Origin of the sequence: Cryobacterium sp. N22, from assembly GCF_002929555.1 — a bacterium.
Lineage (GTDB): Bacteria > Actinomycetota > Actinomycetes > Actinomycetales > Microbacteriaceae > Cryobacterium.
Genome location: NZ_PJJP01000028.1, coordinates 1 through 110,307 on the forward strand (window position 1 = coordinate 1; position 110,307 = coordinate 110,307).

At 67.2% G+C, this 110,307-nt stretch carries 105 protein-coding genes and 1 tRNA gene; 64 read left to right on the plus strand and 42 right to left on the minus strand.

What is annotated here, in order from left to right; genetic code table 11:
* Positions 1-2,028: TPM domain-containing protein (locus CXY76_RS05070; protein ID WP_158253840.1), on the minus strand; the 2,028-nt coding region annotated here is incomplete at its 3' end.
* 157 nt (positions 2,029-2,185) lie between these two features.
* Here CXY76_RS05070 and CXY76_RS05075 point away from each other — a divergent pair.
* Entirely contained in the window at positions 2,186-2,989 is an 804-nt protein-coding gene (locus CXY76_RS05075; RefSeq protein ID WP_233199583.1) for a gamma-glutamyl-gamma-aminobutyrate hydrolase family protein, read from the plus strand.
* A gap of 52 nt (positions 2,990-3,041) precedes the next feature.
* Here the strand turns inward: CXY76_RS05075 and CXY76_RS05080 are convergent, their stop codons facing one another.
* On the minus strand, positions 3,042-3,575 hold the full coding sequence (locus CXY76_RS05080) for a TetR/AcrR family transcriptional regulator (protein ID WP_146073369.1): 534 nt from the start codon (positions 3,573-3,575) through the stop codon (positions 3,042-3,044).
* A gap of 105 nt (positions 3,576-3,680) precedes the next feature.
* Between CXY76_RS05080 and CXY76_RS05085 the strand changes: the two genes are divergently transcribed.
* Positions 3,681-5,225 carry an MFS transporter gene (locus CXY76_RS05085; RefSeq protein WP_104163165.1) on the plus strand — a complete coding sequence of 515 codons (1,545 nt, stop codon included), beginning with the start codon at positions 3,681-3,683 and terminating at the stop codon, positions 5,223-5,225.
* A gap of 243 nt (positions 5,226-5,468) precedes the next feature.
* Positions 5,469-5,936: a hypothetical protein gene (locus tag CXY76_RS05090; protein ID WP_146073370.1), complete on the plus strand. Its 468-nt coding sequence runs from the start codon at positions 5,469-5,471 to the stop codon at positions 5,934-5,936.
* Here the strand turns inward: CXY76_RS05090 and CXY76_RS05095 are convergent.
* Together CXY76_RS05095 and CXY76_RS05100 are read right to left on the minus strand one after the other, a co-directional pair.
* The gene (locus CXY76_RS05095; protein ID WP_104163167.1) at positions 5,933-8,215 is read right to left on the minus strand and encodes a cation-translocating P-type ATPase; all 2,283 of its coding nucleotides are present in this window, start codon (positions 8,213-8,215) and stop codon (positions 5,933-5,935) included. The two genes, CXY76_RS05090 and CXY76_RS05095, sit on opposite strands and share 4 nt — an antisense overlap.
* Positions 8,212-8,463 (minus strand): heavy-metal-associated domain-containing protein, encoded by a 252-nt coding sequence (locus CXY76_RS05100; protein WP_104163168.1) that lies wholly within the window; start codon positions 8,461-8,463, stop codon positions 8,212-8,214. Before CXY76_RS05100 ends, CXY76_RS05095 begins: the two co-directional genes overlap by 4 nt.
* A gap of 121 nt (positions 8,464-8,584) precedes the next feature.
* Between CXY76_RS05100 and CXY76_RS05105 the strand changes: the two genes are divergently transcribed.
* Together CXY76_RS05105 and CXY76_RS05110 are read left to right on the plus strand one after the other, a co-directional pair.
* Positions 8,585-8,920 (plus strand): metal-sensitive transcriptional regulator, encoded by a 336-nt coding sequence (locus CXY76_RS05105; RefSeq protein WP_104163169.1) that lies wholly within the window; start codon positions 8,585-8,587, stop codon positions 8,918-8,920.
* Positions 8,921-8,980: 60 nt separating this feature from the next.
* On the plus strand, positions 8,981-10,165 hold the full coding sequence (locus CXY76_RS05110; protein ID WP_233199584.1) for a low temperature requirement protein A: 1,185 nt from the start codon (positions 8,981-8,983) through the stop codon (positions 10,163-10,165).
* On the opposite strand, the gene CXY76_RS05115 is transcribed toward CXY76_RS05110, so the two are convergent.
* Positions 10,144-10,731, minus strand: a complete 588-nt coding sequence (locus tag CXY76_RS05115) for a hypothetical protein (RefSeq protein WP_104163171.1) — start codon at positions 10,729-10,731, stop codon at positions 10,144-10,146. The genes CXY76_RS05110 and CXY76_RS05115 overlap by 22 nt on opposite strands.
* 84 nt (positions 10,732-10,815) lie before the next feature.
* On the opposite strand from CXY76_RS05115, the gene CXY76_RS05120 reads away from it, so the two are divergent.
* From CXY76_RS05120 to CXY76_RS05130, 3 genes are all read left to right on the plus strand, one after another.
* Positions 10,816-11,802 carry a DMT family transporter gene (locus CXY76_RS05120; RefSeq protein ID WP_233199585.1) on the plus strand — a complete coding sequence of 329 codons (987 nt, stop codon included), beginning with the start codon at positions 10,816-10,818 and terminating at the stop codon, positions 11,800-11,802.
* A gap of 10 nt (positions 11,803-11,812) precedes the next feature.
* Positions 11,813-12,598, plus strand: a complete 786-nt coding sequence (locus CXY76_RS05125; RefSeq protein WP_146073371.1) for a hypothetical protein — start codon at positions 11,813-11,815, stop codon at positions 12,596-12,598.
* A 93-nt stretch (positions 12,599-12,691) separates the two neighbouring features.
* Complete coding sequence (locus CXY76_RS05130; protein ID WP_104163174.1) at positions 12,692-13,120, plus strand: hypothetical protein; 429 nt, start codon at positions 12,692-12,694, stop codon at positions 13,118-13,120.
* Between the two features lie 39 nt (positions 13,121-13,159).
* Here CXY76_RS05130 and CXY76_RS05135 read toward each other — a convergent pair whose 3' ends face one another.
* Positions 13,160-14,779: an ABC-F family ATP-binding cassette domain-containing protein gene (locus CXY76_RS05135; protein WP_104163175.1), complete on the minus strand. Its 1,620-nt coding sequence runs from the start codon at positions 14,777-14,779 to the stop codon at positions 13,160-13,162.
* Positions 14,780-14,972: 193 nt separating this feature from the next.
* Between CXY76_RS05135 and CXY76_RS05140 the strand changes: the two genes are divergently transcribed.
* Entirely contained in the window at positions 14,973-16,970 is a 1,998-nt protein-coding gene (locus CXY76_RS05140) for an AarF/ABC1/UbiB kinase family protein (RefSeq protein ID WP_104163176.1), read from the plus strand.
* Between the two features lie 7 nt (positions 16,971-16,977).
* Here the strand turns inward: CXY76_RS05140 and CXY76_RS05145 are convergent, their stop codons facing one another.
* The gene (locus tag CXY76_RS05145) at positions 16,978-17,526 is read right to left on the minus strand and encodes a CGNR zinc finger domain-containing protein (protein ID WP_104163177.1); all 549 of its coding nucleotides are present in this window, start codon (positions 17,524-17,526) and stop codon (positions 16,978-16,980) included.
* Between the two features lie 81 nt (positions 17,527-17,607).
* Between CXY76_RS05145 and CXY76_RS05150 the strand changes: the two genes are divergently transcribed.
* On the plus strand, positions 17,608-18,564 hold the full coding sequence (locus tag CXY76_RS05150; protein ID WP_104163178.1) for a DMT family transporter: 957 nt from the start codon (positions 17,608-17,610) through the stop codon (positions 18,562-18,564).
* Here the strand turns inward: CXY76_RS05150 and CXY76_RS05155 are convergent.
* The gene (locus tag CXY76_RS05155) at positions 18,561-20,030 is read right to left on the minus strand and encodes an MFS transporter (protein ID WP_233199586.1); all 1,470 of its coding nucleotides are present in this window, start codon (positions 20,028-20,030) and stop codon (positions 18,561-18,563) included. The two genes, CXY76_RS05150 and CXY76_RS05155, sit on opposite strands and share 4 nt — an antisense overlap.
* Positions 20,031-20,161: 131 nt before the next feature.
* On the opposite strand from CXY76_RS05155, the gene CXY76_RS05160 reads away from it, so the two are divergent.
* Positions 20,162-20,875: a TetR/AcrR family transcriptional regulator gene (locus tag CXY76_RS05160; RefSeq protein WP_233199587.1), complete on the plus strand. Its 714-nt coding sequence runs from the start codon at positions 20,162-20,164 to the stop codon at positions 20,873-20,875.
* Between the two features lie 35 nt (positions 20,876-20,910).
* On the plus strand, positions 20,911-21,096 hold the full coding sequence (locus CXY76_RS05165; protein WP_104163181.1) for a DUF1508 domain-containing protein: 186 nt from the start codon (positions 20,911-20,913) through the stop codon (positions 21,094-21,096).
* Between the two features lie 5 nt (positions 21,097-21,101).
* Here the strand turns inward: CXY76_RS05165 and CXY76_RS05170 are convergent, their stop codons facing one another.
* Positions 21,102-21,986, minus strand: coding sequence for a neutral zinc metallopeptidase (locus tag CXY76_RS05170; RefSeq protein ID WP_104163182.1), 885 nt, complete (start codon positions 21,984-21,986; stop codon positions 21,102-21,104).
* 56 nt (positions 21,987-22,042) lie between these two features.
* Between CXY76_RS05170 and CXY76_RS05175 the strand changes: the two genes are divergently transcribed.
* From CXY76_RS05175 to CXY76_RS05200, 7 genes are all read left to right on the plus strand, one after another.
* Positions 22,043-22,702 carry a hypothetical protein gene (locus CXY76_RS05175; protein ID WP_146073373.1) on the plus strand — a complete coding sequence of 220 codons (660 nt, stop codon included), beginning with the start codon at positions 22,043-22,045 and terminating at the stop codon, positions 22,700-22,702.
* 27 nt (positions 22,703-22,729) lie between these two features.
* On the plus strand, positions 22,730-23,395 hold the full coding sequence (locus tag CXY76_RS05180; RefSeq protein ID WP_104163184.1) for a hypothetical protein: 666 nt from the start codon (positions 22,730-22,732) through the stop codon (positions 23,393-23,395).
* 40 nt (positions 23,396-23,435) lie between these two features.
* A complete protein-coding gene (locus CXY76_RS05185) occupies positions 23,436-24,125 on the plus strand; it encodes a formylglycine-generating enzyme family protein (RefSeq protein ID WP_104163185.1) in 690 nt (229 codons plus the stop codon).
* Positions 24,125-24,295 (plus strand): hypothetical protein, encoded by a 171-nt coding sequence (locus CXY76_RS19360; protein ID WP_158253841.1) that lies wholly within the window; start codon positions 24,125-24,127, stop codon positions 24,293-24,295. Before CXY76_RS05185 ends, CXY76_RS19360 begins: the two co-directional genes overlap by 1 nt.
* Positions 24,292-25,032: a phosphotransferase gene (locus CXY76_RS05190; RefSeq protein WP_104163186.1), complete on the plus strand. Its 741-nt coding sequence runs from the start codon at positions 24,292-24,294 to the stop codon at positions 25,030-25,032. Before CXY76_RS19360 ends, CXY76_RS05190 begins: the two co-directional genes overlap by 4 nt.
* A gap of 74 nt (positions 25,033-25,106) precedes the next feature.
* Positions 25,107-25,310, plus strand: coding sequence for a hypothetical protein (locus CXY76_RS05195; protein WP_104163187.1), 204 nt, complete (start codon positions 25,107-25,109; stop codon positions 25,308-25,310).
* A gap of 107 nt (positions 25,311-25,417) precedes the next feature.
* A complete protein-coding gene (locus CXY76_RS05200) occupies positions 25,418-25,816 on the plus strand; it encodes a cupin domain-containing protein (protein WP_104163188.1) in 399 nt (132 codons plus the stop codon).
* A 22-nt stretch (positions 25,817-25,838) separates the two neighbouring features.
* Here CXY76_RS05200 and trxA read toward each other — a convergent pair whose 3' ends face one another.
* The 12 genes from trxA to CXY76_RS05260 all read right to left on the minus strand — a co-directional run bounded on the left by trxA (position 25,839) and on the right by CXY76_RS05260 (position 39,658).
* Positions 25,839-26,225 carry a thioredoxin gene (trxA, locus tag CXY76_RS05205; RefSeq protein WP_104163189.1) on the minus strand — a complete coding sequence of 129 codons (387 nt, stop codon included), beginning with the start codon at positions 26,223-26,225 and terminating at the stop codon, positions 25,839-25,841.
* A gap of 161 nt (positions 26,226-26,386) precedes the next feature.
* Positions 26,387-28,435 carry a glucose PTS transporter subunit IIA gene (locus CXY76_RS05210; protein WP_104163190.1) on the minus strand — a complete coding sequence of 683 codons (2,049 nt, stop codon included), beginning with the start codon at positions 28,433-28,435 and terminating at the stop codon, positions 26,387-26,389.
* A gap of 209 nt (positions 28,436-28,644) precedes the next feature.
* Positions 28,645-29,673, minus strand: a complete 1,029-nt coding sequence (locus CXY76_RS05215; RefSeq protein WP_104163191.1) for an NYN domain-containing protein — start codon at positions 29,671-29,673, stop codon at positions 28,645-28,647.
* A gap of 101 nt (positions 29,674-29,774) precedes the next feature.
* The gene (locus CXY76_RS05220) at positions 29,775-30,389 is read right to left on the minus strand and encodes a CueP family metal-binding protein (protein ID WP_146073374.1); all 615 of its coding nucleotides are present in this window, start codon (positions 30,387-30,389) and stop codon (positions 29,775-29,777) included.
* Positions 30,390-30,452: 63 nt separating this feature from the next.
* Positions 30,453-31,430 (minus strand): diacylglycerol kinase family protein, encoded by a 978-nt coding sequence (locus CXY76_RS05225; protein WP_104163193.1) that lies wholly within the window; start codon positions 31,428-31,430, stop codon positions 30,453-30,455.
* Positions 31,427-31,987: a phosphatase PAP2 family protein gene (locus CXY76_RS05230; protein ID WP_104163194.1), complete on the minus strand. Its 561-nt coding sequence runs from the start codon at positions 31,985-31,987 to the stop codon at positions 31,427-31,429. Before CXY76_RS05230 ends, CXY76_RS05225 begins: the two co-directional genes overlap by 4 nt.
* Positions 31,987-32,625 carry a dihydrofolate reductase family protein gene (locus CXY76_RS05235; RefSeq protein ID WP_104163195.1) on the minus strand — a complete coding sequence of 213 codons (639 nt, stop codon included), beginning with the start codon at positions 32,623-32,625 and terminating at the stop codon, positions 31,987-31,989. Before CXY76_RS05235 ends, CXY76_RS05230 begins: the two co-directional genes overlap by 1 nt.
* A 58-nt stretch (positions 32,626-32,683) precedes the next feature.
* Positions 32,684-33,340, minus strand: coding sequence for a YigZ family protein (locus CXY76_RS05240; protein WP_104163196.1), 657 nt, complete (start codon positions 33,338-33,340; stop codon positions 32,684-32,686).
* 23 nt (positions 33,341-33,363) lie between these two features.
* Positions 33,364-34,077: a GAF and ANTAR domain-containing protein gene (locus tag CXY76_RS05245; protein ID WP_104163197.1), complete on the minus strand. Its 714-nt coding sequence runs from the start codon at positions 34,075-34,077 to the stop codon at positions 33,364-33,366.
* Positions 34,070-34,774 (minus strand): GAF and ANTAR domain-containing protein, encoded by a 705-nt coding sequence (locus CXY76_RS05250; protein ID WP_158253842.1) that lies wholly within the window; start codon positions 34,772-34,774, stop codon positions 34,070-34,072. The genes CXY76_RS05245 and CXY76_RS05250 overlap by 8 nt, the downstream gene beginning before the upstream one ends.
* 85 nt (positions 34,775-34,859) lie before the next feature.
* Positions 34,860-38,558: a GH32 C-terminal domain-containing protein gene (locus tag CXY76_RS05255; RefSeq protein ID WP_104163199.1), complete on the minus strand. Its 3,699-nt coding sequence runs from the start codon at positions 38,556-38,558 to the stop codon at positions 34,860-34,862.
* Positions 38,559-38,659: 101 nt separating this feature from the next.
* Positions 38,660-39,658, minus strand: a complete 999-nt coding sequence (locus tag CXY76_RS05260) for a LacI family DNA-binding transcriptional regulator (RefSeq protein ID WP_104163200.1) — start codon at positions 39,656-39,658, stop codon at positions 38,660-38,662.
* Between the two features lie 195 nt (positions 39,659-39,853).
* Here CXY76_RS05260 and CXY76_RS05265 point away from each other — a divergent pair, with 195 nt between their 5' ends.
* The 5 genes from CXY76_RS05265 (at position 39,854) to pgi (ending at position 45,039) form a co-directional block, all read left to right on the plus strand.
* Positions 39,854-40,966, plus strand: a complete 1,113-nt coding sequence (locus tag CXY76_RS05265; RefSeq protein WP_199190201.1) for a substrate-binding domain-containing protein — start codon at positions 39,854-39,856, stop codon at positions 40,964-40,966.
* A 101-nt stretch (positions 40,967-41,067) separates the two neighbouring features.
* The gene (locus tag CXY76_RS05270) at positions 41,068-42,114 is read left to right on the plus strand and encodes an ABC transporter permease (protein WP_104163202.1); all 1,047 of its coding nucleotides are present in this window, start codon (positions 41,068-41,070) and stop codon (positions 42,112-42,114) included.
* A complete protein-coding gene (locus CXY76_RS05275; RefSeq protein ID WP_104163203.1) occupies positions 42,111-42,911 on the plus strand; it encodes an ATP-binding cassette domain-containing protein in 801 nt (266 codons plus the stop codon). Before CXY76_RS05270 ends, CXY76_RS05275 begins: the two co-directional genes overlap by 4 nt.
* The gene (locus tag CXY76_RS05280) at positions 42,908-43,201 is read left to right on the plus strand and encodes a putative quinol monooxygenase (RefSeq protein ID WP_104163204.1); all 294 of its coding nucleotides are present in this window, start codon (positions 42,908-42,910) and stop codon (positions 43,199-43,201) included. The genes CXY76_RS05275 and CXY76_RS05280 overlap by 4 nt, the downstream gene beginning before the upstream one ends.
* Positions 43,202-43,311: 110 nt before the next feature.
* Positions 43,312-45,039: a glucose-6-phosphate isomerase gene (gene pgi / locus CXY76_RS05285; RefSeq protein WP_104163205.1), complete on the plus strand. Its 1,728-nt coding sequence runs from the start codon at positions 43,312-43,314 to the stop codon at positions 45,037-45,039.
* A 23-nt stretch (positions 45,040-45,062) separates the two neighbouring features.
* On the opposite strand, the gene CXY76_RS05290 is transcribed toward pgi, so the two are convergent.
* Both CXY76_RS05290 and CXY76_RS05295 read right to left on the minus strand, forming a co-directional pair.
* Positions 45,063-46,469: a protein kinase gene (locus tag CXY76_RS05290; protein WP_104163206.1), complete on the minus strand. Its 1,407-nt coding sequence runs from the start codon at positions 46,467-46,469 to the stop codon at positions 45,063-45,065.
* Between the two features lie 104 nt (positions 46,470-46,573).
* Positions 46,574-49,972, minus strand: a complete 3,399-nt coding sequence (locus CXY76_RS05295; RefSeq protein ID WP_104163207.1) for a BTAD domain-containing putative transcriptional regulator — start codon at positions 49,970-49,972, stop codon at positions 46,574-46,576.
* Positions 49,973-50,124: 152 nt separating this feature from the next.
* Here CXY76_RS05295 and CXY76_RS05300 point away from each other — a divergent pair, with 152 nt between their 5' ends.
* Together CXY76_RS05300 and CXY76_RS05305 are read left to right on the plus strand one after the other, a co-directional pair.
* Complete coding sequence (locus CXY76_RS05300) at positions 50,125-50,850, plus strand: hypothetical protein (protein WP_233199588.1); 726 nt, start codon at positions 50,125-50,127, stop codon at positions 50,848-50,850.
* Positions 50,851-50,883: 33 nt separating this feature from the next.
* Complete coding sequence (locus CXY76_RS05305) at positions 50,884-51,957, plus strand: DNA polymerase IV (RefSeq protein WP_104163208.1); 1,074 nt, start codon at positions 50,884-50,886, stop codon at positions 51,955-51,957.
* Positions 51,958-51,980: 23 nt separating this feature from the next.
* Here the strand turns inward: CXY76_RS05305 and CXY76_RS05310 are convergent, their stop codons facing one another.
* Positions 51,981-52,385, minus strand: coding sequence for a VOC family protein (locus CXY76_RS05310; protein WP_104163209.1), 405 nt, complete (start codon positions 52,383-52,385; stop codon positions 51,981-51,983).
* A 467-nt stretch (positions 52,386-52,852) separates the two neighbouring features.
* Positions 52,853-53,566 (minus strand): SDR family oxidoreductase, encoded by a 714-nt coding sequence (locus tag CXY76_RS05315; protein ID WP_104163259.1) that lies wholly within the window; start codon positions 53,564-53,566, stop codon positions 52,853-52,855.
* A gap of 90 nt (positions 53,567-53,656) precedes the next feature.
* Between CXY76_RS05315 and CXY76_RS05320 the strand changes: the two genes are divergently transcribed.
* Positions 53,657-54,100 carry a MerR family transcriptional regulator gene (locus CXY76_RS05320; RefSeq protein WP_104163210.1) on the plus strand — a complete coding sequence of 148 codons (444 nt, stop codon included), beginning with the start codon at positions 53,657-53,659 and terminating at the stop codon, positions 54,098-54,100.
* A 138-nt stretch (positions 54,101-54,238) separates the two neighbouring features.
* Here CXY76_RS05320 and CXY76_RS05325 read toward each other — a convergent pair whose 3' ends face one another.
* Positions 54,239-54,973 (minus strand): hypothetical protein, encoded by a 735-nt coding sequence (locus CXY76_RS05325; protein WP_104163211.1) that lies wholly within the window; start codon positions 54,971-54,973, stop codon positions 54,239-54,241.
* 372 nt (positions 54,974-55,345) lie between these two features.
* Here CXY76_RS05325 and CXY76_RS05330 point away from each other — a divergent pair, with 372 nt between their 5' ends.
* Complete coding sequence (locus tag CXY76_RS05330) at positions 55,346-56,068, plus strand: hypothetical protein (protein ID WP_104163212.1); 723 nt, start codon at positions 55,346-55,348, stop codon at positions 56,066-56,068.
* Between the two features lie 1,396 nt (positions 56,069-57,464).
* Positions 57,465-57,656, plus strand: coding sequence for a hypothetical protein (locus CXY76_RS05340; protein WP_233199589.1), 192 nt, complete (start codon positions 57,465-57,467; stop codon positions 57,654-57,656).
* A gap of 193 nt (positions 57,657-57,849) precedes the next feature.
* Here the strand turns inward: CXY76_RS05340 and CXY76_RS05345 are convergent, their stop codons facing one another.
* Together CXY76_RS05345 and CXY76_RS05350 are read right to left on the minus strand one after the other, a co-directional pair.
* Positions 57,850-58,347 (minus strand): hypothetical protein, encoded by a 498-nt coding sequence (locus CXY76_RS05345; protein ID WP_104163215.1) that lies wholly within the window; start codon positions 58,345-58,347, stop codon positions 57,850-57,852.
* Positions 58,348-58,478: 131 nt separating this feature from the next.
* Complete coding sequence (locus CXY76_RS05350; protein ID WP_104163216.1) at positions 58,479-58,931, minus strand: hypothetical protein; 453 nt, start codon at positions 58,929-58,931, stop codon at positions 58,479-58,481.
* A gap of 365 nt (positions 58,932-59,296) precedes the next feature.
* Between CXY76_RS05350 and CXY76_RS05355 the strand changes: the two genes are divergently transcribed.
* The 3 genes from CXY76_RS05355 to CXY76_RS05365 all read left to right on the plus strand — a co-directional run bounded on the left by CXY76_RS05355 (position 59,297) and on the right by CXY76_RS05365 (position 61,686).
* Positions 59,297-59,689 carry a hypothetical protein gene (locus tag CXY76_RS05355; RefSeq protein ID WP_104163217.1) on the plus strand — a complete coding sequence of 131 codons (393 nt, stop codon included), beginning with the start codon at positions 59,297-59,299 and terminating at the stop codon, positions 59,687-59,689.
* A 326-nt stretch (positions 59,690-60,015) separates the two neighbouring features.
* Positions 60,016-60,627: a hypothetical protein gene (locus CXY76_RS05360; protein WP_104163218.1), complete on the plus strand. Its 612-nt coding sequence runs from the start codon at positions 60,016-60,018 to the stop codon at positions 60,625-60,627.
* Between the two features lie 429 nt (positions 60,628-61,056).
* On the plus strand, positions 61,057-61,686 hold the full coding sequence (locus tag CXY76_RS05365) for a recombinase family protein (protein WP_104163219.1): 630 nt from the start codon (positions 61,057-61,059) through the stop codon (positions 61,684-61,686).
* A gap of 230 nt (positions 61,687-61,916) precedes the next feature.
* Here CXY76_RS05365 and CXY76_RS05370 read toward each other — a convergent pair whose 3' ends face one another.
* From CXY76_RS05370 to CXY76_RS05385, 4 genes are all read right to left on the minus strand, one after another.
* Entirely contained in the window at positions 61,917-63,284 is a 1,368-nt protein-coding gene (locus tag CXY76_RS05370) for an NAD(P)-binding protein (RefSeq protein WP_104163220.1), read from the minus strand.
* A 205-nt stretch (positions 63,285-63,489) separates the two neighbouring features.
* Positions 63,490-63,561 (minus strand) — tRNA-Arg (locus CXY76_RS05375).
* A 76-nt stretch (positions 63,562-63,637) separates the two neighbouring features.
* Positions 63,638-65,134: an HNH endonuclease signature motif containing protein gene (locus CXY76_RS05380; protein ID WP_104163221.1), complete on the minus strand. Its 1,497-nt coding sequence runs from the start codon at positions 65,132-65,134 to the stop codon at positions 63,638-63,640.
* Between the two features lie 107 nt (positions 65,135-65,241).
* The gene (locus CXY76_RS05385; protein WP_104163222.1) at positions 65,242-65,883 is read right to left on the minus strand and encodes an iron ABC transporter ATP-binding protein; all 642 of its coding nucleotides are present in this window, start codon (positions 65,881-65,883) and stop codon (positions 65,242-65,244) included.
* 43 nt (positions 65,884-65,926) lie between these two features.
* Here CXY76_RS05385 and argS point away from each other — a divergent pair, with 43 nt between their 5' ends.
* From argS to CXY76_RS05430, 9 genes are all read left to right on the plus strand, one after another.
* Positions 65,927-67,603, plus strand: a complete 1,677-nt coding sequence (gene argS / locus CXY76_RS05390; protein ID WP_104163260.1) for an arginine--tRNA ligase — start codon at positions 65,927-65,929, stop codon at positions 67,601-67,603.
* Between the two features lie 15 nt (positions 67,604-67,618).
* Positions 67,619-68,413 carry an LmeA family phospholipid-binding protein gene (locus CXY76_RS05395; RefSeq protein WP_104163223.1) on the plus strand — a complete coding sequence of 265 codons (795 nt, stop codon included), beginning with the start codon at positions 67,619-67,621 and terminating at the stop codon, positions 68,411-68,413.
* 145 nt (positions 68,414-68,558) lie between these two features.
* Positions 68,559-70,025: a diaminopimelate decarboxylase gene (gene lysA, locus CXY76_RS05400; protein WP_104163224.1), complete on the plus strand. Its 1,467-nt coding sequence runs from the start codon at positions 68,559-68,561 to the stop codon at positions 70,023-70,025.
* Positions 70,022-71,359: a homoserine dehydrogenase gene (locus tag CXY76_RS05405; RefSeq protein WP_104163225.1), complete on the plus strand. Its 1,338-nt coding sequence runs from the start codon at positions 70,022-70,024 to the stop codon at positions 71,357-71,359. The genes lysA and CXY76_RS05405 overlap by 4 nt, the downstream gene beginning before the upstream one ends.
* Positions 71,359-72,480 (plus strand): threonine synthase, encoded by a 1,122-nt coding sequence (gene thrC / locus CXY76_RS05410; protein WP_104163226.1) that lies wholly within the window; start codon positions 71,359-71,361, stop codon positions 72,478-72,480. The genes CXY76_RS05405 and thrC overlap by 1 nt, the downstream gene beginning before the upstream one ends.
* Entirely contained in the window at positions 72,477-73,430 is a 954-nt protein-coding gene (thrB, locus tag CXY76_RS05415; RefSeq protein WP_104163227.1) for a homoserine kinase, read from the plus strand. The genes thrC and thrB overlap by 4 nt, the downstream gene beginning before the upstream one ends.
* Positions 73,431-73,738: 308 nt before the next feature.
* Positions 73,739-76,435 carry a transcription termination factor Rho gene (gene rho / locus CXY76_RS05420; protein WP_104163228.1) on the plus strand — a complete coding sequence of 899 codons (2,697 nt, stop codon included), beginning with the start codon at positions 73,739-73,741 and terminating at the stop codon, positions 76,433-76,435.
* On the plus strand, positions 76,435-77,514 hold the full coding sequence (gene prfA, locus CXY76_RS05425) for a peptide chain release factor 1 (RefSeq protein ID WP_104163229.1): 1,080 nt from the start codon (positions 76,435-76,437) through the stop codon (positions 77,512-77,514). Before rho ends, prfA begins: the two co-directional genes overlap by 1 nt.
* Before the next feature lie 866 nt (positions 77,515-78,380).
* A complete protein-coding gene (locus CXY76_RS05430; RefSeq protein ID WP_104163230.1) occupies positions 78,381-78,863 on the plus strand; it encodes a GNAT family N-acetyltransferase in 483 nt (160 codons plus the stop codon).
* A 283-nt stretch (positions 78,864-79,146) separates the two neighbouring features.
* On the opposite strand, the gene CXY76_RS05435 is transcribed toward CXY76_RS05430, so the two are convergent.
* The 3 genes from CXY76_RS05435 to cysK all read right to left on the minus strand — a co-directional run bounded on the left by CXY76_RS05435 (position 79,147) and on the right by cysK (position 81,846).
* Positions 79,147-80,160 (minus strand): isopenicillin N synthase family oxygenase, encoded by a 1,014-nt coding sequence (locus CXY76_RS05435; protein ID WP_104163231.1) that lies wholly within the window; start codon positions 80,158-80,160, stop codon positions 79,147-79,149.
* 127 nt (positions 80,161-80,287) lie between these two features.
* Positions 80,288-80,866, minus strand: a complete 579-nt coding sequence (gene epsC, locus CXY76_RS05440; RefSeq protein WP_104163232.1) for a serine O-acetyltransferase EpsC — start codon at positions 80,864-80,866, stop codon at positions 80,288-80,290.
* A gap of 41 nt (positions 80,867-80,907) precedes the next feature.
* Entirely contained in the window at positions 80,908-81,846 is a 939-nt protein-coding gene (cysK, locus tag CXY76_RS05445) for a cysteine synthase A (RefSeq protein WP_104163233.1), read from the minus strand.
* A 217-nt stretch (positions 81,847-82,063) separates the two neighbouring features.
* Between cysK and prmC the strand changes: the two genes are divergently transcribed.
* The 15 genes from prmC (at position 82,064) to CXY76_RS05520 (ending at position 94,799) form a co-directional block, all read left to right on the plus strand.
* Entirely contained in the window at positions 82,064-82,906 is an 843-nt protein-coding gene (prmC, locus tag CXY76_RS05450; RefSeq protein WP_104163234.1) for a peptide chain release factor N(5)-glutamine methyltransferase, read from the plus strand.
* A complete protein-coding gene (locus CXY76_RS05455) occupies positions 82,903-83,394 on the plus strand; it encodes an N-acetyltransferase (RefSeq protein WP_158253843.1) in 492 nt (163 codons plus the stop codon). The genes prmC and CXY76_RS05455 overlap by 4 nt, the downstream gene beginning before the upstream one ends.
* A 112-nt stretch (positions 83,395-83,506) precedes the next feature.
* Positions 83,507-84,205, plus strand: coding sequence for an L-threonylcarbamoyladenylate synthase (locus CXY76_RS05460; RefSeq protein ID WP_104163235.1), 699 nt, complete (start codon positions 83,507-83,509; stop codon positions 84,203-84,205).
* Positions 84,205-85,431: an MraY family glycosyltransferase gene (locus CXY76_RS05465; RefSeq protein ID WP_104163236.1), complete on the plus strand. Its 1,227-nt coding sequence runs from the start codon at positions 84,205-84,207 to the stop codon at positions 85,429-85,431. The genes CXY76_RS05460 and CXY76_RS05465 overlap by 1 nt, the downstream gene beginning before the upstream one ends.
* Positions 85,428-85,919, plus strand: a complete 492-nt coding sequence (locus CXY76_RS05470; RefSeq protein WP_104163237.1) for a hypothetical protein — start codon at positions 85,428-85,430, stop codon at positions 85,917-85,919. Before CXY76_RS05465 ends, CXY76_RS05470 begins: the two co-directional genes overlap by 4 nt.
* Before the next feature lie 177 nt (positions 85,920-86,096).
* Positions 86,097-86,879, plus strand: coding sequence for a F0F1 ATP synthase subunit A (atpB, locus tag CXY76_RS05475; protein WP_104163262.1), 783 nt, complete (start codon positions 86,097-86,099; stop codon positions 86,877-86,879).
* A 57-nt stretch (positions 86,880-86,936) separates the two neighbouring features.
* Entirely contained in the window at positions 86,937-87,167 is a 231-nt protein-coding gene (atpE, locus tag CXY76_RS05480; protein WP_088455448.1) for an ATP synthase F0 subunit C, read from the plus strand.
* 11 nt (positions 87,168-87,178) lie between these two features.
* Positions 87,179-87,736 carry a F0F1 ATP synthase subunit B gene (locus CXY76_RS05485; protein ID WP_104163238.1) on the plus strand — a complete coding sequence of 186 codons (558 nt, stop codon included), beginning with the start codon at positions 87,179-87,181 and terminating at the stop codon, positions 87,734-87,736.
* A gap of 5 nt (positions 87,737-87,741) precedes the next feature.
* A complete protein-coding gene (locus CXY76_RS05490; RefSeq protein ID WP_104163239.1) occupies positions 87,742-88,539 on the plus strand; it encodes a F0F1 ATP synthase subunit delta in 798 nt (265 codons plus the stop codon).
* A gap of 87 nt (positions 88,540-88,626) precedes the next feature.
* A complete protein-coding gene (gene atpA, locus CXY76_RS05495; RefSeq protein ID WP_104163263.1) occupies positions 88,627-90,264 on the plus strand; it encodes a F0F1 ATP synthase subunit alpha in 1,638 nt (545 codons plus the stop codon).
* Positions 90,265-90,352: 88 nt separating this feature from the next.
* Entirely contained in the window at positions 90,353-91,252 is a 900-nt protein-coding gene (locus tag CXY76_RS05500; RefSeq protein WP_104163240.1) for a F0F1 ATP synthase subunit gamma, read from the plus strand.
* Between the two features lie 18 nt (positions 91,253-91,270).
* Positions 91,271-92,734, plus strand: a complete 1,464-nt coding sequence (atpD, locus tag CXY76_RS05505; protein ID WP_104163241.1) for a F0F1 ATP synthase subunit beta — start codon at positions 91,271-91,273, stop codon at positions 92,732-92,734.
* A gap of 2 nt (positions 92,735-92,736) precedes the next feature.
* Positions 92,737-93,003, plus strand: coding sequence for a F0F1 ATP synthase subunit epsilon (locus CXY76_RS05510; RefSeq protein WP_103431195.1), 267 nt, complete (start codon positions 92,737-92,739; stop codon positions 93,001-93,003).
* Positions 93,004-93,026: 23 nt separating this feature from the next.
* Positions 93,027-93,797: a YaaA family protein gene (locus tag CXY76_RS05515; protein WP_104163242.1), complete on the plus strand. Its 771-nt coding sequence runs from the start codon at positions 93,027-93,029 to the stop codon at positions 93,795-93,797.
* Positions 93,798-93,806: 9 nt separating this feature from the next.
* Positions 93,807-94,799 (plus strand): malate dehydrogenase, encoded by a 993-nt coding sequence (locus CXY76_RS05520; RefSeq protein WP_104163243.1) that lies wholly within the window; start codon positions 93,807-93,809, stop codon positions 94,797-94,799.
* Positions 94,800-94,807: 8 nt separating this feature from the next.
* On the opposite strand, the gene CXY76_RS05525 is transcribed toward CXY76_RS05520, so the two are convergent.
* Together CXY76_RS05525 and CXY76_RS05530 are read right to left on the minus strand one after the other, a co-directional pair.
* A complete protein-coding gene (locus CXY76_RS05525) occupies positions 94,808-95,407 on the minus strand; it encodes a DNA-3-methyladenine glycosylase I (protein WP_104163244.1) in 600 nt (199 codons plus the stop codon).
* Positions 95,404-95,913 carry a methylated-DNA--[protein]-cysteine S-methyltransferase gene (locus CXY76_RS05530; protein WP_104163245.1) on the minus strand — a complete coding sequence of 170 codons (510 nt, stop codon included), beginning with the start codon at positions 95,911-95,913 and terminating at the stop codon, positions 95,404-95,406. Before CXY76_RS05530 ends, CXY76_RS05525 begins: the two co-directional genes overlap by 4 nt.
* A gap of 132 nt (positions 95,914-96,045) precedes the next feature.
* On the opposite strand from CXY76_RS05530, the gene CXY76_RS05535 reads away from it, so the two are divergent.
* The 3 genes from CXY76_RS05535 to CXY76_RS05545 are packed head-to-tail and all read left to right on the plus strand — an operon-like array spanning position 96,046 to position 100,708.
* A complete protein-coding gene (locus CXY76_RS05535; protein ID WP_104163246.1) occupies positions 96,046-97,008 on the plus strand; it encodes an aldo/keto reductase in 963 nt (320 codons plus the stop codon).
* On the plus strand, positions 97,008-98,741 hold the full coding sequence (locus tag CXY76_RS05540) for an ABC transporter ATP-binding protein (RefSeq protein WP_104163247.1): 1,734 nt from the start codon (positions 97,008-97,010) through the stop codon (positions 98,739-98,741). Before CXY76_RS05535 ends, CXY76_RS05540 begins: the two co-directional genes overlap by 1 nt.
* Positions 98,738-100,708, plus strand: a complete 1,971-nt coding sequence (locus tag CXY76_RS05545; protein ID WP_104163248.1) for an ABC transporter ATP-binding protein — start codon at positions 98,738-98,740, stop codon at positions 100,706-100,708. Before CXY76_RS05540 ends, CXY76_RS05545 begins: the two co-directional genes overlap by 4 nt.
* An 82-nt stretch (positions 100,709-100,790) precedes the next feature.
* On the opposite strand, the gene CXY76_RS05550 is transcribed toward CXY76_RS05545, so the two are convergent.
* Entirely contained in the window at positions 100,791-101,435 is a 645-nt protein-coding gene (locus CXY76_RS05550; protein ID WP_104163249.1) for an acetate uptake transporter family protein, read from the minus strand.
* A 133-nt stretch (positions 101,436-101,568) separates the two neighbouring features.
* Between CXY76_RS05550 and CXY76_RS05555 the strand changes: the two genes are divergently transcribed.
* Positions 101,569-102,798: a DUF4192 family protein gene (locus tag CXY76_RS05555; RefSeq protein ID WP_104163250.1), complete on the plus strand. Its 1,230-nt coding sequence runs from the start codon at positions 101,569-101,571 to the stop codon at positions 102,796-102,798.
* Between the two features lie 6 nt (positions 102,799-102,804).
* Here the strand turns inward: CXY76_RS05555 and CXY76_RS05560 are convergent, their stop codons facing one another.
* From CXY76_RS05560 to CXY76_RS05575, 4 genes are read right to left on the minus strand one after another with little or no spacing between them, the layout of a single operon-like run.
* Positions 102,805-103,221, minus strand: coding sequence for a VOC family protein (locus tag CXY76_RS05560; protein WP_104163251.1), 417 nt, complete (start codon positions 103,219-103,221; stop codon positions 102,805-102,807).
* Between the two features lie 9 nt (positions 103,222-103,230).
* Positions 103,231-103,689, minus strand: coding sequence for a helix-turn-helix transcriptional regulator (locus tag CXY76_RS05565; protein WP_104163252.1), 459 nt, complete (start codon positions 103,687-103,689; stop codon positions 103,231-103,233).
* 32 nt (positions 103,690-103,721) lie between these two features.
* Complete coding sequence (locus tag CXY76_RS05570; RefSeq protein ID WP_104163253.1) at positions 103,722-105,155, minus strand: aspartate aminotransferase family protein; 1,434 nt, start codon at positions 105,153-105,155, stop codon at positions 103,722-103,724.
* A 5-nt stretch (positions 105,156-105,160) separates the two neighbouring features.
* The gene (locus CXY76_RS05575) at positions 105,161-105,643 is read right to left on the minus strand and encodes an Lrp/AsnC family transcriptional regulator (protein ID WP_088455464.1); all 483 of its coding nucleotides are present in this window, start codon (positions 105,641-105,643) and stop codon (positions 105,161-105,163) included.
* 94 nt (positions 105,644-105,737) lie between these two features.
* Here CXY76_RS05575 and CXY76_RS05580 point away from each other — a divergent pair, with 94 nt between their 5' ends.
* From CXY76_RS05580 to CXY76_RS05595, 4 genes are all read left to right on the plus strand, one after another.
* Positions 105,738-107,165 (plus strand): gamma-aminobutyraldehyde dehydrogenase, encoded by a 1,428-nt coding sequence (locus CXY76_RS05580; RefSeq protein ID WP_104163254.1) that lies wholly within the window; start codon positions 105,738-105,740, stop codon positions 107,163-107,165.
* A 48-nt stretch (positions 107,166-107,213) separates the two neighbouring features.
* Complete coding sequence (locus tag CXY76_RS05585) at positions 107,214-108,266, plus strand: FHA domain-containing protein (protein WP_104163255.1); 1,053 nt, start codon at positions 107,214-107,216, stop codon at positions 108,264-108,266.
* Positions 108,267-108,314: 48 nt separating this feature from the next.
* Positions 108,315-109,145, plus strand: coding sequence for a PP2C family serine/threonine-protein phosphatase (locus CXY76_RS05590; protein WP_104163256.1), 831 nt, complete (start codon positions 108,315-108,317; stop codon positions 109,143-109,145).
* Between the two features lie 135 nt (positions 109,146-109,280).
* Positions 109,281-110,307: serine/threonine-protein kinase (locus CXY76_RS05595; RefSeq protein WP_104163264.1), on the plus strand; the 1,027-nt coding region annotated here is incomplete at its 3' end.

Sequence of the window (110,307 nt, forward strand, 5' to 3'; positions counted from 1 at the left end):
CATCCCGCCGAAGCCCCCGCCACCGCCACCGAACCCGCCGCCGCCGCCGAGGATCTGGCCGATCAGGATGCCGCCGAGCACGGCACCCATCGACCCGTTGCTGCCGCCGCGCCGGCTGGCCCCGCCGCCGCCGAAGAAGTCGCCGAAGTCGTCGTCGTTGTTCGAGAAACTGTCCACGTCGCGCCGGGCCATGGCCGTCGCCTCCGCGGCCAGCGAGCCGGCCCGCTGGGACACGGCCAGTGCGGCGGCCGGGTCGCTGGCCACCAGGGAGTCGGCCTGCGCGGTCAACCGGCCGGCCTCGGCCAGCCGGGTGCGCGCCTCGGCGCCGACGGCACCGCGCCGGGCGGTGATGAAGTCCTCCGCCGCCGACACCTGGCTGCGCGCGGACTGCAGGCTCTGGGCCAGCGCCGCCTGCAGACGCTGCGCCTGCAGCTGGGCGTTCCGCACGCCCTGCAGCGCGGCATCCATGGCGGAATTCGTGGCCTCGAGGGTGTTCAGCAGTTCGATCGGGTTGATCGGCGGCGCGGCCAGGCCGGCGCGCACCTCGGCCAGGGTCTGCTCGGTTCGGGCGATCACCCCGGGCACCGCGGCCGACGCGTCACCCGCCGCGGGCAGCGCGCGGGCGGTGACCAGGTCGGTGTCGAGGTCGGCGAGCACCGCCGGGATGCCGGACTCCGCCTGCTGGAGGTCGGCGGCCAGCCTGTCGACGGCGTCGACCAGCAGTTTCGCCTGGTCGATGGCCTCCTCCGCAGCGCGGATGTCCACGGCCGCGGCGCTCGGTTCGCCGGCGGCGAGCCGGGTGCGGGCTTCGGCCAGCGCGTTGGCGGCGAAGGTGAGCCGTTCGGCGGCCTGCTCGGGGTTGTCGGCGACGGTGTCGATCGCCGCGGGGGCGTACCGGGTGGCGAGTTCGGCGACCCGGGCCTCGGCCTGGTCGAGTCGGGCGTCGATGGCCGCCAGCTCGGTGTCGAGTTCCGCCGCGGCGGCCGGGGCGTTGGCCTCCAGCTGGCGCAACTCATCGAACGCGGCGGCCTGCTCGTCGAGGGCACGGTTGGCCTCGGCGCACAGGTCGATGATCTGGCGGTACCAGGCCCGCACCTGCTCCTCGGTGTCGGGTTCGGCGTCGTCGAGGCGCTGTTGCAGGGTGAACGCCTGGCTGAGCTTGCCGGCCGCGCCGCTCACGGCGGCCTGGAAGGGTTCGGCGGCGGCAGCGCCGTACGAGGCGAGGGCGAAGCCCACCTCCTGGCCGCTGGTCTTGATGGCGTCATCTGTCTCGATCAGCGCGCTTGATGCCTCCCGTTTCAGCTCGACCGTCGGCACCTCGGTAGCGGGCGTCCCCTGGCCGGTGACCGGCGCCGTGCCCCGCCGCCGCAGCACCACGATCACGATCGCGACGATGCCGCCGACCACGGCGAGCACCAGCAGCACGGCGATCCAGAGCGGAAAGCCGCCACCGGAGCCGCCGGAGCCCGGGTTGGCCTCACCGGGCGTGATGACGGGGGCTGTGAGTGGCTCGCCGGCCGCGCTCTGCTCCATGGCCGTGGCCCCGTTGATGGCGGCGCCGGCCCAATCGTTCTCCCGCAACGACGGTTCGATGGCGGTGTTCTGCACCTCGGCGAGCTGGGCCTCGTCGAGCACGAAGTCGGTGGCGACCGACAACTGATACTGCCGGTCATCCGTGGCCACGGCCAGCAGCACGTCGTTGTTGCCCAACCCGTTCGCCACCGCGGTCTGGTCGGCCCAGGTCGACGTGTCGTCGACCCCGTCGAAGCTCGACACGTAGGCCACGTACACGTCGATCTGGGTGCCGGCGAAGAGCTCGTCGAGGGCAGCGACCACCTCGGGCTCCCGGTCGCCGAGCGCGCCGACAGTGTCGACGATGTGGCTCTCCTCGAACGTCACCGGATCATCCGCCCGGGCGGGCGACGGCGCGCCCAGCCCCGCCCCGAGCACGGCGATAACGGCCGCGAGCAACACACCCGCGCCCATCCGGGTCAGAACCGGTCGTCTGCGCGTGCGGCTGGGCTGCATGGGTGAACTCCCTCGGATGCGGTGACGTGTCGAGCATAGAACCCCCCGGCTCTGTTGCGCCCTGTTACCGCGAGCCGGATGCCGATGGTGCGGCTCGGGCACACTGGAACCCGCACCATCCGCACCCCACCACCCGATCCCGTCACGGAGGCGAGTCATGACCACCACACAGCTCGCCACCATGACCGCCCTGCCGCTGCCCGCGCCGTCGCTGCCCGTGCGGCCGACCCTCGCGGTCATCGAGGTCACCCGCAGCCGGCCCGATCGCCCGGACTACCACGCCAAGGTGCAGACCCTCAACGCCACCGTCGTCGACGCCGGAACCGACGGCGGCTGGACCGTCGTGCGCCTGGCCGCCGCCGACCTCGACGCCGCCGCGCTGCTCGACCTCACCGACTCGGCCGACGCCGTCGTGATCGTCGGCGGCGAAGACATCGACCCGCGCTTCTACGGCGCGCAGGCCGGTTACGTGGGCGAGACGCCGCACTTCGTCGACGCTGACGAGGGCCAGATCGCGCTCGTGCAGCGCGCCGCCGACCGGGGAACCCCGGTGCTCGGCATCTGCCGCGGACTGCAGATCATCAACGTCGCGCTCGGTGGCGACCTCGTGCAGCACATCGATGACGGCATCCACCGCAACATCGGCGTCCCCATCGACGAGATCCTCTCCACCCACGGTGTTGTGCTCCGCTCCACCAGCACCCTCGCCGCGGCCCTGGGCGACACCCGCATCTCGGTGCAGAGCGCCCACCACCAGAGCGTCGGCCGGCTCGGCGCGGGCCTCACGCCCGTGGCCACCGCCCCCGACGGCCTGGTCGAGGCCGTCGAGCACCGCTCCCTCCCGATCACCGGTGTGCAGTGGCACCCGGAGGCCCCGGATGCGCCCGCCGACCAGCTGCCCCTGCTCCTGGCCTCGCTCTACCGGGCGGTCGCCACCGCCGAGGTCGCCCAGGCGGCCTAACCCCCTTTCGCGAGCTGTGACTTAAGCCCCGAAAAACTCGAGTTCGTGGTGCTTAGCTCACGGTTCGCGGAGTGAGGCGGGCCAGGAACGCGGGGATGTCCAGCTCGTGTTCGAAGGGTTCGCCGATCGTCGTGGCGTCGTAGTACAGCCCGTCGGCCAGGAGCATCGTGGCCCGGGCGAGGTCGGGGTCGCGCAGATCGTCGTTGAGGATGCCGAAGTAGCGCCGGCGCATGTCCACGATCACGGCATGGGCGCGCGGGTTGCGGCGGGCCAGCGACCCGCCGGCCAGGGTCGCCCGGTCCAGCGGGCTGTTGACGTACTCCGCCATCGCCACGTAGTACGCGGCGGCGCCGGTCGGGGCGGCGCGCATCCGCTCGTACTCGGAGTCGGCCAGCGTTTCGAGCCGGTCGATGAGCGCCGTCTCCAGGCCGTCCCGCGAGCCGAAGTGGTAGAGCAGCCCGCCCTTGGTGACACCGGCCGCGCGGGCGACGGCGTCCAGCGACGCGCCGGAACCGCTGGTGTCGATGAGCAGTTCCTGGAACGCGGTGAGGATGCTCTCGCGGGCGCTGTCGCGGTGTTGGGCCATGACCGCCACTTTACTGTACTTGGTGGTATAGTCTAAATCTGCTGTACCCAATGGTGCAGTAAAACTCGCCGTTCTCCGGAACCCCGATTCTTCAGCCAGGTAGACATGAGCACCACAGACGACATCCGCACCCCTGACCTCTCCGCAGCCGTACCGCGCGCCGGCCGCCGCGAATGGGCGGGCCTGGTGCTGCTGATGCTGCCCGTGCTGTTGATCTCGGTGGACAACACCGTGCTCAGCTTCGCCCTGCCGGCGATCAGCCTCGACCTGCGCCCGAGCAGCACAACGCTGCTCTGGATCGTCGACATCTACCCCCTGGTGCTCGCCGGGCTGCTCGTGGCCATGGGCACCCTCGGCGACAGGGTCGGCCGTCGCAAGCTCCTGCTGATCGGCGCCACCGGCTTCGGCCTGGTCTCGGTCCTGGCCGCGTTCGCGCCCACCGCCGAGCTGCTCATCGCGGCCCGTGCGGTGATGGGCTTCTTCGGCGCCATGATCATGCCCTCTACGCTGTCGCTGCTGCGCAGCCTGTTCCTGGATGCCCGTCAGCGCACCCTGGCCATCGCGGTATGGGCCGGCGCCTTCGCGGCCGGCTCCAGCCTCGGCCCCATCGTCGGCGGTGTCGTGCTCCAGCACTTCCACTGGGGCGCGGTGTTCCTCATCGCGGTGCCGTTCCTGCTACCCCTCGTCGCCCTTGCCGGGGTGCTCATCCCCGAGTCGAAGGACCCGGCACCGCTCCGCATCGACGGGATCAGCGTGGCCCTGTCGCTGCTCACTCTCGCCCCGCTGGTCTTCGCGATCAAGACCCTCACCCACGACGGTGTCGGCGTGCTCGGTGTCGGCGCGCTGCTGCTGGGCCTGGTCGCCGGGGCGCTGTTCCTGCGCCGCCAGCTGCGGATCGACAACCCGCTGCTCGACCTCACCCTGTTCCAGCACGCCCCGTTCGCCGGGTCGGTGCTGGCCAACTTCCTCGCCGTGTTCAGCCTGGTCGGCTTCCTGTTCTTCGTGTCGCAGCACCTGCAGCTCGTGCTCGGCCTCGACCCGCTCGCCGCCGGACTGCTGCTGTTGCCCGGGGCCGTGCTGTCGGTCGTGGCCGGCCTGGCCTCGGCCTACGTGGTGCGGCGGGTGCCGCCGCGCGTGGTGATCGTGGGCGGCATCCTGCTCTCCGCGGTGGGCTTCGGCCTGATCGTGCTGCTGCGGGAGAACCTCACCGCCGGTGTCGTCGTCCTGGCCTTCGGCATCCTCTCGGTGGGCGTCGGCGCCGCGGAGACGATCTCCAATGACACCATCCTCAGCTCGGTGCCGCCGGACAAGGCCGGTGCTGCGGCGGGGGTCTCCGAGACCGCCTACGAACTCGGTGCCGTGCTCGGCACGGCCGTGCTCGGCGCGATCCTCGCGGCGTCCTACCGGGCCAGCGTGGTGCTGCCCGACGGCCTCGGCCGCGGCGCGGCCGCCCAGGCCGGCGAGACCCTCGGTGGTGCGCTCGGCGTGGCCGGCGAGTTGCCCGCCGTGGACGCTCACGCGCTCACCGAATCGGCCAAGGCCGCGTTCGACAGCGGGGTGGGTGTCACCTCGATCATCGCCGTGGTGCTGATGCTGGTCGCTGCGGTGGTGGTGCAGCTGACCATGCGCACCCGCCGGCCCCGCGGCTAGGGCTGCCGCGGGCGACGAGGTGTGACCCGCGAGTGGACAGTTGCGGCCCGTGAGACGACCTAATGTGGGCCCCAACTGACCGCTCGCCATGTCCCAATTCGGCGAACGGGCAGAAGGGGCCCGTTCGGGGCAAATTGGTGGGCCGCAAGTGTCCTCTCGGCCGGGGGAGTGAGCGCGCACCCTCCCACGTGCGCCGCGCACCGACCCCTCGCGCTCAACAGGCCGCCGGGTGATACTCGGGGCATGACGGCAACCGGCACCCACCGCATCCAGGCACCCACTCGAAACCCACCCCTCACCCGCTCCGGATCAGAGAGAACCTTGATCGCGCTCGAAGCCGTCACCGGCGCGACCGCGCTGGCCGGCGGGGCGCTGCTGATGCTGGCCCCTGACGGTTCGCTCCTGATGGCCGATTCCGCGGTCCTCGACGGCACCGCGTTCGAGAACTGGCTGCTGCCCGGCGCCGCCCTGGCGCTGTTCGTTGGGCTCGGTTTCGCGGTCACCGCCGTCTGGCAGTGGCGCCGCGGCCCCTACGCCCGCCTTCTCTCGCTGGCCGCCGGCGTGGGCCTGGTGCTCTTCGAGATCGTGCAGTTCTCGCTGATCGGCTTCCACCCTCTGCAGCTCGTGTTCGGCATCGTCGGTCTGGTCACGGCCGTGCTGGCCTGGCGGCTGCCGGCCGCCCGGCACGGCACGGCCGGCGGAGCGCGCTAGCTCGACGCACGGAACCCGCGCAGGCGCAGGCTGTTGGTGACCACGAACACCGACGACAAGGCCATCGCCGCGCCCGCGATCAGCGGGTTGAGCAGGCCGAGCGCGGCAAGCGGGATCGCGGCCACGTTGTAGGCGAACGCCCAGAACAGGTTGGCCTTGATGGTGCCCAGGGTGCGCCGGGATAGCCGGATGGCGTCGACCACGGCGAGCAGATCGGCCCGCACGAGGGTGATGTCGCTGGCCTCGATGGCCACATCGGTGCCGGTGCCCATCGCGATGCCGAGGTCGGCGGCGGCCAGGGCCGCGGCGTCGTTGACCCCGTCACCCACCATCGCCACGACGTGGCCGGCGGCCTGCAGCGCGCGCACCCGCTCCACCTTCTCCGCCGGCAGCACTCCCGCGAAGACCTCGCTGATTCCCACCTGGTCGGCCACGGAGCGCGCCACGGTGGGGTTGTCACCGGTGAGCAGCACCGGCCTGAGGCCGAGGGTCACCAGCTGCGCGATGGCCGCGGCGCTGGAGGGCTTGACCTCGTCGGCGACGGCGAGGATGCCCCGGGCCGCGCCGTCCCAGGCCACCGCCACGGCCGTCTGGCCGGCGCCCTCGACGGCGTCGAGCACGGCAGACAGGTCGTTCGGCAGGTCGATCCGCCACTCGTCGGCGAGCCAGCGCGGCCGCCCCACGAGCACCAGGTGCCCGTCGACGACGGCCTGCACACCGAAGCCCTGCGCCGAGGCGAAGTCGGTGGCCGCCGGCAGTACACCGGCCCTGGCGGCCGCTCCGGTCACAATGGCAGCGCCGATCGGATGCTCGGAGCCGGCCTCGGCAGCGCCCGCGAACCGCAACAGCTCGGTCTCTGCGCCAGCCACACCATCGACAGTCTCCTCATTGGCTGAGACGCCGGCGTCGGCGGCAACCGCCGCCGCGACGTGCACGCCGAGCAGCGCCATCCGCCCGGTCGTGACGGTGCCGGTCTTGTCGAGCACGATGGTGTCCACCTGGCGGGTGGACTCCAGGATCTGCGGTCCGCGGATGAGGATGCCCAACTGGGCGCCGCGCCCGGTGCCCACCAGCAACGCCGTGGGGGTGGCCAGGCCCAACGCGCACGGGCAGGCGATGATCAGGGTGGCCACGGCGGCCGTGAAGGCCTGCTCGGCGCTGGCGCCGAGCGCCAGCCAGGTGACCAGGGTACCCAGGGCGATGACGAAGACGATGGGCACGAAAACGGCGGAGACCCTGTCGGCCAGCCGCTGCACCGGCGCCTTGCCGGTCTGGGCCTGCTCCACCAGGCGGCCGATGCGGGCCAGTTCGGTGTCGGCGCCCACCCGGGTGGCGCGCACGGTGAGGCGGCCGCCGGCGTTGACGGTGGCGCCCACCACGGTGTCGCCCTGGCCCACCTCCACCGGCACGGTCTCGCCGGTGAGCAGGCTGGTGTCGATGGCCGAGGCGCCATCGACGACGACCCCGTCGGTGGCGACCTTCTCGCCCGGGCGCACCACAAAAACGTCACCGACGACGAGCTCGTTGATTGGGATGCGCTGTTCCAGCGTCCCGCGGAGCACCGCGACATCCTTGGCGCCCAGGTTCACCAACGCCGTCAGTGCAGCGCCGGAGCGGGTCTTGGCGCGGGCCTCGACGTAGCGCCCGGTGAGGATGAACACCGTCACGGCGGAGGCGACCTCGAGATAGATCTCACCGGACCCGGCCGCCGTCATGCTCAGGTCCATCTGCATGGTCATGCCGGCCGTTCCGGCATCACCGAGGAAGAGGGCATAGAGCGACCAACCGAACGCGGCGAGTACGCCGACGCTGATCAGGGTGTCCATGCTGGCGGCGCCATGCCGGGCGTTCACCGCCGCGGCGCGGTGGAACGGCCAGGCGCCCCAGACGGCCACCGGCGCGGCGAGGGTGAGCGCGAGCCATTGCCAGTTGGTGAACTGCAGGGCCGGCACCATCGAGAGCAGGGTCACCGGGATCGCCAGGATCGTCGAGACCAGCAGGCGCTGGCGGAGGGCCAGGGTGTCGGCATCCAGGTCGGCCGGTTCGGCGGCCGTGGCGGCGGCGGGCGGTGCGGGCAGCCGCGCCGTGTAGCCGGTGGCCACGATCGTGGCGATGGCGTCGTCGATGCTGGTGCCCTCCGGCAGGCGCACGGTGGCCTTGTCGGTGGCGTAGTTCACGGTGGCTTCCACGCCGGGCAGCCGGTTGAGCTTCTTCTCGATGCGGGCGGCGCAGGACGCGCAGGTCATGCCGCCGACCACGAGGTCGACGGGCTCGCTCATGCTGCTGAGCCCTGGGCGCCGGCACCCTGCAATTCGTAGCCGGCTTCGTCGATGGCGGCACGGATCTCCGAATGAGCGGGTGCGGCGGCGCTCGTGACGTGTACCGTGCTGGCGGCGCCGACGACGAGGTCCACGGTCACCGCGCTGACCCCCGGCACCAGGGACACCTCTTCGATGACGCTGGCGACGCAGTGGCCGCAGGTCATGCCGGTGACGAGGAAGTCGGTGACGGATTCAGTCTGAGCCATGATGTGAGCCTTCTCCTGCGATACGGATGTTGCGATGCGGGGATACCCCCTCCGGGTACTCTAGCGCATGATTGTGATACCGTGAGGGGGTATAGGGTCAGCCGACAGCCAGGAGCGCACCATGACGACCGCAGACCACACCGCAGACACGACCGCAGACCACACCCACGACGGCCCGCACGGCTACATCTCGAACAAGGACGACTACCTCAAGCGCCTGCGCCGCATCGAGGGCCAGGCCCGCGGCCTGCAGGGCATGGTCACCGACGACAAGTACTGCATCGACATCCTCACCCAGGTCTCGGCCATGACCAGCGCACTGCAGTCGGTGGCCCTGGGCCTGCTCAACGACCACCTCAGCCACTGCGTCGTCGACGCCGTCGCCGTCGGCGGCGACGAGGCCCAGGCCAAGCTCAAGGAAGCCGGCGACGCCATCGCCCGACTGGTGCGTTCCTAGCCGAACTGTCCCTAGGCTGTCCGCATGACGGATGCGGGCGACTTCAGACTCCACAGGCGCATGAGCGCCCGCGACACCGGTGAGGCGCACCGGGTGGCCAGCCCGCTCGAACTGCTCTTCGACCTCACCTTCGTGGTGGCGGTGGCCCAGCTGGTCGTGCAGTTGGCGCACGGCATCGAGGGCGGCCATGGCTTCGAGGAGGTCGGCCCGTTCCTGATGGTGTTCTTCGCCATCTGGTGGGCCTGGATGAACTTCACCTGGTTCGCGTCGGCCTACGACACCGACGATGTGCCCTACCGGCTGCTCACCATGCTGCAGATGGGCGGGGTGCTCGTGCTCGCCGCGGGAGTGCCGGCAGCGTTCGCCGAGCAGGATTTTCGGGCGATCACGCTGGGCTACCTCATCATGCGCATCGGCCTGGTGGCGCAATGGCTGCGAGCCGGCTTCGAGCATCCGGAGGGCCGAGTGACGGCCTGGCGGTACGCGGTGGGGGTGAGCCTCGTGCAGCTGGGCTGGCTGGTCAGGCTGGCCCTGCCGGAGGAGGTCGGCGTGCTCTCGTTCGTCGTGCTCGTGGCCCTCGACCTGTCCGTGCCGTTCTGGGCGGAACGCTCGGGCAAGACCTTCTGGCACCCGCACCACATTGCCGAACGGTACGGCCTGTTCGTCATCATCGTGCTCGGCGAGAGCGTGCTGGCGGCCACCTTCGGTGTGCAGGAGGCACTGAGCGAGGGCGGCGTGAGCGGCGACCTGGTGCTCGTGTCGGCCGCGGCGCTGGTGACCCTGTTCGCGATCTGGTGGCTGTACTTCCTCGAGCCGGCGGGGGAGGGGCTCTCCGTCAAACGCAGCCGCTCCTTCCTGTGGGGGTACGGCCACTACGGCGTCTTCGCCGCGCTGGCCGCGCTCGGTGCCGGACTCGAGGTGGCGGTGGCCGAGGCCGGTCATCACCTGGAGGTGTCGTCGGTGGCGCTGGGCTATGCGGTGGCCCTGCCGGTGAGCATCTTCCTTGTGCTGCTCTGGGCCGTGCACGCGGTTCTGGTGTCCAGGTCGCAGATCCGGCCCGTGGTGATCCTGCCGGCGGCGGCTCTGGTGCTGCTGGTGCCGCTCGTCGCCGGGGCCACGGGGGTCACCGTGGTGGTGGTGCTGGTCGCCACCGTCTGCGTGCTCGTCGTGGCCATCACCCTGGCCGATCAGGCGCGTCGGTCCAGGTCGGCCGTCGAGGCCGGTCAGCCCTTCGGCACCCAGTAGCCCACCGCGCCCAGCAGCCGGGTCTCCCGGTCGGCGTCTTCGGGCACGGTCACCGCGGGCGGGAACACTCCCATCGCTCGGAATCCGTCGATCTGTGGGCCGATGATCTCCTCCAGGCTCTGCACCAACGGGGCCGGCAACGTGTAGTCCCAGCCGAGGTGGCGGGCGATGGACCAGGCCTGGAATGCCCGGTAGATGCTGATGTGCTCCAGGTACTCACGGATCGGAAAGTCGCCGTAGCTCAGGTGCACGACCTTCTCCGGGTTCAGGTCCTCCTGCACGGCGGCGGTGGCCACGTCGTTGAGCCGGTCGTAGGCCACGACAGGGTCGTCGCCGAGCAGGTCGCCGTCGTAGGTGCCGCCGGCGTCCTCGATGGTGCGGCCCAGCAGCACGTCGGGCACCCAGGCCTCATCGCGGGCGTGCGCGGCCAGAACGTCGCGTACGGTGGGGTTGGGCGTCACCGTCCAGTCGGTCGGGGCGGGGAGGTCCAGCTGGTCGGGGGTGATCCGGTCGATGACGGAGCGCAACGCGGCATCCGCCTGGAGGAAGAGCTCTTTCTGCTTCATGCCGGAACGCTAACACCTGCCGGCGACGCCGAAGCAGACCCGCCCGAATTGTCGACGGCGGCCGCGCTGAAATAAGGTCTGGATGTGCCCGTGTCCTTTATGCCCACCGAAGTCACCGATGCGATGGTGTCGTTTCTCGACCCGGTCGCCCGCAAGAACCTCGGCATTGCCGTCGCGCTCGCAGGCACGGTCTTCCTGGCCCTCGGCGCGCAGCTGCAGCATCGAGGCGTGGGCAAGACCTCCCTGTTGCGCCCCGGCGACCAGCAGAAGATGAGTATCGGCCAGCTGCTGGCCCTGCTGCGACGACCGTCCTGGCTGCTCGGCACGCTGCTGCTCGGCTTTGCCATCGTGCTGCAGCTGACCAGCCTCGGCCTGGCTCCGCTGCTCGTGGTGCAGCCGCTCGGCGTGGCCGCCCTGGTGCTCTCCACGGTGGTGGACTCCCGCCTCGCGCACACCAGGCTCGACGGCACCGTGCTGCGCTCGGTGGCCCTGTCGGTGGGCGGCATCGTGATCTTCGTCTCCATCGCCGCCGTGTACGCCACCGACCGGCCCATCCAGCCGCCCCAGGTGACGATCATCCTGATCCTGCTCGGCGTCGTACTGATCGCCTGCGGGCTGATCTTCACCCTGCTCCGCGCCCGCCTCACCGCCGTGGCCTACGTGCTCGGTGCCGGGGTGCTCTACGCCTTCGTCGCCACCTTGGCCAAACTCACCATCACGCAGCTGGTGGCCGGCGACCTGTCGTTGCTCACCCTGCTGTGCGTGGGCGGCATTCTCACGGCGGCGATCGTTGGCGGCGTGTTCGTGCAGGTCGCGTACTCCACGGGTCCGCCGAACCTGGTGATCGCCGGCCTCACGGTGGTGGATCCCCTCGTGGCCGTCGGCATCGGCATCGTCGTGCTCGGGGAGGCGTCAGAGGCCCCGCCATACGCCCTGATCGCGTTCGTCATCGCCGGCGCGATCGCGGCCTACGGTGTCGTCGGGCTCTCCAGGCACCGGCCGCAGTCCACGCTGGCAATCGTCTCCGAAAGCGGGCCCGAAACACGGAGGCCGCCCAGACAACGTCGGTAGCATCATGCTGATGTCAACCGTTCACTCGAAAACCAAGATCGCTGGCCGGGTTCTCGTCACCGCCGGTTTCCTGGCCCTCACTCTGACCGGGTGTGCGGCATCCGGGGTGGCGCAGACCGGTGCCGTGTCACCGTCCGAGTCCGGCGACTCCGCGGATGCGGCGCCAGACTCATCGGCCGACCCCGCCGTCGATGAGCCGACGGGCTGCCCGGTCACGGCCGAGTCGATGCCGGCCGGCGCGGTCAGCGCTGAGATCGCCGACATCGACGGTGACGGCGAGAACGACACCGAGTGGTACGACGAGTCGACCTCGCCGTTCACCTTCGGCATCACCATGGCGTCCGGCGCCACGGTCTCCCTCGCCGACGACCTGGCCGGTCCCGGCCGGCACAGCGGTTGGACGGCAGCGCTGCACAACGGTGTGGTGGTGACGGTGCTGGACGACAGCCGCAGCGCCACCCTGCACGCGATCGTGGACTGCGAGTTCGTCACCCCGATCGGTGTGGACGCCCGGCCGTACACCTTCGACATGCAGAACAGCAACGACACCGGTACCGGGGTGGGCTGCCTGGAAGTTGATGGCGGCCTCGAACTGAACGGCCTCCAGGTCACCCAGAACCGCGACGACAGCTACTCCCTGATGGCCACCGGAATCACGGTGTCGGCAGACGGGCTCACCGCCATCAACGGCTACACCGCCGTATCGGCCGCCCTGCCTCAGGACGACCCGCGGGTCGCCGAGGCGCAGACCTCCTCCTGCGACAATGCCCCGGTGGTCAGCACCAGCGGACGCTAAGACCCCTGCCGCGAATTGCGCCGACCGCCGACACCTGAAATCGTAGGGACCGGGGAATGTGAGAGACGTCAGCACGCTGGGGGGAGCGCGATCATGCATCGTGAGAAGAGGGTCGGCCGGTCGATCGACGACTGCGTCGGCGAGTCCACGTCGGCGGCGGCGGTGCTCGTGCGCCTCCTGCCCGACTACGCCGGCACGGTGCTCTGGTGCCCGCACCCCGTGGCATACGCCGCCACTGAGCTCGACGCCGCCCTGGTCGCCGATCTGATCCGCTGGGAGATCGGCTACTACGACGCGTTGACCGAGGACTTCTCCTGGCGCACCCCCGAGCTGGCCGGCGAGTTCACCGCCACCGGCATCCGCCTGGCGATGCGGCTGGCTGTGCAGCTGGGGTCGGGTTTCGACATCGAGTTCGCGTCCTATGAGGCCGGCACGGCAACCCGGCGGTTCCGCAGCGAGTGCCCGGCCGACAACCCGCGGGCCACCGCGGCGTTCACCGCGCTGGCCCGGAGCGCCGCGTGATCCTGCGGCTGCCGGTGCACCTGCACCTGCACCTGCACCTCACTCCTCGTGCGCTGACGGCGCCCCCTCGGCCAGCCGCCCGGCCGCGTCGAGGCTGAGCCAATCGGTGATGCCCAGCCTGGCCAGGAACGCGTCGTCGTGGCTGACCACCAGCAGGCCACCCCGGTAGGCGCCGAGCGCGCCGACCAGTTGGTCGACACTTCCACGGTCGAGGTTGTTCGTCGGTTCGTCCAGCACGATCAGCTGCGCAGGCGGGTCGGCCAGCAGCAGCCGCGCCAGCGACACCCGGAACCGTTCCCCGCCGGACAGGCTGCGCACCGGCCTGCTCACGGCGTCCCCGCGCAGCAGGAACCGCGCCAGCCGATTGCGCAGCTCCCCGTCGGGGACGGCCGGGGCTGCCGCGGCCAGATTCTCCAGCGCACTGGCGTCGTCGTCGAGCCCGTCCAGCCGCTGGCTGAGATAGCCGATCCGGCTGGTGTGCGCGATCGCGGTGGCGCGCCCGGCACGGGCGGTCTCCGGGTGCACAAGCGACTCGAGCAGGCTGGTCTTGCCCACACCGTTGGGGCCGGTCAGCGCCACTCGGGCCGGGCCGTGCAGCTGAAATCCGCGATCGCTGCCGTGCAGTTCGGCCAGGCGCTTGCCGCTCGGCACCTGCGGGTCGGGCAGGTCCACGTGGATGCTGTCGTCGGAGCGCACCAGGGCGGCGGCGTCGGCGGCCGCCGCGCGGGCATCCTGCACCTTGCCGTCGAACTCGGTGCGGAGTTTGCCCGCTGATACCTGGGCAGCCGACTTACGCAGCCCCATGACGATCTTGGGTACCCGTTTGTTCTCGAACTCGGTGCGCGCGAACCTGCCGCGGTGGGCGAGCTTGGTTTCGGCCTCGATGCGTTGCTGCTTCTCCTTCTTCACGACCTGGTCGGCGGAACGTTGGGCCTGCTGCGCGGCGGCCTGTTGCCGGTCGAGGTGTTCGAGAAAAGCGCCGTACGGTCCGCCGAACACGGTGAGGGCACCGGCGTGCAATTCAGCGGTGTTGTCCATGAGGTCCAGCAGGGCGCTGTCGTGGCTCACGACGATCAGCGCGCCCGGCCACGACCGCACCATGACGGCCAGCCGCCGTCGGGCGGCGCCGTCGAGGTTGTTGGTGGGTTCGTCGAGCACCGTGATCGGGGTGGCGGAAAGACGCAGTCCCGCGATGGCGACCAGGATCGCCTCGCCGCCGGACATCTGCCCGACCGGCCGGTCGAGGTCGCTCTCGGTCAGTCCGGCCGAACGCAGCGCCTCGCCGGCACGGGTGGTGATGTCCCAGTCGTCGCCGAGCACGTCGAAGTGCCGTTCGTGCACGTCGCCGGCCTCGATGGCCCGCAACGCGTCGAGTTTCGGGCGAACCCCGAGCAGGTCGGCCGCGGTGACGGAGACGCCGAGCGTGAGGGTCTGCGGCAGGTAGCCGACCTCGCCGGAGCGCGCCACGGTGCCCGCGGAGGGCGCCAGCTCACCGGTGATCAGCCGCAACAGCGTGGATTTGCCCGAGCCGTTGGCGCCGACCAGTCCGGTGCGGCCGCGGCCGAAGGCGGCGGTGATGCCGGTGAACGCGATGGATCCGTCTGGCCAGATGAGGCCGATATCCGTCAGCAGGATGGGTGAAATGTGGGCCGTAGCCATGGGACTCCCCGTCGTCAGTGTGGGCACTGACTCCGGAAGCCGCGGGCGCGGCAGATCGACGGGTGTCAGCGCGTGAGCGCGAAACCGACGATGATCTTCACTGGTTGAACCTGACTCTGGGGGATGGGACAGTTCCAGTGTGGCACGAGCGCGGTAGCCTGAGCGCCAACAGCGAGAGATTGCGGGGCACGGGTTGTTGGAATCGTTCTGGACGTGGATCGTCATCATCCTGGTCGCCCTCGTTTTCTCCGTCGCCATCGGATTCGCCACCCGCTCGCTGCTCGGCACCACGGTGGGCTGGCTGCGCACCTTCCTGGTGGGACTGCTGGTCTTCGTGGGGTGCTGGCCGTTCGCCTACTTCGTCTCGACCCAGGCCAAGGTGATCGACGACGACGGCACGCCCAAAGTGCCGATCATTGTCGTGGTGCTCTTCGTGGCGCTCGCGTTCGGCTGGGTCTTCGCGTTCGGCATGGCCGTGCTGGTGGGCACCGAAGCGCTCTGGCCCACCACGGCCGCCAACCCTGTCGACGCGTTCCGGGCGGCCCTGCACCGGCGCCGGCGCACCAAGCGTTACCTGCAGATCCTTACCCTGCTCTCCAAGCACGGCATCGGCTGGATCCTGAGCGAGCGGCCCGGCGCGGCGCCCCGCGAAGTCAAGAAGGTCGGGCGCACCCCGGATGCCCTCGTCTCGGCGATCAACGAGGCCGGTGTCACCTTCGTGAAACTCGGCCAACTGCTCTCCACCCGGCGTGACCTGTTGCCGGCCAGCTACACCCAGGCGCTCTCCTCACTGCAGTCCGGCGCTACGACGCTGCCGTGGCCCGCCGTCCGCCAGGTGATCGAGACCGAGATCGGCGGCCCGCTCGAGAGCGTGTTCAGCCAGGTCGACGCAGAGCCGCTCGCGGCGGCATCCGTCGCCCAGGTGCACGCCGGGACCCTGCTCGACGGCACCAGGGTGGTGCTCAAGGTGCAACGGCCGGCCGCGGCGGCTCAGGTCGCCGCGGACATCGACATCATCGTTCGGCTCGCGCAGCGCATCGAGAACCAGACGAGCTGGGGGCGCGACTTCGGGGTAGTGTCGTTGGCCGAGGGCTTCGGCCGGTCCCTGCGGGACGAGCTGGACTACCGCATCGAGTTCAACAGCACCCGGCAGATCGGCAGCGTGGTCGCGTCGTCGGCGGCCCAGGAGGTGCTCGTGGTGCCCCGGGTGTACCCGGAGGCCAGCTCCCGCCGGCTGCTCACCATGGACCTCATCGACGGTGTGCCGTTGAACGCGGCGGGGGAGCGGCTGTCCAGGATGGACCCGGAGGACCGCGGCGCGCTCGCCGGGGCCCTGCTGGATGCGGTTCTCGAACAGGTGATCGTGACCGGCATCTTCCACGCCGACCTGCACCCCGGCAACCTGATGCTGCGCGCCGACGGCATGCTGGGCATGATCGACTTCGGCAACGTGGGGGTGCTGGAGCGCAGCATGCGGGAGGGCCTGGTGACGCTGCTGATGGCGGCGGCCAATGACGACGACATCGCCACGACGGATGCGCTGCTGCTGGTTGTCGAGGCGCCACAGGATGCCGACATCCTCGCGCTGCAACGCGACCTGGGCCGCGTGCTCACGGTGAACCGGCACAGCGCGGACGGCTCGATCTTCGCCGCGATGGTCGACACGATCCGCGACCACCACCTGGCCGTGCCGACCTCGCTGGGCCAGGCCTTGCGTTCGCTGATCACCCTGGAGCGGTGCCTGGACATCCTCGACCCCGACTTCGACATGGTGGAGACGGCGCTCGCCAGGGTGCCGCATTTCCTGCGGCGCCTGATCACGCCCCGGTCTCTGCTGGGTTCGCTGCAGTCGCAGGCGGCCGTGTTGCAGGCCACGGCCCGTCGGCTGCCGCGCCGGCTGGAGACCATCAGCTCCTCCCTGGCCAAGGGCACCTTCAGCCTGCGGATCCGCGCTTTCGCCGAGCCGGACGACAGGTGGTGGATCGGCGCGGTCGTCACCGAGGTCGTGGGTGTCCTGATCGGCATCACCGCCGTCAGCCTGGGCATCGTGCTGGTGGTCTCCGACGCCGGTCCCGACCTCGTTGAGGGCGTGCGGCTGTTCGCGTTCCTCGGCGCCTCGATCGGGTTGGTCGGCTTCATCCTGCTCATCCGCGCTCTGCGCCAGCTGTTCCTGCGCCGGCCGCACCCGTGAGCTCGACCTAGACCGCGGCGCGCTGCCGGAACGCGATCGTATTCATCCGGTTGCCGCAGCGGATGCTGCAGAACCGCTTCGAGCCGTTGCGGGAGAGGTCAACCAGCACGCCCGCGCAGTCCGGGGCCGCGCAGGCGCGCAGCCGGCCGGACTCGTTGGTGCGGATCACATCGACCAGGGCCAGGGCAACCTCCACCTGGATGCGTTCGGCCAACGGCGCCGCCGGGTCGGTGGCGTGCAGGTGCCAGTCGAGGCCGTCGTGGCGCATCAGCCGGGGCAAGGCCCTGGCGCTCTGCAGCATGGTATTCAGTTCCACGGCCGCGTCGTCGCGGCCGAGCAGCCAGATGTGCCGCAACCGCTGGCGGGTGTCACGCACCTCGGCCAGTTCGGTCTCGGTCGCATCGAGGCGGCCGGAGAACCGGTGGGCCACAAAAAAGGCCGTCAGCTGGGCGGGCGTGGCGAGCTCGTCGAGCCCGCTCTTCGTGGCGCCCGCGACGGTGTTGGCGAGGGCGACGGTGAACGCCAGACTCGCCTCGGTGTCAGGGGCAAAATGCAAATTGACTCCTTACTCATGACCACACTATCTTCATGAGCAACACCCCGCGATTCCGTCGACTGCCCATACGCCTGGAGCCCCATGACTCGCTCGTCCACCTCGCTCGGCCTGGTCATCGCCCTCGTTGCCGCGGCCACCTTCGGCCTGTCCGGAGCCCTCGCCAAGCCGCTGCTCGAGAGCGGCTGGAGTCCGGCCGGGGCCGTGACCGTGCGGGTGCTCATCGGCGGCATCGTGCTCGCTCCCGTGGCCGTCATCGCGCTGCACGGCCGATGGGCGACACTCTGGCGTGCTCGCTGGCGGGTGCTCGCGATGGCGGTCATCGGCGTCGCCGGCACTCAACTCGCCTATTTCGGCGCGATCGAGCGCATCCCGGTGGGCACCGCGGTGCTCATCGAGTACATGGCCCCGCTGTTGCTCGTCGGCTGGGCCTGGGCGCGCGGCCGGCGGATGCCCAAACGGGTCGTGCTCGTCGGCTCGGTGGTGGCGCTGGCCGGCCTGATCCTCGTGGTGAACCCGGGTGGGTCGGCACGGCTGGACGTTCTCGGCCTCACCCTGGCGTTGACCGCCATGGTGGGCTGCGCCATCTACTACCTCGTGGCGGCGCAGCCCAGCGAGGGGCTGCCGGCCGTGGCGCTGGCCGGCTTCGGTCTGCTGCTCGGCGGTGTGCTGCTGGGGGCGGTGGGGCTGAGCGGCCTGGTGCCCTTCACCACCTCCACCACGGACGTGGAGATGTTCGGCGGCACGGTGCCCTGGTGGCTGCCGCTCGTCATCATCGGCGTGGTGGCCACGGCCATCGCCTACTCCACGAGCATCGCCGCCAGCGAGCTGCTCGGCTCCAGGCTCGCCTCGTTCGTGGGCCTGCTCGAGGTCGTGGCCGCCACCTTCTACGCCTGGCTGTTGTTGGGCGAACAACTCACCGTCCCGCAGCTGATCGGCGGTCTCCTGATCCTGATCGGCATCGCCTTCGTGCGCTCTGAGAAGACGGATGCCGCCCTCGAGCCGGCGTCCATGGCTGACCTGGACGCCGGCCGGAGCTAGTGGGCGACGACCGGCTCGGCGTCGGCGGCGAGGTGGGCGTTCGACAGGGACAGGCCGTGGCCCATCCTGCGGAAGAGCAGCGCCGCGATGATGCCGCCGACGGCGAAGAAGCCGGCACCCCACCAGTACGCGGTGGCGTAGCTGGTCACCGCGGCCTGCGCGGCCACCTCGGCCGTCGCGGGCAGGTGTGACGCCACGTAGTCGGCCGCAGCGGTGGCGGCCAGGGTGTTCAGCAGGGCCGTGCCGATCGAGCCGCCGACCTGCTGGCTGGTGTTCACCATCGCCGACGCGACGCCGGCGAACTGGCGGTCGACGCCGAGGGTGGCGGTCTGCATCGAGGCGGGCATGATCGACCCCATTGCGAAGCCGAGGATCATCAGCGGCGGCAGGACGTTGGCCGCGTAGGTGCTGTCCAGGTCGAGATTGGTGAGCAGGACCATGCCGAGCGCGCCCAGGGCCATGCCGAACGGCACCATGACCTTGGGGCCGAACCGCGGCACGAAGATGTTCGTCGACAGCTGCGCGGCGAGCACGAGCATCGCAATCATCGGCAGGAACGAGAAACCGGTCTGCATGGGCGTGAACCCGAGCGACGTCTGCAGGTAGTAGGTGACGAACAGGAAGATGCCGAACATTCCCGCACCGGCGATCATCACCGAGAGATAGGCGGCGCCACGGTTGCGGTCGAGCACGATCGGCAGCGGTAGCAGCGGATGCGCCGCCTTCCGCTGCCAGAGCACGAACGCGACGAGCAACACCACGGCGCCCGCGAGCATGCCCCAGGTGAGCGGCGAGTCCCAGCCATCCGTCTCGGCGTTGGAGAAGCCGAAGACCAGGCCGAACAGCGCGGCCGACACCAGGATCGTGCCGGGAATATCGAGCTTCGGGCGCGGACCGGTGCGCTGCAGGTGGTCGACGAAGATCGCGGCGCCGATCACCCCGACAATGGCGATGACCACGTTGATGTAGAGGTTCCAGCGCCAGTCGAAGTACTCGGTGAGGAAGCCGCCGAGCAGCAGGCCAACGGCGCCGCCGGCACCGGCGATCGCGCCGAAGACGCCGAAGGCCCTGGCCCGTTCCTTGGGGATGGTGAAGGTCGTGGTGAGCACGGCCAGGGCCGTCGGGGCCAACAGCGCGCCGAACGCGCCCTGCAGGGCCCGGGCGGCGACCAGCCAGCCGAAGGTGCCGGCCGCGCCGCCGAGCGCGGAGGCGACGGCGAACCCGATCAGGCCGATGATGAAGGTGCGCTTGCGCCCGAGCAGGTCGGAGAGTCGCCCGCCGAGCAGAAGCAGGCTGGCGAAGGCGAGGGAATAGGCGGTGACGATCCACTGGCGGTCGCCGTTGGAGAAGCCGAGGTCGGCCTGGGCGGAGGGGAGAGCGATGTTCACGACCGTGGAGTCGAGCACGACCATGAGCTGGGCAAGGGCGACCACACTGAGGGTCCACCACCGGCGGGAATGGGGCACGGAGGAACTCGTCGTGGATGACGAAGCTGGGATCGTTTCAGGCATAAACGCGACTCTATACGATACTGTGGAGTTCCGGATCTTAACAGTTCCTGAATTTACGCCCCGGTAACATGTGGAGGCATACAGGATTGATCCGCAACGCGGAAATGGAGGTCAACGTCGTGGCGCAGCTCGAACCCGTCGCGGTGGCCGGCAACCCCGCGGCCGAGACCAAACTGGGCCGCAAGCGTGACCACACCCGTGACCCGGAGATCCTGGCCGCGGCGCTCGCGGTGCTCGCCGAGACCGGCTTCGACGGCATGACCATCGACATGGTCGCCACCCGGGCCAAGGCCGGCAAGGCCACGCTCTACCGGCGCTGGCCGTCGAAGAACGAACTCGTCATCGACGCCGTCGCCTGCATGAAGCAGGGCGACCTGGATCCGGACCGTCTGCCCGACACCGGAACCCTGCGCGGAGACCTCGTGGCGATGATCAAGCCACGCTCCATCGAAGACGCCGAGAAGAAGATGCAGATCATGGCCGGGCTGATGTCGATGCTCTCGGCCACGCCCGAGATGGCCGACGCGGCCAACAACGCGATCGTCAAGCCGCGGGCCGCGGCCAACCGGTTCCTCATGCAGCGGGCCGTCGACCGCGGCGAGATCTCACCCACCTGCGACATCGACACCCTCTGCCTGGTGACCCCGTCGATGGCCGCCTACCGCACGCTCATCGAACGTAAGCCCGTTGACCGGGACTTCCTCATCACGCTCATCGACGGTGTGCTGCTGCCGGCGCTCGGCCTGCGCGGCGATACTGACCCGGCGCGGCGCGGTAAGGTTGCGCCACCGGCCTCGTAGCCGGCGGAGTTCCATCTCGACGAAGAGAGCGTGTCATGTCCGGCAAGTATGAATTGACTGCAGACCGATCCGGTGGCTATGTCTTCAAGCTCAAGACCCACAGCGGTGAAGTGCTGATGACCTCCGAGAGCTACCAGACCAAGGCAGCCGCGCTCAAGGGCATCGAAGTCGTCAAGGCAGATGCCAAGGGCCGCGTCGTCGATCTCACCGAACCCAAGTAGCAGCCTTACAGGTCTGCGTCGGCCGCGGCGAACGTGTCGCAGGCCTCCGCCCCGTTCGTGTAGCCCGTCTGGAACCACCTCTGGCGCATCTCGCTGGAGCCGTGGGTCCAGGACTCCGGGTTCACCTGGCCCTGGGTCTTCTCCTGAATGCGGTCGTCGCCGATGGCGGACGCCGCGTTGAGCGCATCCGCGATCTGGGCGTCGGTGATCGGGTCCAGCAGGGGCGTGCCGTCGGCATCCGTGGTCTCGGCCGCTGAGCCGAGCCAGGCGCCCGCGAAGCAGTCGGCCTGCACCTCGACGCGTACGGCGTCGGAGGTGGGACCGGTCTGCGAGGTGTCTGCGGTGGCGAACGTGCCGGCCAGGTTCTGGATGTGGTGGCCCCACTCGTGTCCCACCACGTATAGCTGGGAAAGCGGGCCTGCCGTGGCGTCGAACTGGGTGCGCAGCGTGTCGTAGAACGCGGTGTCCAGGTAGATCAGCTGGTCGGCCGGGCAGTAGAACGGTCCCACCGCGCTGGTGGCCGCGCCGCAGCCGGTGTCGACCCCATCGACGAACAGTTGGATGTTGGGTGTGACATAGGGGATGCCCAGGGCCGGCGCCTGCTCGACCCAGTAGTCCTCCAGCGAGTCGCGGGTGAGGCCCACCCGGCACTCCACGTCGTCGTCGGCGTCCGCACCGGTGTAGCAGCCGGTGAGGGCGGTGGTTTCGCCCTCGCCAGTGCCCCCGGCCGTGCCGCCGCCGAGTAGGCCGGACAGGTCGACGCCGAGCAGCTGGGAGAGCAGCACGATGGCCACGAGGCCCAGGCCTCCGCCACCGACGGCGAGGCCGGTGCGGCGGCCGGATTTGCGCACTCCTTTGCCGGAGTACTTGGCGTCGTCGTTGAAAGTCATTCCTCGACAATAAATGATTGCCGGCGGCCGCCGCGCCCGCCTGCCACACTACGGTCATGAGAATCTCAGGGCTCCTCGTGCTGGCCGGCGTCACAGCCAGCATCCTCGCCCTCGGCGGATGCGCCGGCAGTGACGCACCGGGAGCCGGCCCCGCGGCTTCCCCTGGACAGTTTCCCCGCCCCGCCGCCGCCGGCGAGGTGCTCGCGCAGGCCACGGTGTTGCAGAGGGACGGTGAGGAGCCCCAGCTCTGCTTGGGCGCGGTCGCCCAGTCGCTCCCGCCCCAGTGCGGCGGTCCGCCCATCCTCGGCTGGGACTGGGCGACGGTTGACCAGTCCGAGACGCAATCCGGCGTCACCTGGGGCAGCTACGCCATAACCGGGACCTGGGACGCCGCCGCGTTCACCGTTACCCAGCCGCCCATCCCGCTGTCGCTCTACGACCCACTCGCCCAGATCGACCCCCGGCTCGACGAGGCCAACCCGGGCCCGAGCACCGAGAGCACCCTGCTGCGTCTACAGGACGAGCTGAACGCCGCCGAATACAGCCCGGCCACAGCCTCGGACTGGTCCGCGATGCCGATCCTCTCCAATTGGACCCAAAACGGTTATCTCTGGGTCTCGGTCATCTACGACGACGGTTCGATCCAGCGGTTCTTCGACGACCAGTGGGGTGCGGGCGTGATCGCCGTACAGTCCGCCCTGAAAGACGCCGATTGATCATCCGGCCGCCGTAGGATCGGTGTCATGGCCCTCCTCCACAAAGCTGACATCACTCCGTCGAAGATCGACTTGCTCAGCAGCTGGGCGCCCGCCCAGCCCTGGTTCGTCGGCGAGGCCGGCGTGAGCGTGACGAACCTCGCCGCCTACAGGTTCGACGACCCGGAGGGACAGGTCGGCATCGAGACCATCCTCATCACGGCCGGCGACGGTCCGGTGTTGCAGGTGCCCGTCACCTACCGGGATGCCCCGCTCGCCGGCGCTGAGACCTCACTCATCACCACCATGCAGCACTCGGTGTTGGGGGAGCGGTGGGTCTACGACGCCACCGGCGACCCGGCCTACCTCGCGGCCGTCGCGAACGCCGCGCTCACCGGAGGCCACCAGGCCGAGCTGAACATCGAGGTCGACGGGCAGCTGGTGGTGCGTGAGCCCACCGCCATGGTCGCCGGCAGCGGCACGCCCGGCGGTACCGTCGTGACACCGCCCACGGTCGCCGAGATCAACATCCGCCAGGAACCGGGCGCAACCGTCGTGACAGCGGGATCGCTGCGGATCGTCGTGGCGCGAGTGCTCGGCGACGACGACGTGCTGGCGAACCAGGCACCGGACTCGGCCCACGAGGTGCTCGCCGGAACCTGGTCCGACCAGCCCACCCTGCGCGCCCTGGTCCTCGTCGCGATCTCGGCGTAACACGGCGGCGCCCCGCCCAGCGCGGCGGTAGCGTGCAGGTATGCCGCCGGATACCGCACCCCGCCTGGTCGCCGTCCCCGCGGGCAGCGTGACCATGACGGATGCGCGAACCCGCCGCAGCCGGAGCGCCGATGTCGCTGCGTTCGAGATCGCGGCGTATCCGCTGACCCAGGAGGAGTACGCCCAGGTCACCGGTCTCTGGCCTGCCTCGACCCCGGGCGCACGGCTGCCCGTCGAGGGCGTGTCGTGGTGGGACGCGATCCGCTTCTGCAACGCCATCTCGGAGCGGGCCGGCCTCACCCCGGTGTATCGGCTGGGCGCCGACGAAACCATCGCCTGGGACGTCTCAGCGGCGGGCTACCGGCTGCCGACCGAAGCCGAATGGGAGCACGCGTGCCGCGCCGGAACGACCGGGCCCCGCTATGGGGACCTCGACGACATTGCCTGGTACCGCGGCAACTCGGCTGAACGCCCGCACGATGTCGCCGGTAAACAGCCGAACTCCTGGGGCCTGTACGACTCGTTGGGCAGTGTCTGGGAGTGGTGCTGGGACTTCGCGGACCCCGAGCGCTACGGCACCTATCGCGTGCTGCGGGGCGGGGGATGGTTCGACCAGCACTGGAGCTGCCGTGCGTCCGTGCGGCGGGGCAGCTACCCCGGCCTGCGGATCGACGACGTCGGCTTCCGCGTTGCGCGAAACTTCCTCCCACAGCACGGCACACTGGAGTGATGGACGAGGAATTCGATTTCAGCGAGCCCGGCCCGCTCTGCCCGGCCTGCGGCACCGAAATGACCCAGGATGGTGTGGACACCGCCGAAGGCCTGGAGTCCTGCCACCGCTGCCCGCGGTGCAAGCTCGTGATCGTGGTGCCCGGGCTGTGGACCGACGAGGCGAAATGAGCGACGTGACGACGGATGGTCTTCTGCCCGGTGGCAACATGAACGCCGTGGAAAGAGACGGTGCCACGGTGCTCCGCGTGGCCGGCCCGTGGACGCCGACAGTGCACCGGTACCTGGACTACCTGGCCATGGCCGGGGTGAGCTGGGCGCCGCAGCCCGTGGCCGTGGAGGGGGAGCGTGAACGGCTCTCGTTCATCGAGGGCGATGTGCCGCTGTACCCATTGCCGGATTGGGTGTGGCGGGACAGCGTGCTCAGAGACGGGGCCAGACGGCTTCGGCAGCTCCACGACGCCAGCATCGGCTTCGCGCTCGATGATGCGGTGTGGCAATCCCGCACGAAGGTGCCCAGCGAAGTCATCTGCCACAACGACTTCGCACCGCACAACCTGGCCTTCGTCGACGGTGCGATGGTCGGGGCCATCGACTTCGACATGTGTTCGCCTGGCCCGCGCCTGTGGGACATCGCCTACTTCGCCACGCGCGCCGTTCCCCTCACGGCGGACACTCCTGCCAACGCCCCGGGCATGGACCAGGCTCGCCGTCGGGTGGCTCTGCTCCTAGCCGCATACGGGTCGGAGGCTACCTTCAGCGACGTCATCCGGCTCGCGGTCATCCGTTTGTACGACCTCGCCGAGATATCCCGTCAGAAGGCGCAGGAACTCGCCAAGCCGCACCTGAACGACGAGGCCGACATGTACGAGCGGGACGCGCGGTTCCTCACCGGCTTGCGAGACTGACCACCGGCTGTGCGGTTCACCAGCGCTTGTGCAGGAAGTCGCCCGCCGTTCAACCGCAGGGACGACAATCAGCCATGCGCGTTCGCACGTCTGACCTCGACCCGCACCCACTACTGCGGCAGGTGGCCTTCGCGTGTGTCGTGACGGCGATGCTGGTATTCGGGGCGGCACTGGTTGTTTTCGCCACTGGCCTGGAGGTCGCGGTAATCCCCATGATGGCAGCCTTCGGCCTGTTCACTTTCGGCATAGGTGCACTCGCCGCCGCGAACAGGCGGTGACTCCGGCCCGGTCCGGACCACGCCGTGACGTGCCCTGACAGGGCATCCCACAATCATCCGCACCGCCGTAGCGTCGAAGTGGACACCGATGCTGAGGAGCACACACAATGGAAATCCAGCCCAAGCAGAACACCGTCAAGGCACCCGCCGAGTGGTTCACCGGTGACGTGTATTTCGACGTCATCGCCGGCGCGCGCCCCGAGCCGAGCCGGATGCGGGTCAACACCGTCAGGTTCACACCCGGTGCCCGCACCGCCTGGCACACGCATGCCGTGGGCCAGACCCTGCACGTGACCGAGGGCCTGGGCCTGATCCAGTCCCGTGGCGGCGAGATCGTCGAAATCCACCCCGGCCAGACCATCTACACCCCGCCGGGCGAATGGCACTGGCACGGCGCCACGCCCACCGACTTCATGGAACACCTCGCCATGTGGGAGGCCATCGCGGACGGCCCCGAAACCACCTGGGGCGAGCACGTCACCGACGAGGAATACACCCGCCGCTAACCGGCGGTGACGACGGCTCCGGTCAGGCCTCGGAGCCCTGCACAGCGGCCGCCTTCTGCTCTGCCACCTGGCGGTGCACATCGGCCATGTCCAGGGCCTTCACCGCGGTGACGACCTGCTCGAGGGCCGCCGGCGGCAGCGCCCCGGGCTGGGAGAACACCAGCACGCCCTCACGGAAGGCCATCAGCGTGGGGATCGACTGGATGCCGGCGGCCGCGGAGAGCTGCTGCTCGGCTTCGGTGTCGACCTTGGCGAACACCACATCCGGGTGCTTCTCCGATGCCGCCGCATAGGTCGGCGCGAACTGCTTGCACGGGCCGCACCAGTCGGCCCAGAAGTCCACCAGAACAACGTCGTTGGCCGCCAGGGTGTCGGCGAAAGTGGTGTCGGTCACGTCGATGGTGCTCATAGGGTCTCCTTGCCGAAGCTGTCGAGGATCTGGGCGCGCCGGTTTCGGCGCTTCCGGTAACAACTGTCGTCAGGTCCCGGGTATTCCACGGGCGACCGGCGCCGGCGGGTACAACAAAGGTGGGCAGAGAAATCTCTGCCCACCTGTGTTCGTGCGGGGTGTTACTTGGCGGTCACCGTCAGAAGCGGGCTTCCGACGCTCACCTGGCCGGAAGCGGCCTGGTCGATCGAGCCGAACTTCTTCGGGTTGGTCACCAGAACCGGGGTCACCAGCGAGTAGCCGGCTTCCTCGATCACGGCGCGGTCGAAGGTCACCAGCGGGGTACCCGCCTCAACCCTGTCGCCGGCCTTGACCTTGACGTCGAAGCCCTTGCCGGCGAGGTTGACGGTGTCGATGCCCACGTGAATGAGCATTTCGATGCCGCCGTCCAGCATCAGTCCGAAGGCGTGTCCGGTCGGCTGAGCGACCAGGACCTTGCCGGCGGCGGGTGCGTAGACCGTGTCCTCGGTCGGGTCGACGCCAACGCCGAGTCCGACGATTCCCTTGCTGAAGACCGGGTCGGGCACATCCGCGAGCGGAACGACGATGCCGGCGACCGGCGAGCCGATCGTGGCCAGGACAGTGGCGACCATGGTCGCCGTGCCCCCGGCGGCAGGAGCCGTAGCGGCAGCCGTGCTGGCGGCGACCACCGGTGCCGCGACGGGCGCGACGGGGGCGTGCGTGGCCTCTTCGGCAGCCGTGTCGGCGGCGAGCTGAGCGGCCGCTTCGGCCTTCTGCTCTGGCGACAGGTAGCCGGAGAGGATCACGAGGATCATCGCGGTGAAGAACGACGCGGCAACGGCCAGTGCGTACAGCGGGATGTTGTTGAACGCGGGGATGGTCAGCAGCGAGGTGAACACGAACGCGTTGGTCGTGACGCCACCGCCGATGCCGATGATGACACCACCGACGAGGCAACCGACGAGCATGCGCGGGTAGATGCGCTTGAACCGCAGGTGGATGCCGTACAGCGACGGCTCGGAGATACCACCGAGCAGGCCGGCGGCGAGAGCACCCGTCGCGGTCTGCTTCATCTGGCTGTTCTTGGCACGGATGGCCAGGACCAGTACACCGGCGGTGGCACCGAAGCAGGCGAAGTTCCAGGCGCCCATCGGGCCCTGGATGAAGTCATAGCCGAGGGACTGGATGTTCAGCAGCATCACGGCGTTCAGCGGCCAGTGCAGACCCAGCGGAACCATGAACGGGTAGGCCAGCGGGATGACGATCGCGAAGATCAGCGGTGAGAAGTCGTTGATGGACTTGAGGAACTCGCCGATGGCCGCTCCGCCGAAGACACCGATCGGGCCGATGAGGAAGGCCGTTACGGGGATCATCACGAGCATGCTCAGGAACGGCACGAAGATCAGCTGGACGCTGGCCGGGATGATCTTCTTCAGGCCCTTGGTGAGCAGGCCGAGCACGACCGCCATCAGCAGCGGCGGGAAGACCTGCGAGCTGTAGTCGGTGACGGTCAACGGCAGGCCGAAGATCGACACAATGGCGGCCTTGCCGTCGAAGACGGTCTGGGCCTTGTCGGAGGCGGCCAGGGCGGAGAAGCCCGGCAGCATGACGACGGCCATGATGCCGAAGCCGACCCACGGGTCGGCGCCGAGGCGCTTCGACGCGTTGTAGGCGACCATCAGCGGCAGGAAGACGAACACGCCCTGCCACATCAGGTTGATGAAGGCCCAGCCGGGTTCGAGCTCGACGCCCGGTGCGTTCCACGCGGGGATGACGCCGAGGGTGGCCATCAGCGCCATGAAGGTGATGAAGAGCGATGCACCCAGCAGTGCGCCCAGGATCGGGCGGAAGGAGTCGGACAGTACCTCGAAGAAGGTGTCGAGCCCGGCGAACTTGCCGCGGGGGCCCTTGGCGCGCTCGGCGGCCTTGATGTCGTCGGCGCTTTCGCCCGTGCCAACCTTCTTCATCTCGGGCAGCGCCAGGATCTCGTTGTACACGGTCTCGACCGCGCCGCCGATGACGACCTGGAAGCGATCTCCGGACTGGGGAACGGCACCCAGGACTGCGGGGATACCCTCCACAGCCGCCTGGTCGATTCCCGATGCGTCCTTCAGAGTGAAGCGCAGTCGGGTGGCACAGTGAGTGAGCGCGACGACGTTCGCGGCTCCTCCGATGCTCTCAATAATGTCTTTAGCGGGCGAGGTCGCCACCAGAATCTCCTTACGGTGTGGATGCCAAACGCGTGGTTCCCGCTTGGTACAGCTCAGTCGAACCGGGTTAGCCGACTGAGATTCTCCTGTTGAATTTCACACAACAGTCGAATTTACACGGTCGGGGCGGCGCGCGCTGGGTCGTAGGTCCCGTGAGGTGGGGGTATGGGCCCGAAGCGGGGCGCTCTCAGGCGGGGCGGTGCCGCGACTCAGTCGCGGGTCTGTGCCTCCGGGCGCAACCGGATGAGCCGCTGCGAGCCATCCTCGGCCAGCTCGGCCAGGTCGCTGCGCGAGGAGAGGAAGTCAGTGAAGGAACGGTAGCCGAGCGGCTTCTCGTTGAAGGACGGGTCCATCCGGCGCATCTGGTTCTTGACCGTGCCGGTGTTCAGCCATTCGTCGGCGTCGCCCTTGGCGTGACCGATCTGCAGAGCGCGAACAAGAAGCTCCGTCGCGAGCGACTGCGGGTCGATGTCCTCGGCCGGCTCCGAGTCGTCGTACGGGGAGTCGTCAGTGTGTGAGAACATCGGGATCGTTGTGAGCTTGCGGGCCGCGCTGGCGGGCGGTGCGGGTTCGGCTTCCACTTCCACGGGCTCGGCGGCCCGGCGGCCGCCCTTGGGCTTGTCGGCACGGGCCGTGTCGGCGTCAGCGTTCGCGGTGACCTTCTCGATTCCGGGCAGCGAGTCGTAGTCTTCGAACTCGTCGCACGCGGCCGCGAGGGAGGTGCTGGTAGACCCGGCGACGCCGATGCCGACCACGAAACGGCCCAGACGCTTCGACTTCTGGGCGAGGGCGATGTAGTCGGAGTCGCCGGCGATGATGATGACGTGGGTGAGGTCGGGCAGCCGAAAGAGGTCCTCGACCACGTCGACGGCCAGACGGATGTCGGCGCCGTTCTTGGTTCCCCGGGTGGTGGTGGTGAACAGCTGGGTGAGGTCCACCGCGCGGGACATCAGCTGGCGCTGGTAGCTCGCGTTCACGGGCACCGACCAGTCGGCGTATGCGCGGTTGACGACCAGGGTGCCGAACGATGCGGCGAAGTCGATGATGGCGTTGAAGTCCACCGTCGCGGCGGCCAGCCGGGCGGCGACCTCGGGGTCGGCATCCCGGCTCGTCTTGTCGAAGTTACGGATGCCGTCGCGCTGGAAGGCATTGCGGCCGTGCAGCTGCTGATAGCGCGAGATGACGATGTTGTCGAAGTCGATGTACAGGCCAACGCGTGCGTCGTTCGGTTCGGTCATGGTGAGCTCCTTAGCCACAGGCGGAAAACTCAATAGCGATCCGGTGGTTCCAGTCTGGTGCGCGTGGTGCGGCGAGGGCAACTCGGAACACCCTCGGCCGGTCAACTCAGTTGCACGGTCGTGACACAGGTGGGATCGTCCGCACCGGTGCCGACCGGTACCTCGGCGGTGTTCTCGCCGTCATCGATGCGCATCGTGAGGTCGCGTCCGGCCGGGAGCCACACATCGAAGAAACCGTTCTCAAACGTCGTGACGGTCTCGTCGAGGAGCACCTCGTCGCTGGCGTCATCGGTGATCGTCACCTGCAGCTCCTCGTCGGCGAGTTCCCCGACGCAGGTCGTGAGCGAGTGGAAGTAGCAGTCGTGAGTGTCGTTCAGATACGGTGCGACGGACAGGTGGAAGTCGTCGGTGGGAATGGGGACACTCACCTCGTCGTTCCCGCTGGAGAGCAGGAGCTCATCGACACGCACTGAGGCCATCAAGCCGGCCGGGCGCTCTGTCAGCGACTGCGACTGTAGCTGCTCAATGAGGTCTTTCACGTTGGTGGGCGCCGCGATGTCGAACTCGGTGAGCATCGCCTCGGCATCCGCCCCCAGACCGATCGAGGGGTCCGCAGCAGCCGGTGTGGGGTTCGTCTCACCTCCGCCGGTGCAGGCGGTGAGGGAGATGAGGAGGATTATCGAGCCAAGGCTCGCTGCAGATCGAGTACGGAACATTCCACCAGCCTGATCCCGCCCGCTTATCGGTCCCAGTGACCAAAGTCCTGGGCGTGCGGATACTCAGCTTTCTCCCGGGCGGTAGATCTCGATTGCCGCGGGCAGTATGCGCACTGTCACCGTGCGATCGCCGCCAGGGGTAAACGGTGGCGCGCTCTGAACTTCCCCGTCGTGCGCGTAGACCTGGGCGCTGCCGCTGGTCGATCTCAGGGTGACTTCCGGCCGCACGAACCCGATGGTGTGTCCTGAAAAGCGAAACATCGGCTCTGGACCGTGGTGGGTCCGGCTGTGAGTCCGGCTGGACAACAGGGAGAGAAACCCACGTCCCCGTGATCGAGCAGTGGAGCGCAGGATTCTGACATCGAGGAGCCCGTCGTCGATTCCTTGCCGTTTCAGTGGCGCGCCTCGGGGTGGGGCGTAACGGTCGACTCCGATGAACATCGACCAAATGCGAATGTCCTGGCCGTCAAGCGTGCCGCCGAGAGGTGCAGCGGTGAACGCGGCACGAAGAGCGGCGGCAAGGGTTGCCAACGGCCGGCCCACCGCGGGCTCCATGCGGTTGCGGAGTTGCACGAACCGGGGGTACACGCCCACACTGAGCGTGTTGAGCGCGAGGACCCGGCCGCGATCGCCGAAGTCGATCTCTGCCAGGTCAACCGCGGAGCCGGTTCCTGCTTGTGCGGCGGCAATGCCCGTTGCCAGATCGGGAATCCCGGCCGCGAGCGCGAAGTGGTTGAGAGTTCCACCCGGTAGCGCGAGCAGGGGCAGGTGGGACTCGAACGCGACCTCCGCCGTGGCGGCCACGGAACCATCACCGCCGTACACGCCCAGCATGGTGGGCGGGGTGGCCGAGGCCAAGGCAGCGCGGAGCACATCCGAGATGCGCTCGCCCGGAGCGAGAACATGCACAACGGCGTCGTGCAATTCTCTGTCCAGAGTCGGTTTGGGGTCTGGTCGTCGCTTGGTGTGGCCGGAGTGTGGATTGATCACGAGGAACAGGCCGGCGCCAGTGGGCGTGGGCCGGAGCCCCTGGCCGGTCATGACCCGGCCTGCCGTGCGTGAGCGCGGGCATGTTGACGCCGGTGGCGGACGGCGTCGGCTGCCGCGACGGTTGTCCCGAGCAGGGCTCCGCCGGCCACGTCGGAAAGCCAGTGTGAGCCGGTGTGCAGGCGGGAATAGGCTACGGCGACGGCCATCGGCAGCAACACCACGGCGAGCCCGGGGTCATCAAGCGACGCCCCCACGGCGAAGGCGAAGGCGCTGGCGCTGTGGCCGGACGGGAACGTCGCCGAGGTGGGTGGCCGCGGAAGCCGGCGGCGGCGGGGAACCCCGCTGAGCTGTGGGCGCGATCCGCCGAAAAGCCGCTTGCCGATGAGGTTGGCGCTGAGGCTCGCGATGCTGAGCGAGGTCAAGCCGCGCGCAGCGGCGGACCGATGACCGGTGACCATGAGGACGGCGCCGGCGGCCGCCCAGAGTTTCGCGTGATCGGCCAGTGAAGACAGGCCGACCATCGATCGATCGAACCGGGCCGACGAGGGCCGGCCCACGCGATCGAACACCGTGAGGTCGAGGGCCCGGATGGCGCGTGCCGCCGGCATCAGGTGGCTCGGTCCTCACGGGTCATATCGCCCGTCGCCGGCACCGAACCCGTCGAACCGTATCGAAGGAGGACCGCGCCCTTCTCCGAAACAGGCTCGGCGGCGAGCAGCTTCAGGGCGGTGGGTGGCCCGTCGTCGGGGAACAGGCGTTTTCCGCTGCCGACCACTATCGGGTACACCCACAGGTTCAGCTGGTCGAACAGGCCCCCGGCGACGAGACTGCGGGCGAAGTTGATGCTGCCGATCACGTGAATCTCCCGGTGCCGCTCGCGAAGAGAATTCAGCTCGGCGGCGAGATCCCCGCCGAGCAGGTGCGAGTCCCGCCAGGGCAGTTCGGGTGCTCCCCGAGACGCAACGTACTTGGGGATCGCGTCGAACTTGCGGGCGATGCCGGCGGCGGGTCCGTCGAGCTGATGCGGCCAATAGCCGGCGAAGATGTCGTAGGTGCGTCTCCCCAGGAGCAGCGCGTCCATGGCCTGGATCCCGGCGTCGACCTGGATCCCGACGGTGTCGTCGAACAGGGGCGCCTGCCACCCGCCGAATGCGAATCCGCCATCCGTGTCTTCGTTGGGACCGCCGGGAGCCTGGGCGACTCCGTCGAGGGTGGTGAAGTGGTCGATGTGAATCCGACCGGACATGGTGATCTCCCTTCTCGCGATGCAGCCACTGTAGGCCTCTGTAGGGATCTGCCGGTCGTCAGACGGGTTCGACGTCAACCCACTCGTGGCCAAGGGTCTTCAGGGATGCGCTTCCGGCCGTTACGTGGGCGACGACCGCGGCGAGCCGCTCGGCGTCGTCGTCGGCGATGTGCAGCACGGCGTCCTGCCCATAGTCCGTGCCCAGGACGAGCACACCGCGCTGGCGCAGCTCGGCTTCGATGCGGCCGGCATCCGCATGGGGGAGGGTGAGCGTGAACAACTCACGGCGTTCGCGTTCTACGAGCATCCCGAGGGACTGGGCGCGATCGATCGTGATGAGCACAGCCTCCGAGTAGGCGCGCACAAGACCGCCGGCACCGAGGAGCGTGCCACCGAAGTAGCGAGTGACGACAGCCACGCAGTCGACCAATCCGCGTCCGGACAGTGCCTCCAGCATGGGACGCCCCGCGGTTCCGGATGGCTCCCCGTCGTCATTCGAGCGGCGCACCTGATCGGGAGTGCCCCGCGGCCCGATCACGAAAGCCGAACAGTGGTGACGGGCGCCCCAGTGCTCCTTGCTCGCCTCGTCGATCGCCGCGCGCGCGGCATCCTCGGTGTCGATTCTGACCAGACGGCAGAGGAACCTGGAGCGTTTGACGTCGATCTCGGCCTCAACGTGGCTGCCGAGGCCGCCGCGCAGAGTGAGATCAGACATGTGCCCAGTCTCCCGTAGTTGGATCAGAGGCTGAGCTCGCGGGTGACGAGTCGCTGGGCGACCAGGCTCAGAGACGTTTGGTGCGAACGGGCGTGGCGGCGAATAAGGTCGAAGGCCGCCTCAATCGACACATTGGCGGTTTCCGCGACGACGCCCTTGGCCTGCTCGATGATGATCCGGCTCGACAGGGCCCTTTGCAGCTGGTCGCGAAGCGTTGAGGCGTCACGGATGGTCCGTTCATGCAGGATGCCGATGGTCGCCACGTCGGCGAGGGCCTGTGCGGCCCGAATGTCGTGCTGGTTCAGCTCTCCACGCTCGTTCCGCATGAGATTCAGCGTGCCGATTGTGGTGTCTCGCAGTCGCAGGGGGATGGCGTAGACCGAGTGGATGCCCTGGGCGCGTGCGGTGTCGCAGAAGGCCGGCCAGCGGGAGGAACCGATGTCGATGTCCGGCAGCGAGACCACGGAGCGGGTGCGGAAGCACTCCAGGCAGGGCCCCGCGTCAGCGTCGATTTGCATCACTTCCACGAGGGTGTTCGCCTCACTGGTGGATGCGACGACCTCCAACTTGTCGGCGGCATTGGCCAAGAGAATCCCTGCAGAGTCGACATCGAGGAGATCGTGGCAGGTCTCCACCAGGGTTTGTAAGAGGTCGAGGACGTCGTAGCCGGCCACGAGGGTGTCCGCGAAAGTGGCGAACGCATCAAAAAGCAGTTCGAGGCGGGTGGTCTCATTCATGGGACGGCCCCGGCTCGGTCAGCGCGGTGAAGCGGATCCGCCGTTCGATGACGTCCTGGGCGATCTGGCGCATCGGGCGATTCTCGGCGAAGGCCCGCGCCTGGATGATCAGGTGGGCGTCCTCGGCGCTCGTTCCGAGTTGGGCGAGGACCATGCCCGTCGCCTGGTGGATGAGTCGCCGTGAGAAAGTCGTCGTCTCGTCGGGGTGGATGTCAGTGCTGATGGCGTGGCGCAGGATGATCCGGCTGACCATGGCTGAGAGAGCGAGGGTCTGCCCCTGTTGTTCGGGGGTGAGCGAGACCGGCGCGATGGAGTAGAGGTCCACCGCGCCGATCTCGAGCGGGCCGAAGAGAAGCGGAAAGGCGAAGATCGCCCCGATCTGCTCCTCGCGGATGGCCGCCAGGAAGGCCGGCCAAGAGACACTGCTCCGCGAGGCCAGGTCGGGTTCGAGGACAGGCTGCCGGTTGACCAACGCGTCCCAGCACGGGCCTTCACCGAGGTCGAACTGCAGCTCATCCACTCGCCCGGCCCTGGCATCCGTGGCCGAGATTGTCTCGGCGCCGAGAAACGATCCGAAGGTCGAGATCGAGGCGCCGGAGACCGGCAAAAACCGCAGGAATGGGCGAGCAAGCTCGGAGATCCGGGCTCCACTATCGGACAGGGCATCCGATGCCATCAGGAACGGATCATTCGCCATCACCGTTGATTCCTCCTCTTTTTTGCCAGCGTACGCGGCACAGATCCGCGAGCCAACCCATTGCATTCGGGCGCGTTCGCGCTACCTACCAGACGATGACGAGCGACGTCCGTGACGTCGACGGCTTCAGGGTGTCACTGCCTCCATAGACGCTGACGATCACGTGTATGCCTGGTCTCAAGCCCGGAAAGCTCACGCGCATCTTGCCCTTGTCGCCGGCCTTGAGGGTCGCCCGGACTATCGGCTTGCCGTTGTCGAAGACGGTGATATCTCCGACGGCCGCCGCGGGATTGACCGCAGCCGAGTAGCTCACCGACGATCCAGCTCGCACCAGGAGTGCGCTGGCGGACCCGGAGATCGACGAGGCGGACCGCTCGGCCGTGACGGTTGCCGTGGCCTGGCCAATGGAATGCGACTTCTGTCCCGTGGCCGTGATCGTGTGGGTGCCGATTGTGGTGGTCGGGTCAACCGTGACCGTCGTGGTGAATGTTCCCTTCTTGGTTGTGGTGACAGTCCCGAGTAGCCGCCCCGAGTCCAGGGTCAGCCTGACCTTTTCCGTGGCTGCGAAGCCAGACCCGGAGATCTTTGTCGACTCTCCTGCGGGAACGGTGCCGGGGTTGATGGCGACCGTTGCGGTGGCTGTCGGGGCGGTCACCGTGACCGATACCGCCTGGTTGGCCTCGACATTCCCGGCAGAATCGGTCGAGCGGTAGGTGATGACCGTGGAGCCGACCCGAGAAATGTCGAGTCCTTCCGGCGGGGCCGCCGTCCACTCGCCGGCACCCAGCTGGTATTGGGTGGACGCCACCCCCGAACCGGAATCGGTGGCCGTGAACGAGACGTGGACCGAATGATCGGGTGTTCCTGCCCCGCTGGCGGGATCGAGTGTGGCGGTGGTGACGGGAGCCTGGGAGTCGATTCTGAACGCGACCGATCCGAGCGAGCTCCCGACGGTCTCTCCATTGTCGGCGACCCTGTATTCGATCTGGTGATCGCCCTCACCACCGGTGCTGAAGGGCGTCGAATAGTCCACCCAATCCCCGCCATCCGTTCGGTGCTCAAGCGCACCAGCCCCCTGGGTCAGGCTCAGGGTTGTGGTTACGGCAGATCGGAACCAACCATCCGGCGAGACGGGGGCGGACGACGACAGCTCAGCGGACACTGCGGGGTCGTACATTGCGCCGGTCAGGGGAGTGACGGTGAGGCTTTCCAATCGGGCGGTGCCGCCCTCCGCGACGAGAGCGATGCCGGTGCTGGCGCCATCCGGGAAGATCTGCTCGGTCAGCGTCCGTTTGCCTCCCTGAGCGAGCACCTCCACCGATGACCGGTCCAGGTAGATCTCGAGGTGCAGCGTGCCGTCTTCCAGCGTGACGGGAGCGGAATCAACCGAGGCGAAGTTGCCGGCAAAGCCCGTGTCTCCGGACGTGGTGCGATCAACCGACAGCGCCCCACTGGCCGTGTCGTAGAGAATCGGCGTTGATTGGGTGCCATCGGCGGAGCGGCGCACCTCGAGACCGAACCGATCGGCGTCACCAGGAGAGAACACGGCGTCAATCTTCAGGACCTCACCGTTGGCTGCATCAGGCAGGGCCGTGACACCGGCAACGTCCTGGGCCTTGGCAGAATACGCCGCGTCGGTCTGCTCGAGGTCGGCGACGTGTTCCGTCACCTGCTGGACGAGCTGGGGTCGACCGTCGATGGTCTGCAGTGAGAGCTCGCGGGGGAGCGCCATGGCGCTCCGCCACTGGCCGGTGGGGATCTGGTTTGCGTAGTCCCAGTTGTTCATCCACGCCACCATGATTCGCTTGCCTTCCGGTGCGTTGTCGTAGGTGACGCCGGCGTAGAAGTCACGACCCCAGTCGAGCCAGTCATAGCTACGGATTCTCTGCTCTGCCGCGGTGTCGGAGAACATGAACTGGTCGGCGAGCACATGTCCCCAGCCGCCCCGATTGTTGTCGACAATGCTGATGTGTGCCTTCTCGCCCACGAACTCGGAAACCTCCCAGGACGTCCAGTCGAGGGTCTCGCTGTTGCCGCCGGTGGCCGTTCGGGCAATTTCGCCGTCGACAACGAGGTTGACGGATGTTTCTGCGCTGCGCTTGTGCGCGGGGGAGTCGGAGAGCACGGCATGGTCGAAGGTGAGATGCCCCCAGCCTCCGGTCGCCTGGTCCGTGATGCGAATCTGGGCGTCGGAGCCCACGAATTCAGCAACGTCCCAGTTGCGCCAGTTGAGCGCCCCGTCATTCGAGCCCGATGCGGTGCGCACGGCCTGACCATCGACGAGCAGCTCCGCCTGCAGAATCTGACCGCTGGCTGCCTCGCGCATGCCGCCGCCGATGAGGAAGCCGAGGTTTGTCTTGGTGATCGCGAATGGTGCTGAGGTCATCGAGCCGATGTTGTCGTCGCCCTTCGGGCCGGCCTCGTAGGTGTTGATGCGTTTGGCACCGATGGCGTAGTCGCCGCCTGCCGTGGCGAGGCTTCTGTCGGCCGTGAAGTCTCCGCCCAGAGTCCAACCGTGGTCGACGATCGATTCGGTGCCGGGATACTCGAATCCCTCGAAGAGCAGGTCCGAACCGGCGGGCGGGTCGTTCTGCAGTTGAGTGCCCGCTTCGTGGGGGTGATTGCCGCCGCCGACGAGGAAGTTGACGTAGTTCTCGTCAATGGTGAACTCGGGTGACTGCATGGAGCCCAATGGCCAGTCCCCGTCGTTGAAGCCGTTGATGAATCCGGTCCCGGTGAAACCGCTGGGCATTTGCTGGCCGTCGATGGGCCCGGTGGCCGGGGCGGAGCCGAAGGGGCCGTTCTTCCAGTTGCCCGGCTCGTTGTTGACGGTCCAACCTTGGTAGTCCGAGCCGTCGAACGCAGCGTAGGTCGATCCGGCCGGCATCGTGTCCGACCCGACCGTGCTTTCGGAGGTGAAGGTTGTTCCGTCGAAGTCGCCGACGAAGTATTGCCCGCCTGATCCTCCGCTGACCGCTCCCGGATTGAGGTTCACGACCATGACCCATTTGGTCTTCGCCGGGTCTCCGTCGACAGCCAGCGGGAACAGGTCGGGGCATTCCCAGATGCCGGAGGTGGCGTTTGCGGGCCCGAAGGTTGAGAGGTAGTCCCAGGTCTTCAGGTCGGCCGACTTGTACATCAGGACCTGGTGGTCTGTGGCCTCCACTGTGACGACGACCCAGTAGGAGTTCTCTGGTGAGCCTCCGTCGTACCAGAACATGTGCGGGTCGCGGAAGTTGTTCGAGTTCCGGTCGAGCACCGGGTTGCCGGCGTACTTGGTCCAGCTCTGCCCGGCGTCGGTGCTGTAGGCCAGCGACTGCGCCTGTTTGCCCGAGTGGTAGGCGCTCGTGTACATCGCCACGAGCGGAGGGTTGTCGGCCGTGCCGAAGCCGGACGTGTTGTTCGTATCCACGACAATCGACCCGGAGAAGATGTCGGCATCGACGTCCTGAGCAATGGCGAGGGGTTGCTCTGTCCAATGCAGAAGGTCCGGACTCGTGGCGTGCCCCCAGCTCATGTTTCCCCAGGTGTTGCCGAACGGGTTGTACTGGTAGTAGAGGTGATAGGTGCCTTGGTAGTAGACGAGCCCGTTCGGGTCGTTCATCCAGTTCTTCTCAGGGCTGTAGTGGAGGTAGGGGCGGTATTGCTCGGCAGCCGGATTCGGAGCGACATCTGCTTCGGCCCATGCGTTGGTGACGTCGGCCACCCCGCCGGAGAATACAAGACCCGCACACACCACGGTGGAGAGGAAAAGCTTTCGGACGGGAAATCGGTTCGTCAACATTGACGCCTTCCGTGAGAGATCACCAAACTGACAACGTTGTCAGTTGTTGACGCATGCTACTCACTGTCTTGCGGACAATACAAGGGACGCGACTCGCGGCGTTAGGCGTCGTGCGGAATCTCTCCCGAGCCGCGGATGATGAGCCTGGTGGGGATCACATACGACCGTGCCGGAGTCGTGTCCCCGTCGAGTCGCGCGAAGAGGCGCTCGGCCGCGAGGGCTCCGATGCGTTGCGGGTCTTGGGCGATGACGGTGATCGCGGGATCCAGCAGTGCCGCAAGGGAGACGTCGTCGAAGCCGACCAGGGCGACTCGGTGATGGGCGCCGTTGTCGCGGAGGGCCCGGACTGCGCCCATGGTGATCAGGTTCTGAGCGCTGAAGATTGCCGTGGGGGGATTCGGGCCACGGAGGAGGGCTTCGGTCGCGCGGTGGGCGGCCACCTCATCGTAGAGACCGTCCACGACATTGGCGCCATCGATCGAGATCCCGGCTCGGCCGAGCTCCTCGATGAAACCGCGACGCCGTTCCCTGGCCGTCCAGATTTCGGTGCGGTCTCCGAGGAAGGCGATGTTTCGGTGCCCGTGGCTGATCAGGTGTCGAACGGCCAGCGCCGCGCCGTCGGCGTTGTCGCAGACTATCGCGTCGGCCTCCACGCCGACGGGCTCACGGTCGACGAACACGATCGGGGTGCCGAGCTCGAGCTCCGGCTGCAGGTACGCCTGGCTCTTGCCGGCGGTTGTCAGGATCAACCCGTCCACTCGGCGCCGCAGGAAGGCGGATACGACTCCGCGTTCACGATCCGGATCGTCATCGAGGCTCGACGCGAAGACGGCAACGCCCTTGGCGGATGCTGCATCCTCGACCCCGCGATGAATGGCGCCGGAGAAGGGGTTGGCGACGCTGCCGACCAGCAGCCCCAGGGTCTGCGTTCTCCGGCCCGTGCGTCGCAGGTTGCCGGCGTGCATGTCCGGCTGGAAGTTCAGTTGCCGGACGGCCTCCAGCACCTTCAGCTGGGTCGCCTCGGAAACGTTCGGTTCGCCGTTCACGACCCTGGAGACCGTCTTGACGCCCACGCCTGCAAGTGACGCCACATGACGCATGGTCGCTCTAGGCCTTGACAGTGGAACCTCGGAGGGGGAGCCTGACATCGATGTCACCATTTGGTCTCCATTTCAAATAACGAGTTGACTCTATCGACATTCTGCTCTAAAAATAGCTCTGACACCGTTGTCGGACCGGGTAGATCGACTGTCACAGCGATCGATCAGGGCCCCCAAACAAGAGGAAATTCAATGATGAATAGCAAGTCGAACCGCAGCCTCACCCGTCGGGTTGCTGCCGTCGGATCCCTCATCGCACTCGCAAGTTTCGGATTGACGGCCTGCTCCTCACCCAGCGAATCGTCGTCGTCATCGGATGCGGCCGGCGACGAGGTGGGTGTGACTCTCATCGTCAAGACCACGACCAATCCGTTCTTCGTGGCCATGCAGGACGGCGCGAAGAAGGCCGCCGAAGCCAACGGCGTGAACCTCACGCTCGCCGCCGGCAAGGAAGACGGCGACGAGGACACCCAGATCCAGGCCATCGAGAACGCTATCTCCAAGGGCGACAAAGGCATCCTGATCACGCCCAACGGTCCGTCGGTGGTCGACGCGATCCAGAAGGCCCGTGACGCCGGACTCTATGTCATCGCGTTGGACACCCCGCCAGACCCGGCAGATGCCGTTGACATCACCTTCGCCACCGACAACCGTGCGGCCGGCCTGGCCATCGGCGAATGGACGGCGGCCCAGCTCGACGGCGGGCAGGCGACCATCGCCCTTCTCGACCTGTTCGACGACAAGGTCGTCTCCGTGGACTACAACCGCGACCAGGGCTTCCTTGAAGGCATGGGCATCGAGCTCAACGAGCCGAACACCAACGGCGACGAGGAGCCCACCGGCACGTACACCGGCGGCAAGGGTGGCGAGTACACCATTGTCGGCAACGAGGCCACCCAGGGCGCAGAAGACGGCGGCCGTACGGCCATGGAGACTCTCCTCTCCAAGAACCCCGACATCAACGTCGTCTACACGATCAACGAGCCGGCGGCATACGGCGCGTACCAGGCCCTTCAGGCTGCAGGCAAGGAGAAGGACGTCCTGCTCGTCTCGATCGACGGCGGATGCGCCGGAGTCGCTGGTGTGGAGGACGGCACCATCGGAGCCACCAGCCAGCAGTACCCGGTGAAGATGGCCGAGCTCGGCGTTGAGGCCATTGCGCAGCTCGCGAAGGACGGAACCAAGCCCGAGACGAGCGAGGGGCTCGACTTCTACAACACCGGAGTCGCCCTCGTCACGGACCAGCCCGTCGACGGTCTGGACAGCATCGACAGCACCGAGGCTGCGGACATCTGCTGGGGCGAGTAACCGAGTAACCCCGTCGTGGGGCGCGGAAACGCGCCCCACGACCTGTTCGGGTCCCAGGGACCACACACAGTTCAGCACCGCTGTTATAAGAGGGAGTCACCGTGAGCAAGCCGACCACAGAACCAGATCCGCCCACCAGCGCACTTCACCTGGCGTCCGAGTTCCTCGACCGCCGCACCACACTCGACAAAGTACGCAACGTCCTCCATAGATATCCAGCGCTCAGCCCGGCCGTTGTGCTCGCCGTTGCCATCATCGTGTTCGGTGTCCTCAACGATCGGTTTCTCGCCCCGTCCAACCTGTCGCTCATCACCCAGCAGGTGGCTGTCGTCGGAACGCTGGCAGTGGCACAGACGCTGATCATCCTCACCGCCGGAATCGACCTCTCGGTCGGGGCCGTGATGGTCATGTCGTCCATGGTCATGGCCCAAACGGCGACGGATAATGGCGTCCCAGGGTTCGTGGCACTGATTCTCGGCCTCATCGTCGGGCTCGCCGCCGGCGCCTTCAACGGGCTTCTGGTGACACGGCTGCGGCTTCCCCCGTTCATCGTGACACTGGGCACCCTGAATATTTTCCTTGCCCTGACCCTGCTGTACTCCAACGGTGCGACCGTGCGCGGCAGCGAAATGCCGCCGCTTCTGACCTGGACCGGATCGACATTCGATGTTCTGGGCGTACGAATCAGCGTCGGCGTGCTCATCATGCTGCTGCTCTACATCGTCGTCGCGTTCATCCTGGGCAAGACGGCATGGGGACGCCACGTATACGCGGTCGGTGACGACAAGGAGTCCGCTCGGCTTGCCGGTATCAGCGTCAACCGAGTCCTCATGAGCGTCTACCTTGCTGCCGGTGCGGTTCTCGCCATCGGCGCGTGGATCCAGATCGGCCGGACCAACGCCGCAAGCCCGAACGCCGGAGCCGACCTCAACCTCGACTCCATCACCGCCGTCGTCATCGGCGGCACGAGCCTGTTCGGTGGCCGTGGAACGATCTGGGGCACCCTGCTCGGTGCACTCATCGTCGGTGTCTTCCGCAACGGTCTTTCCCTCGCCGGACTGGACGTGCTCTACCAAACCCTCGCCGTCGGTGTGCTCATCATCGTCGCGGTCTCCGTCGACCAGTGGATTCGAAAGGTACGCAAGTGACCCTCACCAACGGCACACCCGCCGCCGCCCCCGAAAATACCCTCTCGCCCATTCTCGAGGCCAAACGCCTGGTCAAAACCTTCGGCCGGGTCGTCGGACTCGACGGGGTCAGCCTGGCGCTGTACCCCGGAGAAGTGCTCGCGATCATCGGCGACAACGGCGCCGGCAAATCGACGCTCATCAAGTGCCTCACCGGTGCCGAGATCCCCGACGAGGGCGAGATCTTCCTCGACGGCAAGCCCGTGCACTTCAAACGCCCCCAGGATGCCCGGGCGGCCGGTATCGAGACGGTGTACCAGAACCTGGCCGTCTCGCCCGCCCTCGATGTGGCCGCCAACCTGTATCTGGGGCGGGAAATCCGCAAGGCCGGCATCCTGGGCTCGGTGTTCCGCGTCCTGGACACCAAGGGCATGCGCCAGTCGGCACGCCAGGGACTCAACGATCTCGGCATCTCGACCCTCCAGGACGTCACGTCGCCGGTTGAGAACCTCTCGGGCGGCCAGCGGCAAGCCGTCGCGGTGGCCCGGGCGGCGGCATTCGGCTCCAAGGTGGTCGTGCTCGACGAGCCCACGGCTGCGCTCGGAGTGCGGGAATCCAACCAGGTGCTGCAGCTGGTCAGGAACCTCCGGGACAAGGGCATCCCCGTCATCCTGATCAGCCACAACATGCCGCACGTCTTCGACGTTGCCGATCGCATTCACATCCAGCGTCTCGGTAAGAAGGCCGCGACGATCACCCCGCAGTCGCACTCCATGACGGATGCGGTCGCCATTATGACGGGAGCGGCGACGGCATGACCAAACGAGTCCTCTACGCCGAGTTCACCGCCATCGCCGGGCAGGAGCAGGCCGTGGCCGACCTCCTTCGCGCCTATGGCGAGCGGGTGCGGCTGGAGCCGGGGAACATCACGTTTGCGGCCTTCTCGAAGGAAGCCGACGGCAGGCAGGTTTTCGTCTTTGAGGAGTACGCCGACGAGGAAGCGTTCCAGGCGCACCTCGCGGCACCCTACGGGCAAACCTTCAACGAGGCCCTGGCGCCCCTGGTCGATGGCGGCGGATCAACACTCACCTTCCTGAGACCGCAGTAGGCCGGGTGCGTTCCGATGGTGCCGGCACCGCAATAGGCTTGTGAACGGTCCGCCTCGCTGTGCTGCGGGAGACGCGGGCAATCATCAGCTCTCGGCATCCAGGAGAACCCATGACCGCATCTGCCCCCGTTGATCCCACGTCGACCGCCGCTTGGAAGCAGCTCGCCAGCATCGCTGAGCGCTTTACGCCTGATCTTCGCGGTTGGTTCGCCGGCGACGCTGGACGAGCCGATCGATACACCTTTCAGGCCGCCGACCTCACGATCGACCTGTCGAAGAACCTCCTGACCGACGAGGTCCTTGCCCTGCTCCTGCAGCTCGCGGGGGATATCGACGTCACGGGCCGGTTCCAAGCCATGATCGCCGGCGAACACATCAACGTCACCGAAGACCGTGCGGTCCTCCACACCGCTCTGCGCCGACCGAAGGACGGAACCGGCCTCGTGCCGCCGAAGGGCTTCGTGGTTGACGGGCAGGACGTCGACGCTGATGTTCACGCCACTCTCGACAAGGTTTACGCGTTCGCCGACAAGGTTCGGTCCGGCCAGTGGACCGGCGTGACCGGCAAGCGAATTCAGACTGTCGTCAACATCGGGATCGGCGGGTCCGACCTCGGCCCCGTCATGGTTTACGAAGCGCTGAAGCCGTACGTGCAGGCCGGCCTCGAGGTGCGCTTCGTCTCGAACATCGACCCCACCGACGTCTACGAGAAGACGGCGGGGCTGGACCCTGAGACCACTCTTTTCATCGTCGCCTCAAAGACCTTCGGCACCCTCGAGACACTCACCAATGCCCGCCTGGCACGCGAGTGGCTGTGGAACCAGCTCGTCGGCACCGGCGCGATCAACGACACGGACGCCGCTCGTTCCGATGCCGTGGCCAAGCACTTCGTGGCTGTTTCGACCGCTCTCGACAAGGTCGCGGCCTTCGGTATCGACCCCGAGAACGCCTTCGGATTCTGGGACTGGGTTGGCGGTCGATTCTCGATCGATTCCGCCATCGGCACCTCCGTGGTCATCGCCATCGGCGCCGACAACTGGCGCGAGGTCCTCGGCGGCTTCCACGCCATCGACGAGCACATGCGAACCGCACCTCTCGAGCAGAACGTGCCTGTGCTGATGGGCCTCCTGAACGTCTGGTACTCCAACTTCCTCAAGGCGCAGAGCCACGCCGTGCTCCCGTACGCCCAGTATCTCCACCGCTTTCCGGCCTACCTGCAGCAGCTCACGATGGAATCGAACGGGAAGGGCGTGCGGTGGGATGGCTCACCGGCGACGACCGACACCGGTGAGGTCTTCTGGGGTGAACCGGGCACCAACGGTCAGCACGCTTTCTACCAGCTTCTTCACCAGGGCACGCGGATGGTTCCGGCAGACTTCATCGCCGTTGCGAATCCTGCTCACGCACTGAAGGACGAGGCGGGCGACGGCGCTGCCGTCGAGCCGGGTCAGGATGTCCACGCGCTGTTCATGGCGAACTTCTTCGCCCAGACCAAGGCGCTCGCGTTCGGGAAAACGGCCGACGAGGTGCGCGCTGAAGGCACGGATGAGTCCGTCGTTCCGGCACGCACGTTCCCCGGCAACCGGCCGACAACGTCGATCCTCGCGCCGGCCCTCACGCCGAGCGTTGTCGGTCAGCTCATCGCACTGTACGAGCACATCGTGTTCACCCAAGGCACCATCTGGGGCATTGACTCATTCGACCAGTGGGGCGTCGAGCTCGGAAAGCAGCTCGCGCTCCAGATCACTCCAGCGGTTCAGGGTGACGCTGACGCTTTGCAGTCCCAGGACTCGTCGACCAAGGCGCTGATCGCAAGGTACCTCGACCTGCGTAACTGACCGTTCGCAAACGGATCATCGTGCTATTGAACGGGCTTTGATCGCCGGCTCTCCAGACGCAGTTCCATTTCGCTCATGACCATCGCGGCGAGGTCGCCGAGGGTGGCGAGTTCCGCTTCCGACGCCAGGCGCGGTTCGAAGTCGAGCACGCACAGCGTGCCGAGGTTGTGTCCGTCGCGCGTGCGCAACGGCACCCCGGCGTAGAACTGCAGGCCGAAATCCCCGGCGACGAGGGGGTTGGCCAGCGTCCGTGGGTCGAACCGGGCATCCTCGACGACCCAGGGCACGTCATCCAGGATTGCCGAAGCGCAGAGCCCGGGGTGCCTGTCAATGTGGTCGATCTCGAGACCGTGGTGGGACGTGAACCAGATCCGATCGTGATCGACGATCGTGACGAGCGCGACCGGAACGGAGAACACTCGGGCTGCAATAGCCGTGACTCGGTCGAAGGCCCCGTCGACCGGTGTCTCCGGCAGCCGGTAGCGCGCGACCGCGCGCAACCGGGATTCCTCGGTGGACGGCTCGGGAAGGGCCATAACATCCCGGTGCCGGCCGGTCTCGGCAGCAACCATCTGGCGAAGCGCCACGACCAGATCGTCGATTGAGGGACGGTCCTTCGGGTCGCGAGCGGTCATGGCCGCCAGCAGCGTCCTCCATTCCGGGGCGATACCCGGCGGAATGTACGGATCGCTTCGGAGCCGGGCCAGTGCCGACGGGATCGGGTCGCCCGGAAATGCGAGGGTTTGGGTGAAGCACTCGAGGAGAACGAGCCCCAGCGAGTAGATGTCGCTGGCCGACCCCAGCGTCTGTCCCCGCGTCTGTTCGGGGCTGAGGTAGGCGGCCGTGCCCGTCGTCACGTTGTCCGTGTCGCGGCGCTCGATGGCACCAACCAGGGCGATGCCAAAATCGGTCAGCTTCGCCCGGTGCCGTGCGCCGCCGTGGCTGTAACGGACAAGCAGGATGTTGGCCGGCTTGACGTCGCGATGCACAACACCCCGATGGTGAATGTACTGCAGGCCTTCGGCCAGGTCGAAGCCGATGTGCGCTATCTGACGAGCGGTGAGGGAGCCTTCCTCGAGCTGGACCTTGAGGTCGGCGCCCGTGACGAGCTCCATGACGAAGTAGACACGCGGCCGGGCCGCATCCGTGCGGTCGACGCCCGCATCAAGCAGGGTTACGAGGCTGTGGTGGCTCAGGCCTGCCAGGAGGTTCACCTCGTCTTCCTGACGACGGATGTCCTTCTCGTTTGTCGCGGACGCCTCGAAGACCTTCACCGCGACGTCGCGACCCAGTGTTTCGTCGCGAGCGCGGTAGACAGAACCCGCGCCGCCTCGACCGATCAGTTCCTGCAACCGGTAGCGTCCGCGCAGGCGCGGTGCCCCGGCATCTGCGGTTTCTGGAGATTGCCCGGCCAGTGTGATGACGTCCATAGTGAACCTTTGTTTCGTGGCGCCTCCACCACAGATGGTCCGGCGTATCCACTCTTAGACGCAACTCGAGGCGAATGTGTCACGCCCGACACCAGAATTGACCTTCAATCGCGGCATGCCGGCGCGTAGGGCCGAGCGCCCAGGAGCTCCCCCCACTCCTGCTCGGTCAGTACCCGTCCCGCGACCTGACACGCGCGTTGCTCCCATGCCGCCGGGTCGGCGATGATCACCTGCGTACTCCCGTCGGATCGTTCAAGAGCCAGGGTGCGTTCACTGCTTTCCGCGCCGACCCCACCCCGCACGACGAACTTGTCGGTGCGAAAGCCCGCCGACCAGTCGCCGAGGTCCCATGTGATGATCGCGCCGTCCTCCCCGGCCGCGACCAGCTCACCGGTCGGCCGGAACTCGACCGCGGTGACCGCGCCGTCGTGATTGCGAAGCGACTCCGCGACGTCGCCGGTCTCGGTGTTGAACACCACGACGCCGGTGCCGGCGGCGACTGCGAGGCGGCTGCCGTCAGGGCTGAAATCGGCCACCGATGGAAAGTCAGTCAGGGGGATGGTGACGGGCGCTGCGACCCCGGAGGAGTCGACGATGCGCGCCGCGAGTAAGCCATCCCGGACCGCGATCCGACGGCCGTCCGGGCTGACGGCCAGAATCCCGGCGCCGGCGATCTGATCGAGCACGGCACCCGATGCCGTCTCGAACACCACGGTCGGTCCGAATCGGCTGGCGTACAGCCGCGAACCGTCCGGCGAGAACTTCACCGCGCCGAACTGGCCGACCCACCCGATTGGGGCGGCGAGCTCTGAACCGCTCGCATCCACACTCAGGATTGTCGGGCCGGACGGGTTCTCCGCCCCGCCTCGCCACAGGGCGACACTCCCGGACGGCTCGAACGGGCGTGCCGCAGCGAGCGCCGCGAACAGGGATCCGTCGGCGGAGTACTCGACATCCGCCGCCGTCCCATCCAGACCCGCGTAGGTCGTCACGCCCGAGCGTCCTGCATCCGCCAGATCCAGCGTTCCCGTTCGCCCACTCGGGCAGGGGAGGCCGCTACACGGGTACGAAGTCGCGCTGTACGCGACGGCGCCCGATGCGGGGTCGACGGCCGATGTCACCAGATTCCCTCCGAACGGGCCGTACTCGCCGAGCTGCGAGCCGTTGTCGAGATCGAATAGGCGCACATCGTCGTCGCTGTCGATCACCGATGCTCGAGTCCCGTTCTCCGCGATCGACATGCTCTCGGCAGCCACTCCGTCTTCCTGGATACGAATGATGCTCGTCAAGCGGGGAGCGCGCGCGAAGACCCGCACGAGATTGACACGTGTTTCAGAACTGTCCCAGAGCTGGATGGCCTCGACCGCGAGCAGCAGCGCGCGATCGAAGTGCGGGTCCTCGAGCGCCGACGCGGCGACGCGCCGTGCCTCCGCAACCGTCGCACGCTCGCCCGCGAGGTTCGTCTGGAAGCCCGCGATGAGGCCCGCCGTGATAGCGAGGATCGCGAGACCCGCCGCGCCGGCCGACACCCAGGAGAGACGGCGCACCATCCGGCGCTCCTTCCGGAGCTGTCTTTGAGCGGCCGCGAGTCCCGCGGTCTCCTGCGCTGCCGAAGCGTCGAGGAAGTCTCGCTCGACGGCCGTGAGTGCGGGATCGCCCGCATCCCGCCAGTGCTGGGCCGCCGTCAGCCGGCCGCCTCGATAGAGCTCGCTTTCGGGTCGTCCCATCGCATCCCAGGCGGCGGCCGCGGAGCCAAGGTGTCGCATGATCCGCTGGCCCTCGACATCATCCGCGAGCCATTCCCTCAACCGCGGCCACTCCCGTGCCAGCGCCTCGTGGGAGAGCTGCACCGACTCCTCATCGGTCGTGAGTAGGCGCGCATCGACCAACCGATCGACGATCCTCGCATGGGCGTCGTCGATCGAAATCCGTGAGCGTTCGATCCGACGGGCTACGACCGAACCGTCAGCGGATGCTTCGACGAGACGGAGAAGGATGTCGCGCAGCAACCGCGTGTCCTCGGCAGGGAGCGCAGTGATGACCTCTTCAGCTGTCTTCGCGACGGCGCCCTTGATCTCACCGGACGCCCGATACCCGTCGACGGTCAGGACGCGGCCCTCACGCCTGGACCACACCTGGCGCAGGGCGTGAGACAGCAGCGGGAGGTTTCGACCGTCGGCGTCGCGTACGAGGACCTCCACGAGGCCCGGCTCCAGGATGAGCCCGGCCCGCTCCGCGGGCTTCTCGATCACGGTTCGAAGTCCGTCGGGGCCGAGTGCGGTGAGCATGAGCATGTGCGACTGGATGATCTCGGCAAAGCCGTCGTGATCCGCCAGGTCGCCGAGACGGTCGGCGCGGATTGCAATGACAAGCAGGCCGCGGAAAACCATCCGCGACAGGGCGCCGAAGAACTCCCGAATCTCGGCGGGGTCGTCCGCGGCGAAGGCGTGTTCGCATTGATCAACGATGAGCAGCGAGTTTCCGGGCGTGAGGCCGATATCGCGCAGAGCATCGATCGGATGCTCGCCTGGCGTCACGATGGCGACTTCTCTGCCGCGGGCGATCAGCTCCGCGCCGATCCCGGCCCTGACGAATGAGGACTTGCCGACGCCCGACGAGCCGGTGACGAGCAGCACGCCGTGCTCCTCGAGCGCTCGCAGCGCCCCGGACAGCTCCCGCTCGCGACCGAAGTATCGCTCGGCGTCCCCAACGCCGGCGGGAGGCAGACCGAAGTACGGACACTCGGTACTTCCGGGCCGGAACACCCGGTCGGACAGGAGCGACGGATCTTGCCGGAGGATCGCTTGTTCCAGCTCAGCGAGCTCCGTGCACGGATCCAGGCCCAGCTCGGAAGCGAGCAGCCCCCGCGCCCTGCGCACGGTGGCGATGGCCTCCGCCTGCCGACCCTGGCGATATTGCGCCACGCTCAGCACAACCCATCGCCGCTCCCGCAGCGGAGCTTCGGCGACGCGGGCGCGCGCCAACGCGGCGACCTCCTGAACCTCGCCGGCCTGAAGTCGTGCGTCGAGGAGGAGCTCCTCGACCCCCAAACGCATCTCCTCGAGGCGACCGGACTCGATTTGAGCCGGCCCCCAGTCGATGAGCTCGACGAAGGGCTCACCCCGCCACAGCGCGAGCGCTTCGGAAAACGTATGCGCGGCACGCTCGGGCTCACCGAGCTCCAGTTGCTGGGTGCCCCGCGCAACGAGACGCTCGAACTGTTCGGCGTCGACCGTGAGGTGCTCCGCAGTCAGCCGGTACCCGAGCGCGGTGGTCTCGATCCGCGCCGGCGCGATCAGCCGGCGCAAGCGCATGATGCATCCCGGAATGACGTGCGACCACGAGGCGGGCAGGGTGTCGCCCCAGAGCGCGGCCGCGAGGGACTCGACCGACAGGGATTCACCGAGACGGACCGTGAGCGCACCCAGCACCGCACGATCACGCGGAGCGAGCGGAATCCGGCCCTCGTCGAGAGTCAGGGATCCAAGGACTCGTATCTCCATGACGCCACTGTGCGCTCGCCTCCGACATCAGTCAAGACGGCCGATATCGGGCCGATATTGAGCGGATGGGCTCCGGTATCCGACTGATATCGGCTTGTCCTTTACTGGCTAAGAGGCCATCGCGCTGCACGGTCGAACGAGAGGATCCCGACATGTTGGCATCATCCCGGCGCACCCGCGCCACCCGTCTGCCGCGCTCGCCGCTGGCGGGTCTCGTAATCGCGTTGCTGGCGTGCGTCGGCCTCTCGGCCTGCACGACGACCGACGAGTCGCCGCCCCCCGCACCGACCGCAGAGGCTGACACGGCCGCACCGCTGCCGGAGGGCGGCGACATCGGCGCGGGCACGTATCTCGTGACCGGCTTCACGGTGCCCTTTGAGGTGACTGTTCCAGAGGGCTGGCAATCGTTTGGCTGGGGTGTTCTCAAGGAGCAGGCGGGCGAGTGGGCGGTCTTCGTGAATTTCGGAAACCCCGGTTTTGTGCCGACGGACGCCTGCGCCTGGCAAGGCGCGCTCGTCGCGGTGGACCCGTCTCCTGAGGCCTATGTCGATGCGATGACCGCGCAGGCTTCAACGGAGACCACTCCTCCAGTGGAGGTCGTGATGGGCGACTATTCAGGCTTCGAGTTCGATTACCGGGTCGAGAGCGATCTCGACATTACCGAGTGCGACCAGGTGCACGTCTGCCTCTGGTCGGATCTGGCGGACGAGTGCGCACGCTGGTACTCAATGACGAGTGAGCGCGAGACCGAGCGGGTGCTCGACCTGAATGGCGAGCTTGCACTGATCGCAGTGGGCGAGTTCGTATCGGTCGGTCCGGAGTTGACGAAAGAGGCGCGCGCCGTCTTCGATTCGATCGAGTTCGCACCCGAAGAGTGACCCGGTTCGGCTGGGTCAGGGCAGACTGGCGGCGTGAGCGGATTCCGGTGGGTACTGCACGTCGATCTCGACCAGTTCATTGCTGCGGTCGAGGTGCTCCGGCGACCGGAGCTTGCGGGCAGGCCGGTCATCGTCGGCGGTCGGGGCGATCCCACGGAACGAGCTGTGGTGTCGACCGCCTCCTATGAAGCCAGGGCGTTCGGCGTGGGTTCCGGAATGCCCCTGCGCATTGCGGCCCGGAAGGTGCCCGACGCTGTGATCCTGCCGGTTGATCAGGAGGCCTACCTTGCGGCGTCGGAAACGGTGATGGCTACTCTGCGTGCGCAACCCGGCGTCACCGTGCAGGTGCTGGGTTGGGATGAAGCCTTTATGGGTATTGAGACAGAGAATCCGGAAGCCATCGCCCGGCAGGTGCAGGCCGCTGTTCTGGAACGAACTCAGCTGCATTGCAGTGTGGGCATCGGCGACACCCTGGTTCGAGCCAAGGTCGCCACCGGTTTTGCCAAGCCGGCCGGCGTTTTCCGTCTCACGGCGGGGAACTGGAGCGACGTCATGGGCAGCCGGCCCACGAGGGACCTGTGGGGCGTGGGTACCAAAGTGTCGGGCCGGCTGGCGAAACTCGGCATCAACACCGTCGCCGAGCTCGCCGCGAGCGACCCCCAAGACCTGGTCCCAGAATTCGGGCCCAAGATGGGGCCGTGGTACGCGGAGCTCGGACGCGGGGACGGCGCCGGCGTTGTGGACGACACCCCGTGGGTTGCCCGCGGGCATAGCCGGGAGACCACCTTCCAGCGCGACCTGACCGACCCCGCCCAGGTGGACGACGCCGTGCGGGAGCTGACAGCGCGGGTCCTGGAGGATGTTCTGGCGGAGGGGCGGCCCGTCATCGGGCTGACCCTCAAGATCCGTTACGCGCCGTTCGTCACCACGACCCGCGCGAGAAAGATCCCCGTCACGTCCGACGGTAACGAAATCCTCGCGGGTGCCCTGGGCCTCGCGGCCGGAATCGAAGCGGGCCGACCGATCCGGCTCCTGGGCCTGCGGGCCGAACTGGCGATGCCCGACGATGCCCGAAAAGGCCATACGCCGACGCGTGGCGGTTGGTGACGGCGCTCGCGAAGCCGATGCCGTCAGGCCGAGAGCCTCTGCACGAGACGGATCAGGTAACCATCAGGGTCCTGAGCCAGATACTCGAGCTGCACCCACGGCCCGTCAGCGGTGTCGTAGCTACTCTCGGTTAGTTCACGGAAGGGTCTGACGCCCAAACCGGCGAGACGATCGCTTGCGGCGTGCACATCCAGGATTTCGATCTGCAAGTTGACCCCCGCCCCTCGCGACCCGTCGAGAGACCCAGTGACCCACGCCTCCTGGTGATCCTCTTCGAGCATCAGCTGAGCCCCGTGGAGGTCCAAGTAGGCGAACGATGGATCGGAGCGTGTGTAGGCCACTGAGAAACCAACTCCCCGTACGTAGAAGTTGAGACTCGTTGCGAGGTCCCGAACAGATAATTCCGGGACAAGCGGGTTGTTTTTCATACGTTCATCTTCCCCGTGTCTGAGCGACCTGGTTGGCAGGCAATGTCTCGCGACCAGGGGTTGTGGGGCACGTCGGTTGAGGTACTGAGGTACGCGTTGACCGGTGTCGGCCATATCGTGGCGACGTTTAGTGCTGCTATGTAATGGTGTCCATATGACCGTTCACCCACCGTTGGCCGACGCGGGCTGCAAGGCAGGCGCCGTAGCTGGCACGTTCTCAATGGGGATCGCGCTTGGCGCTGTTTCTGGAGCAACGTCGCCGGCGTAGATCAGTCCCACGCAGAACTGATCTACGCCATAGCGTCGCGTGTGGGACCCGGCCCGCGAGGTAGGGGACAGGCTCAGGTTCGACAGTTCCTCTCGTTGGTTGCATCGAACACGCGTACATCATTGCGCATCCGAGCACCCCATTTCGCGACGATTTCCGGCGACCTCTGGGTCGCTAGATGCCGAGCAAGTGCGTGACTTTAGCCGAGCTGTGCAAGGAGGCCGTCGTAGAAGACCTTCGGGTCATCCGCCAGGGAAGCCTTGACCATGGCACTCCAGTCGTCGACGATGACCTCGATCAAGCCCACGGCCAGGCCATCGAGAGTTGCCTTGGCTACCTGGCGCGGGTGAATCATCGCGCCTTCGTAGCCAGCCATGATGTCTGTATCGGCCGCGCCGAGGTGCACGCCCTGGACCAGCGTGTGCTGCTCGGCAAGTTCCATGCGCACCGCGTTGGTCATGTTCCACTCCGCGGCTTTGGCGACGCCGTATGCGCCATTTCCGGGGGCCTGGAACCACGACAGGGCCGACAGCACATTACTGATGGATCCGCCGCCGTTCGCGGCGAGCACCGGCGCGAACTCGCGAATTACGTCGAGTGTGCCCCAGAAGTGGGTGTCGATTTCGCGGTGGATTGCCGAGAGATCTCCGGTGACCAAGGTGGTGCCGGTGGATATTCCGGCGTTGTTGATCAACAGCGTGACATCGGTGGCCGCCCGAGCCGCAGCCACAACGGAGTTGTGGTCAGTGATGTCCAGCTGAAGCACCTCGACGCCCGGGATGTCGAGGGACTCCACACGCCTCGACGTTGCGTAGACCTTCTTGACGCCACGTTCCTTGAGCTCTTCGACGAACTGACGCCCGATGCCTCGATTGGCTCCGGTGACAAGTGCAACCTGGTCGGTGAAATTCACAGTGGTTCTCATTCCCTTGGCGGTCAGCACGTTTGGCTGACCTGACTCGAGCTACACTAAGACTTGACGTTGACGTGAAGGGCAAGTCCCATGACAAAAATAGTTGAAAGAGCACATCTGCGAATCGGCGATGTTGCTGGCGAAGCGGGGGTGAGTACCCGCGCATTGCGCTACTACGAAGAACAATTTCTTCTGACCCCTGAACGCACCTCAAGCGGGCAGCGTATTTACGGTGAGAACGCAGTGGACCGGGTCCGCCTGATTCAGCAGTTGTATGCCGCCGGCCTGTCCAGCCGTACGATTCGTGCGGTACTCCCGTGTGTCGACTCAGGACACGCCACCCCAGATATCCTCGATGTTCTCGTGGCCGAACGAGAACGGATGTCGGTCGGCATATCCGATCTAGAACAGGCGCGAGCGCAGCTGGACCGCATCATCATGCTCACCCGGGGTGACGGGCCAGACGACTGTCAGGCCCTCAAAAAGGAACAGAGCGATGCCCCAGAAAAGGCCAGAGTCGTTGTCGACGCCTGATGGTCCCGCCTTTCCGGGCTGACGATGACCATGCGGGACTAAACGTCGCCGACCGTTAGTGAACTACTCGACCAAGCAGGGCACTGATGGCCGCCCGTTATTTTGTCCAGTGTCAGGACCGCCTAGCGATCAGGTGAATCACCTGGCCGGTGGCGGGGGTAGCGGCCGCCGCGGCAGGTGACTTTGGACGTCGTGGTCGGTTAGCTCTACAGGGAGCACGTCTGCGCCGCGCAGCCCTAAGTCCACAAGAAATGCGTGAACCTCATACGGCCCGGCATGCGCGTCATCCCACTGGCCAGCATCGATAACAACCCGCACCCGCGCGTACTCGCCTGGGTCCAGCGGTAATGCAGGATACTGTCCGGCGACGTACCCGAAATAGACTCCCGGGGCAGGCCCGCCTGGTTGGCGAAGCGCCGCGAACACCATGAAGGAGTCTCCCTGAGGCAACCAGCGTTCCCCTCCAGCGTTGACGATATCGATCGCGAGCAGGTCCAGATCGGGCGCCTCGCGGGTGACGGCCGGCCACCGCAAAGATAGCCCGCCGGCACGGTCTCTTATGCTGGGCCGGCGACGCTGCAAAGTGGGATGCAGCGCGAGAAGACGCGGCCCTGGCTCGCCCTGGCTCGGCCGAATCTGGCCAAGGCGCCACCACTGACCGTCGTCATCTGTTGGAGCGCCGATAGTCGCGACCTCACCGTTCACTGAGGTGAGCACACGCCATCCCAAACGAGGAGTGTCCGTCGGCATCGCCCCTCTGAGCTCCACATTGAGCTCAGTGAGCATCACATCAAGCTCGATGCCATTCTGCGCCAGCACACTAGTTTCGACCGCGATCATTCCGATTTGTGGTCTCTCGTCCAACGGCTCCATACCCTTATGGTCACACGCGGTTCGACATGCATCGATAACCAATTCGGACTCGTCCCGCGTGAATGGGCAGTGGTCGACGGAGCTTTGACTAGGTAGTCAGCGCCGACGCCTCTTATCGAGCGGAACCATGCCCCGAGGCTCGGCGTTCGACACGGCCGGCCGTCTCGTATCCCATGGGATATGAGCCACTTCGGTTTCGAGACACATTGCGTGCGGATCAAGCCAACCTTCCCGACACACAGACAGTCAGGGGCGTGCCTACGCCCCGCGCAATCGGTAGAGTCGGGCGTGCACGGGGGTCGTGCGGGGCGCCGTGTCGGGCGCCGGATATGGGGGATCATGCGTCGTTCGAAATCAGCCCTGGTCAGATCAGTGGCCTGCCTGCTCGGGGTGGCCCTCGCGCTAACGGCGTGCACCGCCTCGCCGCCGGATGCCGGTGGGACCGAGAGCGCCGAGAGCGTGAACACGGCGGACTGGCCCGCCGTTGAGCTCAACGGCGTCGGTCCGGTCGAGAAAATGATCGACGTGCCAGACGGCGCAGCGTCGTTCCGGGTGAGCTTTGTCTGCGTGAGCGGCAATTTCAGCCTCTCTTTCAGCGGGGCCACGCAGAATGACCGCCGCGGCGGCTGCCAAGGCACCCGTACCTACCTGTTTCCGGCGCCCGAATCCACGCTGATGCAGCTGTACATCTCCGTGCCAGCCGACTCGCAGTTCGCGTTGACGGGCGAGTTCACCACTGACGTCTTCAGCCCCGATCCGCTCATCACCGACGCGTGCACGCAGCTGTCGGAGTACATGAGTGTCTATCTCAACGCCGACCAGGGCTACCTACAGGGCGACGTGAGCGCAGAGGAGTGGCGCGTGCAGATGGACGAGGCCGCGGGCATCATCACAGAAATGCAGGACACGGCCACCGGGCTCATCGCCCTGCAGCTGCCCGCGCTGGTGGAGGGGATGTCCTCGCCCGTCGTCGTGCCCGGCTACTTCCACGAGCAGCACTCACCGACCGAGATGGATGCGGCGGGCACGATCGTCGGGGACGTCTGCGGCGATAACGGCTCCGGGATTGTGATCATGGCCGCCTACGGCGGCTGACCCACCTACGCACGCAGAAAGCCAATATGTACCGGAGTCTCTTATTCACCGCGTTGGTGATCGCGTCCCTGTCTAGCTGCGCGGCAGCGCCACCTGTCTCGTCCCCAGAGACAACCGAGTTCGCGGAAACGTCAAGCCCTCTGCCCGCTGCGGACCCCGCGGAAACAGCATGCGTTTCGCTCAGCGAGCCGGCATCTCTGGGCTACAACGCCTGGAACGACTTTCATAAGGGAACAATCGACCTCCAAACGAGCATCGAGCATTTGAACCGCGCCACTGAGCTTTTCAGAGCGATTGAGGCTCCGCCGGGAAGCATCGCTATCGCTGTATCGAATGTGATGACATATATCGATGCTGCTGTCCCGGGACCCGAAGGACAGCCATACGACACCGGCACAAGTGAGTACTTCAACCTCACCTCCGCAATGGCAGCAGCCTGCTCCGCCACGGGACACGAACTGATCGTGAGAGCACACGGCGGTTAGTAACCGGTGCCCGGGGTCCGAGCAGAAGAGGCAAGGGACCGCGCAAATCGTGAAGGCGACGAGATCAAGCATTTCGAGTCCAGAAAGCGATAGTTTCGTCGCATTGAGTGCTTCTCGATGAGAGAACACCATGGGCGTCACCAGTATGTTGGCATCGCGCCGTTCTGAGGATGCTTACAAAATGAGGGGTTCGATGCTTCGACGAGGATCCAGGCGTGACTGACTGCGAAATCAAGAAGCGCAGGCGACTCCTTGACGGACCCGATGGTGTGCGGGCGGGCGCAGCGCTTACAGGAGGGGGCTTCGTCGCAGTTGCCCTCTGGCCGTACATCTTGACATTTCCGAGTTCTGAAGATGTCTACTCGCAGTGCATTGGGCTCACAGCCGGTCACCTCACACACATCAACCGGTCGACCTTCCCCACACAGATCTTCTGCGAGACCGAGGACAACCTATTCGCAGGCGCTCTCTACCCTTTTTGGGCATCTGTGGGAATGAGCTCCGTGCTCGCACTCCTGGTCTTCGCCGGGTTCTACGGCGTGTGGATGATGGCGCGCCGCGATGGACGCTTAGACGACAGGACGTGAGACGGCCGATCGCGAGGCAGTCGAAAGCGTGAGCGTCGAGGCGCACAATCGCGACCATCGAAAACTGTCTCGAAACCCTACCGATACGAGACAGATGAGGATGCGAGACAAATCAGGTAGCCGCTCGTCCTGTGACAGGTGATCCCTTAGGTCTCATATCCCATGGGTTTCGACACGCTGAGGTTACGAGACACGCCCGACTGACAGGGGCGCTTCGCTATGCGACAAGATATGGGAATGGATCGCGCGTCAAACCACCTAATCGCAGCGCTTGAGGAGCCATCGGGCACGCGCACTCGACTCCTACTTCGTCGGGCGTGGGCGATGGTTCGCGCAGCACTGGGTGACGTCGAGGTCGATGCCGACCTTGTCATCCGCCGGCGCGCGGGCGGGGCCGAGGTTCTACGCACTGCCGCTGACGTCGGCGACCCCCACGTCCTCTTGGACACCGTGCGCCGCGACCTCGAAACCAAGACCGTTGAGGAGTTCGTACGCGAATGGCGCGTTCTCGACTGAGGCTCCGCACGCTGGGCGTCGGGCCACACCTCACGTGGTAGCTCTCCGGATCGGCCGCATCAGTGCAGCTTCTGCGATTTTTAAGATCGATCTCACTGTCTTGTATCCCATGGGTTTCGAGGCAGTTCGGTCATGGGACAACAGCGCGCTGCAAGAAATCTCGCTTTGTAACCGATTGGCAAGCGCCGGCGCGCTACTCAGGGGTGTCGAAGTCTTCTACATTTACCAGCACAAGGAATGTCGGCGCATTCGAGTCGCACTCATCGAAACCCGTTAACCGCGCAGGATCTGGGAACTCGTCGATTACCTCGCGATCAATGAGGTACCCCCTACTCTCAGTCAGTTTTTCGCCGAGAGCGACGGTCCCATGCACGCTACTGACAGAAGCTTCGTCGGGCAGATACTGGTAACCGAGCGGCCAAATTATCGGGTAAACCGCACCGTCTGACAGCTCCAGGGCTACGCAGCCATCTACCGCCGCGACCGTGCCAGCAACATCCTTGTACTCGTACTCTCCAGGAACGCTGCCAGTAATGATGCGCGCATCACTGACCGTTGTGGGGCTAGCGTCCGTGACGGTGGCCGAATCGCTATCCGTTGACTCCACGCATCCCGAAAGCAGAATCGTGGTCGCCAGCAACATCCCGGCTCCCCAACGCTCAGACACCCTCATCCCGTCACGGTTGAACACTGAGCCACCTCCGCTGCGCATGGTCCTGAACCTAACAGGCTCGCAACCCATGGGATATGAGGCGTAAGAGAACAACAACACAGTCGTCACCAGTGAACTGGTGACCGGCGCAGGGATGCTGCCCGGTTCACTCAACGCTCTGCGCGTGACGGAGGTGAGACGATGATTATGATCCCGTTTCCGCAGGTCTTGGGGATCGGTATGGACACCGTCGCGCCTTCCACGGGACTCCCTCCGCCGAGGGAGATCTCGTCGCCCATCCGATACTCCTCGCCTGCAAATGTGAGTGTCGTGCCGTCCCAAGTCGTGAGCTTGTCGGGAAATGCCGGAATGTCGCCATCGTCAAACCGGACGCAGTTGTCGACGAATGCCAGTGTCCCGACTTTCAACCCGGCCATGCCCACCCAGTCCTCTGGAAGGGGGTACGTGACGAGCCCAGTCGGCTCTGGCGGCGTGGGCTCCGTCACGGTGCAGGCCGTAAGAAGCGGCGCGAGGACCAGGATCAGACCGACCAGCGCCCGGCGCTCACGCTTGCGTACCGACCGCAGCGTCGATGCGGACTCAGGAACGACAATCAATGACATGCGACCTCCGTCAACGCTGAGAAGTGCGAGCACCGTCACCCTAGCTGGCATGCGCGCAACCGGTCAGCGTGTAGCACGCGCTGGCTCACGCCCGGCCGGTCGCGTTGGAGAGATAGATCTGCCGCACGGGCCATCTGGTAGGTCACCTACAGGTGGCCAAAGAGCCAATCCCTGGTCTCATATCCCATGGGATATGAGCCACATAGGTTATGAAGCACTTGCGAATCTGTGCGACCGGCTCAGGTCAGCGGACCAGGTCTCCTGTTCCAGCGAGCAAGGGGGCCTCTCCGCGGTATCCCCGGGGCGGTTCGCCATGTCATTCTCAAGTTATGCGATCTTCACGAGTTGTGCCCGCTACCCTTTCGATGCTGGTCGTTGCGTTCCTGATGACCGGGTGCACTGTGGGCCCATTCGAGGAGGAATCTAGCGCCGGCCTGAAGGTCACAGCGGAGCAGATAACTTACTTCGACGGCTACTGCGGGGTTGGAGTGAAGATCGAGAACGGGAGTGACCGCACAGTAGAGTTCGTCGAAGACGACGTTGAGGTGTTCGAGGGATCAAGCTCGATCGAATGGAATCTCCCGTTCACCGATGTCAAGCCGGGGGAATCGGTTCGTGGGTATGTTGTCGAGGAGTTTTCGACCATGATCGTTCAGGGAGCCGTAGCAACTCACGCCTTTGTCGTGAATTGCGACGACAATCCCTACACGATAACGGTTAACTCGGTCAACGCCGGCTCCGTGAGCTTCGATTTCTGACTTCCGTCCAGCGTGCGCTCGAAAGGAAAACCTCCCCAACCGTCTCGAATAAGAAGGTAGCGGAGAAGTTGGGCTGATCGATCTGAGCAACGGCGAAATGCCGGATGGTGATCAGCGACCGCGGCACAACCGGGCCCGGGCCGACGTGCGGTTGTTGCACGCCGGCCAGGGGACAGGTATCAGACTCGAACCTGTGCGTTGTACCACTCGAACGGGCAGCTGTTCATCGAGGTTTGGCTCGGTGTTGTGCTGCGCAGCGGCAGCGTATTGGTGGGGCGTCGGCCGGCGGCCAACCACAAGCGAGAACGACGAAAAGGGAACGACACATGTCTGAGATTGAGGATCTGCTCGCCAACGTCCGCGAGCAACAACCCGTCAAGCTACGCCGTGGGAGTCGTGTGGCACTGCTGATCGCCGCGGGAGGGCTGAGTGTGGCTTTTGCGGCCGCGGCAGTGTGGGGAGTCTCCGCCACGGCGAGCATCATCTCCGCATTCGGGCTCGACAATCCATCCCCAACGGCGTCGGCAGAAACGACTACAGCTGTGGCAGAAACCCCACTTACCAGCTCTGCTGCCCCCGGTCCCAGCCCGGTCGCGGCCGCCACGATCGCGGAACCGCCGATCTATGACGCATCCACTGACATTGCCACGATCCCACGCCCCCCGGCGGATTGGTCAGCGGACCAGCTCGCCAATGCCGAGATCTTGCTCACCCAGTCGGCGATCATTGGGGATTGCATGCTGGAAAAAGGGTACGAGTACCACTTCACGCCGTCCTGGCTGGGCTCAACCCCTTGGAAGTTTGCCGACCTCGCTCCCAGCGAGGCGCTGGCCCTATGGGGGCCGACGGACCGGGGGCTCGGCGACGACTATGACTGGCGGGACGCTGGCTGTCAAGGGTATGCCGTGCACGTAACCGGCATGGATGACGCACACTGAACAACGCAAAAAAAAGAATGCTTGGTCGTCCCGACTAGTACAAGAGGAGGACCGCTGTGGAACACGAAAGAACTGGATTTCTCCATCGGACCCCAATCCGTCGTTCATTCAACCGGTTGGCACTACCGAACTCATTCAAGAACAGAATCGCGAAGCCGATGGTGCAAGCAGACGGCTTCGCCACCGAACAATCGCCGGGCCGTCGATTCCCGCAAGGTCCGCCCGATGAAGATGCCCGCGCGCTTGAATCGTACGCGACACGGTACGTGTCTCGTATCCCTAGGGATACAAGACGTCTCACGGCCGTGACCGGCACTTTCCCAAATCTCCGGCAATCTCACGAGCTAAGCGAGTCTCACAACTACGTCGCATAACCTTTTGCTTGAAGTACAGTGCGCATCGTTAGTTATGAGACGACGAAGGAGCATCGTGATTAAGCTCATCGGCTATGCGCGGGTATCGAGTCGACAACTGCCCACCGACGGGCAGCGGGCCGAGATTTTGGCTGCTGGCGTCCGGCGCGACGACCTCTATGTCGATCAAGGGAGCTCCGGCGCTCGAGCGTCCCGGCCTCAGCTTGATCTCGCACTCACTGCGCTTGAGCCTGGCGACACGTTCGTGATCGCGTCTTTAGATCGGCTGGGCCAATCGACGCAGAACGTGCTCGCGTTCGCCGAGGACCTAAATGGCCGCGGTGTTGAGCTTCGCGTCCTCAATCTGGGCGGCGGAGATGTCGACACCGCGACACAGACGGGATCCATGCTGTTCACAGTTATGGCTGCTCTCGGGCAGATGGAACACGAAATCAAGCGCGAGCGCGTGCTCGACTCGATCGATAGACGCCGCAACGCCGGCAAGAACCTTGGTGGCCGACCACGAAGAATCACCAACAGACAAATACGCAGCGCCAACCGACTCATCGAGGACGGAGAACCAACGGCAGAGGTCGTGCGCGACTTCGGGATGTCCCGCGCCACGTTCTACCGCCGGGCGCGCGCCCTGGGATTGATGCCAGATCAATCCAATGACGAGACCGCGAAAAGCGACGGTGCCAGCTGACGTGCACGGGTCACGTGAAAATGTGTGTCGCGTGACAGTCCAGTCCGGACAAATTGCCAAGGTCGGACACGCGTAATTGCGCGGAAGTAGCTCCGTGCAAGGTCGATGGTTTTGCCACCGTACATCGGACACGCGATCCTGCCCCACCCCACAGTGAGCAGAAGCTCGCCGCCCCGCACGCCAGCTCGGGTGGTGGCGCGACTGAAAGAACGACAGAGCACAGGCTCGGCTCACATCAGCTCGACGAGCCTCGCCAGCGCCGGTCGGGTGTGGATCGCAAGACGTTCGCGAGCGTCGTCCAACGCAGCGGAATGCGGGTATCCCGGCGGCACTCGCGCCGGGTTGAGCGCAACCCCGTCCGACCACGCCTTGAGGTCGGGCTGGGCAGTGAAGTTGATCGCGGCCCGGGTGCCGAGAACGGTCGCTTTCGCCCACTGGGACATCGAATTGCCGTAGTTCGAAGGCGGGCAGAGCCGGTTCTTTTCGGCATCGTCGGTGCGGGTGGCCTCGACGTACCCGATCAGGGCGGCGCCGAAGCACGGGAAGCCCGTCCGGATCGGCTGAAGCGTGATGTCCTCCTGTCGCCACACTGGGACGAGGGGTGGGTACTTCAGGCCGTCCGCCGCGGCGTGCACGACGAGTGCATCATCCGCAATCTGCATGGCGCCGTCGGCGAAGGTGAGCTTGCCGCGATCCACAGACTTGATGTGCCCGCGGCGGACGACGTTTGAAATGGAGCGAAGCTGGTCGAGCTCCCACGACGCGAGAGTCGGTGTTTTGGCCATCGTCGGCATGACCGAGCGGTCGATGCGCAGAAGGATCCCGGCGTCCTCGAGCTGCAGGAACAGGCTGCTGAGCGAGGCCGCGCCCTCGGAGATCTGCATCACGTCGGCGGCCATTCTGAGGAAAATTGCGGGATCGGGTTGGATGAGCGCGCGGTTGAACATCCACGGGTCGCGAGGCCGGACCCAGCAGATCGCGTCGGGGTCCACGCCGCGCGCAAGCAACCAGATGCAGGCGTCGCTCGCGGTCTTGCCGGCGCCCACGACGACGTACCGGCTCGGCGCCTCCTCCAGCCGCGCGAGGTCGTTGATGGGCAGGACGCGAGCCGCGTCGGCGACATCGAACGGCGGTGCCGTCTCGGCCGGGATGCTGGGAGCGAGGTAGTGGGCGTTCACGATCCGGCACGACTCGGGTACCTCGAGCTGAACCCCTGCGATATGCGAGACGACGGTGTGGTCGCCGTCGAAGTGACTGTTGGGCAGAAAGTCGACCTTGCCCGTCTCCAGCATCCGGTCGAGCATCTGCCCGTAGTACGCGGTGATCTCGGCCTGGTTCGCCCGCTCCTGAAGCCCGGTCTCCGGTCCGCTCACCTGGAGCTTGCCGCCACCCAGCATTCTCGAGGCGACGCCGTAGAACGCCGAGGCCTGATGCAGCCTGATGAACGGGTACGCCTCCAGCCAGTGCCCGCCGACCCCGTGACGGCGGTCGACCATCGCGACGCGCACGTCGGCGTGGTCGATTAACGTGTCGGTGAATGCCATCCCCATGGCACCCGCGCCCACCACAAGGTAGTCGGCTTCAAGGGTTCGAGCCATGTGTTAACGGTGGCACTCGCTGGGGGCCGCGTCAACGGCACAGGAGTCGACGCAACGAGGAGCAATCCGCTCCTACCCGACGGGGAATGGAACGGAGTCGTCGCAACAGTTTCATGGACTGCCGCGGGATGAACTCCCGGAATTGGCATGCCGTTTGTCCGAACTAGGTGGCAGAAGTCCGAACTGGCGTGTCACGTGACAAATGTGCCCCCAGGCAGATTCGAACTGCCGCCCCTGCCTCCGGAGGGCAGTGCTCTATCCCCTGAGCTATGGGGGCCCAGGAACCTCTAGGTTAGCATCCCTGGGCGGACGTCTTTGCGCCGAATGATGACCCCCGGTGTCGAACCGGTCGGTTAGAACGGGGGAGGGTCGTCTGCGCCTAGTCGAGGCGCGGATTCCGAAGGGCTGACCGGATCCGGTGCCGGAGCCGGTGTCGGGGGTGCTGGCGTGGCCGTCGGGTCGATGGGGCGGCCGGTTGGTTGGCTGTTGTAGCTGGCGGGGTCGGTGTTGGCGGGGGCGGAGCGGTATTTCTTGCCGGCGGGGGTGGTCCAGGTGAGGGCGCCGCCCGGGCCCTGGCTGGTGCTGAAGCTGGATTGGTGTTTCAGCCGGTGGCAGCCTTTGCAGAGGTGCACGAGGTTGTCGGCGTCGGTGCGGCCGCCGGTGTTCCAGGCCTGGGTGTGGTCGATTTCGCTGAGGGTGGCCCGCCGGTTGCAGCCGATGCCCTGGCAGGTTTGGTCGCGGGCGTCCAGGTAGCGGCGCATGTCGGCGGGCGGGTTGTGGGTGTCGCGGCCCATGCTCAGCCGGCAGCCGGTCTCGGGGTGGGTGAGGATCCGGATCCAGCTGGTCGCCGTGCCCGCGATGCGGCGGGCGGTCTCGGGGTCGATGGGCCCATAGCCCTCGAGGATGGCGGGTTCGTCGCTGCGGCTCAGCAGGGTCAGGGCCGGGACGGTGACGTGCACGGTGCCGCGGATACCGTGGCCCAGGCCCGTGGGACCGACGCCCTCCAACAGCAGGTCGCGGTAGGCGTCCGCGCGGCGCTGGTCCTTGGTTCGGCAGAGGACGGGTGCGTCGGCGCCGGGCGCGTCGGTGCCGGGCGCCGCAGGGGCGTCCGCGTCAAGGTCGAGGTCTTTGGCGATGTGGTTGAGCCGGTCGTAGATCGCCTGGGCGTCCTCGGCTTTGAGGTAGGCGTTCAGCCACGCCATCCCGTCGGCGTCGGGCTGCAGCAGCACCCGGCGTTCGGTGGCCGCGGCATCGTCGCGCACCTGTAACGAAACCGGGTGCATCCCCTCGAGGATCCGCCCGGCGACCCGGACGAACTGGGTGGAGGTGAGCTTCTCCGCCGCGGGCAGGACCTTCGCTTCGAACGCGGGCAGGATCTCTTCGGGAACACCGTCGGTGAGATCGAGCATCTTTACCGCGTGGCCCCAGGTGATGCTGCCCCGGCTCAGCGCCGCGTGGAAGCCGGGCAGCTGGCCGGTGAGCCGGGCGGCGGTGAAGACCATGATGCCCGCCGTGGTGGCCGTCAACCGCAACGCCCCGGCGGCTTCAGCGGCCATGCACCGGCGGGCCAGTTCCTCGTCGTCCCAGGCCGGGCCGTGCGCGCCGGTGTCCGGGTCGTTCCGGCCGGACTCGACGGGGTCACCGCACAGGCCCGCGATGATGCGCGGCTCGTGGCCGAGCCGGTCCAACTCTGCCAGCAGCCGGGTGCGCTCCGCGTAACCGCCGGCGATGGTTTTCTCGTTGGCGATCAGCGGGTCGATGACGGCGCTGATCGCCGCCGCGACAGGATCCACCGCGGGGTCCGAGGTGTCATCGGGGGTGTCGTCGGGTGTGGCATTCGAGGTGGCCATAGGGACAGTGAAGCACCCACCACCGACACTAAAAGGCCCGAAAAGACCTAGGTGGAAAAGTACTCAAACACTGCCCTGTGGAGGAGGGGCGATGCCCCCGAACAGCCCTAGAGGTTGCCGAGAACCGTGCTCACGATGCGCTCGGCGTCGCCGGGCTCGATCATGTCGGGGGAGGTGACGGCCACCCAGTAGCCACCACTGAAAACCTGGGCGGTGCCGGTGTCGGCACTGAAGTAGCCCTCCACCTCGGGGGCGCTGCCGTAGGTCGGCACGATCTCGCCGCCGGCCAGGGCCGCATCCTTCAGGGTGTTGGCGAGCGCCTCGTTCGGCATCGCCAACGACACCTCGATGACCTCGCCGCTGGACTGATTGATCCAGCCGCAGGAAACACCGCTATAAGTGGTGGCGGTCACAGCGGTGTCGCTGGTCGCGGAGTAGCCGGGGTCCGGGCTGTAGTTGGGGTTGATTTCGTACACGTCGTCCGCAGTGAGGACCTGGTCGCAGCTCTTGTCCACTGCGGTGCCTTCGGCGACCGGCTCGGGGGTCGCCGACGCCGTGGGCTCAGCGGAGGCGGTGGGCGCCGACGTGGCCGTGCTGCTCGGTTTTGCCGTGGCTGACGCGGTGGGCTCGGTGTCGCCTGCCGGTGCGCATCCGGCCAGGGCGATGAGAGCGAGCGAAGCGCCGGTGAGGGCGAGTGCGGCGCGCAGTCGGCGGCCGGTGGCGAACGAGGACGAGCTGGAGTGGGTCACGCGTTGACCTTACCAACTGGGACGACGGGTAAGCTTGTTCGCCGTGACCCCTGCCGAACTTTCCCAGTCCCTGCTCGACCTCGTTAACACCCTGGTCGAGCGCCGACGTGGCGAAGGGGCGGAGATCGCAGATCTCGGTCTGGTCGTCGCCGACATGTCGCTGGAGCGCCCGCGCAACCGCGACCACGGCGACTGGGCGTCGAGTGTGTCGATGAAGATCGCCAAGCCGCTGGGCACCAACCCGCGCGCCGTGGCCGCCGAGCTCGCCGCCGGCCTCGAAGCCATGCCCGAGGTCGCCTCCGTGGAGATCGCCGGCCCCGGCTTCATCAACATCCGCCTCGAGGCATCCGCCGCCGGCGCCCTCGCCCAGACCATCGTGAACGCCGGCCCGGTCTACGGCACCGGCCACATGTACGACGGCATCAAGATCAACCTCGAGTTCGTCTCGGCCAACCCCACCGGCCCCATCCACATGGGTGGCGTGCGCTGGGCGGCCGTTGGTGACAGCCTCGCCCGCGTGCTGATCGCTGAGGGCGCGGATGTGACGCGCGAGTATTACTTCAACGACCACGGCTCGCAGATCGACCGGTTCGCCCGCAGCGTGCTGGCCGCCTACCTGGGCGAGCCCACCCCCGAAGACGGCTACGGCGGAGCGTACATCGGCGACATCGCCAACCAGGTCGTGGAGATCTACGAGGGCGACATCGCCGCCCTGCCCCGCGACGAACAGCAGGAGATCTTCCGCTCCATCGGCGTGGACCTCATGTTCACCGAGATCAAGGAGAAGCTGCACGGCTTCGGCGTCGACTTCGACGTGTTCTTCCACGAAGACTCCCTGCACGAATCCGGCGCCGTCAACCGCGCCATCGAGCGCCTGCGCGAGCAGGGCCACATCTTCGAACTGGATGGCGCCATCTGGCTGCGCACCACCACCTTCGGCGACGACCGCGACCGGGTCATCATCCGCTCGAACGGCGAACCGGCCTATATCTCCGGCGACCTGGGCTACTACCTCGACAAGCGCGAGCGCGGCTTCGACCAGAACCTGATCATGCTCGGCGCCGACCACCACGGCTACATCGGCCGCATGATGGCCATGGTCGAGGCATTCGGCGACGTACCCGGCGTGAACCTGCAGATCCTCATCGGCCAGATGGTCAACCTGCTCAAGGGCGGCGAGCCGGTGCGGATGTCCAAGCGCAACGGCACCATCGTCACCCTCGACGACCTGGTCGACGCCGTGGGCGTGGACGCCGGCCGGTACTCGCTGGTGCGCTCCTCGAGCGACTCGCAGCTGGACATCGACCTCGACCTGCTCGGCAAGCGCACCAACGAGAACCCCGTGTTCTACGTGCAGTACGCACACGCCCGCACCTGCTCTGTCGGCCGAAACGCCGCCGACTCCGGCGTGGATCGCAGTGCCTTCGCCCCCGAACTGCTCACCCACGACAGCGAATCCGCCCTGCTCGGTGTGCTGCAGGAGTACCCGCGGGTGGTGGCCCAGGCCGCCGAACTGCGCGAGCCGCACCGAGTGGCCCGCTACATCGAAGAGGTCGCCGGCTACTACCACCGCTGGTACGACAACTGCCGGGTCATCCCGCTCGGCGAGGAGCCGGTCACCGACCTGCACCGCACTCGCCTGTGGCTGAACGACGCCACCGGCCAGGTCATCCGCAACGGCCTGGGCCTGCTCGGCGTCTCGGCGCCGGAGCGCATGTAGGCCGGAGCGCTCTTCGTGACGAGCCCGACACCGCCGAAACGTCGCCGGCCCGCTCGCCGCCTGCTGGTGGCGCTGATCGTGCTGGTCGCTCTCGTGGGTGTCTTCTTCGCCGTCGACGCGGGCCTGCGAAGCTACGCCCAGAATCGCATCGCCAGCGAGATCGACGCGGGCCTGCCCGCGGGGGTCAGCGGCGACGTCGACGTGGTCGTCGGCGGCGCGTCGGTGATCGTGCAGTACCTCACCGGCAGCTTCGAACGCGTTGCGCTCACCGCGCCGACGCTGACGGTCAACGACGTGCCGGCATCCGTGTCGATTGTCGCCACCGGCGTGCCCACCGACACGACCCAGCCCGTCGGTCACGTCGCCGGCACCATCGACCTTGATCAGGCCGCCCTCAACACTTTGCTGCAAACCGCGTTGGCCGAAGCGGATGCCGACCCGGCCGCGCGCAACGCGGAACTCGAGCTCGGCGCCGACCAGGTCACCTACACCGGCGAACTGAGCGTCTTCGGGCTGCCGATCGGCTACGAGGCCACCGCGACGCCCAGTGTCACCGCCGACTCCCTCGTACTGACCCCCACGGACGCGCGGGTGACCTCCGGCGCCGGCGGCCTGGACCTGAGCGGGCTCCTGGACCTGGCGCTCGGCAACGAGCCGATCAGCGTGTGCATGGCCGTTTACCTGCCCCAGGGCGTCACACTCACCGACGTGGAAACCACACCGGAGCGCGCACGCATTACGCTGGAGTCGAGCACATTGACGCTCACCGAACAGTCGCTCAGCACCCTGGGCAGCTGTTCCACCGCTTGATTCGGCGCGCGCAACTCGCAGTCGCTAGAATTCCGGTAGATTCCCGCGCCTCCTTCGGCGCGTCTCTTCGCTGGCTTCAGGGACCAATCCGGGTTCGCTCGCCACTTCGTGAGACACCCACTTGACTCCTGTGAGGTTTTCACCCGTGGCCCATAATCCACTCGCCCCCGAGTGGCTCAGCTCCCCAGCTGATGCCAACACGCTCACCGACGGCCTCTGGCCCTCCTCCGCGCACCGCTCCGATGCCGGCGCCATCACGATCGGCGGCGTCAGCGCCCCCGAGCTCGCGGCCCAATTCGGCACCCCGCTCTATGTGATCGACGAGACGGATGCCCGCACGCGCGCCGCCGAGCTCCGCGCCGCGTTCGACACCGAGTTCTCCCGCATCGGCACCACCGTCAAGGTGTACTACGCAGCCAAGGCCTTCCTTTCTATTGAGGTCGCCCGATGGATGGTGGACGCCGGCCTCAACATCGATGTCTGCAGCGGCGGCGAACTCGCCGTGGCCCTGGCCGCCGGCGTTGAGCCCGGCCGGATCGGCTTCCACGGCAACAACAAGTCGCGCACCGAGATCGACGACGCCACCCGCGTGGGCGTCGGCACGATCATCCTCGACAGCCCGATCGAGATCGACAGGGTCGCCGCGGCGGCAACCCGCCACGGGGTCGTGCAGAACGTTCGCCTGCGCGTGAACAGCGGAGTGCACGCGCACACCCACGAGTTCCTGGCCACGTCGCACGAAGACCAGAAGTTCGGCGTGGTCTTCGAGGACGCCCCGGCTCTGGTCGCCGCGATCCGCGCCCAGCCGAGCCTCAACTTCCTCGGCCTGCACTGCCACATCGGCTCGCAGATCTTCGGCGTCGACGGCTTCGCCGAGTCGGCGTCGCGTCTGCTCAGCCTGCACGCCGAACTACTCACCGACGGCCCGGTGCCCGAACTCAACCTCGGCGGCGGCTTCGGCATCGCGTACACGAGCGCCGACGACCCCAGCCCGATCGCCGACCTGGCCGCGGGCCTGGCCGACATCGTCGCCGCCGAATGCGCCCGCCGCGACATCCCGCTGCCCGTTATCGCCATCGAACCGGGCCGGGTCATCGTCGGACCGGCCGGAGTGACCCTCTACGAGGTGGGCACCACCAAGCCCGTGCGCATCGGCGAGAACACACGGCTCTACGTGAGCATCGACGGCGGCATGAGCGACAACGCCCGCCCCGCGCTCTACGGCGCCGAGTTCTCGGTGCGACTGGCCGACAGGGTCTCGGATGCCGAGCCTGCGCTGGTGCGCATCGCCGGCAAGCACTGCGAAAGCGGCGACATCGTCGTGGACGCCGACTACCTGCCCGGGGACGTGGCACCTGGGGACCTGGTGATGGTGCCCGCGACCGGGGCCTACTGCTGGTCGCTGGCGAGTAACTACAACTTTTTGGGGCGGCCTGCTGTTGTGGCCGTCGTCGACGGGGAAGCCAGGGTCATCGTCCGCGGGGAGACGATTGACGATTTGCTGGCGCGAGATGCGGGGGTGGCGAGGTCGACTCGCGAGGTCTCGACAAGCTCGACCAACGGAACTGGGGCGACAAGCTCGACCAACGAAATGAAGGAAACAACCCGATGATCGAATACCGCAATCTGCGCGTCGCCCTGCTCGGCGGTGGTTCGGTCGGTGCCCAGGTGGCCCGCCTGCTGCTTGAGCACCGCGACGAGCTCGCCAACCGGGTGGGCGCGAGCCTCGAGCTCGTCGGCATCCTGGTGCGCGACCTCGACGCCCCACGCACCGTCGACCTGCCCCGCGAGCTGCTCACCACCGACGCCGACTCGCTGATCCTCGGCGCCGACATCGTCATCGAGCTGATGGGCGGCATCGAGCCGGCCCGCAGCTACATCCTCACGGCGATCAACTCCGGCGCCGACGTCGTCACCGCCAACAAGGCCCTGCTCGCCCAGCACGGCGCTGAGCTGTTCGAAGCCGCCGACCAGGTGGGCGCCCAGCTCAACTACGAGGCCGCCGTCGCCGGCGCCATCCCCATCGTGCGGCCGCTGCGCGACAGCCTCGCCGGCGACACCGTCAACCGGATCCTCGGCATCGTCAACGGCACCACCAACTTCATCCTCGACCGGATGGATGTGGCCGGCGACAGCCTCGAGGAAGCCCTGGCCACCGCCACCGAGCTCGGCTACGCCGAAGCCGACCCCACCGCCGACATCGCAGGCTACGACGCCGCGCAGAAGGCCGCCCTGCTGGCCAGCCTGGCGTTCCACACCAACGTCCCCCTCGAGAAGGTCTACCGCGAGGGCATCACCAAGGTCACCCCGCAGCAGATCGAGTCTGCGCGCAAGGCCGGCTACGTCGTGAAGCTGCTCGCCATCTGCGAACGCCTCACCGACCCCGAGACCGGCGAACAGGGCGTCTCCGCCCGCGTCTACCCGGCCATGGTGCACCGCGGCCACCCGCTCGCCGCCGTGCACGGCGCCAACAACGCCGTCTTCGTCGAGGCCGAGGCCGCCGGCCCGCTGATGTTCTACGGCGCCGGCGCCGGGGGAGTGCAGACCGCCTCCGCCGTGCTCGGCGACCTCGTCTCCGTCGCCCGCCGCCACGTGATGGGCGGCCCGGGCTACGCGGCCTCCAGCCACGCCGACCTGCCGATTCTCGACATCGGCAAGGTCACCACGCGCTACGCCGTGACCCTCGAGGTCACGGACGAGCCCGGCGTGCTCGCCACCATTGCCGGAGTGTTCAGCAAAAACCACGTTTCGCTCGCGCAGGTCGAACAGTCGATGACGCTCGAAACGCCCGGAACCGCCAGTCACGAGCCCGTGTCGGGCACAGCTACCCTAGTCATTGGAACGCACGAGGCCACGGAGGCTGCGCTTGCCGCGACCGTGAACGACCTTGCCGCCAACAGTGTCGTCACCAATGTCGCATCCGTTTTGAGAGTTGAAGGAGTCTGATGTCCAGCGAACGAGAGACCGGTCAGCACCAATTGGTCAAGACCCCGTCCCGTCAGTGGCGCGGTGTGCTGCGCGAGTATGCCGACAGGCTGAACGTCAGCGACGCCACCCCGATCATCACCCTCGGTGAGGGCGGCACCCCGCTGATCCCCGCCGCCGCGCTCTCCGCGCGCACCGGTGCCAAGGTCTGGGTCAAGTACGAGGGCATGAACCCCACAGGGTCCTTCAAGGACCGCGGCATGACGATGGCCATCTCCAAGGCCGTCGAAGACGGCGCCAAGGCCGTCATCTGCGCCTCGACCGGCAACACCTCCGCGTCGGCCGCCGCCTACGCCACCCACGCCGGCATCAAGGCCGTCGTGCTGGTGCCGGAGGGCAAGATCGCCATGGGCAAGCTCAGCCAGGCCATCGCGCACAACGCACAGCTGCTGCAGGTGCAGGGCAACTTCGACGACTGCCTCGACATCGCCCGCGACCTCGCCAAGAACTACCCCGTGCACCTGGTCAACTCGGTCAACCCCGACCGCATCGAGGGCCAGAAGACCGCCGCGTTCGAGGTCGTCGAGGTGCTCGAAGACGCCCCGGACATCCACATCGTCCCGGTCGGCAACGCCGGCAACTACACCGCGTACTTCCGTGGCTACAGCGAAGAACTCGCTCGCGGCGCCACCACCAAACTGCCCCGGATGTTCGGGTTCCAGGCCGCGGGCAGCGCCCCGATCGTGCTCGGTCACCGCGTGGAGCACCCGGAGACAATCGCCAGCGCCATCCGCATCGGCAACCCGGCCTCGTGGGACCTCGCCCTGAACGCCCGCGAGGTGAGCGACGGCTACTTCGGTGCCATCAGCGACGAGAAGATCCTCGAGGCGTACCGCATCCTCTCCGCCGAGGTGGGCATCTTCGTGGAGCCGGCCTCCGCGATCAGCGTCGCCGGCCTGCTCGAACGTGCCGACGCCGGCCAGATCCCCAAGGGTGCCACTGTCGTGCTCACGGTCACCGGTCACGGTTTGAAGGACCCGCAGTGGGCGCTTCGCACCGCTGACGGCAGCGACGTGAAGCCCACGATCGTGCCCGTCGACACCGTCGCCATTGCCGAGCTGCTGGGTCTGGGCCAGAAATGACCACGGCGCTCCCCGTCGTGGGACGCAACGCGCTGGCGGGCCGTTCGGTCGTCGTGAAGGTTCCGGCCACCACCGCGAACCTCGGCCCCGGCTTCGACACCCTCGGCCTGGCCCTGGCTCATTACGACCACCTGCAGGTTGAGGTGACCGACGAGTCCGGCGTGTTCGTCGAGGTGCACGGCGTCGGCGCCGGCGAGGTTCCCACCGACGAGACCAACCTCGTGGTGCGCGCCATCGCGCACACCTTCGCCGCCTACGGCATCCCGCTGCCGGGGCTCAAGCTGGTCGCCGAGAACGTGATCCCGCACGGGCGCGGCATGGGATCATCCGGTGCCGCCATCGTCTCGGGCATCATGGCCGCCAAGGGCCTGCTCGAGGGCATCGTGGAGATCGACTCCGACGCGCTGCTGGTGCTGGCCACCGAGATGGAGGGGCACCCGGACAACGTGGCGCCCGCCCTGTTCGGCGGCCTGACCATCGCCTGGATGACGCCGGAGGGCCCCAAGCACAAGAAGCTGATGGTGCACCGCGGCGTCTCACCGATGGTCTTCGTGCCCGTGCATGCCATGTCCACCGCGCTGGCCCGCAGCCTGCAGCCGGAATCGGTGCCGCACGAGGACGCCGTCTTCAACCTGTCGCGTTCCGCGCTGCTCATCGCCGCTCTCATCCAGAGCCCGGAGCTGCTGCTCGCCGCAACCGAGGACAAGCTGCACCAGAGCTACCGGGCCGCGGCCATGCCGGAGACCAACCGCCTGATCACCCTGCTGCGCGAGCACGGCTTCGCGGCCGTCGTCTCCGGCGCCGGCCCGTCGATCCTGGTTCTGGCCAGCGACCCCGGCCAGCGCCTGGTGGCCGCCGACCTGGTGAACCAGACGAGTGAGACGCCCTGGCAAACGCTGATGCTGGCCGTCGATTTCAAGGGTGCCACCGTCATCCGCACCGACGCCTAGCCCGATCCACTACCGCGAGCGGTGAGCAGAGCCCTTTCCCGACGCCCGGGAAGGGGCTCTTCTGGCGTGTCGGCGAACGCGCGTTGCCGACCGAACCTGCTAGAGTGGTTGCGCACCCGATAGAAACCGCCTCCGCGGATCTGTTCTCTGGTGTATTCCCTGTAACTCACTGCTATCGCGTTTTCGTGCGTGGCTGTGTGTGTTCACTCCAATCCGCCTCTGCGTGGGACTGGATCACCCGCAGCCCACCGGCGCTGCAACATCTTCTCTGGCCAATTCGTAAGAGCCAGGGGGAAGGACAAAACTTCGTGACCAACGTCAACCTCCACGCCAACGGTGTGGACATCTCACGCCTGACCACCCTTCGCGTCGCCGAGCTTCAGGCTCTGGCGGGCGAACTGGGTATCCAGGGCGCATCCAAACTTCGTAAAGGAGAGCTCGTGGACGCAATCACCGCGAACCAGTCCCACACGACCGAGTCGGCTGCACCCGCCGACGCCGCCGTCATCGACACCGCCGTCACTGACGCACCCGCGCAGGCCGCACCTGTAGAGGCCGCCGCTGTCGTCACCGACGCTCCCGCCGAGGCCGCTCCCAAGAAGCGCGTCTCCCGCCGGGTGAGCACCACTGCGTCGGCACCCGCCGTCGCCCACGTCAACGCCGACGGAGACCTGGGCCTCGGCCTGATCGTCCCCGAGACCGCGAAGACCCGCAAGACCACGGCCCCCACCACCTACGCCGGGGCCACCGACAACATCGTCGCCGACGCACCCGTCGTCGAGAAGCCGGTTCGCCAGGCCCGCAAGCGCGCCAGCACCGCCACGATCACCGAGGCAGCGATCTCCGAGGCCGTCGCCAAGGCGAACGCCGCCGAGGCCGCAGCTCCCGTCGCTCCCGTTGCCGAGAAGACCGCAGCCGTCGCTGCGCCGGCCGCAGAGCCCGCCACCGACACCCAGGCCGGTTCCGGCCGTAACCGTCGCGGCAACGGTCGTAACGAGAACCGCAACGAATCGCGCAACGAAAACCGCAACGAGTCGCGCAGCGGTGGACGCAACGGCGGCAACAACCGCAACAACAACAGCGCCGCCACCGCCCGCAACGCCTTCGACGCGCGCAGCATGATCGACGCGCAGAACGCCGAGGACGGCTACGAGGCTCCCGAGACGCTCGAAGCCGCACCGGCCGCGACCGACTCTGCTGACTCCACCGAGAGCACCGAGTCCCGCATCCAGCGCCCGGAAGGCGTCGTTCGCGCCGAGCGCTCCGAGCGTGGCGGACGCCAGCGCAACCAGCGCGGTGCCCGCGCCGAGCAGGCCGAGTCGACCGAGCAGGCCGAGCAGACCGAGCAGGTTGAACCGGCCGAGCAGGTCGAAACGACCGAGCAGTCCGACACCAGCTCCACCGAGCAGTCCGACGAGCAGGCCGAGCAGCCCCGCCAGGGTCGCAGCCGCAACCGCAGCCGCGGCGGCGACCGCAACCAGGGCGACCGCAACCAGGGTGACCGCGCCCAGAGCGACCGTGCCCCGCAGGCCTCGGATGACCGTGGCGCCGAGCGTGGCGATGACCGCCAGGCCAACCAGCGCCAGGCCGGCAACCGCGGCCTGGGCCAGGACCGCCAGCAGCAGGACCGCCAGCAGCAGGACCGCCAGCAGCAGGACCGCCAGGGCGACCGCCAGCAGAGCGACCGCGCCCAGCAGGAACGTCAGGGCCAGGACCGCAACCAGGGCCTGGACCGCAACGCCGGCCCCGAGGACGAGCTGAACGGCCGCAACAACCGCAGCCGTTTCCGTGACCGCAAGCGTCGCGGCGCCACCACCAACGACGACTTCGAGCCCGAGCTGACCGACGATGACGTGCTCATCCCGGTCGCCGGCATCCTCGACGTGCTCGACAACTACGCCTTCGTGCGCACCTCCGGCTACCTGCCCGGTGCCAGCGACGTGTACGTCTCGCTCGGCCAGGTCAAGAAGTACAACCTGCGCAAGGGTGACGCCGTCGTCGGCTCGATCCGTCAGCCGCACGAGGGTGACCAGAGCGGTCGCCAGAAGTACAACGCGATCGTCAAGGTCGACTCCATCAACGGCCTGACCGTTGAGGAAGCCGCCACCCGTGTCGAGTTCCAGAAGCTCACCCCGCTCTACCCGCAGGAGCGTCTGCGCCTCGAGACCGAGCCGGGCAAGCTGACCCAGCGCATCATCGACCTCGTCGCCCCGATCGGCAAGGGCCAGCGCGGCCTGATCGTCGCGCCGCCCAAGGCCGGCAAGACCATCGTCATGCAGCAGATCGCCAACGCCATCGCCACGAACAACCCCGAGGTCCACCTCATGGTCGTCCTGGTCGACGAGCGTCCCGAAGAGGTCACCGACATGCAGCGCACGGTGAAGGGTGAGGTCATCGCCTCCACCTTCGACCGTCCCGCCGAGGACCACACCACGGTCGCCGAGCTGGCCATCGAGCGCGCCAAGCGTCTCGTCGAGCTGGGCCACGACGTCGTCGTGCTGCTCGACTCGATCACCCGTCTCGGCCGTGCCTACAACCTCACGGCCCCGCCGAGCGGCCGGATCCTCTCCGGCGGCGTCGACGCATCCGCACTGTACCCGCCCAAGCGCTTCTTCGGCGCCGCCCGCAACATCGAGAACGGTGGCTCGCTCACCATCCTCGCTTCGGCACTGGTGGAGACCGGGTCCAAGATGGACGAGGTCATCTTCGAGGAGTTCAAGGGCACCGGCAACATGGAGCTGCGCCTGTCGCGCCACCTGGCCGACAAGCGGATCTTCCCGGCAGTCGACGTCAACGCATCCGGCACCCGTCGCGAAGAAATGCTGATGAGCGCCGATGAGGTCAAGATCACCTGGAAGCTGCGCCGCGCGTTGGCCGGACTCGAGCAGCAGCAGGCTCTCGAGGTCATCCTGGGCCGGCTGAAGGAGACCTCGTCCAACGTCGAGTTCCTGATGCAGGTTCAGAAGTCGATGCCGACCCCGAACGGGTCAGACAAGGATCACTGATGTTCGAGTCTGTCCTGACTCTGCAGGCTGAGCACGACGAGCTGCAGTCCCAGCTGGCGGACCCGGAGTTGCACGCGAATCCGGCCCGTTCCAAAAAGGTCAACCGGCGTTACGCCGAGCTCAGCCGCATCATCGCGGCGTGGAGCGAGTGGAAGGAGATTGGCGACAATCTCGAGGCCGCTCGTGAGCTCGCCGACGAGGATGACTCGTTCGCTGACGAGATTCCCGGGCTCACCGACCAGCTGGAGGACGCAGCCGAAAAGCTGCGCCGCCTGCTGATCCCGCGTGACCCGCTGGATGCCCGCGACGTGATCATGGAGATCAAGATGGGGGAGGGCGGTGCGGAATCCGCACTGTTCGCCGCCGATCTCCTGCGCATGTACCTGCACTACGCGGAGTCCAAGCGTTGGAAAACCGAGATCATCGAGCAGACCACGAGCGACCTCGGCGGAATCAAGGACATCCAGTTGGCCATCAAGGGCAACTCGGCTGACCCCGCTGAGGGCGTTTGGGCGCACCTCAAGTACGAGGGTGGTGTGCACCGCGTTCAGCGGGTGCCGGCCACCGAGTCGCAGGGACGCATCCACACCTCGGCGGCGGGTGTTCTCGTCTTCCCCGAGGTCGATGAGCCCGAAGAGGTCGAGTTGCACCCCAACGACCTCAAGATCGACGTCTATCGCTCCAGCGGCCCCGGCGGCCAGTCGGTGAACACCACAGACTCCGCTGTCCGGATCACCCACCTTCCCACCGGGATCGTGGTGGCCATGCAGAACGAGAAGAGCCAGCTGCAGAACAAGGAAGCGGGTATGCGGGTCCTCCGCGCCCGCGTCCTCGCCCGGCAGCAGGAAGAGATCGATGAGGCCGCCTCGCTGGTGCGCAAGGGCCAGATCCGCACCATGGACCGGTCAGAGCGCATCCGCACGTACAACTTCCCGGAGAACCGCATCGCGGACCACCGCACCGGGTACAAGGCATACAACCTGGACACCGTGATGAACGGCGCCCTGGATGCCGTGATCGACTCGTGCATCACCGCCGACGAGGCCACTCGCCTCGCCGAGATCGGCGACCACGACTAAGTCCTGCTCGTTCGAAAGAGGCGCTCCAGCTCCGGCTGGGGCGCCTTTTCTGTGGTCCGCGCCCATTCGCTGGTTGAGCTTGTCGAAACCTGGTGGGTCGGTCTGCGGATGCTGCGGTAGCGGTCCAGAGACTGGCTGACGTGGTCTCGACAAGCTCGACCAACGGGGTGGCGGTGCCCCGTAGATCGACTCGCGCGATCGTTGGTTGAGCTTGTCGAAACCTGGTGAGATGGTCTGCGGATGCCGCGGTAGCGCTCCAGAGACTGGCTCGAGTGGTCTCGACAGGCTCGACCAGCGGGGTGGCAGCGTCCCAGATATCGACTCGCGCGATCGTTGGTTGAGCTTGTCGAAACCTGGTGAGTCGGTCTGTGGATGCTGCGGTAGCGCTCCAGAGACTGGCTGACGTGGTCTCGACAGGCTCGACCAACGGGATGGCGGTGCCCCGTAGATCGACTCGCGCGATCGCTGGTTGAGCTTGTCGAAACCTGGTGAGACGGTCTGCGGATGCCGCGGTAGCGCTCCGGAGACTGGCTGACGTGGTCTCGACAGGCTCGACCAGCGGGGTGGCAGCGTCCCAGATATCGACTCGCGCGATCGTTGGTTGAGCTTGTCGAAACCTGGTGAGTCGGTCTGCGGATGCTGCGGAGGCGATTCAGAGGCCGGCTCGCGTGGCCTCGACACGCTCGACCAACGGGGTGGCAGCGTCCCAGATATCGACTCGCCCGATCGCTGGTTGAGCTTGTCGAAACCTGGTGACTCGGTCTGCGGATGCCGCGACGCGGTCGCGAGACCGGCTTGCGGGGTCTCGACAGGCTCGACCAGCGATGGCGGCGACCCGTAACTAGGCAACAACTAGGCTGAGCGTCATGCCCGGGCTCACCTTCGTCACGACCGACCCGGGCTCGCCCGCTGCCGTTGCCACACTGTGGGCCTACTACGACGACATCGTCGGCCGGTACTGGGGCCGCGCCGCGTTGCCGGGCGAGACCGATGCGGCCGTGGCGGATGAACCGAGCGCCGATCTGCAGGGCGACTCCGGTGTGCTCGTGTTGGGGATGCTGGACGGCGTGCCGGTCGCCTGTGGCGGCGTGCGGTTCGTGGGCGACAACGTCGGCGAGCTGACCCGCATCTACGTGGCGCCCGAAGCCCGGGGGACAGGCACCGGCACCGCGTTGATCGCCCATCTGGAGGGCCTCGCCGGCGACGCCGGGCGCACCCGGCTGCGGCTCACGGTGCGCAGCGACCTCGTCGAGGCCCGCAGCCTGTACGCCCGAGCCGGCTACACGGAGGTCGCCCCGTTCAACTCCGACCCCTACGCCGAACACTGGTTCGCGAAGGAGCTGACCTGACGAGTGCAGTCGCGACCCATCCGTTGGTTGAGCTTGTCGAAACCTGGCGAGTTGGTCTGCGGATGCCGCGGTAGCGGTGCTGAGGCCGGTTCACGTGGTCTCGACAGGCTCGACCAACGGGTGGCCGCGTCCCGTAGATCGACTCGCGCGATCGCTGGTTGAGCCTGTCGAAACCTGGTGAGTCGGTGTGCGCGATTCGCACCCTTGGAGCGACCCACGGAGATGGTCAGGGGTCGACAGGCGCGACCAACGGTCTGTTGCGAGCGACGGCCCGGACCCCGGCCTACTTGAGCAGGTCGGAGTGGTGGATGGCGGCGACGTCCGGGTGCGCGCGCATGCGGCTCTTGAGCGAGTTCTCGCCGTAGGTGGTGAAGATCGGGTTCTCCGGGTCGATGGTGATGCCGGGCGCGTGCAGTTCCTCCGGCAGGGTGAGCACCGGGATGGTGGCATCCAGCGCCGGGCTGTAGAAGAACGGGATCGAGATCCGGTCGGTGCCGATCAGCGGGGAGATCACCCGGTGCACGGTGGCCTTGAGGTAGCCATCCGTTGCCACCTCGAGCAGTTCGCCGATGTTCACCACGAAGGCGCCGTCGAGCGGGGGAGCGTCGATCCACTCGCCGTCCTTCTCCACCTGCAGCCCGCCCTTGCCCGGCTCGACGAACAGCAGTGTGAGCACACCGGAGTCCTTGTGCGCCCCGACGCCCTGCTTGGGGGTGGGGTCTGACTTGCCCGGGTAGCGCACGATCTTGATCAGGGTCGACGGCTTCTCGGCGAACGCCGCGTCGAAGACGTGCTGGTCGGCGCCAAGAGACAGGGCCCACGCCTGCATCAGGCGCAGCGCGACGGCGTTGAGCTCCTCCCGCCAGGAGGTCATGACCTCCTGCAGCGCGGGCAGGTTCACCGGCCACTGGTTTGGGCCTTCCAGGCGGAGGTAGTCGGCGCTCTCCGGAGTGAGCTGCAGGGCGGGGCGCTCCGGTCCGATGTCGATCTGCTCGCGCCAGTCCACCTTGCCCTGGGTGAGTTCGCCGCCCACCCGGGTGTAGCCGCGGAAGTGCGGGCTCTGCAGGTTCTCAATGGCCATCTTGTCGTCCTCGGGCAGGTCGAAGAAGGCCCGGGAAGTGGTCATCACCCGCTCGATGAGCTCGGCCGGCACACCATGCCCGGTGAGGTAGAAGAAGCCGTATTCGTGGGTGACCTCGCGCAACTGGGCCCGAAACGCCTCGGCCTCCTCCGGTCCGGCGTCCAGGCGGGACAGGTCGAGGATCGGGAGCGACGGGGCGGCGGATGAGGTTGTCATGACAACTATTCTGCCAACATCCAGATGAATTCCGGTCGGTGTTACACCGGATTGCCGAGGTCGAAGATTCTGCGGGTGTGCCTCTGCAGGGACGCCCCTGTTCGCAGGAAACCTCGGGGAAGCGGGTTCAGCTGCCGGATTTGAGCAGGCCGCGCGCTGCCTTGATCTCCTCGGCGGTGCCCCGCTGGGCGCGCGCGGGGATGCCGAGCAGGATCGATCGGGCCGGGGCGTCCTTGGTGACGACGGCGTTTGCACCCACGGTGCTCCACTCGCCCAGCGTGATGGGGCCCAGGATCTTGGCGCCCGCGCCCACTGTCACGCCGTCGCCCAGGCGGGGGTGACGCCGGGTGCCGGGCACGTTGGCGTGCCGGCTCTTCCCGCCGAGGGTGACCCCGTGATACAGCATCACGTCGTCGCCGACCACGGCGGTCTCACCGATCACCACACCCATGCCGTGATCGATGAACAGGCGCCAGCCGATGGTGGCGCCGGGGTGGATTTCCACTCCGGTGAGGAATCTGGTGAACTGCGACAACAGCCGGGCCGGCAGGCGCAGGCCTGCCAGCCACAGCCGGTGTGAGATCCGATAGGCCCACACAGCGTGCACGCCGCTATAGGCCAGCACAACTTCAGCCTTGCTGTGCGCGGCAGGGTCGTGCCTCTGCGCCATCGCGATATCCTCGCGAACGCGTGCGAACACTCCCATGCCGGGCACCTGTCTGTAGTCGATCGAGCAGCGGATGGTGCCTAGTCGACGAGGTCTTCGTACAGGACGGTGCTGATGTACCTCTCGCCGAAACCGGGCACGATCACGACGATGGTCTTGCCGGCGTTCTCGGGCAGCTTGGCCTGCTCGAGGGCGGCCCACACGGCGGCGCCTCCGGAGATGCCGGCGAGGATGCCTTCCTCGGTGGCCAGGGCGCGAGCCGTGGCGACGGAGTCGGCGAGGGTCACATCGGTGACCTCGTCGTAGACGTGGGTGTCGAGAACGCTCGGCACGAAGTTGGCGCCGATGCCCTGGATTTTGTGCGGGCCGGGGGCGCCGCCGTTGAGGATAGGGGAGTCCTTGGGCTCGACGCCGATCACACGCACGGACGGCTTGCGCTCCTTGAGCAGCTGGCCTGCGCCGGTGATGGTGCCGCCGGTTCCGATGCCGGCCACGAGCAGGTCCACGGCGCCGTCGGTGTCGTCCCAGATCTCCACGCCGGTGGTGGCCTTGTGGATGGCCGGGTTCGCCGGGTTGTCGAACTGACGGGCCCAGATGGCCCCCGGGGTGGCCGCGACGATTTCCTTGGCCTTCTCGACCGCGCCGCGCATGCCCTCGGAGCCGGGCGTGAGCACGAGCTCGGCGCCGTAGGCGCGCAGCAGGATCTTGCGCTCCTTGCTCATGGTCTCCGGCATCGCCAGGATGACCGAGTAGCCGCGGGCGGCGCCGACCATGGCCAGGGCGATGCCGGTGTTGCCGCTGGTGCCCTCCACAATGGTGCCGCCGGGCTTGAGCTCTCCCGAGGCTTCGGCGGCGTCGACGATGGCGACGCCGATGCGGTCCTTGACGCTGCTGGAGGGGTTGTAGAACTCGAGCTTGGCGAGCACCGTCGCGGTGGAGGTGCCGGGCAGACGGTTGAGCTTGACCAGCGGGGTGCCGCCGACGGTTTCGGTAATGTCTGAGTAGATCCGTGCGGACATCGGTAGACCTTTCCTGGGGCTCTCCTGGAGCCGACTGGTGCGGATGCTCCGCAGGTGGGTGGTGCCGTAACGAAAGCCGTGCTCTGGCGCGCCTCGTTCAGCCTAGAGCCCTGACGATACCCAGTGGGAGTCACAGAGTTGCGTAAGATTCCAGTTTGTGACGCCTTCCCCTAGCAACTCCGGCTCCCTGTCCGATATTCCAACGACGCTCGAGCGGATGCGGGCCGTGGCCACTTCGGCTCTGACCGCCGCGGGAATCGAGGGCGCCGAGATCGACGCCGACCTGTTGATCGGGCACGTGCTCGGCCAGAGCCGCGGTCAGGTGCAGGCCGGCGCCATCATGGGCGCGCGGCTCAGCGACACCGATGCCGCGGCCATCATCGCCCTCGTTCACCGTCGTGAGACGCGCGAACCCCTGCAGCACATCACCGGCCGGGCACCGTTCCGCGGCCTGGAACTCAACGTGGGACCCGGCGTTTTTGTGCCGCGCCCCGAGACGGAAGGGGTCGCCCAGCTGGCCATCGACGCCCTGCGTTCGATGGCCGATCCCGAGCCGGTCGGGGTGGACCTCGGCACCGGCAGCGGCGCCATCGCCCTGGCCCTGGCCACCGAGGTGCCGCACGCCCGCATCTATGCCTGCGAGAACTCGGCCGACGCGTTCCCGTGGACCAGCCGCAACTTCGCCGAGGTCGCCGCCGACAACGCCACCCTGGTGTTCGCCGACCTCGCCGGCGCGTTCACCGAGCTGAACGGCACCGTCTCCGTGGTGGTGTCGAACCCGCCGTACATCCCGGCCGACGCCATCCCCCGCGACCCCGAGGTGCGTCTGTTCGACCCTGCCCACGCCCTCTTCGGCGGGCCGGACGGGCTCGACATCGTGCGCCTGGTGTCGCAGACGGGCCTGCGCCTCCTTCGGTCGGGTGGAGCGCTCATCATCGAACACGGCGAGCTGCAGGGTGCCGAGATCCGCGCCCTCCTCGACGCCGACGGCTGGCGCGCCACCGCCACCCACCGCGACCTCACCACCCGCGACCGCAGCACCACGGCCCTGCGTCCGTGACCGAGCACGCGCCGGGCGAACTCGCGCCTCTCGGTCAGGCGCAACTCGCGGGCTGGCTGCTCGCGAGCACCGCCGACTACGTCAACGACCTGGAGGCAGGCGGGCTCAGCCGGGCCGCGGCCGAGAACAAGGCCCGCGAATCCAGCCGGCGCGAATTTCCGGGCGGAGTGCCCGCCGCCGGTCAGCACGTCTATGCCATCACGGTAGCGGGCGAGCAGGTCGGCGTGATCTGGCTCTCTGCGGGGCCGGCGGATGACCCCACCAACTGGTGGATCCTGGACATCGTGGTCTTCGAGCAGTTTCGGGGTCGTGGGCACGGCCGCCTGGCGATGATGCTGGCCGAGACCGAAGCTGCCCGGCACGGTGCGGCCAAGCTCACCTTGAACGTCTTCGCGCGCAACGCCACGGCCCGGGCCCTCTACGCATCCCTGGCCTACACGCCCACGAAGATCGTGATGGAAAAACTCCTCACCAACCCCGCGAACTGAGAGAAAAGCACCTAAAGCCCGCCGAAATTGGGGCTTAACTCACAGTTCGCGGGCCCCGAGCGCGGCTGCGTCGCCGGGCCCTCACAGGCTGGCTGCACTAGAATCGTGCCCGATGACACGTATCTATGACTGCTCGGTCGACGAGGAACGCTCGACGGGCATGCGATTGGCACGCTCGGCGATCGGCCGCGGCGCGCTCGTTGTCATCCCCACCGACACCGTCTACGGCCTCGCCGCGGACGCGTTCAACCCCGAGGCCGTGCAGAAACTGCTGGATGCCAAGGGCCGTGGCCGCCAGTCGCCCCCGCCGGTGCTCATCCCGGGCATTCCCACCCTTGACGCCCTCGCCCAGGACATCCCGGAGCCGGTACGCGCCCTGGTCGCCGAGTTCTGGCCCGGCGGCCTCACCGTGGTGCTCACCGCACAGTCGTCCCTGGTCTGGGACCTGGGCGAAACCCAAGGCACCGTGGCCCTGCGGATGCCGCGCAATCAGGTGGCCCTGGACCTGCTGGCCGAAACGGGCCCGCTCGCCGTCTCGAGCGCCAACACCAGCGGCCTGCCCTCGGCCATCGACGTGATCGGCGCTGAGGACATGCTCGGCATCAGCGTCGCGGTCTACCTCGACGGGGGAGTCGCGGGAATGGACTACGAGGCGATCGGCGACCGTGCCGGCGACACCTCGTCCACGATCGTGGATGCCACCGGCTTCGCCACCAACGGCGGCAAGCTGGTCATCGTGCGCAACGGCGTGATCTCCCGGGCCGCGATCGAGGCCGTCATCGGTGACGCTCTCGCACCTGTGGACGAGTAATGACCCTTTTCTTCCTGTTGGCGGTGGTGTCGGCGGTCGTGACCTTCGTCATGTCGATCGTGGTGCTCAAGCTCACCCACAAATACCGCCTGTACCCCAAGATCCGTGAACGCGATGTGCACACCCGGCCCACCCCGAGGCTGGGCGGCATCGCCATGTTCCTGGGCATCCTGGTGGCCTTCGGGGTGTCCTACCTGGTGGCGTCCCAGTTCGCGCCGCTGAGGCTGATCTTCGCCGACCCGCACCAGATCACGGCCATCCTCGGCGCGGCCCTGCTCATCGTGCTGCTCGGTGTCGCCGACGACATCTGGGACCTCGACTGGATGACCAAGCTGCTGGGCCAGTTCATCGCCGCCGGCCTGGTGGCCTGGCAGGGCGTGCAGGTCTTCTCCCTGCCGATCGGCGGACTGACCGTCGGATCGTCCTGGATGTCGATCGTGATCACGGTCATGGCAATCGTCATCGTGATGAACATGATCAACTTCATCGACGGCCTCGACGGGCTCGTCGCCGGGGTCGCGCTCATCGCCAACGGCGTGTTCTTTATCTACAGCTACCTACTGGTGCGCGACACGTCGCCCACCAACTACTTCAACCTCGCCTCCCTGATCGCCGCGATCCTCGTCGGAGCCTGCGTGGGCTTCCTGCCGGTGAACTGGCGCCCCGCCAAGATGTTCATGGGTGACGCCGGTGCCCTTCTGGTCGGGCTGCTGATGGCCACCTCGGCCATCGCGATCACCGGCCAGGTCGACCCCACGGCCGTCAACCGGTCCCAGCTGTTCCCGGCCTTCATCCCGCTGATCCTGCCGGTGGCGATCCTCATCATCCCGCTGCTCGACTTCGGCCTGGCGGTGTTCCGGCGGGTGCGGGCAGGCAAGTCGCCGTTCAGCGCCGACCGCAAGCACCTGCACCACCGGCTCCTGGACATGGGTCACTCCCACCTGCACGCCGTGCTGATCTTCTACGCCTGGACCGCCGCCGCATCGGTGGGGTGCCTGCTCTACTACCTGCTCCCGGTGTTCTTCGGTCTGCCCACCTGGTGGGCCACCGTCTTCCTGGTGAGCGCCCTGGTCATCTGCACCGTCGTGACCCTCGCCCCGCTGAGCCGCCGCAAGGCCATCGAGGCCGCCAGCCAGCTCGCCCCGGCGACCGGCGCCATCGGCATCCCCGCTATTGCCCGGCTTGATCCCCTCGACGAAGCGTCTGACGCCAAGGAGCCCGTATGACCCCCGCACCCGTTCCCTCCGATACCCCCGCGACCTCGCCCCGGGCGACTCCCGTGGACGCCAGGAAGATCCTCACGGAGGTCCTCAAGTACACCGGCCTGCTGGCCATCGCGATCGCCGTCATCGGCGGCGGCCTGGGCTACCTGTTCGCCGGAACCGACGGTCTCATCAGCGCCCTCATCGGCACCATCCTGGCCGTCCTGTTCGCGTCCATCACCGCCGCGAGCATCATCGGGGCCATGCGGTTCGACATCGCCGCGTTCTTCGGCATCGTGATGGGCGCCTGGCTGCTGAAGATCGTGGTCTTCATCGTCATCCTCGCCCTCCTGCGCGACGCCCCCTTCGTGCAGACGATGGTGCTCTTTCTCACGGTGATCGCCGGCGCCGTCGGCACCATGCTGATCGACGTGATCGTGGTCTTCAAGTCCAAGTTGGGCTACGCGAGCAACGTCACTCTGCCCAAGGTGACGGACGAGACCGCACCCTGACCTGGGTGCTCCCGTCGATTAGGTCACCCAGAGCGATTGTTGGTAAAGTGAAAACACTCTCAGGTGGCAGTGTGCGCCCCCGAGCCGTAGACCGAATTCCCCCACTGTCGCCTATGTGCGTCCGCACAGAAACAGGAGATAGCGCTGTTGTCTAACGCTGCGTACTTGCTGATTCCCATGGAATCCGAAGGCGAATTTCACGCTCCCGGGATCGGTGAGTTCCTCGGCCTGCCGGCGCTGTTCTTCGCAGACACGCCCTTCGAGATCAACCGGATCATCCTGGTTCGCCTGCTGGCCATCGCGCTGATGCTGTTCCTGTTCTGGTTCGCGCTGCGCAAGCCCACCCGGGTTCCGGGTCGCAACCAGAGCATCGCCGAACTGGCGCTCGGCTTCGTTCAGGTGCAGATCGCCGACCAGATTCTCGGCAAGGACCTGGGCCGGCGTTACCTGCCCCTCCTGGCCGGACTGTTCTTCGGCATCCTGGCGATGAACATCACCGGTGTCGTGCCGTTCATGAACATCTCGGGCACATCGATCATCGCCATGCCGCTGGTGCTGGGCCTCGTCGCCTACGTGGTGTTCATCTACGCCGGCATTAAGGCGCTGGGCCCGGGCAAGTTCTTCAAGAACTCGCTCTTCCCCGCCGGTGTGCCGTGGCCGATCTACATCCTGCTCGCGCCGATCGAGTTCATCAACATCTTCATCGTCCGGCCGCTCTCGCTGGCCCTTCGACTTCTGCTCAACATGATGGTCGGGCACCTGCTGCTCGTGCTGTGCTTCAGCGCCACGAACTTCTTCTTCTTCACTGCAGGTGGATGGGTTGGACTCTTCGGCGTGGGAACACTCGCGTTCGGGTTCATCTTCACTTTCGTTGAATTCGCCGTGTACATCCTCCAGGCGTACATCTTTACCCTTCTGACCGCCGTGTACGTGCAACAAGCCGTGGCTGAAGAGCACTGACACAACTGAACTGGCTACGTCGACCGACGTCGTTTTTCGATTGAAAGGAAACACCTAGTGGAACCCACCATCCTCGCCGAGATCACCGGCAACATCGCGACCGTAGGTTACGGACTTGCAGCGATCGGCCCGGGCATCGGCATCGGTATCGTCGCCGGAAAGACCGTTGAAGCCATGGCTCGCCAGCCTGAGCTCGCCGGCCGTCTCCAGGTCACCATGTTCCTCGGCATCGCGTTCACCGAGCTCCTCGCGTTCATCGGTGTTGCCGTATTCTTCATCTTCGTCTAGGGATTACCACAATGCCTGAGCTTGTTCTCGCAGCAGAAGCGGAATCGAACCCGTTTCTTCCTGCCATCTACGACATCACCTGGTCGCTAGTTGTCCTCCTGGTTGTCATGGTCTTCTTTGTACGCTTCGCGATCCCGCGTTTCCGTCAGATCCTTGACGACCGTGCGGAGGCCATCGAGGGGAACATCGCCAAGGCAGACGACGCACAGCGCAAGGCCGAAGCTGCTCTCGAGCAGTACACGGCCCAGCTGGCCGAAGCACGTGTCGAGGCCGGCCAGATCCGCGAGCAGGCACGCGCCGACGGTCAGCGCATCCTCGCCGAGCTCCGCGAACAGGCAACTGCCGAGGCCAACCGCGTCACGGCTACCGCGAAGGCACAGATCGAGGCCGAACGTCAGGCCGCCGTTCTGTCCCTGCGCAGTGAAGTCGGTTCGCTGGCCATCGACCTCGCCTCCGGTGTCATCGGTGAGAGCCTGAACGACGATGCGCGTGCAAGCGCCATGGTCGAGCGGTTCCTCGCCGACATCGAAGCCACCGAGAACACGGCCCCTTCGGCCGGAAAGAACTAAGACACATGGGAAGCGCCACCAGAGAAGCCTTGGCCGCGTCGCGGGCGGCACTCGCCGCCCACGCCGAGTGGGCTGATCTGGCGACGGGTGAGAACCTGTTCGACGCCGGCCGGGTCATCGGGGATTCCTCGCAGCTGCTCGCCGCACTCAGCGACGCGTCTGCGGATTCGTCCCAGAAGGTCGCGCTCGTTCGCGCGGTCTTCGGTGCCACGGTCACGCCCGCCGCACTCGAGCTTCTGCTGTCGATTGCGGCCGGTCGCTGGTCGAGCCACCAGGACCTGCTGGCCGCCATCGAGGAGCTCGCGTTGCGGGTGACGGCGGATTCGGCCGATCAGAGCGTGTCGATCCGATCCGAACTGTTCCTGTTCGGTGCGGCGGTGTCTTCGGATGCCGAACTCGAACTGGCGCTGACCAGCAAGCTGGGTAAGACCTCAGCCAAGGTCGGTCTCATCCAGGCGCTCCTGGCCGACAAGGTGTCCGCACAGACCCTCGTCATCGTCCGCCACCTGGTGCAGCAGCCTCGCGGCCGCCGCATCGGCGAACTGCTCAGTGATGCGGCCAGGATCGTCGCCGATCAGGCCGACAGCATCATCGCGACGGTCACCGTGGCGGCAGCGCTGCAGCAGGGGCAGCTGGACCGCCTCGCCGCGTCGCTGTCTACCCGCTACGGACGCAACGTCGCCCTCAACGTGGTCATCGACGCATCCGTCGTCGGCGGCCTGAAAGTACAGATCGGCGATGACGTCATCGACGGCAGCGTCGCCACCCGTCTCAAGGACTTGAGACTGCAGCTTGCTGGCTAACCTTCGGGTTGCCAGAACACACATATCTCGAGACGGTAACGTGTCGAAAAGACAAAGCCTGTACTGCTGTACAGAAAAGGGAAGATGATGGCAGAACTAACGATCAGCCCCGATGAGATCCGGAACGCTCTCCAGGACTTCGTCAAGTCCTACGAGCCGAACAAGGCCGCCACGACCGAGGTCGGCTACGTCTCCACCGCCGGCGATGGCATCGCCCACGTGCAGGGTCTCCCCGGCGTGATGGCCAACGAGCTCATCAAGTTCGCGGACGGCACCCTCGGCCTCGCGCTGAACCTCGACGAAGACGAGATCGGTGTTGTCGTCCTCGGCGAGTTCGCCGGCATCGTGGAAGGCATGGAGGTGTACCGCACCGGCGAGGTCCTCTCCGTACCCGTCGGCGACGGCTACCTCGGCCGTGTCGTCGACCCGCTCGGCGCCCCCATCGACGGTCTCGGCGAGATCGCCACGGACGGCCGCCGCGCCCTGGAGCTGCAGGCGCCCGGCGTCATGCACCGCAAGAGCGTGCACGAGCCGATGCAGACCGGCATCAAGGCCATCGACGCGATGATCCCGATCGGCCGTGGCCAGCGCCAGCTGATCATCGGTGACCGCCAGACCGGCAAGACCGCCATCGCCGTTGACACGATCATCAACCAGAAGGCCAACTGGGAGTCCGGCGACGCCAACAAGCAGGTTCGCTGCATCTACGTCGCCATCGGCCAGAAGGGCTCCACCATCGCTTCGGTGAAGGGTGCGCTCGAGGACGCCGGAGCGATGGAGTACACCACCATCGTCGCCGCCCCGGCCTCCGACCCGGCCGGCTTCAAGTACCTCGCCCCGTACACCGGCTCGGCCATCGGCCAGCACTGGATGTACGCCGGCAAGCACGTCCTCATCGTCTTCGACGACCTGTCCAAGCAGGCCGAGGCCTACCGTGCGGTATCGCTGCTGCTGCGTCGCCCGCCGGGACGCGAAGCGTACCCCGGCGACGTGTTCTACCTGCACTCCCGCCTGCTGGAGCGTTGTGCCAAGCTCTCCGACGAGCTGGGCAAGGGATCGATGACCGGCCTGCCGATCATCGAGACCAAGGCCAACGACGTTGCCGCGTACATCCCGACCAACGTGATCTCGATCACCGACGGCCAGATCTTCCTTCAGTCCGACCTCTTCAACGCCAACCAGCGTCCCGCGGTCGACGTGGGAATCTCGGTCTCGCGTGTTGGTGGCGACGCCCAGGTCAAGTCGATCAAGAAGGTCTCCGGTACCCTCAAGCTCGAACTGGCCCAGTACCGTTCGCTCGAGGCGTTCTCGATGTTCGCGTCCGACCTTGACCCGGCCAGCCGCCGCCAGCTTGCTCGTGGCGCCCGCCTGACCGAGCTGCTCAAGCAGCCGCAGTACTCGCCGTACCCCGTCGAGGACCAGGTCGTCTCGATCTGGGCCGGCACGAACGGCAAGCTCGACGAGGTTCCCCTCGAAGACATCCTGCGTTTCGAGCGCGAACTGCTCGACTTCCTCGGCCGCACCACCAGCATCCTCACGACGCTGCGCGACACCAACGTCCTCAGCGACGACACCGTCGCCGAGCTGACCACCGCGGTGGACACCTTCAAGCGCGAATTCCAGACCGGTGAGGGCAAGCCCCTCGCTTCCGTCGGCCGCGAAGAGTTCGTCGCGACCAAGGCAGAAGACGTCAACCAGGAAAAGATCGTCAAGCACAAGCGCTAACCGCGCATCCGGTTCGAGCCGCCCCAGGCGGCTCGGACCGGGTTCTTGACACTCATCGACACGATATCTAAGCAAGCACAGGAGACACATGGGAGCGCAACTTCGGGTCTACCGGCAGAAGATCAAGTCTGCCCAGACGACCAAGAAGATCACTCGGGCCATGGAGTTGATCTCCGCTTCGCGCATCCAGAAGGCGCAGGCGCGAGTCGCGGCTTCAACCCCGTATTCGCGTGCGATCACGCAGGCAGTGTCGGCGGTCGCCACGTACTCGAACGTTGAGCACGTGCTGACCACCGAACCCGAGGTCATCAACCGCGCCGCGGTCGTCATCTTCGCCTCTGACCGTGGACTCGCGGGCGCGTTCAGCTCTCAGGTCCTGCGTGAGTCTGAGCAGCTCAGCGAGCTGCTGCGCAACCAGGGCAAGGACGTCGTCTACTACCTCGTCGGCCGCAAGGCACTGGCGTACTTCAGCTTCCGCCGCCGCGTGTCCGAGCAGTCCTGGACCGGCGGCACCGACCGTCCCGAGTTCGACACCGCCCAGGAAATCGGCGACGCGCTCCTGTCGGCCTTCCTGCGTGAAGCCGATGACGGTGGCGTCGACGAGATCCACATCGTCTACAACCGTTTCGTGAGCATGGTCACCCAGGTTCCCCAGGTCGTGCGCCTGCTGCCCCTGGAGGTCGTCGAGGGTGAAGCCAGCGACGTGCCCTCCACGCTGCCGCTCTACGAATTCGAACCCGACCCCGAGACCGTGCTCGACGCCCTGCTGCCGGTCTACATCGAAAGCCGCATCTTCAACGCCATGTTGCAGTCCGCGGCCTCGGAGCACGCCAGCCGCCAGAAGGCGATGAAGTCCGCCAGCGACAACGCTGACAAGCTCATCAAGGACTTCACCCGGCTGTCGAACAATGCGCGCCAGACCGAGATCACGCAGCAGATTTCCGAGATCGTGGGTGGAGCCGACGCGCTCTCATCCGCCAAGAACTAATCCAGAGAAGAGAGAGCAATGACTGACACCGCAATCGCGCCAGTCCTCGAAGAGGGCACAGCCGGCGCTGTGGGCCGCATCGCACGCGTCACGGGCCCCGTCGTGGACATCGAGTTCCCGCACGACTCGATCCCTGGCATGTACAACGCGCTCAAGACGACCATCGTCATCGGCGACGAGTCGACCGAGATCACCCTCGAGGTTGCCCTGCACCTCGGTGACGACCTGGTGCGCGCCATCGCCCTGAACCCGACCGACGGCCTCGTCCGCGGCCAGGAGGTCCGGGACACCGGCTCGCCCATCATGGTTCCGGTCGGCAACGTCACCAAGGGCCGCGTCTTCAACGTCATCGGCGAGGTCCTCAACGCCAAGCCCGGCGAGAAGATCGAGATCACCGAGCGCTGGCCCATCCACCGCAAGCCGCCGCCCTTTGACCAGCTGGAGTCCAAGACCCAGCTGTTCGAGACCGGCATCAAGGTCATCGACCTCCTCACGCCGTACGTGCTCGGTGGAAAGATCGGCCTCTTCGGTGGTGCCGGTGTCGGCAAGACCGTCCTGATCCAGGAAATGATCCAGCGCGTCGCGCAGGACCACGGTGGTGTGTCGGTGTTCGCCGGTGTCGGCGAGCGTACCCGTGAGGGCAACGACCTCATTGCCGAGATGGAAGAAGCCGGCGTCTTCGACAAGACCGCCCTCGTGTTCGGCCAGATGGACGAGCCGCCGGGAACGCGTCTGCGCGTCGCGCTCTCCGCGCTGACCATGGCGGAGTACTTCCGCGACGTCGCCAAGCAGGACGTGTTGCTCTTCATCGACAACATCTTCCGCTTCACCCAGGCCGGTTCGGAGGTTTCGACCCTGCTGGGCCGGATGCCCTCCGCCGTGGGTTACCAGCCGAACCTGGCCGACGAGATGGGCATCCTGCAGGAGCGCATCACGTCGACCCGTGGCCACTCGATCACCTCGCTGCAGGCCATCTACGTGCCCGCTGACGACTACACCGACCCGGCTCCGGCGACCACCTTCGCGCACCTCGACGCCACCACCGAACTGTCGCGTGAGATCGCGTCGAAGGGCCTGTACCCGGCCGTCGACCCGCTCACGTCGTCCAGCCGTATCCTCGACCCCCGCTACTTGGGCGCCGACCACTACAACACGGCCGTTCGCGTCAAGGCGATCCTGCAGAAGAACAAGGAACTCCAGGAGATCATCGCGATCCTCGGTGTTGACGAGCTCTCTGAGGAAGACAAGGTCACCGTCTCCCGCGCACGCCGCATCCAGCAGTTCCTGTCGCAGAACACCTACATGGCCAAGAAGTTCACCGGCGTCGAGGGTTCCACGGTTCCGCTCAAGGACACCATCGAGTCGTTCACGGCCATCGCCAACGGTGACTTCGACCACGTGGCCGAGCAGGCCTTCTTCAACGTCGGTGGCATCAACGACGTCGAAGAGAAGTGGGCTCAGATCCAGAAGGAGAACGGCTAAGCATGGCTTCGGCTTCGCTCACCGTGACTCTCGTCTCGGCGGACCAGCAGGTCTGGTCCGGCGAGGCGTCCATGGTTGTCGCGCGCACGGTGGAAGGCGAGATCGGTATTCTCGTCGGCCACGAGCCGTTGCTGGCCATCCTGTCCAGCGGTGAGGTGCGCATCACGCTGCTGGACGGCACCAAGGTCGTCGCTGAGGCTGACGACGGGTTCCTCTCGGTGGACAACGACATCATTTCCGTTGTCGCCCGTCGCGCAGCACTCGTTTAGGCGCCGCTTCATTTAGGACACTCGTGTTTGTATTGTTACCGCCGTCGGAGACGAAACGCTCCGGCGGCGTTTTCATGCCCTTGGCGCTGGATTCCCTGGCCTTTCCGGCGCTGACCGGGCGCCGCAGCGTGCTGGCCGGCGCCCTTGCCGCGCTGGCGGCCGACCAGGATGCCACCGTGCGTGCCCTCAAGCTCGGTCGCACCCAGCTCGCCGAGATCGACCGCAACGCGGCCCTGCTGTCCTCCCCGACGACGCCGGTCATCGACAGGTACACCGGGGTGCTCTACGACGCGCTGGCCGCCGACACCCTGTCGCCGGCGGCCCGCGCCTTCGCCGGCCGGCACCTGCTGGTGCACTCCGCTCTGCTTGGACCCGTCGGTGGGCTCGACCTCGTGCCCGCTTACAGGCTCTCGCACGACTCCCGGCTGCCGGGGCTGCCGCTCAAGAAGCACTGGGCCGCCGACGTGTCCGCGGCGCTCGAGGCCTCCGCGAACGATGGTTCGGGCACTCTGCTGCTCGACCTGCGTTCGGAGGGGTACGTGTCGCTCGGGCCGGCGGCGGGGCATCCGCGACGGTTCTTCCTGCGGGTCGTGACCGATGGCGCCGATGGCCGCACCCGCGCGCTCAACCACTTCAACAAGAAGGCCAAGGGCGAATTCACCAGGGCCCTGCTGCAGAACGGTCAGGCCTTCGACACCGTCGAGGCGCTGCTCGCCTGGGCTCCGACGGCGGGACTCGCCCTGCGCCCCGGCGCCCCGGGCGAACTCGAACTCGTCGTCGCCGGTCACCTCTAGTATGAATTCGTGCAGAGACAACGAGTAAACGTCACCGTCACCGGCGCCGGGGGCAACATCGGCTACGCGCTGATGTTCCGCATCGCGTCGGGCCAATTGCTCGGGCCCAACGTTCCCGTCGCGCTTCGGCTGTTGGAGATCCCGAGCGGTCTCCGGGCGGCGGAGGGCAGCGCCTTCGAACTTCAGGACAGCGCCTTCCCGCTGCTGCGCGACGTGCTCGTGACGGATGATCCGGTGCGGGCCTTCGACGGCGCCAACGTGGCCATCCTGGTGGGCTCGCGGCCCCGCGGACCCGGCCAGCAGCGCGCGGACCTGCTCGAGGGCAACGCCCGCATCTTCGGCCCGCAGGGCGCCGCCATCAACGCGGGCGCCGCCGACGACATCAGGGTGGTCGTGGTGGGCAACCCGGCCAACACCAACGCCCTGGTCACGGCCAGCCACGCGCCGGATGTGCCCGCCGACCGTTTCACCGCCCTCACCAGGCTCGACCACAACCGCGCGGTCGCCCAGCTCGCCGCACACCTGTCGGTCCCGGTCACCTCGGTGAGCGGAGTCGCGATCTGGGGCAACCACTCGGCCCTGCAATACCCCGATGTCTCCCACGCCACCGTCGACGGCCGCCCCGTGCGGGAACTCGTCGACGAGGACTGGCTGGTGAACGAGTTCATTCCGCGGGTGGCCAACCGCGGCGCCGAGATCATCGCCGTGCGCGGGGCCTCGTCGATGGGGTCGGCCGCCAGCGCCACCGTCGACCATGTCTACGACTGGGCGAACGGCACCGGCCACGACTGGACCAGCGCCGGAGTGGTCTCCGACGGGTCCTACGGTGTGCCGGCCGGCCTGGTGTCGTCCTACCCCGTGCGATCCCTGGGCGGCCGCTGGTCGATTGAGCCCGGGCTGGTTGTTGACGACTTCTCCCGCGCCCGTATCGACGCGTCGGTGGCCGAACTGGTCGCGGAGCGTGCGGCCGTCAGCGCGCTGGGGCTGCTCGGGCCGCGCTGACCTTCGTTTCAGGCCGGCGCCCGGTGGCAGCCGAGAACGTGGTCGTTCACCAGGCCGCTGGACTGCATCAGCGCGTACATGGTGGTCGGGCCCACGAACCTGTAGCCGCGGGCTCTGAGCGCCGCGCTGAGCGCGGTGGACTCCGGCGTGATCGCCGGTACCTCGGCCAGCTCGCTCAGCGGCGCGGGCCGCGGTGCGGGTGCGAAGCTCCAGATCAGCTCGGTCAGGCTCTCGCCCAGGGCCAGGGTGGTTCGGGCGTTGTCGATGGTGGCGGTGATCTTGCCCCGGTGCCGGATGATGCGCTCATCAGTGAGCAGCCGTTCCACGTCCGCTTCGGTGAACGCGGCAACCGCGTCGATGTCGAAACCGGCGAATGCGGCCCGGAACGCCGGCCGGCGCCGCAGGATCGTGATCCAGGACAGCCCGGCCTGGAATCCCTCCAGGCAGAGCTTCTCGAACAGGCGCTGCTCGTTCCGTAGCGGCCGGCCCCACTCCTCATCGTGGTAGCGCCGGTATTCGGCGTCGTTCGCGGCCCAAGCGCACCGGGCGACTCCGTCGTCGCCGACGACGACGGAGGGTCGCGGAATTGTGACCGTTTCGGTTGTCATCCGACGTACTCGATGCCCTCGTGCCGCAGCAGCCACTGCTTGGTGGGGATGCCCTCACCGGCGCTGAAACCGGTGATACGCCCGTTGGAGGCGAGCACCCGGTGGCAGCCCACCAGGATCGGTGCCGGGTTCGCGCCCACGGCACCGCCGATGGCCCGTCCCGCACCGCTCTTGCCGATCGAGCGGCCCAGCTCACCATAGGAGAGGTGATCGCCGAAGGGGATCGCGGCCAGTCCCCGCCAGACGCTCTGCTGGAACTCGGTGCCGCGGTTCAGCCGCACCGGCACATCGAAGGTGACCCTCGAGCCGGCGAAGTACTCGGCGAGTTCAGCCGCGGCGCGTCGGAGCAGGGTGTTCGGAGCCTCCGGCAGGCCCTCCAGGGGAAGGTGGCCGTCCCTGACAATGGCCAGGGACCAGACCTCGTCGTCGTCGCCCGTGAGCTCGAGGTCGCCGAGGGGGCTCGGCACGCGGATCAGGTTCGGGGGAGTGGGGGCTTGGCTGCTCATAGTGTGACTGTAGTCGGCGGTCCCGGACGGTTCCGGCGGATTTCGGACAGGGGATTGTGCGGCCGGTCCGTGGCCTGTGGAGGAGCGGCCGCAGGTGGTCAATTCATCGCCGCACAGGAATAGTCTGTAGCAATGGCTCAGATCGACTATCGCACTCTCGGCAACTCCGGCCTCGTCGTCTCGACGATCGGGCTGGGCTGCAACAACTTCGGCCGGAACGGCACCAGCACCGAGACCCAGGCGGGCACCTCCCTGGTGATCGACGCGGCCATCGACACCGGCGTGACCCTGTTCGACACCGCCGACATCTACGGTGCGGAACGTGGACTCAGCGAAACCCTGATGGGCAACGCCCTGCGCGGCAAGCGCGACCAGATCGTGCTCGCCACCAAGTTCGGCATGGACATGGCCGGCGCGAACGGCCCCGATTGGGACGCCCGAGGCTCCCGCCGCTACATCCGTCTGGCCGTCGAAGCGTCGCTCACCCGGCTGCAGACCGACTGGATCGACCTGTATCAGCTGCACCGACCGGACGCCAACACTCCCATCGAGGAGACCCTCGAGACCCTGGACGACCTCATCCGTGAGGGCAAGATCCGTTACATCGGCCACTCCAACCTGGCCGGCTGGCAGATCGTCGAAGCCGAATTCACCGCCAGGATCAACCATCACCCGGCCTTCATCTCGGCGCAGAACGAATACAGCCTGCTCGTGCGCGACGCCGAAGAAGAGGTCCTGCCCGCCGTGAACGCCTACGGCCTGGGCTTCCTGCCGTTCTTCCCGCTTTACAACGGCCTGTTCACCGGCAAGTTCAGCCGTGAGGGCGGCCCGGCCGACAGCCGGATCATGACCATCCGCCGGCACCTGCTCGACGACGCCCCCTGGGACACGATCGAGCGTTACCAGCAGTTCTGCGATGACCGCGGCGTGAGCATGCTCGCCGCCACCCTGGCCTGGCTCCTGGCCCAACCCGGCCTGACCAGCGTCATCGCCGGCGCCACCAAGCCGGAGCAGATCGTGCAGAACGCCGAGGCCGCCACCACCTGGCGGCCCACCGCTGACGACGTCGCCTACATCTCCGCGCTCTTCGCCTGATGCTCTGGACGCTGCTCGTTCGCTACCTCCGGCCGCACTGGCGGCTGCTGGTGGCCGTCGTCGTCTTCCAGCTGGCGCAGTCGATCGCGTCGCTCTACTTGCCGTCGCTGAACGCCGACATCATCGACGAGGGCGTGGCCACCGGTGACACCGGCTACATCCTCCGGGTCGGCGGGATGATGCTGATGATCACCCTCGGCCAGATCGTCTGCGCCATCATCGCCGTCTACTTCGGCGCCAAGGCCGCCATGGCGCTCGGCCGGGACCTGCGCGGGGCCGTCTTCACCAGGGTGGGCGAATTCTCCGAGCAGGAGGTCAGCCGGTTCGGCGCCCCCTCGCTGATCACCCGCTCCACCAACGACGTGCAACAGGTGCAGATGCTGGTGCTCACCACCTGCACCCTGCTGGTCTCAGCGCCCATCCTCTGCGTCGGCGGGGTGATCATGGCCATGCGCCAGGACCTCGAACTGTCCTGGCTGATCGCCGTCAGCGTTCCCGTGCTGCTCGTGGCCGTGGGCCTGATCATCGTGCGGATGGTGCCGCTGTTCCGCGTGATGCAGGTGCGCATCGACACCGTCAACCGGGTTCTGCGCGAACAGCTCACCGGCATCCGCGTGATTCGCGCGTTCGTGCGGGAAGACGTGGAGACCCGCCGCTTCGGGCAGGCCAACACCGACGTCACTCACACCGCCCTGCAGGCCGGCCGGCTGATGGCGCTCATGTTCCCCGTGGTGATGCTGGTGCTCAACGTCTCCAGCGTCGCCGTGATCTGGTTCGGCGCGTTCCGCATCGAAGACGGCTCGATGCAGGTGGGCACCCTGATCGCCTTCCTCAGCTACCTGATGCAGATCCTGATGGCCGTGATGATGGCCACCTTCATGGCCGTGATGATCCCGCGCGCCACGGTGTCGGCCGACCGTATCGGCGAGGTGCTCGACACCGCGTCCAGCGTGCGTCCGCCGGAGAACCCCGTGAACCAGACGCACGGGCACGGCGAGCTGGAGCTTCGGGGCGTGAGTTTCGCCTACCCCGGCGCCGACCAGCCCGTGCTCAGCGACATCAGCTTCGTGGCCAGGCCCGGCTTCACCACCGCCATCATCGGCAGCACCGGTTCGGGCAAGACCACCCTGGTCAACCTGCTGCCGCGCCTGTTCGACGCCACCAGCGGCACCGTGCTGTTCGGCGGTGTTGACGTGCGCGAGCTGAACCCCGACCTGCTCTGGGGCCACATCGGCCTGGTTCCGCAGAAGCCGTACCTGTTCTCCGGCACCGTGCGCAGCAACCTGCTCTACGGCAAACCGGATGCCACCGAGGCCGAGATCTGGCAGGCGCTGGACACCGCGCAGGCCCGCGACTTCGTCGAACGGCTCGACGGCGGCCTCGACGCGGCCATCGCCCAGGGCGGCACGAACGTCTCCGGCGGGCAGCGGCAACGCCTCGCGATCGCCCGGGCGCTGGTGAAACGCCCGGAACTGTACATCTTCGACGACTCGTTCTCGGCGCTCGACCTCGCCACGGATGCCCGGCTGCGCGCGGCCCTGGCCGCGGACGTCGCCGACGCCACCATGATCATCGTGGCCCAGCGGGTGTCCACGATCCTCGACGCCGACCAGATCCTGGTCGTCGAAGACGGCCGGATCGTGGCGAGCGGCACCCACGAACAGCTGCTGGCGACCTCGTCGACCTACCAGGAAATCGCGGCATCCCAGCTGGCAGCGGAGGCCACCTCATGAGCGACACCGAAACCGCCGACGACAAGGTGCCGGCACGCCCACCGCGCGGCGGCGGACCGTTCGGCGGCATGAACATGCCGGCCGAGAAGGCGATGAACTTCGGGGCGAGCGCCAAACGCCTGATCGGCACGCTCCGCCCGGAGCGGGTGTGGCTGGCGCTGGTGTTCGTGCTCGCGGTGATCAGCGTCACGTTCTCGGTGATCGGCCCGCGCCTGCTCGGCGAGGGCACCAACCTGATCTTCTCCGGCGTCGTGAGCAAGACCTTGCCGGCGGGGGCCACTCAGGCCGAGGTGATCGCGGGGCTGCGGGCATCCGGCGACACCGCGCAGGCCGATATGCTCAGCGCGATGACCCTCACCCCGGGCCTGGGCATCGACTTCGCGGCCCTGTCCGCGGTGTTGTTCTGGGTGTTGGCGCTCTACATCCTCGCCTCGGTGTTCAGCTGGCTGCAGGCGCTGGTGCTCAACGCCGTCGTGCAACGCACCGTGTTCCGGCTGCGTGAGGAGATCGAGGCGAAGATCAACCGGCTGCCGCTGGGCTACTTCGACACCGTCAAGCGCGGCGAACTGCTCAGCCGGGTGACCAACGACGTCGACAACATCTCGCAGAGCCTGCAGCAGTCGCTCAGTCAGGTGGTCACGTCGCTGCTCACCGTCATCGGCGTGATCGTGATGATGCTGCTGCTCTCGCCGCTGCTCGCCGTGATCGCGCTGGTCACGGTGCCGCTGACCCTGGTCACCACCGTGCTGATCGCCAAGCGGTCGCAGAGGCTCTTCGTGGCCCAGTGGGCGCACACCGGGGAGCTCAACGGCCAGATCGAGGAGACCTTCTCCGGGCACGCCCTGGTCAAGGTCTTCGGCCGGCAGAAGGAGGTGGAGCAGCGCTTCGCCGCGAAGAACGACGAACTCTACGAGGCCAGCTTCGGCGCCCAGTTCGTCAGCGGCATGATCATGCCCGCCATGACCTTCATCGGCAACCTGGTCTACGTGGCCATCGCCGTCGTCGGCGGCCTGCAGGTGGCGTCTGGGGCCATGCAGCTCGGTGACGTGCAGGCGTTCATCCAGTACTCCAGGCAGTTCACCCAGCCGCTGGCGCAACTGGGCTCGATGGCCAACCTGCTGCAGTCCGGTGTCGCCAGCGCCGAGCGGGTCTTCGAGCTGCTGGATGCCGACGAGCAGACCCCGGACGCCGACCCGGCCGAGACGCCCGCCGCGACGTCGGCGCAGGCGCACGGGCGACTGGTGTTCGAGGACGTGTCGTTCAGCTACAGCGCCGACAAGCCGCTCATCCAGGGCCTGAACCTGGTGGCCGAACCCGGCCAGACCGTCGCGATCGTGGGCCCGACCGGGGCCGGCAAGACCACCCTGGTGAACCTGATGATGCGCTTCTACGAGCTTGACGGGGGCCGGATCACCCTGGACGGTGTCGACATCGCCCGGATGACGCGCAACGACCTGCGCGGCCGGATGGGCATGGTGCTGCAGGACACCTGGCTGTTCGGCGGCAGCATCCGCGACAACATCGCCTACGGCCGGCCGGACGCCACCGAGGAGCAGATCCTCGAGGCCGCGACGGCCACCTACGTGGACAGGTTCGTGCACTCGCTGCCGGACGGCTACGACACCGTGCTCGACGACGAGGGCGGCAACGTCAGCGCGGGGGAGAAGCAGCTGCTCACCATCGCGCGGGCGTTCCTCGCCCGGCCCAGCGTGCTGATCCTCGACGAGGCCACCAGCTCCGTCGACACCCGCACCGAGGTGCTCGTGCAGCACGCGATGAAGGCGCTCCGCGCCGATCGCACCAGCTTCGTGATCGCGCACCGCCTGTCGACCATCCGCGACGCCGACCTGATCCTGGTGATGGAGGCCGGCCAGATCGTGGAGCAGGGCAGCCACGAAGAGCTCCTGTTGGCCGACGGCGCCTACCGGGCCCTCTACGATTCCCAATTCGCAGCCGCCATCGAGTAGCCCACCCCCGCGAACTGTGAGAAAAGCCCCAGAAACGTCGAGTTTCTGGGGCTTTTCTCACAGTTCGCGAGGGGCGCGAGGGTTACTTGGCGGGCCAGACGGGGAGGACGGCGCGGCCGGCGGTGGAGTTGTAAACCACGGCGAACGAGCCGTACCAGGCCAGCAGCGCGGTGAGGATGCCGAACCAGCCGCCGAGCTGGTGGATCGCGGTGATCCCGGTGTACGCGCCGATGGCGAGCAGCACGAAGGTGATCGAGAGGGCGACGAAGACGATGAAGATCGAGCCGTTGGTCTTCTTGGCGGCCACGGTCATGTAGATCGTGAAGATCGCCCAGGCCAGCAGGAAGGTGCCCATGCCGGCGGCGCCGGCCTCGACGTTGCCGCCGGTGCTCTCCAGGTACCAGAACGCCAGCCAGAACGCGCCGAACGAGGTGAACGCCGTGGCGCCGAAGGTGTTGCCGTTGCGCAGCTCCCAGATGCCGGCGATGACCTGGGCGATGCCGCCGTAGAACAGTGCGAGGCCCAGCACGGCGACGCTGGAGGGGACGATGCCGGTGTTGGACATGCTGAGCACGAAGGTGGTGAGGGCGAACGCGCCCAGGCCCAGGGCGCCGGGATCGGCGAGGGGGCCGTGGGACGGGGCTGCGGGGGCTGCGGACACGGGTGCGGCGGGTGCTGTGGAGGAGACCGCGGGGGCCTCCGGATACGTCGAAGTGGTCTGATTCATTTGTTCTGAGATTATCAGCCGCGCCCGGCCCCGCCCCGCCGGCCGCGTAGTGCACAGGCCGCCGGCCCGACGGGTTCTGCACAGGTCGGCCGGTGCCGGGTCGCCCGGGCCGGTTCGGGCGCACGGTCGGTGCATGCAGAAGACAATCGTGAAGACCCCGACTCCCCAGGATTTCCTCGCCCTCGTGCCCCAGCTGGTGGGTTTCCTCCCCGCCCAGAGCCTGGTGCTCGTCGCGTTCCGCGGCAACCGCACCTGCGGTGCCCTGCGGTTCAACCTCCCCAGCCCCGACGCCGGCCCACAGGAACTGCGGCGCATCGCCGGCGCCCTGCTGGGCACCCTGTGCAAGATCCCCGGCGTTGACGCCCTCGTGCCGGTGACGTACACCGACGAGTCGATCGGCGATGACCCGGCGACCGACGTGGCCGATCTGCCGCAGGGTGCGTTCCTGCGGGCGGTCCTCACCCGCGCCGGCCAGGCCGGCTTCCTCGTGCGTGACGCACTGTGCGTCGCCGCGGATGGGTGGGCCTCCTACCTGGACGCCGCAGCCACCCGGGGCCGGCCCCGCCGACAGCCGCTGCGGCATCCGCTCAGCGAGATCGCGGATTCCAGCGTGCAGGAGGGGATCCCGCGCGACGCCCGCCGGGAACTCGGCCGGTTGCACACCGGCGCCGAGCTGCCCAGGGTGGACCTGGCCACCCGGGAACGCTGCGCCAGACGACTGGCCCGCTACCAGCGGCTCGGCCCCGACATGGGTCCGATCCCCGAGCTGATCGAGATGGTCGGCGACATGCTCGACCCCGTCGGCACCGCCGAGTCCGCGCTGGGCGTGAACCCCGCGGAGCTCAGCATCGACGAGGCCGCCGCGCTGCTGTTCCTGATGCAGGGCCCCGCTACCCGGGACCAAATGATGTTGCAGTTCGCCTTCGGCGAGGCGGAAGGGCACCGCAGCCTGGCCCTGAACCGGCACTACGCGCAACGGCAGCGTGAGACCGGCCTCAGCATGGACGAGGTCGTCGAGGCCGATATGGCGGCCGGCCTGGCCCTGCAGGAGGACTCGCCGACCACCGGTGACCTGATGCTCGGCATGAGCCCGGACCGGCCGGACCCGGAGCGGATCGAGCGGGGCATCAGACTGCTCAAGCTGCTCGTGGCGATGGCACCCCGGTCGGCCCGGCCGGCGCCGCTGTGCATGCTGGCCTGGCTGAGCTGGACGCTGGGCCAGGGGTCGGTCGCGGGCATCTACATCGACACGGCCCTGGACATCGACGGCGAGTACGGCATGGCACTGCTGCTGTTGCAGCTGATCGGCAGCGGGCACCTGCCGGAGTGGGCGTTCGCCGTGCCGGACGAGGCCGACCTCTGAGCGCGTTCAGGCCGCCGGGGCCTGCGCGATGCGCACCGTGTTGCCGGACGGATCCCGGAAGGCGCAATCGCGCGGGCCCCAGGGCTGGTCGGTGGGCTCCTGAAGCACCTCGGCGCCGGACGCACGCACGGTCTCGAAGGTCGCGTCCACGTCGTCGGAGCGGAACACGAGCATCGGCAGGACACCCTTGGTGAGCAGCTCCTGAAGCGCGTCGCCGTCGGCCGGCGACCGGCCGGCGTGCGGCTCCGACAGCACGATCTCGAGACCGGGCTGGGCATCGCTGCCCAGCGTGACCCAGCGGTATCTTCCGGAGGGCACATCGCTGCGCACCTGGAGCCCGAGCGCGTCCCGATAGAACGCGATCGCCTCGTCCACATCGTTGACGGTGATGTTGCAGTACTGGAGTGAGATTGTCGTTGTCATGCCACGAATCTAGGCCGCTACCGCCCCGCTCGCTTCTTGGATCCTGCTCGATTCGCGCACCCTGCCCGGCGGGTGCCGAACGGGGCGGGTGTGAGACTGGGCGACACAGGCCGGCATCGCCGTGACGGAGTCGTGCGTGCGGGCTCGATAGGCGCTCGGGGTCTCGCCGACGATCTCGGCGAACCGGGTGCTGAACGAGCCCAGCGAGGTACACCCGACGCTCATGCAGGCATCCGTGACGCTCGCACCATTGCGGAGCAGCGCCATCGCCCGCTCGATCCGGCGGGTCATCAGGTAGCTGTACGGCGTCTCGCCGTACGCCGCCCGGAACCGGCGCGAGAAGTGAGCGGGCGACATCAGAGCCCGGTGCGCCATGGTGGGAACGTCGAGCGGTTGGGCATACTCCCGGTCGATCAGGTCCCGGGCCCGGCGCAGGCAGGCGAGGATTTCGAGTTCCTGCGGAGTCACTATTTCACGCTAGCACCGGGCCGCGCGGCGGGCTAGAGATGCTTCGGCGCCTCCGACAGCACGCCGTACAGGATGTCGCCGATCTCGCGGATCTCCGCCGGGCCGATGGTCAGCGGCGGCGCGAGCTGCACGACGGGGTCACCCCGGTCATCCGCCCGGCAGTACAGCCCGGCCTCGAACAGCGCGCCGGACAGGTATCCGCGCAGCAACCGCTCGGACTCCGCGTCGTTGAAGGTCTCCTTGGTGGCCTTGTCCTTGACCAGTTCGATGCCGAAGAAGTACCCCTCGCCGCGCACATCACCCACGATCGGCAGCTCGAGCAGCTTCTCCAGCTCCGCCCTGAACACCGGCGAGTTCTCCCGCACGTTCTCGTTGAGCTTCTCCTCCTCGAAGATGTCGAGGTTGGCCAGCGCCACCGCCGCGGACACCGGGTGACCGCCGAAGGTGTAGCCGTGATAAAACGCCGTGTCGCCGTGCTTGAACGGTTCGTAGATGCGGTCGCTGATGATGGTCGCGCCGATGGGGGAGTACCCGCTGGTCATGCCCTTGGCGCAGGTGATCATGTCGGGTTCGATGCCGAAGGTCGTCGAGGCGAACATGTTGCCGATCCGGCCGAACGCTGTGATGACCTCATCGGCCACCAACAGCACGTCGTAGGTGTCGCAGATCTCCCGCACCCGCTTGAAGTAACCCGGCGGCGGGGGGAAACAGCCGCCGGAGTTCTGCACGGGCTCCAGGAACACCGCGGCCACGGTCTCCGGGCCCTCGAACTGGATCATCTCCTCGATGCGGTTCGCCGCCCACAGGCCGAACGCTTCCACGTCATCGCCGTGCCCGGAGCCCATCTCATCGGCCCGGTAGAAGTTGGTGTTGGGCACCCGGAAACCGCCGGGGGTGACCGGCTCGAACATCTCCTTGAGCGCCGGGATACCCGTGATCGCCAGGGCGCCCTGGGTGGTGCCGTGATACGCGACGGAGCGGGAGATCACCTTGTGCTTGGTGGGCCGGCCCTGCAGCTTCCAGTAGTACTTGGCCAGCTTGAACGCGGTCTCCACGGCCTCGCCGCCGCCGGTGGAGAAGAACACCCGGTTGAGGTCGCCCGGCGCCTGCTCGGCCAGCCGGTCGGCGAGCTCGATGGCGCTGGGATGCGCGTACGACCAGAGCGGGAAGAACGCGAGCTCCTCGGCCTGCGCCGCGGCGGCCTGGGCGAGGCGCTTGCGCCCGTGCCCGGCGTTCACCACGAACAACCCGCTCAGGCCGTCGATGTAGCGTTTGCCGGTGGAGTCCCAGATGTGGTGGCCCAGCCCCTTGGTGATGACCGGAACGCCGGCGCCGGATTCCAGCACCGACTGGCGGGCGAAGTGCATCCAGAGGTGGTCCTTCGCCTTCTGCTGCAGGTCGGCGTTCTCGGCGTCGGTGTAGACGCGCGGGCCGGTGGTGGGCGCTGTGGGCTCTGTGATGGTCATCTCGGTTACCGTGTTCCCCAGTTGTACAACTGTTTGTGAAGCTTGAGGTAGACGAAGGTCTCGGTCGAGGCGACCCCCTCAAGCGCGCGGATCTGTGAATTGAGCAGGGCGATCAGTTCGTCGTCGTTCTCGCAGACGACCTCGGCCAGGATGTCGAAGGAACCGGCGGTGAGCACGACGTAGTCGACGGCGGCGATCGCGGCGAGCTGATCGGCCAGGACCCTGGTGTCTCCGGTGGCGCGGATGCCGATCATGGCCTGCCTGTAGAAGCCCAGCTGCATGGGGTCGGTCACCGCGACGACCTGCATGACCCCGGCCTCGGTGAGCTTCTGGACTCGCTGGCGCACCGCGGCCTCGCTCAGGCCGACCGCCTTGCCGATCTCGGCGTAGGACCGCCGACCGTCCACCTGCAGCTGCTCGATGATCTTCTTGGACACATCGTCCAGTTGCGCGGGCCGACCCGCACTGCCGCGTCCATTGCTGCTCATCACCCGATTGTGACAGCGAAGGTGCCCTGCGGCAAGCGAATCAGTCGCGAAACACGAGTTTCACAACGGATTCCGGGCAGCTAGGCTGACGCGCATGAGCGCGCTACGCAACTTCATCAACGGCGACCACGTCGAGTCCACCTCAGCGACCACCATCGATCTCATCGACCCGGCCACGGAGCGAAGCTACGGCACCAGCCCGGTGTCGACCTCCGCCGACGTGGATTCGGCCTATCGGGCCGCCGCGGCCGCGTTCGAGGGGTGGGGCGAATCCACCCCGGCCGAACGCCAGCTGGCCCTGTTCCGCATCGCCGACGCCGTCGAGGCGCGCGCCGAGGAGTTCGCCGACGCGGAATCCCAGGACACCGGCAAACCGCGCAGCACCCTCGTCGACGACGAGATCCTGGTGTCGGTGGACCAGATCCGGTTCTTCGCCGGCGCCGCCAGGGTGCTCGAGGGCCGAAGCGGCGGCGAATACCTGAAAGACCACACCTCCTTCATCCGTCGGGAACCGATCGGCGTCGTCGGGCAGGTGACCCCGTGGAACTACCCGCTGAACATGGCCGTGTGGAAGTTCGCCCCCGCGCTCGCCGCCGGCAACACCACGGTGCTCAAACCCTCGGACACCACCCCCAGCGCCACCCTGCTGCTGGCCGAAGTGGCGGCGGAGTTCCTGCCGCCGGGGGTGCTCAACGTGGTGATGGGGGACCGCAGCACCGGAGCCGCGATGATCGACCACGCGACCCCGCAACTGGTGTCGATCACCGGGTCCGTGCGCGCCGGCATGGAGGTGGCCAAGGCCGCCGCCACCGATCTCAAGCGGGTGCACCTCGAGCTCGGCGGCAAGGCCCCCGTGATCGTCTTCGACGACGCCGACATTGATCAGGCCGTCGAGGGCATCAGCGCGGCGGGTTTCTTCAACGCCGGCCAGGACTGCACCGCCGCCACCCGGGTGCTCGTGCAGGCCGGCATCCACGACGAGTTCGTGGCGGCGCTCGCCGCCCACGCCGCCCAGAACGCCCGCACCGGGCCGCCGCACGAAGCGGGCATCCTGTTCGGCCCGGTGAACAACCAGAACCAGCTGGCCCAGGTGACCGGCTTCATCGACAGGCTGCCCGACCACGCCGTGCTCGAGCTCGGCGGCCACCGGCAGGGCAGCACCGGCTATTTCCACGAAGCCACCGTGGTGAGCGGGCTGCGGCAGACCGACGAGGCAGTGCAGCGGGAGATCTTCGGCCCGGTGATCACCGTGCAGCGCTTCGACGATGAGGCCCAGGCCCTGACCTGGGCCAACGACGTGCAGTACGGGCTGGCCTCCTCGGTGTGGACCACAAATCATGGGCGGGCCATGCGGATGGCCAAGCGCCTCGACTTCGGCTGCGTCTGGATCAACACCCACATCCCGATCGTCGCCGAGATGCCGCACGGCGGGTTCAAGCACTCCGGCTACGGCAAGGACCTGTCCATGTACGGCTTCGAGGACTACACCCGGATCAAGCACGTGATGAGCTACATCGGCTGAGCCGACCCGGCCCCGTCGGGTTTAGCATCGTAGGAACGAGGGAGCCTGATGCAACTGGGACGGGTCGGCTGCGAGACCGCGCCGTTGGAGAACGCCGAGTGGACGTTTGTGGTGGGCCGCGGGTTCCTGGCCGTCGTACCCGCCAGCACTGCCAGCCCGGTCGTGGCGGCCCTGCACGCCCTGGCCGCTGACGTCGCCGTCACGCTCGAGACGCTCGTGTCGCTGATCCCGCTGGGCGGGCCGGGGGAACCGGACGCGTTCGCGGTGATCGTGCCCGGCGTCCGCAGCGCCGGCGACGGGGCCGACGGACACGTCCTGGCGCAGGACGGCATCCCGGTGCACGCCGTCGTGCGCGGGGCCATCGCGGTCGATGTCTTCTCGATCGGCGGATCCCGCCGGTTCACCGACCGCAACATCAGGCCGTGGCTGCTGGCGGAGTTCCAGTCCGTGACCGGACTGGTGATCGGCTCACCGCTGGCCGCCGTCGCCCGGTCCGACCGGCTCGGCGCCGGGCGGATGCTGGGCACGGGCATCGACGCCGGCGACACCCTGTTCTGGTCGGTCGCCGGCGGGCCGGACGACACCGCCGACACGGTGCTGCGCCCCAGACGGATCGTGGACGACACCGTCGTGCTTGACCGCCGGATGCGAGACCGTGTTGTCGTCGTGGCCGCTGCCGCCGAGCCTGCGGACGAACCGGCCGACGTATCGGCCGACGAATCCGCCGTCGAGCCTGCCGTCGAGCGCGCCGACAGGCCGGGGCCGTACGGGTTCAGGCTGGCCACCGGCGAGGAGGTGCGGCTGGGCGCGGTGTACCGGATCGGGCGCAGCCCCAGGCCCCGGCGCATCCAGTCCGGCGAGCTGCTGGAGCTGATCGTGGTGGTCTCGACATCCGCGCTCGTCTCGGCCAACCACCTCGAAATCCGTCAGGACGGCGACGCCGTCGTCGTCACCGACCTGGGTTCGACGAACGGCACAATGGTTCATTTTCCCCTCGGTCGCACCCAGCGAATGCGCTCCGGGGCCTCGCTCACGGTGCTGCCCGGTACGACGGTGGACATCGGGGACGGTAACCTGATCGAGATCCTGCCAGCGGACTGACCGTCGTTCGCTGCGTTGCCGCACGTTTGTATTCGGAAGGCACCACCCGTGACCCAGATAGGTCAAGGCTCACCCAGCCACACGATCGCGCTCCCCGCGGTGAAGAAATCCGTCACCCTGGCCTGGTCCGCGCTCACCGATGTTGGTCACCGCCGCGAAGTCAATGAAGACAGCCTGGTAACCCGATCACCGATTTTCGCGGTGGCCGACGGCATGGGCGGCCATTCCGCCGGCGATGTCGCCAGCAAGGCCGTGGTGACCCGGCTCGCCGAACTCGGTGGCGACTCTGAGACCACGGCCGAGGCCATCAACCGGGCCCTCGCCCTCGCCGTGGAGGACATGAAGGCCGGCGAAGGCGTCACCGACCTGGGCACCGGCACCACCGTCACGGGCGTGGCCGTGGCCATCGTCTCGGACGCCCCGCAGTTCATCGCCTACAACATCGGCGACTCACGGGTCTACCAGCTCAGCTCCGGGGTCCTGGAGCAGGTGACAGTCGACCATTCGGTGGTGCAGGAGCTCGTCGACGCGGGCCGGATCACCCGTGAGGAAGCCGATGTGCATCCGCACGGAAACGTGATCACCCGGGCCGTCGGATTCCACGAACCACCGGTGCCGGACTATCGCGTGCTGCCGCTCACGGCGGGCCTGCGCATCCTGGTCTGTTCGGACGGGCTCACCAAGGAACTGACCGCCTACGGCATCCGGCACTTCCTGCTGTCGAACCCGAAGGCCGAGGACGCCGTCGCGGCCCTGGTGACCGCGGCGCTGGAAAACGGCGGCCGTGACAACGTGACCGCGATAGTCCTGGACGTGCTCAGCGTCGACGATCTCGACGGTCTTCATGACGACGCGGCCGACGCCGCTGCCGGGGCCTGACGACCCGCAGCCATAGAATTATGCCGGGGTCGTCGATACCCGTGACGACGATCACATCCTGCGAGCAGGCAGGGCAATCAGGCAGGCAATCCGGTCGGTTCCTTCGATCGGTCGAGACGATTCACGGGAGGCGCCATGGCGGTAAGACTGCCGTCGACGCCCCCGGCTTTGCCGGGGTTCTCCTACCTGAGGCCGTTGGGCTCCGGTGGTTTCGCCGACGTGTTCCTGTACGAACAGAACCTGCCGCGGCGCCAGGTGGCCATCAAGGTTCTTCTCGCCGAGGTGGTCAGCGACCCGGTCCGGCGTCTGTTCCAGTCCGAGGCGAACCTGATGGCGCAGTTGTCCGCCCACCCGTCGGTGCTCACGGTGTTCCAGGCCGGGGTGTCCGCCGACGGCCGCCCGTACCTGGTGATGGAGTACTGCTCCAACGCCCTCGAGCAGCGCTACCGGTCAGGCCGCCTGCCGGTGTCCGAACTGCTCCGGATCGGGGTGACCATCGCCAGCGCCGTGGAGACCGCCCATCGGGCCGGAGTGCTGCACCGTGACATCAAGCCATCCAACATCCTGATCACCGCGTACGGCCATCCAGTGCTGGCCGACTTCGGCATCGCGGCCACCCTCGGTGAGGTGGAGGAGACCGACCAGGTCGGGCTCTCGATCCCGTGGTCGGCGCCCGAAGTGCTCTTCGACGAGAGTGCGGGCTCGGTGGCCGCGGAGGTCTGGTCCCTCGGGGCGACGCTCTACACGCTGCTGGCCGGCCGGTCGCCGTTCGAACTGCCCGGCGCCCACAACGGGCCCGCCCAACTGATGGCCCGCATCCAGAAGACGGCCCTGCCGGCCATCGGGCGCCCCGACGTGCCAGAGCGCCTGGAGCTGGTGCTGGCCCGTGCTCTGTCCAAACGCCCCGAGCGGCGTCAGGCCAGCGCGCTCGAGCTGATCCGGGAGCTCCAGGCCGTCGAGGCCGAGCTCGGGCTCGCGCAGACCCCGCTCGAGCTCGCGACGGCCGAGTGGGAGGCCCAGGCCGCCGGGGACGCCGACGACCAGACCCGGATCACCGGCCTGGTCTCCGTGGACGCCCGGCCGGCGCGCCGCCAACGCCGGGAGCCGGGCGCCGCCAGCACTGCCGCTGCCCCGGCCCGCACCGACCTGCCGCGCGCCGACC

What these genes read in the sequence shown, in the direction of transcription:
- CXY76_RS05490 (WP_104163239.1), top strand. Translation starts at nt 87,742, where the DNA reads ATGGGAAGCGCCACCAGAGAAGCCTTGGCCGCGTCGCGGGCGGCACTC.
- CXY76_RS05510 (WP_103431195.1), top strand. Translation starts at nt 92,737, where the DNA reads ATGGCTTCGGCTTCGCTCACCGTGACTCTCGTCTCGGCGGACCAGCAG.
- CXY76_RS05550 (WP_104163249.1), bottom strand. Translation starts at nt 101,435, where the DNA reads ATGAATCAGACCACTTCGACGTATCCGGAGGCCCCCGCGGTCTCCTCC.
- CXY76_RS05265 (WP_199190201.1), top strand. Translation starts at nt 39,854, where the DNA reads ATGAATAGCAAGTCGAACCGCAGCCTCACCCGTCGGGTTGCTGCCGTC.
- CXY76_RS05075 (WP_233199583.1), top strand. Translation starts at nt 2,186, where the DNA reads ATGACCACCACACAGCTCGCCACCATGACCGCCCTGCCGCTGCCCGCG.
- CXY76_RS05235 (WP_104163195.1), bottom strand. Translation starts at nt 32,625, where the DNA reads ATGTCCGGTCGGATTCACATCGACCACTTCACCACCCTCGACGGAGTC.
- trxA (WP_104163189.1), bottom strand. Translation starts at nt 26,225, where the DNA reads ATGAGCACCATCGACGTGACCGACACCACTTTCGCCGACACCCTGGCG.
- CXY76_RS05290 (WP_104163206.1), bottom strand. Translation starts at nt 46,469, where the DNA reads ATGGACGTCATCACACTGGCCGGGCAATCTCCAGAAACCGCAGATGCC.
- CXY76_RS05325 (WP_104163211.1), bottom strand. Translation starts at nt 54,973, where the DNA reads ATGGAGCCGTTGGACGAGAGACCACAAATCGGAATGATCGCGGTCGAA.
- CXY76_RS05460 (WP_104163235.1), top strand. Translation starts at nt 83,507, where the DNA reads ATGACACGTATCTATGACTGCTCGGTCGACGAGGAACGCTCGACGGGC.
- CXY76_RS05130 (WP_104163174.1), top strand. Translation starts at nt 12,692, where the DNA reads ATGCATCGTGAGAAGAGGGTCGGCCGGTCGATCGACGACTGCGTCGGC.
- CXY76_RS05280 (WP_104163204.1), top strand. Translation starts at nt 42,908, where the DNA reads ATGACCAAACGAGTCCTCTACGCCGAGTTCACCGCCATCGCCGGGCAG.
- CXY76_RS05260 (WP_104163200.1), bottom strand. Translation starts at nt 39,658, where the DNA reads ATGCGTCATGTGGCGTCACTTGCAGGCGTGGGCGTCAAGACGGTCTCC.
- CXY76_RS05095 (WP_104163167.1), bottom strand. Translation starts at nt 8,215, where the DNA reads ATGAGCGAGCCCGTCGACCTCGTGGTCGGCGGCATGACCTGCGCGTCC.
- CXY76_RS05225 (WP_104163193.1), bottom strand. Translation starts at nt 31,430, where the DNA reads ATGACCGGCCAGGGGCTCCGGCCCACGCCCACTGGCGCCGGCCTGTTC.
- CXY76_RS05220 (WP_146073374.1), bottom strand. Translation starts at nt 30,389, where the DNA reads ATGTTCCGTACTCGATCTGCAGCGAGCCTTGGCTCGATAATCCTCCTC.
- pgi (WP_104163205.1), top strand. Translation starts at nt 43,312, where the DNA reads ATGACCGCATCTGCCCCCGTTGATCCCACGTCGACCGCCGCTTGGAAG.
- CXY76_RS05080 (WP_146073369.1), bottom strand. Translation starts at nt 3,575, where the DNA reads ATGGCCCAACACCGCGACAGCGCCCGCGAGAGCATCCTCACCGCGTTC.
- CXY76_RS05115 (WP_104163171.1), bottom strand. Translation starts at nt 10,731, where the DNA reads ATGAAGCAGAAAGAGCTCTTCCTCCAGGCGGATGCCGCGTTGCGCTCC.
- CXY76_RS05215 (WP_104163191.1), bottom strand. Translation starts at nt 29,673, where the DNA reads ATGACCGAACCGAACGACGCACGCGTTGGCCTGTACATCGACTTCGAC.
- CXY76_RS05575 (WP_088455464.1), bottom strand. Translation starts at nt 105,643, where the DNA reads ATGAGCAGCAATGGACGCGGCAGTGCGGGTCGGCCCGCGCAACTGGAC.
- cysK (WP_104163233.1), bottom strand. Translation starts at nt 81,846, where the DNA reads ATGTCCGCACGGATCTACTCAGACATTACCGAAACCGTCGGCGGCACC.
- CXY76_RS05435 (WP_104163231.1), bottom strand. Translation starts at nt 80,160, where the DNA reads ATGACAACCTCATCCGCCGCCCCGTCGCTCCCGATCCTCGACCTGTCC.
- thrB (WP_104163227.1), top strand. Translation starts at nt 72,477, where the DNA reads ATGACCACGGCGCTCCCCGTCGTGGGACGCAACGCGCTGGCGGGCCGT.
- CXY76_RS05100 (WP_104163168.1), bottom strand. Translation starts at nt 8,463, where the DNA reads ATGGCTCAGACTGAATCCGTCACCGACTTCCTCGTCACCGGCATGACC.
- CXY76_RS05125 (WP_146073371.1), top strand. Translation starts at nt 11,813, where the DNA reads ATGTCAACCGTTCACTCGAAAACCAAGATCGCTGGCCGGGTTCTCGTC.
- CXY76_RS05525 (WP_104163244.1), bottom strand. Translation starts at nt 95,407, where the DNA reads ATGACAACCGAAACGGTCACAATTCCGCGACCCTCCGTCGTCGTCGGC.
- CXY76_RS05380 (WP_104163221.1), bottom strand. Translation starts at nt 65,134, where the DNA reads ATGGCCACCTCGAATGCCACACCCGACGACACCCCCGATGACACCTCG.
- CXY76_RS05135 (WP_104163175.1), bottom strand. Translation starts at nt 14,779, where the DNA reads ATGGCTACGGCCCACATTTCACCCATCCTGCTGACGGATATCGGCCTC.
- CXY76_RS05255 (WP_104163199.1), bottom strand. Translation starts at nt 38,558, where the DNA reads ATGTTGACGAACCGATTTCCCGTCCGAAAGCTTTTCCTCTCCACCGTG.
- CXY76_RS05545 (WP_104163248.1), top strand. Translation starts at nt 98,738, where the DNA reads ATGAGCGACACCGAAACCGCCGACGACAAGGTGCCGGCACGCCCACCG.
- CXY76_RS05560 (WP_104163251.1), bottom strand. Translation starts at nt 103,221, where the DNA reads ATGACAACGACAATCTCACTCCAGTACTGCAACATCACCGTCAACGAT.
- atpD (WP_104163241.1), top strand. Translation starts at nt 91,271, where the DNA reads ATGACTGACACCGCAATCGCGCCAGTCCTCGAAGAGGGCACAGCCGGC.
- CXY76_RS05195 (WP_104163187.1), top strand. Translation starts at nt 25,107, where the DNA reads ATGCGCGTTCGCACGTCTGACCTCGACCCGCACCCACTACTGCGGCAG.
- prmC (WP_104163234.1), top strand. Translation starts at nt 82,064, where the DNA reads ATGCGGGCCGTGGCCACTTCGGCTCTGACCGCCGCGGGAATCGAGGGC.
- CXY76_RS05180 (WP_104163184.1), top strand. Translation starts at nt 22,730, where the DNA reads ATGGCCCTCCTCCACAAAGCTGACATCACTCCGTCGAAGATCGACTTG.
- CXY76_RS05200 (WP_104163188.1), top strand. Translation starts at nt 25,418, where the DNA reads ATGGAAATCCAGCCCAAGCAGAACACCGTCAAGGCACCCGCCGAGTGG.
- atpA (WP_104163263.1), top strand. Translation starts at nt 88,627, where the DNA reads ATGGCAGAACTAACGATCAGCCCCGATGAGATCCGGAACGCTCTCCAG.
- CXY76_RS05165 (WP_104163181.1), top strand. Translation starts at nt 20,911, where the DNA reads ATGTCCGGCAAGTATGAATTGACTGCAGACCGATCCGGTGGCTATGTC.
- CXY76_RS05355 (WP_104163217.1), top strand. Translation starts at nt 59,297, where the DNA reads ATGCTGGTCGTTGCGTTCCTGATGACCGGGTGCACTGTGGGCCCATTC.
- CXY76_RS05465 (WP_104163236.1), top strand. Translation starts at nt 84,205, where the DNA reads ATGACCCTTTTCTTCCTGTTGGCGGTGGTGTCGGCGGTCGTGACCTTC.
- CXY76_RS05470 (WP_104163237.1), top strand. Translation starts at nt 85,428, where the DNA reads ATGACCCCCGCACCCGTTCCCTCCGATACCCCCGCGACCTCGCCCCGG.
- CXY76_RS05500 (WP_104163240.1), top strand. Translation starts at nt 90,353, where the DNA reads ATGGGAGCGCAACTTCGGGTCTACCGGCAGAAGATCAAGTCTGCCCAG.
- CXY76_RS05190 (WP_104163186.1), top strand. Translation starts at nt 24,292, where the DNA reads ATGAGCGACGTGACGACGGATGGTCTTCTGCCCGGTGGCAACATGAAC.
- CXY76_RS05585 (WP_104163255.1), top strand. Translation starts at nt 107,214, where the DNA reads ATGCAACTGGGACGGGTCGGCTGCGAGACCGCGCCGTTGGAGAACGCC.
- CXY76_RS05320 (WP_104163210.1), top strand. Translation starts at nt 53,657, where the DNA reads ATGACAAAAATAGTTGAAAGAGCACATCTGCGAATCGGCGATGTTGCT.
- CXY76_RS05530 (WP_104163245.1), bottom strand. Translation starts at nt 95,913, where the DNA reads ATGAGCAGCCAAGCCCCCACTCCCCCGAACCTGATCCGCGTGCCGAGC.
- CXY76_RS05555 (WP_104163250.1), top strand. Translation starts at nt 101,569, where the DNA reads ATGCAGAAGACAATCGTGAAGACCCCGACTCCCCAGGATTTCCTCGCC.
- epsC (WP_104163232.1), bottom strand. Translation starts at nt 80,866, where the DNA reads ATGGGAGTGTTCGCACGCGTTCGCGAGGATATCGCGATGGCGCAGAGG.
- CXY76_RS05535 (WP_104163246.1), top strand. Translation starts at nt 96,046, where the DNA reads ATGGCTCAGATCGACTATCGCACTCTCGGCAACTCCGGCCTCGTCGTC.
- CXY76_RS05240 (WP_104163196.1), bottom strand. Translation starts at nt 33,340, where the DNA reads ATGTCTGATCTCACTCTGCGCGGCGGCCTCGGCAGCCACGTTGAGGCC.
- CXY76_RS05350 (WP_104163216.1), bottom strand. Translation starts at nt 58,931, where the DNA reads ATGTCATTGATTGTCGTTCCTGAGTCCGCATCGACGCTGCGGTCGGTA.
- CXY76_RS05360 (WP_104163218.1), top strand. Translation starts at nt 60,016, where the DNA reads ATGTCTGAGATTGAGGATCTGCTCGCCAACGTCCGCGAGCAACAACCC.
- CXY76_RS05150 (WP_104163178.1), top strand. Translation starts at nt 17,608, where the DNA reads ATGACTCGCTCGTCCACCTCGCTCGGCCTGGTCATCGCCCTCGTTGCC.
- CXY76_RS05090 (WP_146073370.1), top strand. Translation starts at nt 5,469, where the DNA reads ATGACGGCAACCGGCACCCACCGCATCCAGGCACCCACTCGAAACCCA.
- CXY76_RS05110 (WP_233199584.1), top strand. Translation starts at nt 8,981, where the DNA reads ATGAGCGCCCGCGACACCGGTGAGGCGCACCGGGTGGCCAGCCCGCTC.
- thrC (WP_104163226.1), top strand. Translation starts at nt 71,359, where the DNA reads ATGTCCAGCGAACGAGAGACCGGTCAGCACCAATTGGTCAAGACCCCG.
- CXY76_RS19360 (WP_158253841.1), top strand. Translation starts at nt 24,125, where the DNA reads ATGGACGAGGAATTCGATTTCAGCGAGCCCGGCCCGCTCTGCCCGGCC.
- CXY76_RS05300 (WP_233199588.1), top strand. Translation starts at nt 50,125, where the DNA reads ATGTTGGCATCATCCCGGCGCACCCGCGCCACCCGTCTGCCGCGCTCG.
- CXY76_RS05175 (WP_146073373.1), top strand. Translation starts at nt 22,043, where the DNA reads ATGAGAATCTCAGGGCTCCTCGTGCTGGCCGGCGTCACAGCCAGCATC.
- CXY76_RS05250 (WP_158253842.1), bottom strand. Translation starts at nt 34,774, where the DNA reads ATGGCGAATGATCCGTTCCTGATGGCATCGGATGCCCTGTCCGATAGT.
- CXY76_RS05245 (WP_104163197.1), bottom strand. Translation starts at nt 34,077, where the DNA reads ATGAATGAGACCACCCGCCTCGAACTGCTTTTTGATGCGTTCGCCACT.
- CXY76_RS05340 (WP_233199589.1), top strand. Translation starts at nt 57,465, where the DNA reads ATGGTTCGCGCAGCACTGGGTGACGTCGAGGTCGATGCCGACCTTGTC.
- CXY76_RS05310 (WP_104163209.1), bottom strand. Translation starts at nt 52,385, where the DNA reads ATGAAAAACAACCCGCTTGTCCCGGAATTATCTGTTCGGGACCTCGCA.
- CXY76_RS05430 (WP_104163230.1), top strand. Translation starts at nt 78,381, where the DNA reads ATGCCCGGGCTCACCTTCGTCACGACCGACCCGGGCTCGCCCGCTGCC.
- CXY76_RS05370 (WP_104163220.1), bottom strand. Translation starts at nt 63,284, where the DNA reads ATGGCTCGAACCCTTGAAGCCGACTACCTTGTGGTGGGCGCGGGTGCC.
- CXY76_RS05170 (WP_104163182.1), bottom strand. Translation starts at nt 21,986, where the DNA reads ATGACTTTCAACGACGACGCCAAGTACTCCGGCAAAGGAGTGCGCAAA.
- CXY76_RS05185 (WP_104163185.1), top strand. Translation starts at nt 23,436, where the DNA reads ATGCCGCCGGATACCGCACCCCGCCTGGTCGCCGTCCCCGCGGGCAGC.
- CXY76_RS05485 (WP_104163238.1), top strand. Translation starts at nt 87,179, where the DNA reads ATGCCTGAGCTTGTTCTCGCAGCAGAAGCGGAATCGAACCCGTTTCTT.
- CXY76_RS05085 (WP_104163165.1), top strand. Translation starts at nt 3,681, where the DNA reads ATGAGCACCACAGACGACATCCGCACCCCTGACCTCTCCGCAGCCGTA.
- CXY76_RS05580 (WP_104163254.1), top strand. Translation starts at nt 105,738, where the DNA reads ATGAGCGCGCTACGCAACTTCATCAACGGCGACCACGTCGAGTCCACC.
- CXY76_RS05295 (WP_104163207.1), bottom strand. Translation starts at nt 49,972, where the DNA reads ATGGAGATACGAGTCCTTGGATCCCTGACTCTCGACGAGGGCCGGATT.
- prfA (WP_104163229.1), top strand. Translation starts at nt 76,435, where the DNA reads ATGTTCGAGTCTGTCCTGACTCTGCAGGCTGAGCACGACGAGCTGCAG.
- CXY76_RS05105 (WP_104163169.1), top strand. Translation starts at nt 8,585, where the DNA reads ATGACGACCGCAGACCACACCGCAGACACGACCGCAGACCACACCCAC.
- CXY76_RS05570 (WP_104163253.1), bottom strand. Translation starts at nt 105,155, where the DNA reads ATGACCATCACAGAGCCCACAGCGCCCACCACCGGCCCGCGCGTCTAC.
- atpB (WP_104163262.1), top strand. Translation starts at nt 86,097, where the DNA reads ATGGAATCCGAAGGCGAATTTCACGCTCCCGGGATCGGTGAGTTCCTC.
- CXY76_RS05540 (WP_104163247.1), top strand. Translation starts at nt 97,008, where the DNA reads ATGCTCTGGACGCTGCTCGTTCGCTACCTCCGGCCGCACTGGCGGCTG.
- CXY76_RS05230 (WP_104163194.1), bottom strand. Translation starts at nt 31,987, where the DNA reads ATGCCGGCGGCACGCGCCATCCGGGCCCTCGACCTCACGGTGTTCGAT.
- CXY76_RS05405 (WP_104163225.1), top strand. Translation starts at nt 70,022, where the DNA reads ATGATCGAATACCGCAATCTGCGCGTCGCCCTGCTCGGCGGTGGTTCG.